The organism is Streptomyces sp. NPDC054866 (genome assembly GCF_053610745.1).
The window spans coordinates 1,599,958-1,707,675 of the sequence record NZ_JBSGZA010000001.1; the positions used below are offsets into that span (position 1 = coordinate 1,599,958).

115 protein-coding genes, 1 pseudogene and 1 riboswitch (2 of these 117 cut by a window edge) are annotated in these 107,718 nt (G+C 70.5%); of the genes and pseudogenes, 58 read left to right on the plus strand and 58 right to left on the minus strand.

The window, feature by feature from the left end; genetic code table 11:
- Window positions 1–396, minus strand: the 5' portion of a protein-coding gene (locus ACWGI2_RS06810; RefSeq protein ID WP_453694380.1) for an ABC transporter substrate-binding protein. Its footprint begins 1,098 nt before the window's first position; 396 of the gene's 1,494 nt are visible here — the first part of the coding sequence; it begins with the start codon at window positions 394–396; its stop codon lies beyond the left edge, outside the window.
- A gap of 123 nt (window positions 397–519) precedes the next feature.
- Window positions 520–1,059 carry a GNAT family N-acetyltransferase gene (locus tag ACWGI2_RS06815; RefSeq protein WP_453694381.1) on the minus strand — a complete coding sequence of 180 codons (540 nt, stop codon included), beginning with the start codon at window positions 1,057–1,059 and terminating at the stop codon, window positions 520–522.
- A gap of 77 nt (window positions 1,060–1,136) precedes the next feature.
- On the opposite strand from ACWGI2_RS06815, the gene argG reads away from it, so the two are divergent.
- Window positions 1,137–2,585 carry an argininosuccinate synthase gene (argG, locus tag ACWGI2_RS06820; RefSeq protein ID WP_453396032.1) on the plus strand — a complete coding sequence of 483 codons (1,449 nt, stop codon included), beginning with the start codon at window positions 1,137–1,139 and terminating at the stop codon, window positions 2,583–2,585.
- A 264-nt stretch (window positions 2,586–2,849) separates the two neighbouring features.
- On the opposite strand, the gene ACWGI2_RS06825 is transcribed toward argG, so the two are convergent.
- Window positions 2,850–3,854 carry a winged helix-turn-helix transcriptional regulator gene (locus tag ACWGI2_RS06825; RefSeq protein WP_453694382.1) on the minus strand — a complete coding sequence of 335 codons (1,005 nt, stop codon included), beginning with the start codon at window positions 3,852–3,854 and terminating at the stop codon, window positions 2,850–2,852.
- A 151-nt stretch (window positions 3,855–4,005) separates the two neighbouring features.
- Here ACWGI2_RS06825 and ACWGI2_RS06830 point away from each other — a divergent pair, with 151 nt between their 5' ends.
- Complete coding sequence (locus ACWGI2_RS06830; protein ID WP_453694383.1) at window positions 4,006–5,970, plus strand: protein kinase domain-containing protein; 1,965 nt, start codon at window positions 4,006–4,008, stop codon at window positions 5,968–5,970.
- A 168-nt stretch (window positions 5,971–6,138) separates the two neighbouring features.
- Window positions 6,139–7,179: an NAD(P)-dependent alcohol dehydrogenase gene (locus tag ACWGI2_RS06835; RefSeq protein WP_453694681.1), complete on the plus strand. Its 1,041-nt coding sequence runs from the start codon at window positions 6,139–6,141 to the stop codon at window positions 7,177–7,179.
- A gap of 68 nt (window positions 7,180–7,247) precedes the next feature.
- On the opposite strand, the gene ACWGI2_RS06840 is transcribed toward ACWGI2_RS06835, so the two are convergent.
- Together ACWGI2_RS06840 and ACWGI2_RS06845 are read right to left on the minus strand one after the other, a co-directional pair.
- Entirely contained in the window at window positions 7,248–7,646 is a 399-nt protein-coding gene (locus tag ACWGI2_RS06840) for a hypothetical protein (protein WP_453694384.1), read from the minus strand.
- A complete protein-coding gene (locus ACWGI2_RS06845; protein ID WP_453694385.1) occupies window positions 7,643–8,266 on the minus strand; it encodes a hypothetical protein in 624 nt (207 codons plus the stop codon). The genes ACWGI2_RS06840 and ACWGI2_RS06845 overlap by 4 nt, the downstream gene beginning before the upstream one ends.
- Window positions 8,267–8,580: 314 nt before the next feature.
- Here ACWGI2_RS06845 and ACWGI2_RS06850 point away from each other — a divergent pair, with 314 nt between their 5' ends.
- Window positions 8,581–8,949 (plus strand): hypothetical protein, encoded by a 369-nt coding sequence (locus tag ACWGI2_RS06850; protein WP_453396037.1) that lies wholly within the window; start codon window positions 8,581–8,583, stop codon window positions 8,947–8,949.
- Between the two features lie 19 nt (window positions 8,950–8,968).
- On the opposite strand, the gene ACWGI2_RS06855 is transcribed toward ACWGI2_RS06850, so the two are convergent.
- The 4 genes from ACWGI2_RS06855 to ACWGI2_RS06870 all read right to left on the minus strand — a co-directional run bounded on the left by ACWGI2_RS06855 (window position 8,969) and on the right by ACWGI2_RS06870 (window position 11,361).
- Window positions 8,969–9,229, minus strand: coding sequence for a hypothetical protein (locus ACWGI2_RS06855; protein WP_160509152.1), 261 nt, complete (start codon window positions 9,227–9,229; stop codon window positions 8,969–8,971).
- A gap of 69 nt (window positions 9,230–9,298) precedes the next feature.
- Window positions 9,299–9,601, minus strand: a complete 303-nt coding sequence (locus tag ACWGI2_RS06860; protein WP_453694386.1) for a carboxypeptidase-like regulatory domain-containing protein — start codon at window positions 9,599–9,601, stop codon at window positions 9,299–9,301.
- 10 nt (window positions 9,602–9,611) lie between these two features.
- Window positions 9,612–10,544, minus strand: coding sequence for a trypsin-like serine peptidase (locus ACWGI2_RS06865; RefSeq protein WP_453396039.1), 933 nt, complete (start codon window positions 10,542–10,544; stop codon window positions 9,612–9,614).
- 391 nt (window positions 10,545–10,935) lie between these two features.
- On the minus strand, window positions 10,936–11,361 hold the full coding sequence (locus ACWGI2_RS06870; protein WP_453694387.1) for a VOC family protein: 426 nt from the start codon (window positions 11,359–11,361) through the stop codon (window positions 10,936–10,938).
- 228 nt (window positions 11,362–11,589) lie between these two features.
- Here ACWGI2_RS06870 and ACWGI2_RS06875 point away from each other — a divergent pair, with 228 nt between their 5' ends.
- From ACWGI2_RS06875 to ACWGI2_RS06895, 5 genes are all read left to right on the plus strand, one after another.
- The gene (locus ACWGI2_RS06875; protein ID WP_453694388.1) at window positions 11,590–11,979 is read left to right on the plus strand and encodes a BlaI/MecI/CopY family transcriptional regulator; all 390 of its coding nucleotides are present in this window, start codon (window positions 11,590–11,592) and stop codon (window positions 11,977–11,979) included.
- A gap of 6 nt (window positions 11,980–11,985) precedes the next feature.
- The gene (locus tag ACWGI2_RS06880) at window positions 11,986–12,918 is read left to right on the plus strand and encodes a M56 family metallopeptidase (RefSeq protein ID WP_453396042.1); all 933 of its coding nucleotides are present in this window, start codon (window positions 11,986–11,988) and stop codon (window positions 12,916–12,918) included.
- Between the two features lie 208 nt (window positions 12,919–13,126).
- Window positions 13,127–14,464 carry a hemolysin family protein gene (locus ACWGI2_RS06885; RefSeq protein ID WP_453694389.1) on the plus strand — a complete coding sequence of 446 codons (1,338 nt, stop codon included), beginning with the start codon at window positions 13,127–13,129 and terminating at the stop codon, window positions 14,462–14,464.
- Complete coding sequence (locus ACWGI2_RS06890) at window positions 14,461–15,486, plus strand: hemolysin family protein (protein ID WP_453694390.1); 1,026 nt, start codon at window positions 14,461–14,463, stop codon at window positions 15,484–15,486. The genes ACWGI2_RS06885 and ACWGI2_RS06890 overlap by 4 nt, the downstream gene beginning before the upstream one ends.
- 151 nt (window positions 15,487–15,637) lie before the next feature.
- Window positions 15,638–16,789, plus strand: a complete 1,152-nt coding sequence (locus tag ACWGI2_RS06895) for an acyltransferase family protein (protein WP_453694682.1) — start codon at window positions 15,638–15,640, stop codon at window positions 16,787–16,789.
- A gap of 9 nt (window positions 16,790–16,798) precedes the next feature.
- Here ACWGI2_RS06895 and ACWGI2_RS06900 read toward each other — a convergent pair whose 3' ends face one another.
- Together ACWGI2_RS06900 and ACWGI2_RS06905 are read right to left on the minus strand one after the other, a co-directional pair.
- Window positions 16,799–19,015, minus strand: coding sequence for a VPS10 domain-containing protein (locus ACWGI2_RS06900; RefSeq protein ID WP_453694391.1), 2,217 nt, complete (start codon window positions 19,013–19,015; stop codon window positions 16,799–16,801).
- A 135-nt stretch (window positions 19,016–19,150) separates the two neighbouring features.
- The gene (locus ACWGI2_RS06905) at window positions 19,151–20,143 is read right to left on the minus strand and encodes a GlxA family transcriptional regulator (RefSeq protein WP_453694392.1); all 993 of its coding nucleotides are present in this window, start codon (window positions 20,141–20,143) and stop codon (window positions 19,151–19,153) included.
- Window positions 20,144–20,195: 52 nt separating this feature from the next.
- On the opposite strand from ACWGI2_RS06905, the gene ACWGI2_RS06910 reads away from it, so the two are divergent.
- Window positions 20,196–20,591 (plus strand): cupin domain-containing protein, encoded by a 396-nt coding sequence (locus ACWGI2_RS06910; RefSeq protein WP_453694393.1) that lies wholly within the window; start codon window positions 20,196–20,198, stop codon window positions 20,589–20,591.
- A gap of 86 nt (window positions 20,592–20,677) precedes the next feature.
- Window positions 20,678–20,926: a holin gene (locus tag ACWGI2_RS06915; RefSeq protein WP_453396048.1), complete on the plus strand. Its 249-nt coding sequence runs from the start codon at window positions 20,678–20,680 to the stop codon at window positions 20,924–20,926.
- Between the two features lie 19 nt (window positions 20,927–20,945).
- On the opposite strand, the gene ACWGI2_RS06920 is transcribed toward ACWGI2_RS06915, so the two are convergent.
- The 4 genes from ACWGI2_RS06920 to ACWGI2_RS06935 form a co-directional block, all read right to left on the minus strand.
- Window positions 20,946–22,577, minus strand: coding sequence for an ABC-F family ATP-binding cassette domain-containing protein (locus tag ACWGI2_RS06920; protein WP_453694394.1), 1,632 nt, complete (start codon window positions 22,575–22,577; stop codon window positions 20,946–20,948).
- Window positions 22,578–22,587: 10 nt separating this feature from the next.
- On the minus strand, window positions 22,588–23,601 hold the full coding sequence (locus ACWGI2_RS06925; RefSeq protein WP_453396050.1) for a hemolysin family protein: 1,014 nt from the start codon (window positions 23,599–23,601) through the stop codon (window positions 22,588–22,590).
- Complete coding sequence (locus tag ACWGI2_RS06930) at window positions 23,598–24,929, minus strand: hemolysin family protein (RefSeq protein ID WP_453694395.1); 1,332 nt, start codon at window positions 24,927–24,929, stop codon at window positions 23,598–23,600. Before ACWGI2_RS06930 ends, ACWGI2_RS06925 begins: the two co-directional genes overlap by 4 nt.
- Before the next feature lie 121 nt (window positions 24,930–25,050).
- Window positions 25,051–25,473 carry a GNAT family N-acetyltransferase gene (locus ACWGI2_RS06935; protein ID WP_453694396.1) on the minus strand — a complete coding sequence of 141 codons (423 nt, stop codon included), beginning with the start codon at window positions 25,471–25,473 and terminating at the stop codon, window positions 25,051–25,053.
- A 148-nt stretch (window positions 25,474–25,621) separates the two neighbouring features.
- Here ACWGI2_RS06935 and ACWGI2_RS06940 point away from each other — a divergent pair, with 148 nt between their 5' ends.
- On the plus strand, window positions 25,622–27,187 hold the full coding sequence (locus ACWGI2_RS06940; RefSeq protein ID WP_453694397.1) for an outer membrane protein assembly factor BamB family protein: 1,566 nt from the start codon (window positions 25,622–25,624) through the stop codon (window positions 27,185–27,187).
- 87 nt (window positions 27,188–27,274) lie between these two features.
- Window positions 27,275–28,891, plus strand: coding sequence for an outer membrane protein assembly factor BamB family protein (locus ACWGI2_RS06945; RefSeq protein ID WP_453694398.1), 1,617 nt, complete (start codon window positions 27,275–27,277; stop codon window positions 28,889–28,891).
- A 55-nt stretch (window positions 28,892–28,946) separates the two neighbouring features.
- Here the strand turns inward: ACWGI2_RS06945 and ACWGI2_RS06950 are convergent, their stop codons facing one another.
- The 3 genes from ACWGI2_RS06950 to ACWGI2_RS06960 are packed head-to-tail and all read right to left on the minus strand — an operon-like array spanning window position 28,947 to window position 33,355.
- Window positions 28,947–29,867, minus strand: coding sequence for a TIGR03621 family F420-dependent LLM class oxidoreductase (locus ACWGI2_RS06950; RefSeq protein WP_453396055.1), 921 nt, complete (start codon window positions 29,865–29,867; stop codon window positions 28,947–28,949).
- Window positions 29,868–29,924: 57 nt separating this feature from the next.
- On the minus strand, window positions 29,925–32,489 hold the full coding sequence (locus ACWGI2_RS06955) for an ABC transporter permease (protein WP_453694399.1): 2,565 nt from the start codon (window positions 32,487–32,489) through the stop codon (window positions 29,925–29,927).
- 14 nt (window positions 32,490–32,503) lie between these two features.
- Window positions 32,504–33,355 (minus strand): ABC transporter ATP-binding protein, encoded by an 852-nt coding sequence (locus ACWGI2_RS06960; protein WP_453396057.1) that lies wholly within the window; start codon window positions 33,353–33,355, stop codon window positions 32,504–32,506.
- Window positions 33,356–33,562: 207 nt separating this feature from the next.
- Between ACWGI2_RS06960 and ACWGI2_RS06965 the strand changes: the two genes are divergently transcribed.
- Together ACWGI2_RS06965 and ACWGI2_RS06970 are read left to right on the plus strand one after the other, a co-directional pair.
- Window positions 33,563–33,790 carry an antitoxin gene (locus ACWGI2_RS06965; protein ID WP_160509171.1) on the plus strand — a complete coding sequence of 76 codons (228 nt, stop codon included), beginning with the start codon at window positions 33,563–33,565 and terminating at the stop codon, window positions 33,788–33,790.
- Between the two features lie 4 nt (window positions 33,791–33,794).
- Complete coding sequence (locus ACWGI2_RS06970; protein WP_453396058.1) at window positions 33,795–34,166, plus strand: fic family toxin-antitoxin system, toxin component; 372 nt, start codon at window positions 33,795–33,797, stop codon at window positions 34,164–34,166.
- A gap of 40 nt (window positions 34,167–34,206) precedes the next feature.
- Here the strand turns inward: ACWGI2_RS06970 and ACWGI2_RS06975 are convergent, their stop codons facing one another.
- A complete protein-coding gene (locus tag ACWGI2_RS06975; protein WP_453396059.1) occupies window positions 34,207–34,557 on the minus strand; it encodes a VOC family protein in 351 nt (116 codons plus the stop codon).
- A gap of 49 nt (window positions 34,558–34,606) precedes the next feature.
- Between ACWGI2_RS06975 and ACWGI2_RS06980 the strand changes: the two genes are divergently transcribed.
- Entirely contained in the window at window positions 34,607–34,969 is a 363-nt protein-coding gene (locus ACWGI2_RS06980) for a VOC family protein (RefSeq protein WP_237330345.1), read from the plus strand.
- Window positions 34,970–35,011: 42 nt separating this feature from the next.
- Here the strand turns inward: ACWGI2_RS06980 and ACWGI2_RS06985 are convergent, their stop codons facing one another.
- The 4 genes from ACWGI2_RS06985 to bioB form a co-directional block, all read right to left on the minus strand.
- Window positions 35,012–35,686 carry a class I SAM-dependent methyltransferase gene (locus tag ACWGI2_RS06985; protein ID WP_453694400.1) on the minus strand — a complete coding sequence of 225 codons (675 nt, stop codon included), beginning with the start codon at window positions 35,684–35,686 and terminating at the stop codon, window positions 35,012–35,014.
- Between the two features lie 118 nt (window positions 35,687–35,804).
- Window positions 35,805–36,551, minus strand: a complete 747-nt coding sequence (bioD, locus tag ACWGI2_RS06990) for a dethiobiotin synthase (RefSeq protein WP_453694401.1) — start codon at window positions 36,549–36,551, stop codon at window positions 35,805–35,807.
- Between the two features lies 1 nt (window position 36,552).
- A complete protein-coding gene (locus ACWGI2_RS06995) occupies window positions 36,553–37,851 on the minus strand; it encodes an adenosylmethionine--8-amino-7-oxononanoate transaminase (protein WP_453396062.1) in 1,299 nt (432 codons plus the stop codon).
- Entirely contained in the window at window positions 37,844–39,028 is a 1,185-nt protein-coding gene (gene bioB, locus ACWGI2_RS07000) for a biotin synthase BioB (RefSeq protein ID WP_453694402.1), read from the minus strand. Before bioB ends, ACWGI2_RS06995 begins: the two co-directional genes overlap by 8 nt.
- Window positions 39,029–39,191: 163 nt before the next feature.
- Between bioB and ACWGI2_RS07005 the strand changes: the two genes are divergently transcribed.
- Complete coding sequence (locus ACWGI2_RS07005) at window positions 39,192–40,334, plus strand: 8-amino-7-oxononanoate synthase (RefSeq protein WP_453694403.1); 1,143 nt, start codon at window positions 39,192–39,194, stop codon at window positions 40,332–40,334.
- Here the strand turns inward: ACWGI2_RS07005 and ACWGI2_RS07010 are convergent, their stop codons facing one another.
- Complete coding sequence (locus tag ACWGI2_RS07010; RefSeq protein WP_453396065.1) at window positions 40,335–40,559, minus strand: DUF397 domain-containing protein; 225 nt, start codon at window positions 40,557–40,559, stop codon at window positions 40,335–40,337.
- A gap of 9 nt (window positions 40,560–40,568) precedes the next feature.
- Entirely contained in the window at window positions 40,569–41,429 is an 861-nt protein-coding gene (locus ACWGI2_RS07015; RefSeq protein ID WP_453694404.1) for a helix-turn-helix domain-containing protein, read from the minus strand.
- Between the two features lie 272 nt (window positions 41,430–41,701).
- Between ACWGI2_RS07015 and ACWGI2_RS07020 the strand changes: the two genes are divergently transcribed.
- A complete protein-coding gene (locus ACWGI2_RS07020; RefSeq protein WP_453396067.1) occupies window positions 41,702–42,169 on the plus strand; it encodes an ATP-binding protein in 468 nt (155 codons plus the stop codon).
- On the opposite strand, the gene ACWGI2_RS07025 is transcribed toward ACWGI2_RS07020, so the two are convergent.
- Complete coding sequence (locus ACWGI2_RS07025) at window positions 42,158–43,069, minus strand: LysR family transcriptional regulator (RefSeq protein ID WP_453694405.1); 912 nt, start codon at window positions 43,067–43,069, stop codon at window positions 42,158–42,160. The genes ACWGI2_RS07020 and ACWGI2_RS07025 overlap by 12 nt on opposite strands.
- 129 nt (window positions 43,070–43,198) lie before the next feature.
- On the opposite strand from ACWGI2_RS07025, the gene ACWGI2_RS07030 reads away from it, so the two are divergent.
- Window positions 43,199–43,828 carry a LysE family translocator gene (locus tag ACWGI2_RS07030; RefSeq protein WP_453694406.1) on the plus strand — a complete coding sequence of 210 codons (630 nt, stop codon included), beginning with the start codon at window positions 43,199–43,201 and terminating at the stop codon, window positions 43,826–43,828.
- Here the strand turns inward: ACWGI2_RS07030 and ACWGI2_RS07035 are convergent.
- From ACWGI2_RS07035 to ACWGI2_RS07050, 4 genes are all read right to left on the minus strand, one after another.
- Complete coding sequence (locus ACWGI2_RS07035; RefSeq protein ID WP_453694407.1) at window positions 43,806–44,372, minus strand: DUF6328 family protein; 567 nt, start codon at window positions 44,370–44,372, stop codon at window positions 43,806–43,808. The genes ACWGI2_RS07030 and ACWGI2_RS07035 overlap by 23 nt on opposite strands.
- A 161-nt stretch (window positions 44,373–44,533) precedes the next feature.
- Window positions 44,534–45,007, minus strand: coding sequence for a C40 family peptidase (locus ACWGI2_RS07040; protein WP_160509183.1), 474 nt, complete (start codon window positions 45,005–45,007; stop codon window positions 44,534–44,536).
- Window positions 45,008–45,010: 3 nt separating this feature from the next.
- Window positions 45,011–45,171, minus strand: a riboswitch (cyclic di-AMP (ydaO/yuaA leader).
- A gap of 367 nt (window positions 45,172–45,538) precedes the next feature.
- Window positions 45,539–45,847 carry a hypothetical protein gene (locus ACWGI2_RS07045; RefSeq protein WP_453694408.1) on the minus strand — a complete coding sequence of 103 codons (309 nt, stop codon included), beginning with the start codon at window positions 45,845–45,847 and terminating at the stop codon, window positions 45,539–45,541.
- A 7-nt stretch (window positions 45,848–45,854) separates the two neighbouring features.
- Window positions 45,855–46,490, minus strand: coding sequence for an ATP-dependent Clp protease proteolytic subunit (locus tag ACWGI2_RS07050; RefSeq protein WP_453694409.1), 636 nt, complete (start codon window positions 46,488–46,490; stop codon window positions 45,855–45,857).
- 159 nt (window positions 46,491–46,649) lie between these two features.
- On the opposite strand from ACWGI2_RS07050, the gene ACWGI2_RS07055 reads away from it, so the two are divergent.
- From ACWGI2_RS07055 to ACWGI2_RS07110, 12 genes are all read left to right on the plus strand, one after another.
- A complete protein-coding gene (locus ACWGI2_RS07055; protein WP_453694410.1) occupies window positions 46,650–48,146 on the plus strand; it encodes an amidase in 1,497 nt (498 codons plus the stop codon).
- Entirely contained in the window at window positions 48,106–48,594 is a 489-nt protein-coding gene (locus tag ACWGI2_RS07060; RefSeq protein ID WP_453694411.1) for a phage holin family protein, read from the plus strand. The genes ACWGI2_RS07055 and ACWGI2_RS07060 overlap by 41 nt, the downstream gene beginning before the upstream one ends.
- Window positions 48,595–48,654: 60 nt before the next feature.
- The gene (locus ACWGI2_RS07065; protein ID WP_453694412.1) at window positions 48,655–49,029 is read left to right on the plus strand and encodes a gas vesicle protein GvpO; all 375 of its coding nucleotides are present in this window, start codon (window positions 48,655–48,657) and stop codon (window positions 49,027–49,029) included.
- A 65-nt stretch (window positions 49,030–49,094) separates the two neighbouring features.
- On the plus strand, window positions 49,095–49,520 hold the full coding sequence (locus ACWGI2_RS07070; RefSeq protein WP_453396076.1) for a gas vesicle structural protein GvpA: 426 nt from the start codon (window positions 49,095–49,097) through the stop codon (window positions 49,518–49,520).
- Window positions 49,517–50,296: a GvpL/GvpF family gas vesicle protein gene (locus tag ACWGI2_RS07075; RefSeq protein ID WP_453396077.1), complete on the plus strand. Its 780-nt coding sequence runs from the start codon at window positions 49,517–49,519 to the stop codon at window positions 50,294–50,296. The genes ACWGI2_RS07070 and ACWGI2_RS07075 overlap by 4 nt, the downstream gene beginning before the upstream one ends.
- A 3-nt stretch (window positions 50,297–50,299) precedes the next feature.
- Entirely contained in the window at window positions 50,300–50,563 is a 264-nt protein-coding gene (locus ACWGI2_RS07080; protein ID WP_363310941.1) for a gas vesicle protein GvpG, read from the plus strand.
- Complete coding sequence (locus ACWGI2_RS07085; RefSeq protein ID WP_453694413.1) at window positions 50,560–51,246, plus strand: DNA primase; 687 nt, start codon at window positions 50,560–50,562, stop codon at window positions 51,244–51,246. The genes ACWGI2_RS07080 and ACWGI2_RS07085 overlap by 4 nt, the downstream gene beginning before the upstream one ends.
- A complete protein-coding gene (locus tag ACWGI2_RS07090; protein ID WP_453694414.1) occupies window positions 51,239–52,351 on the plus strand; it encodes an SRPBCC family protein in 1,113 nt (370 codons plus the stop codon). Before ACWGI2_RS07085 ends, ACWGI2_RS07090 begins: the two co-directional genes overlap by 8 nt.
- A complete protein-coding gene (locus ACWGI2_RS07095) occupies window positions 52,348–52,770 on the plus strand; it encodes a gas vesicle protein (RefSeq protein ID WP_453396080.1) in 423 nt (140 codons plus the stop codon). Before ACWGI2_RS07090 ends, ACWGI2_RS07095 begins: the two co-directional genes overlap by 4 nt.
- Entirely contained in the window at window positions 52,767–53,555 is a 789-nt protein-coding gene (locus ACWGI2_RS07100; RefSeq protein ID WP_453396081.1) for a GvpL/GvpF family gas vesicle protein, read from the plus strand. The genes ACWGI2_RS07095 and ACWGI2_RS07100 overlap by 4 nt, the downstream gene beginning before the upstream one ends.
- Window positions 53,552–53,740, plus strand: a complete 189-nt coding sequence (locus tag ACWGI2_RS07105) for a gas vesicle protein (protein ID WP_160509195.1) — start codon at window positions 53,552–53,554, stop codon at window positions 53,738–53,740. The genes ACWGI2_RS07100 and ACWGI2_RS07105 overlap by 4 nt, the downstream gene beginning before the upstream one ends.
- The gene (locus ACWGI2_RS07110; protein ID WP_453396082.1) at window positions 53,737–54,048 is read left to right on the plus strand and encodes a gas vesicle protein K; all 312 of its coding nucleotides are present in this window, start codon (window positions 53,737–53,739) and stop codon (window positions 54,046–54,048) included. Before ACWGI2_RS07105 ends, ACWGI2_RS07110 begins: the two co-directional genes overlap by 4 nt.
- Before the next feature lie 24 nt (window positions 54,049–54,072).
- Here the strand turns inward: ACWGI2_RS07110 and ACWGI2_RS07115 are convergent, their stop codons facing one another.
- On the minus strand, window positions 54,073–54,618 hold the full coding sequence (locus ACWGI2_RS07115; protein ID WP_453694415.1) for a type 1 glutamine amidotransferase domain-containing protein: 546 nt from the start codon (window positions 54,616–54,618) through the stop codon (window positions 54,073–54,075).
- A 31-nt stretch (window positions 54,619–54,649) separates the two neighbouring features.
- Window positions 54,650–56,122 carry an aminotransferase class I/II-fold pyridoxal phosphate-dependent enzyme gene (locus ACWGI2_RS07120; RefSeq protein WP_453396084.1) on the minus strand — a complete coding sequence of 491 codons (1,473 nt, stop codon included), beginning with the start codon at window positions 56,120–56,122 and terminating at the stop codon, window positions 54,650–54,652.
- 75 nt (window positions 56,123–56,197) lie between these two features.
- Between ACWGI2_RS07120 and ACWGI2_RS07125 the strand changes: the two genes are divergently transcribed.
- Window positions 56,198–57,205, plus strand: coding sequence for a Ppx/GppA phosphatase family protein (locus ACWGI2_RS07125; protein ID WP_453694416.1), 1,008 nt, complete (start codon window positions 56,198–56,200; stop codon window positions 57,203–57,205).
- A 56-nt stretch (window positions 57,206–57,261) separates the two neighbouring features.
- Here ACWGI2_RS07125 and ACWGI2_RS07130 read toward each other — a convergent pair whose 3' ends face one another.
- Entirely contained in the window at window positions 57,262–57,762 is a 501-nt protein-coding gene (locus ACWGI2_RS07130) for an ANTAR domain-containing protein (protein WP_453694417.1), read from the minus strand.
- Between the two features lie 133 nt (window positions 57,763–57,895).
- Here ACWGI2_RS07130 and ACWGI2_RS07135 point away from each other — a divergent pair, with 133 nt between their 5' ends.
- Both ACWGI2_RS07135 and ACWGI2_RS07140 read left to right on the plus strand, forming a co-directional pair.
- Window positions 57,896–58,267 (plus strand): helix-turn-helix transcriptional regulator, encoded by a 372-nt coding sequence (locus tag ACWGI2_RS07135; protein WP_453396087.1) that lies wholly within the window; start codon window positions 57,896–57,898, stop codon window positions 58,265–58,267.
- 119 nt (window positions 58,268–58,386) lie between these two features.
- A complete protein-coding gene (locus ACWGI2_RS07140) occupies window positions 58,387–58,674 on the plus strand; it encodes a type II toxin-antitoxin system Phd/YefM family antitoxin (protein WP_453694418.1) in 288 nt (95 codons plus the stop codon).
- A gap of 87 nt (window positions 58,675–58,761) precedes the next feature.
- Here the strand turns inward: ACWGI2_RS07140 and ACWGI2_RS07145 are convergent, their stop codons facing one another.
- A complete protein-coding gene (locus ACWGI2_RS07145) occupies window positions 58,762–59,772 on the minus strand; it encodes an ABC transporter permease (RefSeq protein ID WP_453694419.1) in 1,011 nt (336 codons plus the stop codon).
- Between the two features lie 190 nt (window positions 59,773–59,962).
- Here ACWGI2_RS07145 and ACWGI2_RS07150 point away from each other — a divergent pair, with 190 nt between their 5' ends.
- The 10 genes and pseudogenes from ACWGI2_RS07150 to ACWGI2_RS07195 all read left to right on the plus strand — a co-directional run bounded on the left by ACWGI2_RS07150 (window position 59,963) and on the right by ACWGI2_RS07195 (window position 70,281).
- Window positions 59,963–60,583 carry a TetR/AcrR family transcriptional regulator gene (locus ACWGI2_RS07150; RefSeq protein ID WP_453396090.1) on the plus strand — a complete coding sequence of 207 codons (621 nt, stop codon included), beginning with the start codon at window positions 59,963–59,965 and terminating at the stop codon, window positions 60,581–60,583.
- Between the two features lie 199 nt (window positions 60,584–60,782).
- Window positions 60,783–61,085: an urease subunit gamma gene (locus ACWGI2_RS07155; protein WP_453396091.1), complete on the plus strand. Its 303-nt coding sequence runs from the start codon at window positions 60,783–60,785 to the stop codon at window positions 61,083–61,085.
- Between the two features lie 14 nt (window positions 61,086–61,099).
- Entirely contained in the window at window positions 61,100–61,441 is a 342-nt protein-coding gene (locus ACWGI2_RS07160; protein WP_453396092.1) for an urease subunit beta, read from the plus strand.
- Window positions 61,434–63,155: an urease subunit alpha gene (locus ACWGI2_RS07165; protein ID WP_453396093.1), complete on the plus strand. Its 1,722-nt coding sequence runs from the start codon at window positions 61,434–61,436 to the stop codon at window positions 63,153–63,155. Before ACWGI2_RS07160 ends, ACWGI2_RS07165 begins: the two co-directional genes overlap by 8 nt.
- 30 nt (window positions 63,156–63,185) lie before the next feature.
- Window positions 63,186–63,860 (plus strand): urease accessory protein UreF, encoded by a 675-nt coding sequence (locus ACWGI2_RS07170; RefSeq protein WP_453694420.1) that lies wholly within the window; start codon window positions 63,186–63,188, stop codon window positions 63,858–63,860.
- 147 nt (window positions 63,861–64,007) lie between these two features.
- On the plus strand, window positions 64,008–64,691 hold the full coding sequence (ureG, locus tag ACWGI2_RS07175) for an urease accessory protein UreG (RefSeq protein WP_453694421.1): 684 nt from the start codon (window positions 64,008–64,010) through the stop codon (window positions 64,689–64,691).
- Window positions 64,688–65,461: an urease accessory protein UreD gene (locus ACWGI2_RS07180; RefSeq protein WP_453694422.1), complete on the plus strand. Its 774-nt coding sequence runs from the start codon at window positions 64,688–64,690 to the stop codon at window positions 65,459–65,461. The genes ureG and ACWGI2_RS07180 overlap by 4 nt, the downstream gene beginning before the upstream one ends.
- Before the next feature lie 1,622 nt (window positions 65,462–67,083).
- Window positions 67,084–67,965: a nuclease-related domain-containing protein gene (locus ACWGI2_RS07185; RefSeq protein ID WP_453694423.1), complete on the plus strand. Its 882-nt coding sequence runs from the start codon at window positions 67,084–67,086 to the stop codon at window positions 67,963–67,965.
- Between the two features lie 95 nt (window positions 67,966–68,060).
- Window positions 68,061–68,462: pseudogene (locus ACWGI2_RS07190) on the plus strand (site-specific integrase); the annotation flags it as partial.
- Window positions 68,463–68,676: 214 nt separating this feature from the next.
- The gene (locus ACWGI2_RS07195) at window positions 68,677–70,281 is read left to right on the plus strand and encodes an alpha/beta hydrolase (protein WP_453396097.1); all 1,605 of its coding nucleotides are present in this window, start codon (window positions 68,677–68,679) and stop codon (window positions 70,279–70,281) included.
- Window positions 70,282–70,354: 73 nt separating this feature from the next.
- On the opposite strand, the gene ACWGI2_RS07200 is transcribed toward ACWGI2_RS07195, so the two are convergent.
- Window positions 70,355–70,852, minus strand: coding sequence for a YbaK/EbsC family protein (locus ACWGI2_RS07200; RefSeq protein ID WP_453694424.1), 498 nt, complete (start codon window positions 70,850–70,852; stop codon window positions 70,355–70,357).
- 23 nt (window positions 70,853–70,875) lie between these two features.
- Window positions 70,876–71,604 carry a lysophospholipid acyltransferase family protein gene (locus tag ACWGI2_RS07205; protein ID WP_453396099.1) on the minus strand — a complete coding sequence of 243 codons (729 nt, stop codon included), beginning with the start codon at window positions 71,602–71,604 and terminating at the stop codon, window positions 70,876–70,878.
- A gap of 290 nt (window positions 71,605–71,894) precedes the next feature.
- On the opposite strand from ACWGI2_RS07205, the gene ACWGI2_RS07210 reads away from it, so the two are divergent.
- Window positions 71,895–72,311 carry an SSI family serine proteinase inhibitor gene (locus tag ACWGI2_RS07210; RefSeq protein ID WP_453396100.1) on the plus strand — a complete coding sequence of 139 codons (417 nt, stop codon included), beginning with the start codon at window positions 71,895–71,897 and terminating at the stop codon, window positions 72,309–72,311.
- 67 nt (window positions 72,312–72,378) lie between these two features.
- Here ACWGI2_RS07210 and ACWGI2_RS07215 read toward each other — a convergent pair whose 3' ends face one another.
- From ACWGI2_RS07215 to ACWGI2_RS07235, 5 genes are all read right to left on the minus strand, one after another.
- A complete protein-coding gene (locus ACWGI2_RS07215; RefSeq protein ID WP_453396101.1) occupies window positions 72,379–72,540 on the minus strand; it encodes a hypothetical protein in 162 nt (53 codons plus the stop codon).
- A gap of 85 nt (window positions 72,541–72,625) precedes the next feature.
- Window positions 72,626–73,576 carry a cytochrome c oxidase assembly protein gene (locus ACWGI2_RS07220; protein WP_160509218.1) on the minus strand — a complete coding sequence of 317 codons (951 nt, stop codon included), beginning with the start codon at window positions 73,574–73,576 and terminating at the stop codon, window positions 72,626–72,628.
- A gap of 116 nt (window positions 73,577–73,692) precedes the next feature.
- Window positions 73,693–74,718, minus strand: a complete 1,026-nt coding sequence (locus ACWGI2_RS07225) for a 6-phosphofructokinase (protein WP_160509219.1) — start codon at window positions 74,716–74,718, stop codon at window positions 73,693–73,695.
- Window positions 74,719–74,880: 162 nt separating this feature from the next.
- The gene (locus tag ACWGI2_RS07230) at window positions 74,881–75,609 is read right to left on the minus strand and encodes a type 1 glutamine amidotransferase (RefSeq protein WP_160509220.1); all 729 of its coding nucleotides are present in this window, start codon (window positions 75,607–75,609) and stop codon (window positions 74,881–74,883) included.
- Window positions 75,610–75,649: 40 nt separating this feature from the next.
- The gene (locus ACWGI2_RS07235) at window positions 75,650–76,888 is read right to left on the minus strand and encodes a MurT ligase domain-containing protein (RefSeq protein WP_344519320.1); all 1,239 of its coding nucleotides are present in this window, start codon (window positions 76,886–76,888) and stop codon (window positions 75,650–75,652) included.
- A 142-nt stretch (window positions 76,889–77,030) separates the two neighbouring features.
- On the opposite strand from ACWGI2_RS07235, the gene def reads away from it, so the two are divergent.
- The gene (gene def, locus ACWGI2_RS07240; RefSeq protein ID WP_453396102.1) at window positions 77,031–77,570 is read left to right on the plus strand and encodes a peptide deformylase; all 540 of its coding nucleotides are present in this window, start codon (window positions 77,031–77,033) and stop codon (window positions 77,568–77,570) included.
- 21 nt (window positions 77,571–77,591) lie between these two features.
- Here the strand turns inward: def and ACWGI2_RS07245 are convergent, their stop codons facing one another.
- Entirely contained in the window at window positions 77,592–78,239 is a 648-nt protein-coding gene (locus ACWGI2_RS07245) for a TetR family transcriptional regulator (protein ID WP_453396103.1), read from the minus strand.
- A gap of 167 nt (window positions 78,240–78,406) precedes the next feature.
- Here ACWGI2_RS07245 and ACWGI2_RS07250 point away from each other — a divergent pair, with 167 nt between their 5' ends.
- From ACWGI2_RS07250 to ACWGI2_RS07260, 3 genes are all read left to right on the plus strand, one after another.
- Window positions 78,407–79,633, plus strand: coding sequence for an acyl-CoA dehydrogenase family protein (locus ACWGI2_RS07250; RefSeq protein ID WP_249585947.1), 1,227 nt, complete (start codon window positions 78,407–78,409; stop codon window positions 79,631–79,633).
- 96 nt (window positions 79,634–79,729) lie between these two features.
- Entirely contained in the window at window positions 79,730–80,173 is a 444-nt protein-coding gene (locus ACWGI2_RS07255; RefSeq protein WP_453694425.1) for a MarR family winged helix-turn-helix transcriptional regulator, read from the plus strand.
- An 89-nt stretch (window positions 80,174–80,262) separates the two neighbouring features.
- Complete coding sequence (locus tag ACWGI2_RS07260) at window positions 80,263–80,811, plus strand: isochorismatase family protein (RefSeq protein ID WP_453694426.1); 549 nt, start codon at window positions 80,263–80,265, stop codon at window positions 80,809–80,811.
- A 7-nt stretch (window positions 80,812–80,818) separates the two neighbouring features.
- Here ACWGI2_RS07260 and ACWGI2_RS07265 read toward each other — a convergent pair whose 3' ends face one another.
- The 4 genes from ACWGI2_RS07265 to ACWGI2_RS07280 all read right to left on the minus strand — a co-directional run bounded on the left by ACWGI2_RS07265 (window position 80,819) and on the right by ACWGI2_RS07280 (window position 84,973).
- On the minus strand, window positions 80,819–81,607 hold the full coding sequence (locus ACWGI2_RS07265) for a GNAT family N-acetyltransferase (protein WP_453694427.1): 789 nt from the start codon (window positions 81,605–81,607) through the stop codon (window positions 80,819–80,821).
- Window positions 81,608–81,660: 53 nt separating this feature from the next.
- Window positions 81,661–82,701 carry a type III polyketide synthase gene (locus ACWGI2_RS07270; RefSeq protein WP_453396108.1) on the minus strand — a complete coding sequence of 347 codons (1,041 nt, stop codon included), beginning with the start codon at window positions 82,699–82,701 and terminating at the stop codon, window positions 81,661–81,663.
- Between the two features lie 105 nt (window positions 82,702–82,806).
- Window positions 82,807–83,628, minus strand: coding sequence for an MmyB family transcriptional regulator (locus tag ACWGI2_RS07275; RefSeq protein ID WP_453396109.1), 822 nt, complete (start codon window positions 83,626–83,628; stop codon window positions 82,807–82,809).
- 457 nt (window positions 83,629–84,085) lie between these two features.
- On the minus strand, window positions 84,086–84,973 hold the full coding sequence (locus tag ACWGI2_RS07280) for a Gfo/Idh/MocA family protein (RefSeq protein ID WP_453694428.1): 888 nt from the start codon (window positions 84,971–84,973) through the stop codon (window positions 84,086–84,088).
- 269 nt (window positions 84,974–85,242) lie between these two features.
- Here ACWGI2_RS07280 and ACWGI2_RS07285 point away from each other — a divergent pair, with 269 nt between their 5' ends.
- Window positions 85,243–85,848 (plus strand): TetR/AcrR family transcriptional regulator, encoded by a 606-nt coding sequence (locus ACWGI2_RS07285; protein WP_453396111.1) that lies wholly within the window; start codon window positions 85,243–85,245, stop codon window positions 85,846–85,848.
- 53 nt (window positions 85,849–85,901) lie between these two features.
- Window positions 85,902–86,348 (plus strand): cupin domain-containing protein, encoded by a 447-nt coding sequence (locus ACWGI2_RS07290; protein WP_453396112.1) that lies wholly within the window; start codon window positions 85,902–85,904, stop codon window positions 86,346–86,348.
- Here ACWGI2_RS07290 and ACWGI2_RS07295 read toward each other — a convergent pair.
- Window positions 86,321–87,265 (minus strand): DMT family transporter, encoded by a 945-nt coding sequence (locus ACWGI2_RS07295; protein WP_453694429.1) that lies wholly within the window; start codon window positions 87,263–87,265, stop codon window positions 86,321–86,323. The genes ACWGI2_RS07290 and ACWGI2_RS07295 overlap by 28 nt on opposite strands.
- Window positions 87,266–87,433: 168 nt before the next feature.
- Here ACWGI2_RS07295 and ACWGI2_RS07300 point away from each other — a divergent pair, with 168 nt between their 5' ends.
- The gene (locus tag ACWGI2_RS07300) at window positions 87,434–88,009 is read left to right on the plus strand and encodes a TetR/AcrR family transcriptional regulator (protein ID WP_453694683.1); all 576 of its coding nucleotides are present in this window, start codon (window positions 87,434–87,436) and stop codon (window positions 88,007–88,009) included.
- 192 nt (window positions 88,010–88,201) lie between these two features.
- On the plus strand, window positions 88,202–90,043 hold the full coding sequence (gene asnB / locus ACWGI2_RS07305) for an asparagine synthase (glutamine-hydrolyzing) (protein ID WP_453694430.1): 1,842 nt from the start codon (window positions 88,202–88,204) through the stop codon (window positions 90,041–90,043).
- A 27-nt stretch (window positions 90,044–90,070) separates the two neighbouring features.
- On the opposite strand, the gene ACWGI2_RS07310 is transcribed toward asnB, so the two are convergent.
- The 4 genes from ACWGI2_RS07310 to ACWGI2_RS07325 all read right to left on the minus strand — a co-directional run bounded on the left by ACWGI2_RS07310 (window position 90,071) and on the right by ACWGI2_RS07325 (window position 92,969).
- Window positions 90,071–90,406: a hypothetical protein gene (locus tag ACWGI2_RS07310; protein WP_453694431.1), complete on the minus strand. Its 336-nt coding sequence runs from the start codon at window positions 90,404–90,406 to the stop codon at window positions 90,071–90,073.
- Between the two features lie 231 nt (window positions 90,407–90,637).
- A complete protein-coding gene (locus tag ACWGI2_RS07315; RefSeq protein ID WP_453694432.1) occupies window positions 90,638–91,306 on the minus strand; it encodes a formylglycine-generating enzyme family protein in 669 nt (222 codons plus the stop codon).
- A gap of 14 nt (window positions 91,307–91,320) precedes the next feature.
- The gene (locus ACWGI2_RS07320) at window positions 91,321–92,559 is read right to left on the minus strand and encodes an RNA polymerase sigma factor (protein WP_453694433.1); all 1,239 of its coding nucleotides are present in this window, start codon (window positions 92,557–92,559) and stop codon (window positions 91,321–91,323) included.
- Complete coding sequence (locus ACWGI2_RS07325) at window positions 92,553–92,969, minus strand: YciI family protein (protein WP_453396118.1); 417 nt, start codon at window positions 92,967–92,969, stop codon at window positions 92,553–92,555. Before ACWGI2_RS07325 ends, ACWGI2_RS07320 begins: the two co-directional genes overlap by 7 nt.
- 201 nt (window positions 92,970–93,170) lie before the next feature.
- On the opposite strand from ACWGI2_RS07325, the gene ACWGI2_RS07330 reads away from it, so the two are divergent.
- Complete coding sequence (locus ACWGI2_RS07330; RefSeq protein ID WP_453694434.1) at window positions 93,171–93,977, plus strand: isocitrate lyase/PEP mutase family protein; 807 nt, start codon at window positions 93,171–93,173, stop codon at window positions 93,975–93,977.
- Here ACWGI2_RS07330 and ACWGI2_RS07335 read toward each other — a convergent pair.
- Both ACWGI2_RS07335 and lpdA read right to left on the minus strand, forming a co-directional pair.
- Window positions 93,959–96,103 carry an MMPL family transporter gene (locus tag ACWGI2_RS07335; RefSeq protein ID WP_453694435.1) on the minus strand — a complete coding sequence of 715 codons (2,145 nt, stop codon included), beginning with the start codon at window positions 96,101–96,103 and terminating at the stop codon, window positions 93,959–93,961. The genes ACWGI2_RS07330 and ACWGI2_RS07335 overlap by 19 nt on opposite strands.
- Window positions 96,104–96,244: 141 nt before the next feature.
- Window positions 96,245–97,648, minus strand: coding sequence for a dihydrolipoyl dehydrogenase (gene lpdA / locus ACWGI2_RS07340; RefSeq protein WP_453396121.1), 1,404 nt, complete (start codon window positions 97,646–97,648; stop codon window positions 96,245–96,247).
- A 252-nt stretch (window positions 97,649–97,900) separates the two neighbouring features.
- On the opposite strand from lpdA, the gene ACWGI2_RS07345 reads away from it, so the two are divergent.
- The 3 genes from ACWGI2_RS07345 to ACWGI2_RS07355 all read left to right on the plus strand — a co-directional run bounded on the left by ACWGI2_RS07345 (window position 97,901) and on the right by ACWGI2_RS07355 (window position 101,137).
- Window positions 97,901–98,749 carry an SAM-dependent methyltransferase gene (locus ACWGI2_RS07345; protein ID WP_453396122.1) on the plus strand — a complete coding sequence of 283 codons (849 nt, stop codon included), beginning with the start codon at window positions 97,901–97,903 and terminating at the stop codon, window positions 98,747–98,749.
- A 249-nt stretch (window positions 98,750–98,998) separates the two neighbouring features.
- Entirely contained in the window at window positions 98,999–99,874 is an 876-nt protein-coding gene (locus tag ACWGI2_RS07350; RefSeq protein ID WP_453396507.1) for a TauD/TfdA dioxygenase family protein, read from the plus strand.
- Window positions 99,875–99,904: 30 nt separating this feature from the next.
- A complete protein-coding gene (locus tag ACWGI2_RS07355) occupies window positions 99,905–101,137 on the plus strand; it encodes an epoxide hydrolase family protein (RefSeq protein ID WP_453396123.1) in 1,233 nt (410 codons plus the stop codon).
- 34 nt (window positions 101,138–101,171) lie between these two features.
- On the opposite strand, the gene ACWGI2_RS07360 is transcribed toward ACWGI2_RS07355, so the two are convergent.
- From ACWGI2_RS07360 to ACWGI2_RS07370, 3 genes are all read right to left on the minus strand, one after another.
- Entirely contained in the window at window positions 101,172–101,714 is a 543-nt protein-coding gene (locus ACWGI2_RS07360; protein WP_453396124.1) for a GNAT family N-acetyltransferase, read from the minus strand.
- A gap of 226 nt (window positions 101,715–101,940) precedes the next feature.
- Window positions 101,941–102,384: a subtilase-type protease inhibitor gene (locus tag ACWGI2_RS07365; protein ID WP_453396125.1), complete on the minus strand. Its 444-nt coding sequence runs from the start codon at window positions 102,382–102,384 to the stop codon at window positions 101,941–101,943.
- A 361-nt stretch (window positions 102,385–102,745) separates the two neighbouring features.
- On the minus strand, window positions 102,746–105,184 hold the full coding sequence (locus ACWGI2_RS07370) for a polysaccharide lyase 8 family protein (RefSeq protein ID WP_453396126.1): 2,439 nt from the start codon (window positions 105,182–105,184) through the stop codon (window positions 102,746–102,748).
- A gap of 141 nt (window positions 105,185–105,325) precedes the next feature.
- On the opposite strand from ACWGI2_RS07370, the gene ACWGI2_RS07375 reads away from it, so the two are divergent.
- The gene (locus tag ACWGI2_RS07375; RefSeq protein WP_453396127.1) at window positions 105,326–106,006 is read left to right on the plus strand and encodes an alpha/beta fold hydrolase; all 681 of its coding nucleotides are present in this window, start codon (window positions 105,326–105,328) and stop codon (window positions 106,004–106,006) included.
- A gap of 99 nt (window positions 106,007–106,105) precedes the next feature.
- On the opposite strand, the gene ACWGI2_RS07380 is transcribed toward ACWGI2_RS07375, so the two are convergent.
- Both ACWGI2_RS07380 and ACWGI2_RS07385 read right to left on the minus strand, forming a co-directional pair.
- Window positions 106,106–106,933, minus strand: coding sequence for a hypothetical protein (locus ACWGI2_RS07380; protein WP_453396128.1), 828 nt, complete (start codon window positions 106,931–106,933; stop codon window positions 106,106–106,108).
- A 227-nt stretch (window positions 106,934–107,160) separates the two neighbouring features.
- Window positions 107,161–107,718, minus strand: the 3' portion of a protein-coding gene (locus ACWGI2_RS07385; RefSeq protein ID WP_453396129.1) for a slipin family protein. Its footprint extends 273 nt past the window's final position; only the last 558 of its 831 coding nucleotides appear in the window; its start codon lies beyond the right edge, outside the window — the gene reads right to left on this strand; it ends in the stop codon at window positions 107,161–107,163.

The following is a 107,718-nucleotide window of genomic DNA, read 5'->3' on the forward strand; positions in this document are numbered from 1 at the left end:
CAGGGCGGCGGTGACGGGCTTGGCCTTGCCCGCGTGGGTGAGGGCCGACGCGACGGCGGCCGGTGTGACGCGGGCGCCGTCCTGGAACTCCGCCTGGCGCAGGGTGAACAGCCAGCTGCGCTCGCTCTCCTGCTTCCAGGACGCGGCGAGCGCGGGAGCGGCGGCGCCGTTCGCGTCCAGCTCGGTCAGGCCCTCGGTGACGCCGAGACGGCTGAGGAGCGTGGCGTCAGCGCCGTACGGCGAGAAGTTCTCGGAGGGAGGGAAGGCCAGCGCGACCTTCAGGCGGGCGCCTTCCGCGGTGTCGCCTGACGCGTCGTTCTTGGCGGCGAAACAGCCGGTGAGCAGGGGAGCGACGAGCAGTCCTGCTATGAGGGGACGGTGGCGGACGGAGCGCATGGTCCTCGTTCTCGGGGTGGAGTGGGTCCGGAGGTGCAGCAGCGCCATAGGTTACATGACAACCATTTCCATTAATGGAGCGGGGGGTGTGGCTGCCGACAAGGGGGCGACAGAGGGCCGGAGCTATGGCCGCATGGGTACTTCGAAATGCATGACGCGTGATGCGCCGGAATCCTCGCGCTCGTCGTGCACCACCTTCCCCAGGGAGCGCCAGAAGCCCTCGGCGCCGGTCACCGCCGGGTCGGTGTGCAGATATACGGATCGGTATCCGCCGTCCGTCGCGGCGAACTCCAGCAGCTCACCGACCAGTTGCCGGGCCAGGCCGCGGCGCCGGTGCTCGGCCCGTACGTAGACGCGCCGCAGCTGCGCCGTCTCGCCCGAGGGGAAGCGTTCGGCGATCCAGCGCGGGTTCGGCGGGTGTGCGGGCCCGCGGGAGTCGAGGGCCGCGGTGGCGGCGACCGCCCCGTCCCGCTCGTCCACCGCGACGAGGAGGGTGTGCCGGGCGGGTCTCAGGTACGCGCCGTCGAGGTCGATGATGTCGCCGTGCCAGCGCGGCACGTATCCCGTGCCGAAGTCGTGGTAGACGGTGTCGAGCATGACGGCTCGTGCGGCACCGAGGTCATCGGCGGTGGCCGTCTTGATGCGGTATTCAAGCACTTGCACATCCTAAGCAATAAGCGGATCCGGCCAGCCGAGGCGCCGACGTTGCATGGTCATGCGAAGTCATGCATACTCTTCCTATGTCCAAGGTCCTCACCTCCCTCCCCACCGGCGAGCGCGTCGGCATTGCCTTCTCCGGCGGTCTCGACACCTCGGTCGCCGTCGCCTGGATGCGTGACAAGGGCGCCGTCCCCTGCACGTACACCGCCGACATCGGTCAGTACGACGAGCCCGACATCGCCTCCGTGCCCGGCCGTGCCTCCGCGTACGGCGCCGAGATCACCCGGCTCGTCGACTGCCGTGAGGCGCTGGTCGAGGAAGGTCTCGCGGCGCTCGCGTGCGGTGCCTTCCACATCAGGTCGGGCGGGCGTCCGTACTTCAACACCACGCCGCTCGGCCGTGCTGTGACCGGCACGCTCCTGGTGCGGGCCATGCTCGAGGACGGGGTGCAGATCTGGGGTGACGGCTCCACCTTCAAGGGCAACGACATCGAGCGCTTCTACCGGTACGGGCTGCTCGCCAACCCGCACCTGCGGATCTACAAGCCCTGGCTGGACGCGGACTTCGTCACGGAGCTCGGCGGCCGCAAGGAGATGTCGGAGTGGCTGCTCGCGCACGGGCTGCCCTACCGGGACTCGACGGAGAAGGCGTACTCCACGGACGCCAACATCTGGGGCGCCACGCACGAGGCGAAGACCCTTGAGCACCTCGACACCGGTCTTGAGACGGTCGACCCGATCATGGGCGTGAAGTTCTGGGACCCGTCGGTGGAGATCGACACGGAGGACGTGACGATCGGCTTCGACCAGGGCCGCCCGGTCACGGTCAACGGCAAGGAATTCTCCTCACCGGTCGACCTCGTCATGGAGGCCAACGCGATCGGCGGCCGGCACGGCCTCGGCATGTCCGACCAGATCGAGAACCGGATCATCGAGGCCAAGAGCCGCGGCATCTACGAGGCGCCCGGCATGGCGCTCCTGCACATCGCCTACGAGCGCCTGGTCAACGCGATCCACAACGAGGACACCCTGGCCGCCTACCACAACGAGGGCCGGCGCCTCGGCCGACTGATGTACGAGGGCCGCTGGCTCGACCCGCAGGCGCTGATGATCCGCGAGTCGCTGCAGCGCTGGGTCGGCGCGGCGGTCACCGGAGAGGTGACGCTGCGGCTGCGGCGCGGCGAGGACTACTCGATCCTCGACACCACGGGCCCGGCGTTCAGCTACCACCCGGACAAGCTCTCCATGGAGCGGACCGAGGACTCGGCGTTCGGCCCGGTGGACCGGATCGGTCAGCTCACCATGCGGAACCTCGACATCGCGGACTCCCGCGCGCGGCTTGAGCAGTACGCGGGCCTCGGCCTCGTCGGCTCCGGCCACCCGACGCCGATCGGCGCCGCGCAGGCGGCATCGACCGGTCTGATCGGCGCCATGGACGGCGGCGGCGCCGAGGCGATCGCCTCGCGCGGCGAGACCACGGACGAGGAGTCGATGCTGGACCGCGCCGCGATGGAGTCCGGCACGGACTGACCACGGGCCGACACGGCTCACCAGTCGTACGTACCCGGACAGCGGGCCCCGGCGGATTCGATCCGCCGGGGCCCGCTGTCGTCGCATGCGGCCCCTGTCGAGCCGCCCGACCCGGCAGTCAGCGAGGGGACCCCGAGATCCTTTCGGCCCCGCCACTCCACTGCCGTGCCACTTCGTGAGAGAGACGTTAGCCCCAAGGGATTCGTATGTCTATCTCCGCCATGACAGATTTTCTGTGCGGGGGAGGCGAGTAGTCGCGCACGTTCAGGATGGGCAAGCCGGGCGGTCGGCCGAGCGGTCGGCGCGGACCACGCCGAAGGCCTCCGCCATCCGCAGCGCCGCGTCCAGATCGCCGCCGACTTCGATGACCTGGGCGCTGAGCGCGTCTTCAAGTGGCAGGGAGCCCGCACCCAGCTGGAGCAGGGTGCCCAGATCGGTGACGAGTGTCGCGGCCGCGTCCGGGGCGGGGCCGAGGCCTGTCTCGACCGTCCCGTCGTCGACGCGGGCGTGGAAGACGAGATCGCCGATCACCCACTCATAGGTCTCGCGTACGCCGAGAGCGCGCTCGGGACGGAACGAGGCGCCGACGGCTCCGACGATGCCGTGGCGCCCGCCGGTGGCCTCGGGATGCGCGCCGAGGATCGTGATCACCCGTGCGGCGGCGGCAAGTTCACCCTCCAGCTGGGCGAGGCCGCGCGCGACGGCGTCCTCGATGTCGACGAGACGGGCGCCGACCGCCAGGAACGTCCCCAGGTCGGTCGTGATGGCGCAGACGGCGTCCGTGGCGCTGCCGTGCCGGATGTCGAGCACGCCGTCGTCGACACGGAGGTGGAACGTGTCGCCGTCCACCCGGAACTCGTACGTCTCCCGCACGCCCCCGGCCTGTTCGGGCCGGAAGCTGGCGCGCAGACAGCCGAGCACCCAGCTGAGCCGGAAGGTGTCGCCCGGCCGGGGCGAGGTCGGCAGGTGCATGCCCCAGCGGGTGAGCTCGTCGAGTACCGGGCGCATGGCGGCGCCGAGTTCGGTCAGTTCGTAGACCGCTGATGGCGCCGGGGGCGGCAGCTTGGCCTGGCTGAGGATGCCCGCGTCGCGCAGCGCGCGCAGCCGCTCGGCCAGGACGTTCGGGCCGATGCCGGGCAGCCCCGCGACGAGGTCGGTGTAGCGCCGGGGGCCGAGCAGCAGCTCGCGCACGATCAGCAGGGACCACCGGCCGCCGACGACGTCCAGGGCCCGCGCCGCCGGACAGGACTGGTCGTAGCTGCGTGTCATGCGGGCCGGGCCGCCTTCTCCATTGATAGCAGGCACTTAGGTTTTCTATAGTACCGATCAACTCGGGGGTTCCGGTGGCCTGTTGAGTCGCGCCGGGGTGTGACCGCCCCACGCAGAGCATTCGACGGTAGTGGCGGGGGAACAGAGCGGCATGAGCGGCGACCACGGCGACGAGCGGGACAGCGGCGATGGCAGAGACAGCGGCGATGGCAGAGACAGCGGCGATGGCAGAGACAGCGGCGATGGCAGAGACAGCGGCGATGGCAAGGACAGCGGCAGCGGCGGCATAGAACCCCTGACGCCGAGTGACCCGCGTCGGATAGGCCCCTACCCGCTCCTCGGCCGCCTCGGCTCCGGCGGCATGGGCCGGGTCTACCTGGCCCGCTCCGACGGCGGGCGCACGGTGGCCGTGAAGGTGGTGCACGAAGAGCACACCTCCAGCGGTGAGTTCAGGGCCCGGTTCCGCCGGGAGATCGAGGCGGCGCGGCGCGTCGGCGGGCACTTCACGGCGCCGGTGCTCGACGCGGACCCGGACGCCGCACGGCCCTGGGTGGCCACCGGGTATGTGCCGGGCCCCTCCTTGGAACAGGCGCTCCTGACGTACGGTCCGCTGCCCGCCTCCTCGGTGTACGCGCTGGCCGACGGGCTGCTGCGGGCGCTGAAGGGCATCCACGGCGCCGGAATCGTGCACCGCGACCTGAAGCCGTCCAACGTGCTGCTCACCGTCACGGGCCCGAAGGTCATCGACTTCGGCATAGCGCGCGCGTTGCAGGTCTCCGCGGAGTCGATGCTCACCAGCACGGGCATGGTCATCGGCTCGCCCGGCTTCATGGCGCCCGAACAGATCCTGGGCGAGGAGACGGGCGCACCGGCCGACGTCTTCGCGCTCGGCTGCGTCCTCATGTACGCGGCGACGGGGCAACTGCCCTTCGGGCACGGCGCGAGCAACCAGCACGCGGTGATGTACCGCATCGTCGAGGCCGCGCCCGACCTGACCGGCGTCGAGGACGAGCCGCTGCGCACGTTCATCGCCCGCTGCCTGACCAAGTCGCCCGGTGAACGGCCGGGCGTGGACGAGCTGTTGGCGGACCCTGACCGACCGCGCCCCTCCGAAGCGGAGAGCGGGGCATGGCTGCCGCCTGTTCTGGTCGCCCGCCTCGCACAGGAGGCGGCGAGGCTGCTGGACGCGGAGGCGCCGGAGGTCTCCAAGGCACCGGAGATCGCGAAGCCACCGGAGCCTTCGAAGGCACCGGAGCCCGATGTCGCGACCTTTGGGCTGCGGGCGGCGCCCAAGCCGGAAGCCGAAGCGCAGGGTGCCGGCCGGCGCGCCCGCAGGAACTGGGCCGTAGCAGTAGCCGTCATCGCCGTCCTGGCGTCCGGCGGAACCGTGGCCCTGCTCGACGGCGATGACGGCGCCCAAGGGGCTCCCGGCGCCGACAACTCCCCGACGGCCCCAGCGCCTTCAGGGTCCAAGGATTCCGGCGACCAGGGCAAGGACGGCAAGGACGGAGAGGACGGCAAGGAGAAGGGCAAGGGCAAGGACGACGACTCCCCGCCGGGCACGGACGGCGACGGCTCCTCCGGTGATGCCGCGGGCAATGACAAGGCCTCCGACGACGACCCCTCATCCGCAGGGAAGGACGGGGGTGCGGACCCCAAGGACCCCTCGGGCGGCGGCAGTTCGGACTCCAGCGGCTCGGGATCCGGCACCGGTTCCGGTTCTGGCTCCGATTCCGGCTCCGGATCGGACTCAGACTCCGGCACCTCCGACAACCGAGTCCCGCAGGGTTTCACCGGAACCTGGGCCCTCACGTCCCCGTACGTCCAGCAGCCGCAGAAGGTGATCATCTACCGGGTCGCGCCGGGCGGGTACGCCGTCAAGCTCATCACCGATTCGGGCAACGGCGGGCACTGCGAGAACCAGGCCAAGCTGGTGTCCGTGGCGGACGGCGGGAAGCGCATCAACATCGGCACCGCCTACGTGGACGAGGGACGCTCCAGCCAGATCATGTGCGGCGACATGGATCCCTCCTACTTCACCCTCGACGCCCCGAGCGGCATCCGCCACAACGTCGGCCCGGCCCACGGCGACGGCTACCACTACGACCGAGGCTGAGCGGCTGTCACCTGATCGACGGCGGCTGACCACCACGTCAGCACGGGAATGCATGCACACAGGGGGGCACCAGGCGCTCAGTACGCGGAACGAGAAGAGGCATCTCAGATGTCAGCGCAAGAAAGTCCCGACATGCCGACCGACAGACCGACCGACATGCCGGCCGAGATGAAGGCCGTCCAGTACCGCAGCGTCGGCGCCGCCCCCGAGGTGGTCACCGTGCCGCGCCCGGAACCGGGCCCCGGCCAGGTACTCCTGAAGGTCACCGCCGCGGGCGTCTGCCACTCCGACATCGCGGTGATGAGCTGGCCCGCTCAGGCGCTGCCCTTCCCGCTGCCGCTCACCCTCGGCCACGAGGGCGCAGGGACCGTCGCCGCCCTTGGCGAGGGCGTCACCGGCTTCGAGGTCGGCGACTCCGTGGCCGTCTACGCACCGTGGGGCTGCGGAGCCTGCCCGATGTGCGCGCAGGGCAAGGAGAACTACTGCACGCGCGCCGCCGAGCTCGGCATCCTGCCGCCCGGACTCGGGGCGCCCGGAGCCATCGCCGAGTACATGATCGTGGACGACGCGCGGCATCTGGTCCCGCTGGGCGACCTCGACCCCGTGACCGCCGTGCCGCTCACCGACGCGGGCCTGACCCCGTACCACGCCATCAAGACCTCCCTGCCCAAGCTGACCCCCGGCAGCACCGCCGTGGTCATCGGCACCGGCGGCCTCGGACACGTCGCCATCCAGCTGCTGCGCGCGCTGAGCCCGGCACGGGTGATCGCCCTCGACGTCACCGACGGGAAGCTGCGGCTGGCCCACCAGGTCGGCGCTCACGAGGCGGTCCTCTCGGACGAGCGCGCGGCGAACAAGGTCCGTGACCTGACCGGCGGCCTCGGCGCGCAGGCGGTGTTCGACTTCGTCGGCGCGCCGCCCACCGTCGCCACGGCGACCGCCTGCGCCGCGGTGGAGGCGGACGTCACCATCGTCGGCATCGGCGGCGGGGCCGCGTCGGTCGGCTTCGGGACGACCCCCTACGACGCGGCGGTCCGCGTCCCGTACTGGGGCAGCAGGGCCGAGCTGATGGAGGTCCTCGACCTGGCCAGGTCCGGCGCGATCGACGTCCATGTGGAGACGTACGCACTGGCCGACGCCCCCAAGGCGTACGAGCACCTGCACGACGGGCGGATCAGCGGACGGGCGGTCATCCTGCCCAACGGCTGAGTTCCGCCCGGTACGACCTGGACCCCGAGGCGAAAGCCTCGGGGTCCAGATGCGTGGCGCGTCGGTGCCTAGATCCGCAGCAGCCTCTCCGTGGCTTCGCGGTACTGCCGCAGCGCGAGGCGCAATTCTTCCGTATGCGCCTCGGTGTCGTGGCCCTGCCAGCTCGCGCGCAGGGTGCGCCGTCGTTCCGTGAGGGTCTCTGTCAGGTGCCTGACGGCCTCGTCGAAGAGGCCGTCAGCCTCCTCCACTGCCTGGCGCGGGCTCTCGACGAAGGTGCTGAGAGCCTGTTGGAGCCGCAGGCCGAGCTTGTCCCGTTCGTCCTGAGGGAGCAGTACGGGGCCGGATGCGGAGCCGGTGGCGGGGGAGCGGGTGGCGGGGGAGCCGGTCGCGGCGGGAGCGGGAGCGGGAGCGGGGGCGCCGCTGCCGATGGGCTGCTCGCGCGGTGTGAGGTTCTTGGCGTCCGTCATGACGTGCCACTTCCCTTCGCGTGGCGCCGGGGCAGTGCCCACGGTGCGTGGCCGCGGTCGGCGGTGGACTGCCGGCCGTGCCGGGTGGAGTCGACCGTGTGCTCGGCGACCAGGGCCTCGAAGAGGCGCCGGGCCTCGACCATGGCCTCGCGCATTTCCTCGGTGCCGGCCTGCCCGCGGGTGGCCGTGTGGACCTTGCGGTACCCGTGGACGGAGTGCGCGTGGTGGACGGAGAGCGCGGCCACCTGCTCGTCGAAGCGCTCACCGCCGGGGAAGCCCCGGTCCCTGGCCAGGCGGGCAAGGAGCGCGTCGGCCTCGACCACGGCCTGCTGCGGTGATTCGACGAACTGCTCCTGGACGCCGGCCCACTGGGCCACGTAGCGCTCGCGCGCCCCGGGCGGCAGGGGCTCGGCCTTGACGGAGCCGTGGAGTCGTACGCGCTCGCGGAGCTCCTGTTCGGCTGCCCGTACGTCCCCGTCGTGACGGGCGACGGTGTGGTCGTACTCGGGCCCGAAGCGGTGCTTCAGGCCTCGTCCGCCGCCCCGGGCTCGCCGCAGTCCGACGAAGAGGACGGCGGCTGCCGCGATGACGACCACGGCGATGATGACGGCGGTGATCATGGCTGCCTCCCTTGATCTCGTGGTCCGTTCAGCTGATTCCGTGGTCGTTCGGCGCTGAGGCCGGCCGATGGGCACCCACGCGACGCGGGCACCGATCGGGGCGTCTGCGATCAGCGGTCGAACGACTGCTTCCGTGTTCGCACGGCGGCCGAGTACCCGGCTTGGGAGCATCGACACGCCCGCGCTCCGGAGGTCGCCGGATCCGCCGCGTCGGATGACATGCTGAAACGATCGGTGAAGAACGATCGGTGAAGTCGGGAGCGCAGTACGGCGAGTGCCGGTGAAACCTGGACCACGCGAAGGACAAGTGCGAAGTGCTGACCGTGCTGGTGCTGGCCGCCGATCACCGGGCCCGCGACCTGATCCCGCAGATCGAGGCCGTCCCCGGTGTGTACGTCATCTCCCAGACGGACGACAGTTTCCTCGCCATGGCGCGGGCCCGCGCCCTGCTGCCCGACGTCCTGGTCATCGACCTCAGCGCCCGCTTCGCCGGCGACGCCGCGACGGTCATCGACCAGGCCCGCCAACTCGAGCCGCCCAGCCACATCCTGGTCCACTCGGGCGACGCGATGGTGGGGGCCGTTTCCCCCGCGGGCGCGGTCGGACCCGCTTCCGGCGGCTCACCGCCGGGGCTCGCGCACGCGCTGGCGCGTCTCGCCGGGGACGTGGCCCCGCCGCTGTGACCGGACCGCCCCGGACCTTCTACGCGTCCGCGACCCGCACCGAGAGTCCGTAGTCAAGCTCGGACCCGTCGACCAGGAGCGCCTCGACGGTGCGGGTCGCGGGATCGATGTCGGCCTCCATGCCGTCACCCGCGTACCGGGGAAACCCGGACGACCCGGTCTCGCCCGTGGCCACCACTACGGCCGAACGCAGGGCGTCGCGGGCATCGGTCGTACTCACGCCGTCCCCCGTGAACCCGGGAACCAGCAGGATCTCGAAACGCTGCGGGACAGTGTTCATGCACGTGACGGTAGACAGAACTCGCCCACGACGCACGTCCACCGCTGGCGGCCGGCGCCCCACACCGTGCTAGCCGAGCGTCAGCTCGACCCGCAGCCGCCCCTGAGAGAGGGCCGGCGCCGACGGTTCGACGCGGACGGTGGCCTCGGCGGTGCCGGACGGGCCCATGAGGGGGTCCGCCCGGCAGATGAGCGTGTACTCGCCCGTGGTGGGGGCGACGAGGGAGAAACGTCCCTCGGTGTCCGTCACGGCAGCGATGTCCGGCAGGGGCTGCGGCCCCTCGGTGAACAGGACGTGGGCGCCCGCCACCGGGGCGCCCGAGGTGTCGCGGACGACGCCGGTGATCTCCACTGCGGAGCTGCTGCCGTTCATCGGGGTTCGCTCACGCCTTCCAGGCCACGTAGTTGTTGAACACGGGGGTGGTGAACCGGGTTCCCGAGTTCACCCGGGCACCGCCGTAGGCGTGTATGCCGAAGCCGTAGCGGCCGGTGCTGTCGATGCGGTAGACGGAGCTGCCGCTCTGTCCGCCCGCGGTGTCGATGTCGTAGTACACCTTGCGAGGGGCGACCGAGTCGATCCCGCGCGCCGCGTACCACTGCGTCCCGGGCGGCTTGTCGCCCGGATAGCCGGAGATGTTGCCGGTGGTCTTGAGCAGGTCCGAGTCCGACCAGACGCCGAAGCCGAACCAGCCGGTGGTGGAGCCGATGTTGGAGGGCGTGATGATGGCGCCGTAGTCGAAGTTCTCGTCGCCGTTGGTCGTCCAGCCGGTCACGGAGCGGAAGCTCGTGCAGGTGATGCTGCCGTAGGGCAGCGAGGCGCCGTTGCGTCCCGGCATGACCTGGATGCTCTTCACCCAGCCGTCCCGGCCCGCCACGCCGCTGCCCTTGATGTAGACGCAGTGGCCCGCGGTGGCGAGGGTGTGGGGTCCGAGGAGCCATCCGGTGCCCTGATAGAGGGCGTTGTCGCGTGCGGTGATCAGCAGGTAGCAGTGCACGCGCCACGGATACACGCTGGTGTTGGTGATCTGGATGCGGTCGTCGGGGCCGTGCACGGTCTCCGGGGCCAGGGGCGGCGGTCCGTACGACGCCTCCCCGATGTCGGGAAGCGAGGCGGTCGGGGCCGTCCAGGCCTCGGGTGCGAAGTGCTCCGGGCGCCGGTAGCCCTCGACGTGTTCCAGGCCTTCACCCGTCGAGTGCTGGGCCTGGCCCTCCGTCCCCTCGGAAGGCGGCTGCAGCACCGCCTCCTGCTCGGTGGCGAGGGTTATCGCTCCGTCGTCCGGCTCGTTCGTGACTGCGGTGTGTGGATCTTGCGCCATTCTGGATCACCCGGCTTCTCTCAGAGCTGCGATGTGATGCCTTGCAGGACGCCGCGGCCGCAACGTTTTTGGGTCAATGCCCCTTCTACTGCCGCCGGACAAGTGCCGCAATGAGCCTTTTGCGCCGACCGGCGCGCGTGTGCGTGTACGTGCTTTCGGGACTCCGAGTGCGTCAACCGACCGGCTCCCAGGGCCCATACGGCGCTCGGGACGTCAGCTCGCCCCGCCGCCTCTCGGCGAACGGCCCGGGGCGGCCCGGGGTCAGGTCTCAGCAGTCCCCGCCGGGCACCCGCGCCCCGCTCGCTGCCGGAGCGGGCGGGGCGCGGGGGCTCAATCACGTCTCGAACAGACAAGCAGCCCCAGGGAGCGGCCCGTTCCCCTTCCGTGAGGGCTAGGGGCGGGCGTAGGGACGGGTCATGATCTCCATGTTGTGGCCGTCCGGATCGTCGAAGTACGCGCCACGACCGCCGAACAGCCGGTTGATGTGGCCGGGTTCGGTGTGGCCGGGGTCGGCGTAGTAGGTGACCCCGACCGTCTCCAGGCGGGTGATCATGGCGTCGAACTGTTCGTCGGGCACGAGGAACGCGTAGTGCTGCGACTGGACCGGCTCGTCACTCAGCTCGTAGTAGTCGAGCGTCACGCCGTTGCCGAGGTCGACGGGCAGGAACGGCCCGAACGGCGCGCCGACCTTCAGGCCCAGGATCGCGGCGAGGAACTCCGCCGACAGCTGGCGGTCCTTGGCGTAGACGGCGGTGTGGTTCAACTGGACGGTCGTGACAGGTGAATCGGGGTCGGGCGAGTGCTGGCCGTGCGGCATGTGTGAGGTCTCTTCCGGGTCTTGGATTCCACTGGCGGTGCGCCGCGTGGGGCGCGGGAGGGAAGACGGAAGAGAGGTCGGCGGGGCTCTGGCCCGCCTCGCGCTCACGCCGAGGCCGGATGCCTCACTCGTACGTGGCCCATGGCCGACCCGGCAGTCACCCGAGTGACCCTAGCGGGCAGGCGTTAGCCTCGTCCAGGACGACGAGGCAGTGGAAGGGAGACGGGCGTGGCGGAGCAGCGGCGGCGTTCCCGGCGACGGGGGCAGGGTGAGCTGGAGGCGCAGGTCCTGTCGGCCCTGCGAGAGGCGGAGGGTCCCGCGACCGCGGGCTGGGTGCAGGAGCGGCTCGGCGCGGACCTCGCGTACACGACCGTCGTGACGATCCTGAGCCGGCTCCTGGACAAGGGCGCGGTGACCCGCGAGCGCGCGGGCCGCTCCTTCGCGTGGACGCCGTCGGCCGACGAGGCGGGCCTCGCGGCACGCAAGATGCGCAAGGTGCTCGACGGCGAGAGCGACCGGGAGGCGGTCCTCGCCAGTTTCCTCACCGCGCTGCCGCCCGGCGACGAGCGGCTGCTGCGCGAGCTCCTGCGGCAGGACGAGGCGGAGAGGGACGTCTGAACCGCCATGGGGATGTTCGTCCTGCTGCCCCTGGTCCTCCCGCTGACGGCCTGGCCGGTCGCCCGGCTCGCCGAGCAGCGGCTGCACCCGAGGACCGCCACCCGGCTGCTCACGACGGTCGCCGCGGTCATGGCGCTGTGCAGCACGCTGTGCCTGGGCCTGCTTATGGTCGTCGGCACGGCGCAGCTGCCCGGGAACCCGCTGCCGGACGGCTGGTCCGACCCTGAGGTGCGTGCCGCCGTCCCGTACGACGAGGTCGCCGGGCGCCTCGCCATTCCGGGGCTGCTCGCCGTGGCCGTGGCGTGTGGCAGGACCCTGTGGCGCCACCGCCAGGTACGCCGCCGCGCCCACCGCGCGCTCGCCGGTCTACCCGGCACCGCCGTCGCCGTCCTGCCCGACGAGGTGCCCTACGCGTACGCGCTGCCCGGCGGCGGCCGCGACCGGGTCGTGGTCACCACCGCCCTGCTCGACTGCCTCGAACCCGCCGAGCGCCGCGCCCTGTTCGCCCATGAGCGCGCCCACCTCGCGACCCGGCACCACCGCTACCTCCTCGCCGTGCAGCTGGCCGCGCGCGCCAATCCTTTCCTGCGCCCGCTGCGTACCGCCGTGTCCTACACGACCGAGCGCTGGGCCGACGAGGACGCCGCCCACACCGTCGGCGACCGCAGGACCGTCGCCCGCGCGATCGGCAAGGCGGCTCTGCACTCCCGGGGCGCCCCTGCCCCGACCCTGGCCGGGCTCGCCGCGCCGGGGCCCGTGCCGCGCCGGGTCGCGGCCCTCCTCGGCCCGGCTCCCGCGGCGCGCAGCTGGCCGTCCCTGTTCACCGCGGTGGGGCTCGCGGCGTGGGCGGCCGCCGCCGGGGCCGCGGTCTCGGCCATGTCGTCGGCGAACTCCGCCGTGACGATGGTCCTGATCCTGCACGCGGCCACCCCGCTCTAGCCCTGCTCTCCACCCCAGGACCCGACCGACTCGCTTTGCCGTTCCTTTACAGTGGTGTAGAAGCACTACCGCTTCCACGCCACCGCCCTCGTACGACACCTCGTACGAGTACGAGAAGGAGCCACGGACCCGCAATGGGTGAGCCTCCCAGTACGAACCGTGCCATGTCCCGGCCGCTGTCCGAGCGTGAGGGAACGGGGGTGGCACGGTGACCGAGATCCTGCTTCTGCTGCTCGCCCTGCTCCTCACGCTCGCCTGCGCGGTGTTCGTGGCCGCCGAGTTCTCCCTGACCACCGTCGAGCGCGGTGACCTGGAGCGCGCCGCCGACGCGGGGGAGCGGGGTGCCGAAGGCGCCCTGAAGGCCGTCCGGCGGCTGACCCTCCAGCTGTCCGGCGCCCAGCTCGGCATCACCGTCACGTCACTGGTGATCGGCATGCTCGCCGAACCGTCCCTCGCGGCGCTCCTGCGCGGCCCGCTGGAGGCGGCGGGCCTGGGCGGCGCCGCCCCGACCACGGCCACGCTGCTCGGTGTGGCACTCTCCACCGTGATCCTGATGGTCGTCGGCGAGCTGGTGCCGAAGAACTGGGCGATCTCCAGGCCGCTGGCCGTCGCCAAGGTGGTGGCAGCCCCGCAGCGCGGTTTCACCGCCGCCTTCGGACCGTTCATCCGGCATCTGAACAACACGGCGAACCACGTCGTACGCCGCTTCGGCCTGGAGCCCGCCGAGGAGCTGGCCTCCGCGCGCACCCCCGAGGAACTGGTCGCCCTCGCCCGGCGCTCGGCCGCGGAGGGCGCCCTGGAGGCGGACTCGGCCGAACTGTTCGTCCGCACCCTGCACTTGAGCGAGCTGACCGCCGAGAACGTGATGACCCCGCGGGTGGACGTCCGCGCCCTTGAGGCGCACGCCACGGCCGCCGACGCCGCGAACCTGACGCACGCCACGGGCCTGTCCCGCTTCCCCGTCTTCCGCGAAAGCCTGGACGAGGTCATCGGCACCGTGCACATCCGCGACGTGCTCGCCCTGCCCCCGGAGAAGCGGCGGCTCACCCCCGTCACCGACCTCGCAGCCGAGCCCCTGCTCGTACCCGACAGCCTGCCCGCCGACCGGCTTCTGGAGCGGATGCGGGAGTCCCGCACGATGGCCGTGGTCATCGACGAGTACGGCGGCACGGCCGGTGTCGCGACGGTGGAGGACATCGTCGAGGAGGTCGTCGGCGAGGTCCGCGACGAGCACGACCCCGTCGAGGTCCCCGACCTGCTGCCCGCGCAGCGGGCCCAGGACGGCCGCACCGTGTGGGAGGCCGACGGCGGCGTCCGCATCGACCAGCTCGCCACGATAGGACTCACCGCGCCCGAAGGCCCGTACGAGACCGTGGCCGGACTGATGGCCACCCGGCTCTCCCGCATCCCCGCCGAAGGCGACGCCCTCGACCTCGACGGCTGGCACCTGTCCGTCCTGACGGTCGAGCACCACCGCGCCGACCGGATCCGCATCACCGAACCGGCGCTCCAGGTGCCCCGCCAGGCCGTGGAGGAGGCCCGATGACCACGCTCCAGCTCACCATCGGCGCCCTGACCCTGCTCACCAACGCGTTCTTCGTCGGCGCCGAGTTCGCCCTGATCTCCGTACGCCGCAGCCAGATCGAACCCCGCGCCCAGGCAGGCGACAAGCGCGCCCGCATCACCCTGTGGGGCCTCCAGCACATCTCCGCGGTGATGGCCACCGCCCAACTGGGCATCACCGTCTCCTCGTTGGTGCTCGGCGCGGTCGCGGAACCCGCCATCGCGCACCTCCTGGAGCCGGGCTTCGAGGCGGTCCACATCCCGCACGCCCTCGTGCACCCGATCGCCTTCGTCATCGCTTTGGCGGTGGCGACGTATCTGCACATGCTCATCGGCGAGATGGTCCCCAAGAACATCGCGCTCGCCGCGCCCGCCAGGACCGCCCTGCTGCTCGGCCCGCCGCTGGTGGCCCTCACCCGCGCGCTCAAGCCGGTCGTCTTCGGCATCAACGCCTTCGCCAACACCCTGCTCAAGCTGCTCAGGGTCGACCCGAAGGACGAGGTCGAGTCCGTCTACACGGACGACCAGCTCGCCCGCATGGTCGTCGACTCCAGCGCGGCCGGGCTCCTCTCGGCGGCCGACGGCGAGCGGCTGCGCGACGCCCTTGAGCTCGGCACCCGGCCGGTCGGCGAGATCCTCGTACCGACCGCCAGGATGCGCACCGTCGAGCACACCGTCACCCCGGCGCGCCTGGAGCGGGTGGCCGCGGACGCGGGCTTCTCGCGCTTCCCGGTGACAGGACCCGACGGCACCCTGCTCGGCTACCACCACATCAAGGACACCCTGGGCATCGCCGACCGGGACCGGCCCTTCCCGCGCGGCGCGTTGCACGTGGTCACGCGGGTGCACATCGACACACCGCTCGACGACACCCTCACCGCGCTGCGTGGCGCGGGCAGTCACCTGGCCGCGGTCACCGGCGAGAGCGGAACGGTGCTCGGGTTCGTCACCATGGAGGACGTCCTCTCCGAGCTGGTGGGCCCCTCTCCGGCGGCGCTCAGCTGATTCACAGGTGGCGAAACTGTACGCGCGGGGGCTCCGGTGGCTAGGGTGCCCGTGATGTTCTACACAGGTGTAGCACCCGCAATTGACGTGAGACGCGAGACCGCGGGCCCGGGTTCCCCCGGGAGGTCCCGTGAGTGAGCCTGTCCGCTCGATGGAACGGTCCGGGCCGGGGTCCGGGTCGGGGGCGATGCGGGCGCCGCTGCCCGCCGCGCGCAGTGCGCCTCCGAAGGCTCCGGCGGCCCCCACCGTGGCGCCGGAGCCTCCGGTCAAGCGCCGGGACTCGTTCTTCGACAACGCCAAGTACCTGGCGATCGTGCTGGTGGCGATGGGCCACGCGTGGGAGCCGCTGCGGGGCGACAGCCGGGCGGCGGCCGCGCTCTACATCACCGTCTACACCTTCCACATGCCGGCGTTCATCGTCATCTCCGGCTATTTCTCGCGGAGTTTCGACGCGAGCCCCGGCCGCCTCAAGCGCCTGGTGACGGGCATCGCGGTGCCGTACGTCATCTTCGAGGTCGCCTACACCTTCTTCAAGCGCTGGGCGGGCGACGACCCGGCGTACCCGATCAGTCTGCTCGACCCCTGGTACCTCACGTGGTTCCTGGTCGCGCTCTTCGTCTGGCGGCTCACCACCCCGCTGTGGAAGGTGGTCCGCTGGCCCCTGCCCATAGCGCTCGCCATCGCGGCGCTCGCCTCGGTCTCGCCGGACATCGGTGACGACCTCGACCTCCAACGGGTGCTCCAGTTCCTGCCGTTCTTCGTCCTCGGCCTGTGCCTGAAGCCCGAGCACTTCCAGATCGTGCGCCGCCGCGAGGCCCGCATCCTGGCGCTGCCCGTCTTCGCGGGCGCCCTGCTGTTCGCGTACTGGGCGGCGCCACGCATGAACGCCGCGTGGTTCTACCGCCGGGACAGCGCACAGGAGTTGGCCGCGCCCGGCTGGTCCGGGGGCGTGATGACGCTCGCGATGTTCGGCTGCTCGGCGATCCTCGTCGCGTGCTTCTTCGCCTGGGTCCCCGGCCGCAGACTCTGGTTCACCGCCCTTGGCGCGGGCACCCTCTACGGCTATCTCCTGCACGGGTTCCTCGCCAAGGGCTCCCGCTTCTGGGACTGGTACGACCTCGACTGGCTGCACACACCGCTCGGCGAGATCACCGTCACCCTCGGCGCCGCGGCCCTCATCACCGTGCTCTGCACCCCACCGGTGCAGCGCCTCTTCCGGTTCGCGATGGAACCCGACATGGAGTGGGCGTTCAAGAGGGACGCCAAGGTGCGCGCCCGTGGCCGGGGCGCGCACCGGCGCTGATGGAGTGGATCAGGCAGTGTTCAGCTCGTAGAACCCCCTGCCGAACGTCGCGGCCACCAGACGGTGGTTCCCCGCGTCGTACTCGATGTCGTCCACCGGCACCGCGGGCATCCCGCGGCCCAGGCGCGACCAGTGGCCTCCCTTGGTGCCGGAGGTGAACACCCCCTGGTCGGTGCCGATGTGGAGCTTGCCGCCCCGTGCGATGACGAGGTCATTGACGGGCGCGTCCGGCAGATTGCCGGACAGGTTCCTCCAGTGCGTGCCGCCGTCCGTACTGCCGTAGACGTGCGGAGTGCCGGAGCCGGAACGGTAGGCGGAGTGGGTCGTGTAGACGCGGTCGGCGTCGCGCGGGTCGACGACGACGCGGGTCACCCAGGGGAGCCCTTCGGCGAGCTTCGTCCAGTGCGCGCCGCTGTCCTTCGTGACCCAGACGCGGCCGTCGTCGGTGCCGGCGTAGATGGTGCGGCCGTCCGCGGCCGGGGCGATCGAGGTGATGGTGCCGTAGTTGGTGTAGATCGGGTCGGGGCCCGGGCCGCCCGACAGATCCGGGCTGATGGCTTGCCAGGTCGCGCCGCCGTCCGTGGAGCGGTTGAGCACCTCGGAGCCGTAGTAGAGGATCTTGGGGTCACGGGGGTCGAAGACGACCGGCGTGAACCAATTGCGCCGCTTGAATGTCGTCTTGTCCGCGAAGTACGTGAGCGTGTCGCCGCCGTCGGTGGAGCTGAAGCAGTTTCCGTACTGGTAGCAGGCGTAGACGTTGTTCACGTCGGTCGGGCTGATCAGGTTCTCCTCGCCGTCACCGCCGAGGTACTCGTTGAAGCGGTCGCCGCCCCAGGAACGCAGCGAGCCGTTGTCCTGTGAACCCCCGGAGATCCGCGAGGTGTCCTGCGGCGAAATCGCGGCGCTGTAGAGCTGGGTGTACGGCTCGTGGCGTGCCTTGACCCAGCCGCCGTCGCCGTTCGCGTCGGAGCGGTAGACACCGCCGTCGTTGCCCAGGTAGACGCGGCCGGGACGGCGCGGGTCCCAGACCATCGCGTGCTGGTCGACGTGGATGCTGGTGTCGTCGGCCGTCCAGGTGGCGGCGCCGTCCTTCGACGTCATCAGCGGGACTCCGGCGACCTGCACGTGCTCGGCGTCGCGGGGGTCGGTCCAGATCTTCCCGAACCACCAGCCGAACGTGGACTGCGAGTCGGTGAGCCTCTTGTCGGCCGGGGTCCGCTGCCAGGTGTCGCCCGCGTCCGTGGAGGCGTAGAAGCCCTCGAAGGGACCGTCCGTCTTGTTGACGATGGCGTAGGCGCGCTCACCCGCGACGGCGAGACCGATCCGTCCCACGCCCGGGCCCTGCGCGGGCAGGCCGCCGCCGAGCCGCTTCCAGGTCCTGCCGTCGTCACCGGAGCGGAAGACACCGGAGCCCTCGCCGCCGTACGTGCGGCGCTCCGGCGTGCGGCGGTGGTCCCACAGCACGGCGTACAGCTTCTTGCCCTGGACGACGATCTCGGTGGCGCCGGTGAACTCATTGGCGCCGGTGAGGATGCGCTGCCACGTCCTGCCGCCGTTCTCCGAGCGGTAGACGCCGCGGTCGCCGCCGCCGTTGTAGAGCGATCCCGCCGCGGCCACGTAGATGCGGCGCGGGTTGTCGGGGTCCACCGTGATGGCGCTGATCGCGCCCGAGTCACGGAGCCCGGACTGCTTCCAGTGCTTGCCGCCGTCGGTGCTGCGGTAGAGACCCGTCCCTTCGTACGTGATGCTGCCGCCGCCGGGGTTGGCCTCGCCCGTCCCCGCGTACAAGGTGCCGTCGGGGCCCGTGGCGACCGCGCCCATGGCCTGCGTCCAGCTGTCCGGCCACGCGGACTTGAAGGTCTGTCCCGCGTCCGTGCTGCGCCAGATGCCGCCGCTGGCCGCGGCGGCGTAGAGGGTGTCCGCGCGCTTCGGGTCGAGCGCCAGCGAGACGATGCGCCCGCCGATGTTGGTGGGCCCCACGGACTTCCACCGGCCGCCGGTGGTGGGCAGTTGCCGTGCCTGCGCGGCGGCGTCCTCGTGGGCGTGGCGTGGAATCGACTCTCCGGGGACGGTCTTTTGAAGGTAGCGGTACTCGGCGGGCGCGGCAGGGCCGCGTACGGGGCGGTACACGTCCCCCGGTGGCGTGGGCGCCGCGGAAGCCGGTGCCGTGACCATCAGGGCCCCCGCGAGCGGGGCGAGGACCAGGTGAAGCAGACGTCTGCGCATGGGCTCCCTCTTCTTCGTCATGGCCATATCAAGCGGTGACCTTAGGAGACGGGGTGAGGGAGCAGTAGGCCGCAAGTCGGCCGTTGTGGCGGAGGGGGTGCGGGAGAACAGCGGCCCGGCCCCTGGCGGCCCGGCTCAGTCCGGCGCGGGCCCGAAGCGGCGGCGGTACGCCGAGGGGGTCAGGCCTGTCTCGCGGCGCATCAGGGCGCGCAGATTGGCGGTGGTGCCGAGCCCGCTGCGCCGGGCGACCGTCTCGAAGGGGGCGACGCCCCGTTCGATCAACCGGCAGGCCAGCGCGAGGCGTTCACCCGTGAGCCAGGCCAGCGGCGTGGTGCCGAGCTGGGCCTGGAAGCGGCGGTGCAGGGTCGCGGGGCTGAGCGCGGCGTGCGCCGCGAGACCCGGTACGGAGAGGGGCGAGTCGAGCCGCTCCTGGGCCCAGGCGAGGACCGGGGCCAGGGACTCGTCCGGCACTTCGGGCACCGGCCGCTCCACGAACTGCCGCTGACCGCCGTCCCGGTGGGCGGCGAAGACGAGGCGTCGGCTCACTGCGTTGGCGACCTCGGCGCCGTGGTCGCGGCGGACCAGGTGCAGCCCGAGGTCGAGGGCGGCGGCGCTGCCCGCGGCGGTGAGGATGTCGCCGTCGTCGACGAAGAGCACGTCCGGTTCGAGCTCTACGCGGGGGAAACGGACCCGGAAGTCGTCCGCCCACTGCCAGTGCGCGGTGGCCCGGCGCCCGTCGAGCACCCCGGCCTCGGCGAGGGTGAAGGCGCCGCTGCAGAACCCGACGAGCCGGGCCCCTCGGGCATGCGCCCGGCGCACGGCGTCGAGGACGGCCGGGCGTCGGGGGACCTCGATGTCGGGCCGGTTGGGCACGATCAGGGTGTCCGCCGATTCGGCCGCCTCCAGTCCGGCGACGCCTGTGAGCGTGAAGAACCCGTCCCGCATCAGGGTGCGCGGCTCGGGCGAGCAGAGAGCGAACTCATAGAGCTCTCGCCCCAGTTCGGGGCGGCGCAGGCCGAACACCTCGGTGGCGCAGCCGAGCTCGAAGGGGTTGGAGTTCGCGTCGACGATGACGACGACGCGATGCAGTTCCCCGTTCCCGGCGCCCTGAGAGGATTCTTGCGACATACGCTATTTCTACCACTCACGACGGTGGCCGTGACCGTCGGACGCTGGACCCATGAGCAACGAACCCATCGCCCTCAGCAAGGCCCTGGCCTCTTTCGACGCCCTTTGGAGCCCCCGCATCGTCACCCGCGTCAACGACTACGACGTACGCGTGGCCAAGGTCGAGGGTGACCACCTCTGGCACGTCCATGACGACACCGACGAGTTCTTCCTGGTCCTCGAAGGCGAACTGCGCATCTCCCTGCGCGAGCCGACCGGCGAACGCACGGTCACCCTCCCCAAGGACGCCGTCTTCACGGTCCCGCGCGGCACGGAACACAAGCCGTCGGCCCCCTCCGGCGCCAGGATCCTCGTCTTCGAGCCCACCGGCACCCCGACGGTCGGCGACCGCCACGACGCGATCCCGTCCCACGTGGACGCGACGACGGGCCACAGCCTCGATCTCTGAGAGCGGCACGTCGGCCTTCTGGGCAGCGGCAGTCAACAGCGGTATGCCAAGTGTTGACCCGTCAACCACGAGAGGGTGGGCCAGACATGTGGACCGCTGGATTCTGGAAGGCCACCGCGGAGCGCGCGCTCCGTACCTTCGCGCAGTCGCTCGCCGCCGTCCTGGTCGCCGGGGCGACCACCCTCCTGGACGTCGACTGGAAGGCGGCGCTCGCCACCGCGGGGATGGCGACGCTGCTCGCCGTCCTCACGGCGGTCGGCGCCGCGAACGCCGGGGCGGGCGGACCCGGCATCACGGAGACGCCGACCGCCCGCGGGGGGCACGCCACGCCTTAGGAGCGGGCCACCCGTCGCCCTATGAGCGGGCCACCCGCCCGGACCCCACCGAGAGCCGCTCGCCCCGGAACCGCTCCCGCAGCCTCCGGTCGTGCGACACCACGACCAGCGTGCCCCGGTATCCCGCCAGCGCCTCGTCGAGCTCCTCGACGAGCGCGGGGGAGAGGTGGTTCGTCGGCTCGTCGAGCAGGAGGAGGTCGGCCGGGCGGGTCACCAGGCGTGCCAGTGCCAAGCGGCGGCGCTGCCCCACGGAGAGGCCCTTCACCGGCACCACCAGGTCCCCCTCGCGGAAGAGGCCGAGGGACAGGAGTGTCTGCGCGTGGTCCTCGGGGAGCCCCGCGAGCCCCGCCGCGAAGGCGTCGAGCAGCGGCCTCGCCGTGTCCTCGTACGTGATGTACTCGATCTCCTGCGGCAAGTAGCCGACGCGGGCCGGGAGTTGGACCTCCCCGCGATCCGGGGTGAGTACTCCGGCCAGGACGCCCAGCAGCGTCGACTTGCCCGCGCCGTTCACCCCGGTCACCAGCGTGCGCGAGCCCGGATCGAGGAGCAGCCGGTCCACGGCGAGGCGTTCGCCCACCGTGACGTCCGTCAGCGCGACCGGGCGTACGAAGGGGTGGTCGCCGCCCTCGATGCCCTCGCCCGGCGTGAAGTACAGCGGGTCGGGCGGGCGCGGCACCGGGTCCGCGCGCAGCCTGCGCAGCCGCTCGCGCGCGTTGCGCACGATCCCGGAGAGCTGGCCCTCCACCGACCGCTGATGGCCCGCGAAACGAGGGCTTTCGCTCATCCGCCAGCCCACCGAGAGCCGGTCGGAGCCGCCCTCGGCGAGCCGCTCCTGGCGCGCGACCTCGTCACTCCACTCGCGGTAGCGCTCCTCCCAGCGGCGCCGGGCGGTGGCGCGCTGCTCCAGATAGCCGTGCCAGCCGCCGCCGAAGCGGGCAACCGACCTGCGGTCGCCGTCGACCTCGACGATCACCTCGGCGACCCGGTCGAGGAAGACGCGGTCGTGGGTGACGGCGACGACCGTGCCCCGGTGGGCGCGCAGCCGCTCCTCCAGCCAGCCGAGCGCCTGGTCGTCCAGATGGTTCGTCGGCTCGTCCATGAGGAGCAGCTCGGGCTGCGGGGCCAGGACGCAGGCGAGCGCGAGGCGCGCGGCCTCGCCGCCGGACAGCGATCCCAGGGTGCGCGAACGCTCCAGATGCGGTACGCCAAGACCGTGCAGCGCCGCGTCGAGGCGCGCGTCGGCGCGGTAGCCGTCACGCGCCTCGAAAGCGGCGATGAGGTCCCCGTAGGCGGCGAGTTCGGCCGGACCCGCCGAGCCGAGCGCCTCCTCCGCCTCGCGGATCCGCCGCTCCAGGTCCCGCAGTTCGGCGAGCGCGTCGTCCACCGCGTCCTGCACGGTGGCGTGCGGCGGGAGGCGCAGGGTCTGCGCGAGGTAGCCGGTGCCGCCGTCAGAGACGACGGCCACCTCGCCGTCGGCGGGCGCGAACTCGCCCGCCATCAGGCGCAGGAGCGTCGACTTGCCCGAGCCGTTCTCACCGATGACACAGGCCTTCTCGCCGGGCCGCACCGACAGGGAGACCCGTTCGAGCACGGGCCGCTCCGGATAGCCGTACGACACGTCGCGCAGGACGAGTTGACTCACGGTGCGCATCCCCCTCGGTTCACACGGGCTGGCCGAACAGCTCCCTCAGTACATCCTCCATCGTGACCATGCCGGCCAGCCTGCCGTCCGAGCCGAGCACCGCCGCCACATGCGTGCGGCTGCCGCGCATCGCGGTCAGCACGTCGTCCAGCGGCGTGGTCTCCCGGACCTGGGCGATCTTCCGCATGTCCGGCACCCGGAACGGCAGATCGCGCGGCATCCGGTCGAGCGCGTCCTTGACGTGGAGATAGCCGACGATGCGGCGGCCGTCGTCCACCACGGGGAAGCGCGAGAAACCGGACTCCGAGGAGAGCCGCTCCAGCTCCTCCGGCGTCACGCCCACGCGGGCGTAGACCACGCTCTCCAGCGGCAGCACCACGTCCCTGACGGGACGGCGGCCCAGCTCCAGGGCGTCGTGCAGCCGCTCCTGGGCGCGGTCGTCGATCAGGCCCGCGTCGCTGGAGTCCTTGACCATCCGGGCGAGTTCGTCGTCCGAGAAGGACGCGCTCACCTCGTCCTTGGCCTCGACCCTGAGCAGCTTCAGCAGGCCGTTGGCGAACGCGTTGATCGCGAAGATGACCGGGCGCAGCGCCCGTGCGATCGCCACCAGCGGCGGGCCGAGCAGCAGGGCCGTGCGCACCGGCTCGGCCAGCGAGATGTTCTTGGGGATCATCTCGCCGAGCAGCATGTGCAGATACGTCGCGAGCGCCAGGGCGATGACGAACGAGATCGGGTGGACCAGACCGTGCGGCACCCCGACCCCGTCGAACAGCGGCTCCAGGATGTGCGCTATCGCGGGCTCGGCGACGATGCCGAGCACCAGCGTGCACAGCGTGATGCCGAGCTGCGCGGCGGCGAGCAGCGCGGAGACGTGCCGCAGGCCCCACAGCACGCTCTCGGCACGCCGGTCGCCGTCCTCGGCGTACGGCTCGATCTGGCTCCTGCGTACGGAGATGAGGGCGAACTCGGCGCCCACGAAGAAGGCGTTGACGACGAGGGTCGCCAGGCCGATCAGCAACTGGATGGCGGTCATCGCTCCTCCTCCTGGTGGTCGTCGTGCAGGGGCGCGTGCAGCAGGACGCGGGCCGCGCGGCGGCCGCGGGCGTCCACGACGTCGAGCCGCCAGCCGCCCACGTCCACGCTGTCGCCCTCCGCGGGGATACGGCCCAGCTCGGTCGCGACGAGACCGGCGAGCGTCTCGTACGGGCCGTCCGGCGCGCGCAGGCCGACGCGGGCGAGCTGGTCGGTACGGGCCGAGCCGTCGGCGGAGTACCGCGTCCGGCCGTCGTCGTCCGTGCCGTCGGCGGCGATGTCGGGCGTCTCGTGCGGGTCGTGCTCGTCCCGCACCTCGCCGACGACCTCCTCGACGATGTCCTCCAGGGTCGCGACGCCTGCCGTGCCGCCGTACTCGTCGATGACCACGGCCATCGTGCGCTTCCCGGAGAGCCGGTCGAGCAGGCGGTCGACGGTCAGTGACTCCGGTACGAGGAGGGGCTCGCGCATCAGCTCGGCGACGGGGAAGCGGGCGCGGCGCTCGGCCGGTACGGCCAGGACGTCCTTGATGTGCGCGACGCCGACGACCGAGTCGAGGTTGCCGCGGTAGACGGGGAAACGGGACAGACCGGTCGCCCGGGTGGCGTTCGCGACGTCCTCGCAGGTGGCAAGGACGTCCAGTGCCATGACCTGGACGCGCGGCGTCATCACGTTCTCCGCGGAGAGGTCGGCGAGGTTCAGGGTCCGGACGAACAGCTCGGCGGTGTCCGCCTCCAGGGAGCCCTCCTTGGCGGAGTGCCGGGCGAGCGCCACCAGCTCCTTGGGGCTGCGCGCGGAGGCCAGCTCCTCGGTGGGCTGGATGCCGAAGCGGCGTACGGAGCGGTTCGCGGTGTTGTTCAGGTGCGCGATGAAGGGGCGGAACAGGGCGCTGAACAGGCGCTGCGGGGTCGCCACCCGTTTGGCGACGGCCAGCGGCGACGAGATCGCCCAGTTCTTGGGGACCAGCTCACCGACGACCATCAGGAAGACCGTCGACAGGGCCGTGCCGATGACCAGGGCGATCGACGAGGCCGCCGATGTGGGGATGCCCATGGCGCGCAGCGGGCCCGAGATCAGCTTGGCGATGGAGGCCTCGGAGAGCATGCCGACGACCAGATTGGTGACGGTGATGCCCAGCTGGGCCCCGGAGAGCTGGAAGGTGAGGTTCTTGACGGCCTTGAGGGCGCCGGCGGCACCGCGCTCGCCGCGTTCGACGGCTCGCTCCAGTTCGCTGCGCTCGACCGTCGTGAGGGAGAACTCGGCAGCGACGAAGACGCCACAGGCCACCGAGAGCAGCACCGCCACGAGGAGCAGGAGCACTTCGGTCATCGGGTCACCTCCGTCCCATGATCGGGCAGGGACCGGGGGAATGCGCGATGTCGGGTACTAGGAGGCTCGCCCATGGGCGGACGCTCACACCTTTCGTTGGCGTTCGAGTGGTCCGTCCATGTTAAAGGAGGTGCTTCACCCAGCGGCTCCACTGCGGCTGGGGCGCGTAGCCCGCGGCGTGCCAGGTGTGATGGGCCTGTTCGTTGCGGTCTAGGACCATGGCGTCGCCCCGCCGCCCGCCGAGGCCCACGAAACGCTCCTCGGCCGCGGCGAGCAGCGCGGAACCGATGCCCCGGCGGCGGTGGTCCGGGTGCACGGCGAGGCGGTAGAGGTGGCAGCGCCAGCCGTCGAAGCCGGCAATCGCGGTGCCGACGATGAGACCGTCGCGCTCCGCGAGCAGCAGGGCTTCGGGGTCTCGGGCGACGAGACGCGCCACTCCGTCGTGGTCGTCGCTGATACTCGTCCCCTCGGCGGCCTCGCTCCAGAAGCGCAGCACGGTGTCGATGTCCGAGGGGGTCGCGCAGCGGATGTGAAGATCGCTCATGGGGAGATGTAAGCAGTGCGGCCGCCCCTCTGGCGAGCGGTTTCGGCGACACTGCCGAGGTCACCGGCTCGGAACCGGAAACCTGCGATGAAAACTTTTTCTAGAAAAAAGCTCTAGAAACAGTCATGATTGGTCCAGAATCTCGGTCATGGTCAATCGCGATTCCGAGCCGGTGCATCAGCCCGTGCCCGGCAACCCCTACGTCCAGCAGGCGCCCCCTGCCCGCGCCCCGCGAAGGCTCCGCTTCGCCCTCGGTGCCGGAGCCGTCGCCCTGGTCCTGATCGGTGTGGGCTTCTACGCCGTCACGCAAGCAGACGGAGACGGCGACGGGAACGGTTCCCGTGAACCCGTCGCCGCGCAGACGCGGCAGACGCCGGACGGCGAGCAGGAGTCGGCCGAGCCGGACGGGGACGCCGGCGCCGGCGCGAAGGACGACGGGTCGGCCGCCGTGATCGACGTCAACGCGGGGCGCAAGCCCGGCGAGGCCAAGGCCTGGCTCGCGATGAACGACCTCAAGCTGCCGGGCAAGGGCGCGCAGCTGCTGGACCTCTGGCACGTGCCCGGAATCGTGGCCCAGGCCGAGTACAACGAGGTCACCGGCTACCGGACCGCCGACGGCTCGAAGGCATGGACGGTGCCGCTGCCGGGCACCGTGTGCGACACCCCGGTGAACCCCACACCGGACGGCAAGGTGGTCGTCGCGTACACGAAGCGGAAGTCCGAGGGGAATTCGCAGTGCGACCAGCTGCGGATGATCGACCTGAAGACCGGTGAGAAGGGCTGGCACAAGGAGCTCGTCGACCGCGGCTTCTGGGACGACACCAGCATGACCCACGTCGCCATCACGGGCAGCACCGTCCTGGTCGACCAGAGCGCCACCATGCGCGGCTACCGGATCAGCGACGGCAAGCGGCTGTTCACGACCGAGCGGGAACGGAAGGGCGGCTGCTCCCTCGACGGCGTCGCGGGCGGCTCGCGGCTGCTCCAGGTGGAGTCCTGTCAGCCGGGCAGTCCCAGCACGCACGGCCGGCTCAAGCGGCTCGACCCCCGCACCGGCGACGTCAAGTGGACCTACCGGACGAAGAAGGGCTGGAGCGTCCAGAAGGTCTACTCGGTCGACCCCGCAGTGGCCGTCGTCCAGAACCGCGAAGAGATGGACAAGTGGGCCGTCGTCGCCGTCGACGACAAGGGAAAGCAGCGCTCCTGGATCAGTGTCGGCAAGGGGCCGGACAAGTTCGGGATGTGTGCCGGAGCGGGCGACTCCGGCGAGGGCGTGCAGAACTGTCCGGGAGCCGCCGTCGACGCGGACACGCTCTATCTGGCGAGCGAGCCCAAGGGCGGCATCCTCGGCCCGAACAAGATCGTCGCCTTCGACCTCCGCACGGGGAAGTCCAAGTGGACCGGCTCGGTCGAGGGCGGGCGCCAGCTCACGCCGGTCCCGGTGGTCGGACCCGGCCGGCCCGGGGTGATCGCCTACGCGCAAGCGCAGGACGGCAAGAACGGGCAGACCGTGCGCTTCGGCCCCGGTGGCGGCAAGCCGGACGTACTGCTGCGGCACACCTCTTCGGCCCAGAGCATGGAGGCCGGTATGTACGCCGGCCACACCCTGTACGCCGACAAGCGGTTCTTCGTGACCCCCACGCGCCTGGAGGGCAAGAGCTACGGCGGCAAGGGCGAGGAGGGCAAGGCCCGCATGCTCGCCTTCGCCCGGTGACGCCCCGGCATCGCAGGGCCTTGGCCCGGTGACGCCCCCGGCATCACAGCAGCAGACAGCCACACCCTCACCAGCAGTGGAGCCACGATGACGCAGCCGCCGCCCCCCGAGCAGTCCCCGCAGCACCCCCAGGGCCCCGGAGCCTTCGGCCCGCCTCCGCAGGGAGCCTTCGGCCCGCCCCCGCAGGGGCAGACCCCGGGCTTCGGCCCACCCGTCGCCCCGCCGCCCAGTGGCTTCGGCCCCCATCAGGTCTACCAGCCGATACCGGCGCCCGCCCCGCCACGCGGAGGCAGTGGTGGAGGAAGACGGCCCGGTCGCCGCACCGCGATCGTCGTCTCCGTCGTCGCCGCGATCGCCCTGATCGTCGGAGGCGGCGTCTGGTACGCCACCTCGGTCGACGGCGGCTCGAAGGACAAGACCGCGGCCAAGCCGGGCGGCGACGGCGCGGCGCCCACGTACGAGAAGCCCAAGGAGAAGCCGCCGAAGGTCCCCAAGGCGTTCTTCTCGACCAAGGCCTTGCAGCCCAAGTTGCCGAAGGGGGAGACCACTTGGAAGGCGCAGGGGTCCTGGCTCACCGACAAGGTGTACGCGAAGGCCTCGGTCGAAGCGATCGTCGGCGTCGACGCCTCGTCGGGGAAGGGGCTCTACCGCCTGCCGAAGCCGGGCGAGTCGTGCGCGGGCTCCCCGGACCTCGGCAAGGGCAACATCGCCGTGGTCGTCACGGGGGCGAAAGTGCACGACGACAGGGGCTTCAAGGACGCGTGCACCGAGGTCACCGCCTTCGACGTGGACACCGGCAAGAAGCTCTGGACCAAGTCGATCACCGTCGGCTACCAGAAGGAGAAGACGGTGTTCAACCAGGTCACCATCAGCGGTGACACGGTCGCCGTCGGGGGCCTCTACGGTGGCGCGGCCTTCGACCTGCGCGGTGGCGACGTCCTGTGGGAGCCGAAGCAGGGGGACAAGTGCCGCGACGTCGGCTACGGAGGCGGCGAGCGGCTGGTGGCGGTCCGCTCCTGCGGTGACTACGGATCGGAGCGATTCGAGGTCCAGCTCCTCGACCCGGCCACGGGAAAGTCGAAGTGGACCCACAAGCTGCCCGCGGGCGTCCGAAGCCCCAGCGTGGTCTCCACCGAGCCGGTGGTCGTCGCCCTCGACTCCGGTGAGATCACGTCGTCCGGCGCCACGGACGTCTTCTCCCTCGACGAGAAGGGCGACCGGCGTACGCGGATCGCGCTGCCGGACGGCAAGTACCTGCACGAGTGCGGCACCGTATCCGTCGTCCAGGACTGCCGCGGCATCGCGGCGGGCAACGGCAAGCTCTACGTCCCCACCAAACCGCGCGACGGGGCGAAGAAGTTCTCGTCGACGAACGACATCGTGGTCTTCTCCCTGGCCACGGGCAAGACCACGGGGGAGAAGGTGGAGGCGGGCGACAGCTCCCCCATCTTTCCGATCCGCATGGACGGCGGGAACGTACTCGTCTACAAGAGCGGCCCGTACGCACAGGTCGTCTCCCTCGACGGCAGGGATCTGAAGAAGGAGACGCTGCTACTCGACGCAGGCACCCGGCCGACCGCGCTGCCGCCCATGATCTCCGAACTGCGTTTCCACAACAACAAGTTGTTCCTCAGCTCCGACCTGCTCGCCCAGTACTCCGGGGGCAAGGAGACGATCATGATGTTCGGCTTCGCGGCCAAGTAGGCCGACAGGCCTTGGGCGGCCAGTTCTCAGGCGGCCAATTCCTGTGCGGCAGTTCTTATGCGGCCAGTTCTTCGATGACGGGGCCGAACGCCTCCATGCTCGGCTCCAGGACGGTGATGTACGAGAAGCCGTACCGCTCCCGCTGGGCGCGCAGTTGGTCGGCCATCTGCCGGACCGTGCCGAGGAGGAGGATCGGCAGGTCGAGGGCCTGGTCCTCGGTGAGGTTCGGGATGAGCGGGAGGGAAGGGCGGATGGCGGCACGCCGGTCCTTGGTCACCTCGACCATCTGGATCAGGACATTCAGTTCGGCGGGCTCGGCAGGTCCGGGGGGCTCGGCGGGAGCTGATTCGGTCGCCTTGGCGTGGGCCGAGGCGAAGCGCCCGTACGCCGCGACGCGTTCGTCCAGTTCCTCCGCCGTGATGACGGACGGCTTGCCGTCCGCGCCCGCCCGTGCGCCGGAGAACGCGGCGATGTCGGCGTGCTCGGCGGCCAGCTTCAGCATGTGGTCGCCGTTGCCGCCGATGAGCAGTGGCGGCCGGGGCCGCTGTGCGGGACGCGGCTGGAACTCCTCGGAGGCGAAGAGCCGGTCCAACTCCTCGACCGTGTACCGGAGATGGGCCACGCGCTCCCCCGGCGTCCCCCAGGGAAGGCCCGCCATGTCGTGCTCCGCCTTTACGTAGCCGGTGCCGAGGCCGAGTTCGAGGCGCCCGCCCGTGAGCGCGTCCGTGGTGGCCACCTCACGGGCGAGCAGGGTGGGGTTCCAGAACGCGGCGTTCAGGACGAACGTGCCGACGCGGGGCCGCTCGGTGGCCTCGGCCGCGGCGACGATCGCGGGGAACGGGGCGGGCATGCCGATGTGGTCCGCCACCAGGATGACGTCGTAACCGAGTTCCTCGGCGCGGCGGCACTTCCGGCGCCATTCGTCCCCGGCGGCCGGGGTCATCATGTTGACGCCGAAGCGGAACGGGCGAGCCATGAAATCCCCTCACTCTCCTTACTCGTATGGCCAGTTGGGTGCGGCGGCCCCCGGCCCTCACTCGTGCGCGATGGCCGCCAGCACATTCATGCGGGACGCGCGCAGGGCGGGCAGCAGAGCCGCCGCGAGGCCGACGACCACGGAGCCGATCAGTACGGCGATCACCGTCGTCCAGGGGATCGCGAACGCCGTCATGCCTTGCAGCGCGAGCACCTGCTGCGCCGCGATGCCCCACACCAGGCCGAGCGCGAGCCCGAGCAGCGCGCCGAACACCGCGATCACCACCGACTCCAGGCGGATCATGCGGCGCAACTGCCGCCGGGCGAGCCCGATGGCGCGCAGCAGACCGATCTCGCGGGTGCGCTCGACGACCGACAGGGCAAGGGTGTTGACCACGCCGAGGACCGCGATGATGATCGCGAGGCCGAGCAGCGCGTAGACGAGATAGAGCATCACGGCGATCTGCTCGCGGATCAGTTCCTTGTAGTCGGCCTGGTCACGGACCTGCACTTGCGGATACGGGTCGAGTGTCTTCTCAAGACGGTCGCGCAGCGTGTCGGCCTCCGTGCCCGAGGCCGCGTTCACGTACAGCGCGGAGTCCTGACCGCCCGGCACGAACTCCTCGACCGTCTCCATGCCGAAGAAGATCCCGCCCTCGATGCCGAACCCTTCGGATCCCGGCTGGTCGGTGAGCGCGCCCACCGTCAGTTCCGTCTTGCGCCCGCCGGGGAACTCCACGGGCAGCTTGGAGCCCATCCGGGCCTTGTGGTCCCGCGCGAAGTCCCGCTGCATGGCGATGCTTCCGGGCGCGAGCGCGCGAGCGGTGCCGCCGTCGACGTACGTGACGCGGGCGACGTCGTCGAGGCGCGGGTCGTAGCCCGCGGCGGTCGTCTCCACGCTCTTGCCGTCCGGCATGGACACCTTTACGGGCGCGAACCGCTGGCGCACGACGAGCCCGGCGCCCTCGGTGTCCTTCACCTTCTCGGTGATCTCCTGAGAGAAGGGCATGAAGTTGCTGTTCTGTACGACGAAGTCGGCGCCCAGCGTCTTGTCGATCTGTTCGTCGAACGACTTGGTCATCGACGCGCTCGCCACGGACATGCCGCTCACCAGGGCGAGCCCCACCATCAGCGCGGCGGCCGTGGCGCCCGTGCGGCGCGGGTTGCGCAGCGCGTTGCGCTGGCTCATCCGGCCGACCGAGCCGAACAGGGCGGGGAACGCGCCGCCGAGCACCCGGATCACCGGGCGGACGAGGAGCGGTCCCGCGATGACGGTGGCGATCAGGGTGAGGACGAGGCCGAGACCGAGCAGGGACGCCGCCGACGAGGTCTTCTCGGCGGTGGCGCAGCCCACCAGGGCGGCGGTGCCCGTCGCCGCGACGACCGCGCCGATGGCCGCGCGGATCTTCAACGGCCGCCCCACGCCCGCGATTTCGGCGTCGGCGAGCGCCGCCATCGGCGATACGTGCGCCGCGCGCCGGGCAGGGAGATACGCCGCGACGAACGTGACGCCGACCCCGACGACGTACGAGGCGACGGGAGTTCCCCAGCCGATGACCATCTCGGTGGACTTGAGGTTCATCCCGAAGGCGCCCATCAGCTCGATGAGCCCGGCCGCGAGGCCGATCCCCGCCGCGAGGCCGACCGTGGAGCCGACCACGCCGAGCAGGACCGCCTCGGTGAGCACGGAGCGGCGGACCTGCCTGCGGTCGGCGCCGAGCGCGCGCAGCAGGCCCAGTTCGCGGGTGCGCTGCGCGATCAGCATCGAGAAGGTGTTGACGATCAGGAAGATGCCGACCAGGACGGCGATCCCGGCGAAGCCGAGCATCACGTACTTGATGACGTCCAGGAAACCGCCGAGTTCGGACGCCGCGGATTCGGCCTGTTCGCCCGCGGTCTTCAGGTCGTAGCCCGAGCCGAGTTCGGCGGCGAGACGGCGCTTGAGCTCGGTGTCGCTCAGGCCGGCGGCGGCGTCCACGGAGATGCCCGTGGCCGCGTCCTTGTCGCCGAGGAGTTCACGCTGAGCGGTCGGGGTGTCCAGGAAGACCAGGGCGGCGCCGGGGTTGGTGGTGGTGAAGGTGACGATGCCGACGACCTCGACCTTGAACGAGCCCGGCGCGGCGAGCACCGTGAGGGTGTCGCCGATCTCCACGTCCTTCTTGTCGGCCGTGTCCGCGTCGAGCAGCGCCTGGTCCTTGCCGCGCGGTGCGTGCCCCGAGGTCAGCTCGACGGGGCTGCGGTCGGTGACGTACCAGTTCGTCGCGATGGTGGGGGCGCCGGTGGTGGGGCCCACCGGGTCGTTCTCGCTGTCGACGACCGTGATGTTCTCGACGGCCGCGTCGACACGGGTCCGGGCGACCCCGTCGACCTCCGCGAGGCGGTCGGCGAGTTTCGCGGGGACCGTCGGCGTCTGCCCCGATGGCACCGCCTCGTCGAGGTTCTCCTTCGCCTCGACGGTCACATCGGCGGACGTCGAGGCGAAGAGCCGGTCGAAGGTGCGGGCCACCGTGTCCGAGAAGATGAGGCTGCCCGCGACGAACGCCACCGAGAGGATCACGGCGAGCGCGGAGAGCAGCAGCCGGCCCTTGTGCGCGAGGAAGCTCCTGAGTGTTGCCTTCAGCATGGCCGCGGACCGCCTCAGTCCCGGTCCGGGGCCGGCGCGCTGTCGGCGCCCTGACCGCCGTCGGCTTCGGTATGGCTCTCTTGTGGCATCGCGTGGATCACGTCGAACCGTTTGAGGCGTTCGAGGACCGACTCCGCCGTCGGGCGCGGCATCTCGTCGACGATGCGGCCGTCCGCGAGGAAGAGCACCAGGTCGGCGTGGGCGGCGGCGCCGGGATCGTGCGTCACCATCACGACGGTCTGCTCCAGCTTGTCGACGGCCTCGCGCAGGAAGCCGAGCACTTCGAGGCCCGCGCGCGAGTCGAGGTTGCCGGTCGGTTCGTCCGCGAAGATCAGCTCGGGGCGCGAGGCGAGCGCCCGCGCGCACGCCACGCGCTGCTGCTGGCCGCCGGAGAGCTGGGCGGGCCGGTGCTTGAGCCGGTCGCGCAGGCCGAGCGTCTCGATGACGTGGTCCAGCCACTCGCGGTCGGGGCGCTGGCCCGCGATGTCCATGGGCAGCGTGATGTTCTCGGCGGCGTTCAGGGTGGGGATGAGGTTGAAGGACTGGAACATGAATCCGATGCGGTCGCGCCGCAGCTGCGTCAGCTCCCGTTCCTTGAGGCCCGTGATCTCGGTGTCGCCGAGCCACACCTGACCCGCGGAGACCGTGTCGAGCCCGGCGAGCAGGTGCATGAGCGTGGACTTCCCCGAGCCGGACGGGCCCATGACCGCGGTGAAACGGCCGCGCGCGATGTCCACGTCGACCGAGTCGAGGGCGAGCACGGTGGTCTCGCCGGAGCCGTACGCCTTGGTCAGGCCGCGTGCCCGTGCGGCGACCTTGGTGGGCTCCGCAAGGCCTGTGGCCGAAGCCGAAGCAGGTGTGGACAAGGCCGCCTCCTGGGTCGTGGCCGCTCCAACTCCCGTAATCCTGCCGAGGGTAGAGGGTCGGGCCGGGAGCCGGTATCCCTCCAAGGTCGTGAACCGGAGACGTATGTAAGGGGCACCGGCCCGGTGCTCGCCCGGCCCGTCCGCGCGCCCCTGCGCGCTCCCGCTGCCCTCTTGCCGGTGCTAGCGCCCCGGCGCTAGCTTGAAGGCATGGCGAAGACCCAGCTGAACGTGCGGGTGGACGAAGGCACCGCCCGGGCCGCGCGCGAGCGAGCGCTCGCCCGTGGGATGAGCGTGAACCGCTACATCGAGGAACTGGTCAAACAGGACGCGGGCGAGATCGGCCACACCTTCGTCGAGGCCGCCGCCGACTTCATGAAGCAGTACGAATCCGTCTTCGCCGAAGAGTTCGGTGCTGAGCGCGAGGGTCGTCGTTAAGCCCTTGAACCTCAGAATCGATCTTGCCTGGCTGTTGATGATCGCCGAACACAAGACGCCCGGAGACCCGCAGGTCACCGACTGGGGTGCCCTGGTGGCCGCCGTCAGCCGGCACGAGGCGGAGATCTTCGGCGTGCCCGTCTACGAAAGCCCGCACGACCGCGCCGCCGCGCTGCTCCAGGTGCTTCTGCACATCCCGGCCCTGGAACGCTCCAACGCCCTCTTCGCCTCGTCCGCCGCCTACGCCTATCTGGTCGCCAGCGGCGTCAAGGTCGTCACCTCGCCCGAGCAGGTGCGCGAACTGGCCCGCCTGGTGAAGGAGGACGGGGCGAGCGTGCGCGCCATCGCGGAGGAGCTGCGGAAGTGGAGCCTCTAGCCGCCGGGAGCCTTGTGGGGAGCCGCCGCCCGGCGGGACCTCAGAGGTCGGTGGCCCGCGGGTGCCGCGGCTCGTACAGGCCGACCTCGCCGCCGCCCGGCAGCTTGAAGCGGGTGAGCAGGCCCCAGCCCGCGTCGGTGACCGGCTGGGTGAACTTCACGCCCCCGGCGGTCAGTTCACGTACCGTCGCCTCCACGTCGTCGCACATCAGATACAGCTCGTGCGACTCCGGACCCGGCGTGGGATGCACTGCGGCCTCCGCGGGCGGCAGCTTGAAGATGAGCCAGCCGCCGCCCGCGTCGACGTGGGGGTACTCCAGTACGTCACGGAAGAAGGCACGGTCGGCTTCGGCGTCGTTGCTGTAGATGATGAGGTGGGCGCCATTGATCATGCGGCGAGGATAGGTTCGGCGGGAGAGAGCCGCACTCCAGGAGGACGCCATGCCTGCCGCCATCCAGCCGATGATCATCACCCCGGATCTCGACCGCCTGCTGCGCTTCTACCAGGAACTGCTCGGGGCCGAGGAGGTGTCGAGGACGCCGGAGGAGGGGCCCGCGTTCTTCGTGGACCTGCGCATCGGCGACTCGGAGCTCGGCGTGGTCTCGGACACGAGCGTGCCGCTCGACACCCCGCAGCGCATTCTGCTGAGCGTGGCGGTGCAGGCCGTCGACGACCTCCTCGAGCGGGTGGACTCCCTCGGCGGTGAGACGCTCGGGCCGGCCAACGACATGCCGTGGGGGCAGCGGGTCGCGCACATCAAGGACCCGGACGGCAACGCGGTCAACCTCACGCAGCTGATCTGAGGCGCCGCCACGGGGCAGTGGTCGCGGGCCAGTCGCCACGGGTCAGTCGTCGGTCTCCGGCCGCCGGGCGGTGCCGAGCACGCAGTAGGAGGGAGGCAGCCGCGGACCCTTCGGGGGCACGAGCAGCCGCCTGTACGGGCCGATCTCGAACCCCGCGGCGCGCAGGGCGCCCAGGGGGTCCCGCGCGACGTGACAGCCGCCGAAGAGCAGGGGCCAGACCGTGCGGTCCAGGATGCGCTGCGTGGCCGCCATCGCCGCGCCCGGAGCCACGCCGTGCTCGAAGAACCGCAGCTCGCCGCCCGGCCGCAGGACGCGCCGCAGCTCGCCGAGCGCACGGGGCACGTCGCGCACGCTGCACAGCACCAGCGAGGCCACGGCGCCGTCGAAGGCCTCGCTCTTGACGGGCAGCGCCTCGGCGGCGCCGGGCACGACGTCGACCGGTACGTCGGCCCGCACCGCCGCGGACGCGGCCAACTGGCGCAGGATGCGCTCCGGTTCGATGGCCACGACTTCGGAGACCGCCGTCGGATAGTGCGCGAAGTTCAGGCCGTTCCCCGCGCCGACCTCGATCACACGACCGGAGAGACCGGCGAGCAGCTCTTTGCGGTACGTGGCGATGACGCGCTCGGCGGCCACGCTCTGACGGGCGTAGAACCGGGCGAAAACGGGATGGTGCACCGCGTCCCGTGACGCGGCTTTGGCGAAGCGAGGTGACATGGGCCCTCCTCGACGGCACGAGCGGATACCGCAATGGTGCCCCGGCACGGCCGGTTTCCCTCTACACCGACGCGGACGACCCACGCGCGCCGGGGCTGCCGTCCGGATCTCCCGGATCTCAGTGGGCCGCCCCGAGCGCCGGCCCTTCCGGTGTCTCGCGTGCGGTGAACGCCGCTTCGTCCCACCTGCCGCCCAGCTGCGGCGCCAGCCAATCGTGCGCACCGGCCCGGAAGTCGGCGCGCCCGAGGGAGCCCGCGCCCTGCGGTACCGCGCCGAGCAGCGGCGCGTCCGCCGCCTTGGGCAGGTCCGCCAGGTTGCAGCGTGACGCCAGGTCCGGGGCGGCGGGCCAGCTGCCGATCGTGACGCCCAGGGGGGCGAGACCGCGGGCTCGCAGTGCCTCCGCCGTGAGTGCCGTCGTGTTCAGCGTGCCGAGGCCCGCCGGCGCGACCACCAGGACCGGGGCCGTGAGGAGACGCGCCGCGTCGGCGAGGGTGGCGCCCTCGTCGTCGTAGTGGACGAGCAGACCGCCCGCGCCCTCGACCAGGACCAGATCGTGCTCCGTCGACAATTTCTGTGCCGCCTCGGCCACTTCGTACGGCCGCACCGGCTCCATGCCCGCCCGCCGCGCCGCGGTGTTCGGCGCCAACGGCTCGGGGAAGCGGGCGAGTTCGAGGGTCGTGATCGCCTCGCCCGCCAGCCGCTTCACCTCTTCCGCGTCGCCCGGCTCGCCGGGTGCCACCCCCGTCTGCGCGGGCTTGAGCATCGCGACGCTGCGCCCCGAGGCGAGCGCGAGGGCGGCCACCGCCGCCGTCGTCACCGTCTTGCCGATCTCGGTGCCCGTCCCGGACACCACGATGACCGTCACGTCAGCCCTCCTTCGCCGCCGCGCACACCGCGCGCCCGATCCGTGCCACGTCGTCGTCGCTCGTGATGAACGGCGGCATCGTGTAGATGAGGTCGCGGAACGGCCGCAGCCACACCCCCTCCCGCGTCGCGGCGCGGGTCGCCGCGGCCATGTCCACGTCGTGGTCCAGCTGCACGACACCGATCGCGCCGAGCACGCGTACGTCACGGACGCCCGGCAGCTCAGCGGCCTCGGCCAGCGTGCCGCGCAGGCCCGTCTCGATGCGCTTGACCTCGGTCTGCCAGTCCTGCCCGAGCAGCAGCTCGATCGAGGCACCGGCCACCGCGGTGGCCAGCGGATTGCCCATGAACGTCGGGCCGTGGGCCAGGACCGGCACCTCGCCCCGAGAGATGCCGTCCGCGACCCGCGAGGTGCACAGCGTCGCCGCCAGCGTCAGATAGCCGCCGGTCAGCGCCTTGCCCAGGCACATCACATCGGGCGTGACACCCGCGTGGTCCGCGGCGAACAGCGCGCCCGTACGGCCGAACCCCGTGGCGATCTCGTCGAACACGAGCAGCACGTCGTGCTCGTCGCAGGCCTCCCGCAGCACCCGCAGATAGGCGGGGGAGTGGAACCGCATACCGCCGGCCCCCTGCACCACCGGCTCCACGATCACGGCGGCGAGCTCGTCGGCGTGGCGCCCGATCATCTCCCGCAGGTGATCGGCGTAGGCATCGTCGTACGCCTCGAAGCCCGCGGGCGGCGCGTCCGCGAACACCTGCTGGGGCAGCGCCCCCTGCCACAGCTCGTGCATGCCGCCCTGGGGGTCGCACACGGACATGGGCTGCCAGGTGTCCCCGTGGTAGCCGCCGCGCCAGGTCAGCATCCGCCGCTTGGCCGGGCGGCCGAGCGAGCGCCAGTGCTGCAGGCACATCTTGACCGCGACCTCGACCGACACCGAACCGGAGTCGGCGAGGAAGACATGTTCAAGACCGTCCGGCGATATGTCGACAAGGCGCTTCGCGAGGTGGACGGCGGGCTCATGGGTGAGCCCGCCGAACATGACATGGCTCATCCGGTCCAGCTGGCCGCGCACCGCGTCGTTGAGCACGGGGTGGTTGTAGCCGTGGATCGCCGACCACCAGGACGACATGCCGTCGACCAACTCGCCCCCGTCGCCCGCGAGTCGCAGCCGCACACCACTAGCCGCCTCCACGACCAGGGGCTCCTGGCGGCCGGGCATCGGGCCGTACGGGTGCCACACATGACGGCGGTCCAGATCGAGCAGTTCGGGTACGGAGAGGCCGGAGAGGTCAGGCATTGGGCGCCAGATCCGTTCCCGCGCCCCGGCGGCGTACCGCCACCAGGTCCGTGCGCGCCTCGGACGTCTCACCCTCCGTGGCCTCGACCGGCTCAGGCTCGGACGAACCGCACGGCCCGCAGCCGCCCCCGGCATCGCGGTGCGACCCGCAGCCCGCGGCCGCCAGCGCGTCCGCGCGGTGCTCGGGCAGCGTCACCGTGTCCGTGCCCTCGACCTCGAAACCGGCGTCCGCGATCATCTCCAGGTCGGTCTTGCCTGCCTGGCCCTCACTGGTCAGGTAGTCGCCCAGGAAGATCGAGTTGGCGAGGTGCAGCGCCAGGGGCTGCATCGTGCGCAGGTGCACCTCGCGGCCGCCCGCGATGCGGACCTCCACGTCGGGGCAGACGAAGCGGACCATCGCGAGGATGCGCAGACAGCGCTGCGGGGTGAGGTTCCACTCCTTGGCGAGCGGGGTGCCCTCGAAGGGGATCAGGAAGTTGACCGGCACGGAGTCGGGGTCGAGGTCGCGCAGCGCGTAGACCACGTCCACCAGGTCCTCGTCCGTCTCGCCCATGCCCGCGATCAGACCCGAACAGGCGGAGAGGCCCGCGGCCTGCGCCTGCTGCACGGTGTCCACGCGGTCGGCGTAGGTGTGGGTCGTGGTGATCTCGCCGTACGTCCCCTCGGACGTATTGAGATTGTGGTTGTACGCGTCCGCGCCCGCCGTGCGCAGTTTGTCCGCCTGGCCCGCGGAGAGAAGGCCGAGGCAGGCGCACACCTCGACGCCTTCGTTCTGCTCCTTGATCGCCTCGATGGTCTGCGAGATCCGGTCGACGTCACGGTCGGTCGGACCGCGGCCACTGGCGACCAGACAGACCCGCTTGGCGCCGCCCGCCACACCGGCCGCCGCGGCCTGCGAGGCCTCGTCGGGCTTGAGCCAGGTGTACTTGAGGATGCCGGCCGTCGAGCCGAGGCGCTGCGAACAGTACGAGCAGTCCTCCGGGCAGAGTCCCGACTTGAGATTGACCAGATAGTTGAGTTTCACCCGGCGCCCGAACCACTGCCGCCGTACCTTCCCGGCGGCGGAAACCACGTCGAGAAGCTCGTCGTCGGAGGTGGCCAGCACGGCCAGCGCCTCTTCACGGGTCGGCAGCTCGCGCCGAAGCCCCTTGTCCACCAGCGTGTTCAGCAGATCCATGGCGCTGATCCTTACGTACGAGAGCATCGCTTTCCAAGGAGACTTCGCACAACAGAAACGCTGAGAGGTGTGGGTATTGCCACATCCTGGCCCGGTGGCCGGACGGCTAGGGTCTGTGCACTGTCTACAAACCGGCCAGTGCTGACCACCCGGAGGGGACCCCATGGCGAGCTCGCCGTTCGACTGGATCGACGAGCAGGCGAGCCTGCGCGCACGGGCCGGACTCGTCCGCACCCTGCGCCCCCGCCCCGCCGACGCGGGCGGCCTCCTCGACCTGGCCAGCAACGACTACCTGGGCCTGGCAAGGCACCCCGAGATCACCGAGGGCGCCGCGGCCGCGGCCCGGCGCTGGGGAGGCGGAGCGACCGGCTCCCGTCTGGTGACCGGCTCCACCGAACTGCACGCGGAACTGGAGCGCGGGCTCGCCGAGTTCTGCGGCTTCGAGGCCGCCCTGGTCCTTTCCTCCGGGTATGCCGCGAACCTCGCCGCCGTCACCGCCCTCGCCCCGCACGGTTCGCTGATCGTCTCGGACGCGGGCAACCACGCATCGCTGATCGACGGCTGCCGCCTGGCGCGCGGTACGACGCAGGTGGTGCCGCACGCCGACCCCGAGGCGGTGCGCAAGACGCTGGACGCGCACGCGGGGCCCGCGGTCGTCGTGTCGGACACGGTCTTCTCGGTCGACGGCGACGCGGCTCCACTGACCGAACTCAGTTCGGTCTGCGGGGAGTTCGGCGCCGGTCTCGTCGTCGACGACGCCCACGGGCTCGGTGTGCTCGGCGACGGCGGCCGTGGCGCCCCGCAGGCGGCCGGACTCGCGGGCACCGCCCACACCGTGGCCACGGTCACCCTGTCGAAGTCCTTCGGCAGTCAGGGCGGTGCGGTCCTGGGGCCCGCCAAGGTCATCGACCATCTGGTCAACGCGGCCCGGACCTTCATCTTCGACACGGGGCTCGCTCCCGCCGCCGCGGGTGCGGCCCTTGCGGCCCTGCGGCTGCTTCGCAGGGAGCCGGAGCGCGCCGCGCGGGCTCGCTCGGTCGCGGCCGAGCTGCACGAACGCCTCACGGCGGAAGGTCTCTGTGCGGTACGCCCCGACGCCGCCGTCGTCTCCGTGCGCGCGCCCTCACCGGAAGCGGCCGTGCGGTGGGCCGCCGACTGCCGGGGCGCGGGCCTCGCCGTCGGCTGCTTCCGTCCGCCGTCGGTGCCCGACGGCATCTCACGGCTGCGGCTGACCGCCCGGGCGGATCTCACCGACGCACAGATCGCCGATGCCGTACGAGTGATCAGCCGCGCCGCACCCCGGTAGTCACCGGAGGCCGTGGACGAAGGCCTCCCATGTCGCGGGCGAGAAGAGCAGGGCGGGCCCTGCCGTGTTCTTCGAGTCGCGCACGGCGAGCAGCCCCCGCTTCGGCCCTGAAGCGAGAGGGGCTGTCTCCACGCAGTTGTTCATGCCGTTGCTGCGGCTGCTGCGGTACCACCGTGCGCCGTGCAGAGATGTGCTGGAAGGTACGTGCCGAGGCAGTGCAGTCATGGTGCCCCCTTACGCGCCGTCACGTATCCCGGCGATGTGATCCGTTGATTCCTCGGGTGAAAGTGCCTTTCTCTGAAGGGAGTTGAAGGCCTCCGTGTATGCCTGGAGGTCTTCTTTCCGTTCGAGGTAGAGGCTACTCGTCAAGTGGTCGAGAACAACCACATCCAGATCAGCAATGTTCGGAAATGAGAAGATAACGAAAGAGCCGATGAGACCCACGTGCTCTCCGGCGGCGAACGGCAACACCTGAAGTCGTACATGGGGCAACTGTCCGGCTTCCAGTAACCGTTTCAACTGACCCGCGAGCACCTGACTGCCGCCCACCGGCCGGTGCAGCACCGCCTCGTCCAGGATCACGCTCAGCCGGAGCGGCGGAGCCGTGCGCAGTACGTCCTGACGTGCCAGACGCACCTCCACCAGCGTGTCCACCTGCTCGTCCGGCAGCCCGTCGAGCGCGGCCCGCGTCACCGCACGCGCGTAGTCCGGCGTCTGGAGCAGGCCCGGCACGACGGTGGTCTCCAGGGTGCGCATCCGACAGGCCTGTGACTCCAGGCTGATGAAGTCGCGGTAGGCGGGCGGCAGCAGCTCGCGATAGGCGTGCCACCAGTGGCGGCGTCCACCGTCGTCGTCCGAGCCCGCCAATGCCACCAGCAACTGGCGGAGTTGGGGGTCCCCCACCTCGTACGCGTCGAGCAGCAGTCCTACGTCGGCCGCCTTGACGCTGCTACGCCCGGTCTCGATCCGGCTGACCTTCGACTGATGCCAGCCGACCCGGCCCGCCGCCTGGCCGCTGGTGAGCCCGGCGCGCGTGCGCAGCGCACGCAGTTCGGCGCCGAGTTTCCGGCGGCGCACCGCGGGACCGTACCGCATGTCCGTCTCCTTCCCGACGGAGTGTTCCCTTTTCCGGCCTCCCCTGGCCTCTTCAGGGGCGACAGTAGAGGAAGCGCCGACCTCGCGCCCAAATACGGTCTCTCGTAGCAGAGTTCACCGCTTTGAGCGACAGATATATGCACATCTTGGTGGATGGCCACCTGTGAGGGGTCCAAGAGTGGCAGGCTGGCGCGAAGCACCATTCCGGGACTGTCCTCGTGCCTTCGTTACGAGTCGGAGCCGAGCCCCGGTGGGAAAGGGACAACGTCGCCATGGCAGACCTTCAGGAAGCATCCGTCACCCTGCCGAGCGATCCTGCCTCGGTCTCCGCGGCCCGGAAATACGTCTCGAGCATCCTTGCCGAGTGGGGCCTGCCGGGCGAGACCGAAGCGGCCGACACGGTCCGGCTCATCGTCTCCGAACTCGCCACGAACGCCGTCCAGCACACCCGGGGCGAGTCGCCCACGTTCAGGGTGGACATCGAGCTGGACCGGGACGAGCAGCTGCGCATCGGCGTGACCGACAGCCATCCCCGCTACCCCAAGCGGCTGCCCGCCGCCGTCCAGCAGGACAACGGCCGCGGCCTGGTGATCATCCGCTGGCTGACCATGGAGTGCGGCGGCAGGCTGTCGGTCACGCCCACCCCCGAGGGCGGCAAGACCGTCTGGATCGCGCTGCCGTGGACCGCGCCGGTCCGCGACGGGGCCACGGCCCCCTCGGTCTCGCCCTCACCCCGCTGAGCGTCCGAAGGCACCCCGGAGCAGGGCCCGGAAGGTGTCCGCCGCCGGATGCGACTCGTCGGCGCGGTGGACGACCGAGATCGTGCGGCGCAGAATGCCGGGCTCAAGCGGCCTCATCCCCACCGGTGTCGCCGCCGTCCGCGCCACCATCTCCGGTACGACGGCGACGCCGAGCCCGGCGCTGACGAGCGCGCACACCAGCGCGTAGCCCGGAGTCTCGACCAGGACCGAGGGCGTCGCGCCGGCCCGCACGAGCGCGGACTCCACGCCCTGACGTGGCGGATGCGTCGGCGCCATGCTGATGAGCGGCTGCCCGGCGAGCTCGCTCAGGGGCAGCCGTGAGGGGGAGTTCGCGAGCGCGTGTCCGGGCGAGGTCACCAGGACGAGCTCCTCGACCAGGATCGGCTCCGCCGTCACGGACGCGGGCAGCGGCACCGGATCCGCGGGCTCGTACGTGTGCGTGAGGGCCAGGTCGACCTCGCCCGCCGCCACGGCCGCGATGCCGAGCGGCGGTTCATAGCCCCGTACCGTCAGATCGATGTCCGGATGGGCGCGGCGGAACGCGGTCAGCGCGGGCGGCACCAGATGGATCCCGGCCGTGGTGAAGGTCCCCACGCGCAGCCTGCCGCCGGAAAGGCCCGCAAGCTGGGCCAGTTCGTGCCGCGCCTGCTCCATCTCGTCAAGGACCCGGCGCGCCCGCGCGAGCAGCAGCTCACCGGCGCCGGTCAGCCGTGCCCCGCGGTGGTGCCGGACCAGGAGCGCGGTGCCCGCCTCCCGTTCGAGCTTGGCCAGCTGCTGGGAGAGGGCGGGCACGGTGTAGCCGAGGCGCTCGGCGGCGCGGGTGATCGACCCGGCCTCGGAGACCGCCACCAGTGCGGCGAGCCGCGTCGGGTCGTACATGGTCTCTCCCGGTGCAGGAGCCGGCGGGCGGTGCGGCGGCCCGTCGGCGTGGGGCTAAAGGCCTGCTTAAGGCAGACCCAGGATATTCCACATACCTGCTGAAGGCAGAAGAACGGCAGCCTTGAGGCCATGGACGCACAACTGGTCGCCTTCACCGGAGTCGCCGCGGGCATGGTCGCCATGCCGGGCGCCGACTTCGCCGTCGTGGTGCGCAACGCCCTCGCCTCCCGCCGCGCCGGGGTCACCTGCGCGATCGGTGTGGCGGGCGGGCTCCTGGTGCACACGGCGCTCGCGGTGGCCGGGGTCGCGGCGGTCCTCGCGGCGGTTCCCACGCTCTTCCGGGCGTTGCAGGCCGCGGGCGGGGCCTACGTCCTCTACCTCGGGTACCGCGCGCTGCGGTCGGCGGCGCGGCCGCTGGAGAGCTTCGGCACTCAGGAGGGTGCGGAGCAGGTGGCGGTCGGGGGGAGCCTGCGGCAGGGGTTCTTCACCAACGCCCTCAACCCCAAGGCGCCCATCACCTTCCTCAGCGTGCTGCCCCAGTTCGTCCCCGCGGGCAGCCCCGCGATGCCGAGGACACTGCTGCTCGCGTCCATCATCGTGGCCCTCGCCCTGGTGTGGTTCCCGGTCGTCGCGCTCCTGGTCGACCGGCTCGGGCGGTGGCTGCGCAGGCCGCGTACGGCCCGCGCCATCGAGGGCGGCACGGGCGTCGCGCTCAGCGTGCTCGGCCTGGTGCTCCTCACCGAGGCCCTGGTGGCCTGATGTCGTGCGACGTGCCCGATGCCTTGCCGTCGTCGCCCCGGCCCTCGTTCTTGTCCGCCGCGCCACGCACCAGGAGGGGGAGCAGGCCCCACAGGCCCGCGCACACCACCAGCGTGCCCGCGCTCGCGATGATCCCGCCGGTCCTGCCCACCGCCACGTCGACGACCAGGAGTACGGCGCCGGAGACCGCGAACACCAGGACCCCCAGACCGATACCGGCGAGGCGGGACGACACCCGCACGATCAGCGGCTTGGCGTGCTGCCCGAACAGCGACCTGTGCACGGCGGCCGGAGCGGTGAACAACGCCGCGGAGAGGACGGCGAGCAGCAGCGTGGTCACGTAGGTGGCGCGCTGCATCGTGTCGAGCGAGGGGAAGCGCTCGGTGAAGGCGAGCGTCAGCAGGAACGCGAAGAGGATCTGCACCCCGGCCTGCGTGACCCGCAGTTCCTGGAGGATCTCCGAGAAGTTGCGATCGGCACGTTCGAAGCGCGTTTCGTTGCGCGGCGGTTCACCCGCAGTGGAAGAACTGTTGTTTTCGGCCATGGCGCACGAGTATCCGCGTCGACGCGCTCCACGCCTGGCGGGCGCGCCGATCAGAGCGCAGACCGAGCGGTGGCTGAGCGGTGGCCGAGCGGCGGCAGCGGCCGTGAGGCCACCGCCACCGCCCTCCGACAGGTCAGCGACCGGCGATCAGTGACGGGCCATCAGCGCACCCGGCCGTACGAGACGCTCTTCGTCCAGATCTTCTCGAGTCGCACCACGGTGTTCGACTTGGGGGCGTGCCAGATCCGGCCCTTCCCCGCGTAGATGCCTACGTGGTAGACGTTCCGGCCCGAGTGGAAGAAGACCAGGTCGCCCCGTGCGCGGTTGGACGCGGAGACGTGGCGGGTCTTGTTGTACTGCTGTCCGGCGGTGCGTGGCAGTTTCTTGCCCGCGCGCTTGAACGAGTACTGGGTGAGGCCCGAGCAGTCGAACCGGTTGGGCCCCGTCGCTCCGTAGCGGTACGGCGAACCCTTCTTGGAGGCGGCGATCTTGAGCGCCTTCGTCCCGTGAGTCGCGGCCTCTGCCTCCGACGTGAGCCCCGGGGCCACGAGGGTGCCGCCTACGACGGCGAGCGTGAGGGCCGATACGGAACCGGCCCTGGTGAGCAGCGACGGAACATGATTCAGCGCGGTCATGCGCAACCCTTCGTCAACCGCCTGTGAAGGATGACCTGTCGGATTCGGGCTGACAAAGTTGCCCGGCCGCGGTGTGCGGCTTCACCCCAAGGGCCGTCGTCCGGACTTTCCGGACCGACCCGTCATGCCTGGGTCCTCCACTCCTGCCAAAGCACCAATGTCGACCGGTCATCCGGGTGGCGGCAGGACTCGGCGTCCGCCCGGACCGCCCCGCCGCTGTGGCGGGGGCTTGTCGTCGGAAGGGATCTTGACCCGTCAAGGGCAAGAATTCCGAGCCGAAACGGCGTTTTGTGAGGCTCCTCACGGCTGAACCGTTCGGGTGGACAAGGTCGGATTCGGGATCCGGACATGGCACCAGACGATCGTTCGACCAGCACCGGAACGAGGAATTCCGGCCCCCGCGTACACATCTGACGCAACTGAAGACGGCCCGAATAACGACGAATGTCTACGCCGAACGAGGTAGCCCGTTTGGTTCGTTTGAGATCGGCCCCGGACACCCCGGACTTCGGGCGAGGAGGTGACGGGCGCTCAGGACGGCGCCGGAGGCGGCACGGTGACCCGCCCCGACCGCCGTTCTCCGTCGAGGGCCCGCAGCGCCCTGGCCAGTGTCGGCGCGTGCACGGCGCTCTCGCCCCGTTGATGCATGAGCGTCAGGGCGTCCCGCAGGGCGGTCGCCCTGCCGACGAGGGCCTGGGCGGCGCGCAGTCCGCCGTAGGTGTCCGAGGCGCGGGCGGGGTTGATCCGGCCCACCAGGTCGACCACTTCGAGGTAGCGGTCGATCAACTCGCCCTCGGCGCGGGTGAGTGCGGGCAGCGGAGGGAGCTCGGGTGGCAGCATCGGCGGTTCACCCCGCGTCCGGTGTGCGGAGGGACGACTTGCGGCTCGCGATGATCCGGTCCACCAGGCCGTAGTCAACCGCCTCGGATGCGGTGAGGATCTTGTCCCGCTCGATGTCGGCCGCGACGCGTTCCGCGCTCCGGCCCGTGTGTTGGACGAGCAGCTTCTCCAGCTGAGCGCGGGTGCGCAGGAGTTCGTCGGCCTGGATCGCCAGGTCGGAGGTCTGGCCGTGGACCGGCTCGGCGAGCGAGGGCTGGTGGATCAGCACCCGGGCGCCGGGCAGCGCGAACCGCTTGCCGGGGGTGCCCGCGGCCAGCAGGACGGCGGCCGACGACGCGGCCTGCCCGAGGCACGTCGTCTCCACGTCGCAGGTGACGAACTGGATGGTGTCGTAGATCGCGGTCATCGCGCTGAACGAGCCGCCGGGGGAGTTGATGTAGAGCGCGATGTCGCGGTCGGGCGCCAGATGTTCGAGGTGCATGAACTGCGCCATCACGTCGTTGGCCGATGTGTCGTCGATCGGCGTCCCCAGGAAGACGATGCGTTCCTCAAGGAGCTTCGAGTACGGATCGAGGGTCCGCTGCCCCGTGCTGGTGCGTTCGGTGAACTCGGGCAGGACATGGCGGGCGAACGGTTGGTTCATGGCACGTCTCTCCTCTGCCGGGGTCGGCTGCTCCCCAAGGCTTCCGTAAAAAATGTACAGGATGTACGTAACCTTGGTGAGGGGTTCGAGGGATCCGGCGGCGTGGGCATACTCCGCCTCGTCGCGATCTCCGCCGCCCCGAGCCGAAAGCGTCGTCGTATGAGCCCTGAAGCCTCCGAGCTCGTCCACCTCACCGCCCGCGAACTCGCCGCCAGAATTCGCGCCCGCGAGCTGTCGGCGCGCGAGGTCGTCCTGGCGCACCTGGACCGGATCGAGCAGGTCGACGGCGCCGTGAACGCGGTGGTGACCCTCGTGGCGGAGCGCGCGCTCGCCGAGGCGCACACCGCCGACGAGGCCACCGTGCGCGGTGAGCCGCTCGGCCCGCTGCACGGGCTGCCCGTCGCCCACAAGGACACCCACGACACCCGTGGCATCCGGACCACCTACGGGACGCCGCTCCTCGCCGACAACGTCCCGGTCAGGGACGAGCTGATCGTCGAACGCATCCGGGCCGCCGGGGCGATCACCATCGGCAAGACCAACGTCCCCGAGTTCGCGGCCGGTTCGCACACCGTCAACCCGGTCTTCGGTGCCACCCGCAACCCGTACGACCTTCGGCGATCGGCGGGCGGCAGCAGCGGGGGAGCGGCCGCGGCGCTCGCGTGCGGCATGCATCCCCTGGCCGACGGCAGCGACATGGGCGGTTCGCTGCGCAACCCCGCGTCGTTCTGCAACGTGGTGGGCCTGCGCCCCTCGCCGGGCCGGGTGCCCAGCTGGCCGGAGACCGCCCCCTGGTCGACCATGGCCGTGCAGGGGCCGATGGCGCGCACGGTCGCCGACGCGGCCCTGCTCCTGTCCGTCGTCGCGGGGCCCGACCCGCGCTCGCCGATCGCCCTGGAGACGCCGGGGAGCGCGTTCGGCGGGCCGCTGGAGCGGGACTTGAGCGGGCTGCGCATCGCCTGGTCGCCCGACCTGGGAGGAGCGGTGCCCGTCGACCGCGAGGTCAGGGACGTGCTCGCACCCGCTGTCACGGCCTTCGCCGACCTGGGGTGCGCGGTCGAGGAGGCCTGCCCCGATCTGTCCGGCGCCGACGAGGTGTTCCGGACCTTCCGCGCCTGGCAGTTCCACCTGGCACTCGGCAGGCTCATGGACACCGCGGCCGACCGGATCAAACCCAGCCTGGTCCGGAACGTACGGCAAGGGCGCACGCTCACCGGCCTCGACCTGGAGCGGGCCACCGTGCTGCACAGCGAACTGTTCCACCGGGTGCGGGAGTTCTTCGAGCGCTACGACGCGCTGGTTCTGCCGACGAGCCAAGTCCTGCCGCTCCCCATCGATTTGGAGTATCCGGACAAGGTCGACGGGGTGCCGATGGAGGACTACCTGGACTGGATGCGCTCGGCGTACCTGGTGTCCGCGACCGGCAGCCCGGCCCTGTCAGTACCCGCCGGATTCAGCCCGGGCGGACTGCCGGTAGGGCTGCAGATCGTCGGCCCGCACCGGGGCGACCTACGGGTTCTGCAGATCGGTCACGCCTTCGAACAAGCCACCCGGCACGGCGAGCGCAGGCCGGAGCCGAGCGTTACGCGGCCGGCCGGCCGGGTACTCGGGCGCCATGAATCGTTTGGAGCATCTGGACAAGAGCCTCATCGATGAACTGACGCACGCGGCCCGCGAGGCCGTACGGGACGAACTGAGGGAGCAGACGCGCAAGCAGCGCCGCAAGGCCGCGCTGTACGCCGGTGCGGGGGCCGTCGGCCTCTACGCGGGCGCCGCGCTGGCTCTGGCCATCGGCCTCGCGCTCGCTCTGGGGCTGCCCGACTGGGCGGCAGCGCTGATCACCGCGGTGGTGCTCGGTCTCGTGGCCCATCTGCTGCGGAGCGCGGCCCGCCCTTCCGCTGACGGTCCTTCCATGGGCCGTCCTTCCACAGAACGACCCGCCGCGGACCTGCCGTCCGTGGACGGGCCGGCCATGAGCCCCCCGCCCGTGAGCCCCCCGCCCGTGACGCCGCCGACGCCGGAACGGCCGGTGGCGCCGCCGACCGTCGACGCGATGCGCCCGGGCGGCGTGGATCCCGAGGCGCCGCACCGTCGTGAGCCGTGAGCCGGGACACCTGACCGGAGATGTTTGGCCAACGGCTAACGGGCCACCCGGTGGATCGAGGTGGCCGTATTGAACACATCGTCTGATCCAGAGAAGAAGAAGGCGAGTTCACAGAACTCGCGGAATTCAACCGAACACGCGGATCGCGGCGGGGCGAAGCGCCGCCCGGGCCCCATGGAGGTGCTGCGCACAGCACGCACCCAGCTCGCCGAGCTGACCGGGATGGCCGCCGAGTCCGTGTCGTCCTTCGAGCAGACCGAGGACGGCTGGACGCTGGAGATCGAGGTCCTGGAACTCACCCGGGTGCCGGACACGATGAGCCTCCTCGCGAGCTATCAGGTGGAGTGCGACCCGCAGGGCGAGCTCCTCGGCTACCGGCGCATCCGCCGTTACGAACGCGGTCGCGCCGACGGTCACAAGGCCGGCGGCCGCTAGAGCACCGTTCGCACGGTTTCCGCGGATATTCCACAGACTTCCCAGACTAAGGAGGGCCGATCGGCATGACCGTTGTCCCTGCACAGCAAGCCGGCGGATCGGGCGGCACCAGTGGCCTGTACGACGTCCTGGAGCTAGTCCTCGACCGCGGTCTCGTCATCGACGCCTTCGTGCGTGTCTCGCTCGTCGGCATCGAGATCCTGAAGATCGATGTGCGTGTCGTCGTCGCCAGTGTCGACACCTATCTGCGCTTCGCCGAGGCGTGCAACCGCCTCGACCTGGAAGCGGGTCCGCACAAGAACCCCGGACTCCCCGACCTCATGGGCGAGATCACCGAATCCGGTGCGCGCGGCAAGTCGAAGGGCGCCCTTTCCGGTGCTGCCGAGACCATTTCCGACGCGTTCAAGCAGTCCCGTGAGGAGAGCCAGTCGGAGTCCCGTCCGCGCGCCCGTAAGAGCACGTCGGCGCGCAGGAAGGAGGAGCAGGAATGAGCACGTACGTCTACGGCATCACCGCGAGTTCACACCCTTCGCTCCCCGAAGGCATGGACGGCGTGGGCAAGCCCTCACGCCCCGTGCGCATCCTCAAGGAAGGCGACCTGGCGGCGATCGTCAGTGAAGCCCCCGAAGGGCTGCGCGCCAAGCGCAACGACCTGCTGGCCCACCAGAACGTGCTGAACGAGGCGGGCGCGGCGGGACCGGTCCTTCCCATGCGGTTCGGCAACGTCGCCCCTGACGACGCGGCCGTCACGAGTGTTCTCGCGGAGCGCGCCGAGCACTACCGCGAGCGGCTCTCGACGCTGGCGGGCAAGGTCGAGTACAACGTCAAGGCAAGCCACGACGAACAGGCCGCACTGCACCGCGTGATGGCGGACAACCCCGAGGTGCAGGCGCTCGCCGAGGCCAACCGCCAAGCGGGCGGCGGCAGTTACGAACAGAAGCTGCAGCTCGGCGAGATGGTGGTGGCCGCACTCCAGAGCCGCGAGGCGGAGGACGCGGTGGAACTGCACCACGCCCTGGAGCCGTCCGCGCACTCCGTCAGCGTGGGCCCCGAGTCCACGGGCTGGCTGGCCAACCTCTCGTTCCTGGTGGAGCGCAAGACGGCCGAGGTGTTCCTCGCCGCCGTCGAGGAGGTCCGCAAGACCCACCCGCACATCGAACTGCGCGTCAACGGCCCGCTGCCGCCCTACAGCTTCGTCGAGCCCGGGCCCTCCGAGCCGACAGGAGCCACGCCGGAGTCCGCCGGTTCACAGGCCGGCCGGGAGTAGCGCATGGGACTGATCGGCGAAGTACTGATGCTGCCGCTCGCCCCGGTGCGCGGCGGCCTCTGGGCGGTGAGCCAGGTACTCGCCGAGGCCGAGCGCCTGTACTACGACCCGGCCACCGTCCGGTCCGAACTCGCCCTTCTCGAGCAGCAGCTCGAGTCGGGGGAGATCGGCGAGGAGGAATTCGACCGCCGGGAGGACGAGTTGCTCGACCGCCTGGAAATCGGCCTGCGCACGGGCGCGGGAACTGACAACGGGACCACACAATGAATCGACTGGGACTTGGCCTCGCGGTAGGGGCCGGATACGTCCTCGGACGTACGAAGAAGATGAAGCTGGCGTTCGCTGTCGGCACCATGGTGGCCGGCAAGCGGATGAACCTGAGCCCGCGGGCCCTGGGCGACCTGTTGTCTCAACAGCTGCAGAACAACCCGCAGTTCAAGGAGATCGGCGACCAGCTGCGCGAGGACATGCGCGGGGTCGGTAAGGCCGCGACCGGAGCGCTGGTCGAGCGGCAGATCTCGGGCCTCGCCGACCGGCTGCACGGCCGGACGGCGGATGTGAGGGACCAACTCGCGGGCGTGACACCGGACATACCGGGTCGCGGCGGCGAGGAAGAGGCAGAAGAGCCGGACGACGCGTACGAGGAGTACGACGACGAGGGCGACCGGGACGACCGGGATGAGCGGGACGACCGGGATCACGAGGAGTCCGCCGAGGCGGAGTCCGACGAGGAGTCGGACGAGAAGCCCCGGGCGAGGAAGAAGGCTCCCGCGAAGAAGGCCGCCCCCAAGAAGGCGGCGGCCAAGAAGAGCACCGCCAGGAAGACGGCGGCGCAGAAGAGCCCGGTGAAGAAGACGGCGAAGAAGGCCCCCGCCAGGGCCGCGGCGAAGACCTCCGCGCGCCGTGCCACCGGGGCCCGGCTGCCGAAGGAGGGGGGCCGCGATGAGTGACACCCTGAAGTCCGCGACGGGCAAGGCGAAGGACAATCCGCTCGCCGGCATCGCGCAGAGCGAAGCCGCCGACCGGCTCAAGACAGAGGTCCAGGAGTATCTCGGCGCCCAGGCGCAGCGGCTGCTTGTCGGCGTGGGCCACAAGCTCGGCGAGACGACGGGCAAGCTCAACGACATCGCCGAGGGCAACAGCCCGGGGTTCGCCAAGCTCGCCCTCGACGGCGGCCGCAAGATGGCCGAGGGCAAGGGGCCGCTGCGGTCCGCCGTGGAGATCGGCGCGGGCCGGGCCAAGGACAGTGTGGTCGGAGCCTTCAAGAACCTGACCGGAGGCAAGGGCCGCCGCAAGGGCGGGGCCGGCAAGAAACCCACGGTCATCATGGAGTTCGTGGACGTCGGCGTGCCGCTGCGCACGGCGTACGACCAGTGGACCCAGTACCAGGAGTTCAGCACCTTCGCCAAGGGCGTCAAGAGTGCGAACCGTGCCGACGACACCACCTCCGACTGGCAGGCCAAGGTCTTCTGGTCCAACCGGAGTTGGAAGGCCCACACCACCGAGCAGGTCGCGGACGACCGGATCGCGTGGACCTCGGAGGGCGCGAAGGGCACGACGAAGGGTGTCGTCTCCTTCCACTCGCTGGCCGAGAACCTCACGCGCGTCCTGCTGGTCCTGGAGTACTACCCGAAGGGCCTCTTCGAGAAGACCGGCAACATCTGGCGCGCGCAGGGCCGCCGGGCCCGGCTCGACCTGAAGAACTTCGCGCGGTTCATCACCATCAAGGGTGAGGCGGAGGACGGTTGGCGCGGTGAGATCCGCGACGGCGAGGTCGTCCACAGCCACGAGGACGCACTCGCGGAGGAGCAGGGCGAGGACGCCGAGGATGAACGGGAGGACGTCGCCGAGGAGGAGTACGAGCGCGACGAGGAACACCCGGAGGAGTCCTACGAGGACGAGGACGAGGAAGAGGGCGAGCGGGACGCGTACAACGAGGAAGAAGAGGACGAGGAGGACGAGGGCGAGGACGACGAGGCGAGGTACGAGGAGGACGAGGGAGAAGAAGAGGCGAAGTACGACGAAGACGTCGCGGCGAGCGGGAGTCGCAGATGACGATGGCGGGACGGATGCCGGAGCCGTACGGGCAGGGCGGCGGCGCGAACCTCGCCGACATCCTGGAGCGGGTGCTCGACAAGGGGATCGTGATAGCCGGAGACATCCGTATCAACCTGCTCGACATCGAGCTGCTGACCATCAAGCTGCGGCTCATCGTCGCCTCCGTCGACAAGGCGAAGGAGATGGGGATCGACTGGTGGGAGGACGACCCCGCGCTGTCCACCCGTGCGCGTCGCGATGAACTCACCCGCGAGAACGCCGAGTTGCGAGCCCATGTCGCCGAACTGGAGCAGCTGGAGCGAGGCAGGACGGAAGAAGGCAGGACGGAGCGCGGCAAGGTGGAGCAAGGCAAGGCCGAGCAGAGCAAGCCTGAGCAAGGCAGGACGAAGCGCGGCAAGGCGGAGGAAAGCACATGAGTGGACTGCGGTACGTCTACGCGATCTGCCGGCCTTTCGACGCCGCGCTCCAGGCGCAGGTGACCGGAGTGGACGGCGCGCCCCCCGGCCAGCTGGCGCACCACGGCCTGATCGCGGTGGTCGGCACCGTGCCGGAGCGGGACTTCGCCGAGGAGCCGCTCCGGCGCCATCTGGAGGATCTGGACTGGCTGAGCGCGACCGCTCGCGCTCACCAGTCCGTCATCGACGCGCTCACCGCGGTCACCACCCCGCTGCCGCTGCGGCTCGCCACCGTCTTCCGGGACGACGCGGGGGTGCGCGCGATGATGGAGGCGCGGGAGGCCTCCCTCAGGCGGACGCTCGACCGGCTCGACGGCCGCGTGGAGTGGGGCGTCAAGATCTACTCCGACGCGGAGGCCGCCCGCCCGGCGCCGGAGCCGGAGAAGGCGGCGACGGGCCGGGACTATTTGCGCCAGCGCCGACAGCGCAACAGGGCCCACGAAGAGATGTGGGAGAGCGCCGAGAAGTTCGCGCGCCGGCTGCACGACACGCTCTGCGCGCGGGCGGAGGACGCCCGGGTGCACGCGCCCCAGAACTCCGCGCTCTCCAAGGAATCGGGCCGCAACGTACTCAACGCGGCCTATCTGGTGCCGCGTTCGGAATCGGAGGCCTTCGTCGAACTCGTGGAACGCGTGAAGGGCGAGGAGTCAGGTCTGCGCGTGGAGCTCACCGGGCCGTGGGCCGCGTACTCCTTCGCGGGCCTGGAGGCCGAAGGGGACGACACCGCGGGGGAGGTGGGACCGTGACCGTCGTCGAACGCCGGGAGGTCGCCCTGGTCGACCTGCTCGACCGGCTGCTCGCGGGCGGGGTCGTCATCACCGGGGATCTCACCCTGCGCATCGCGGACGTCGATCTCGTCCGCATTGACCTGAACGCGCTCATCAGCTCGGTGAACGAGCAAGTCCCCTCACCCTTCGAGGAGTTGCTGTGAGCGAGCGGGAGCAGGGGCGGGAGCGGGCAACGAGGAAGAACCGGATCGAACTCGAACCGGACACGGTGGAACGCGACCTGATCAAACTCGTCCTGACCGTCGTGGAACTGCTGCGTCAGCTCATGGAGCGGCAGGCCGTGCGCCGGTTCGACACCGGGGAGCTCGACGAGGACCAGGAGGAGCGCATCGGGCTCACACTGATGCTCCTGGACGACCGCATGGCCGAACTGCGCGAGCGTTACGGCCTGAAGCCCGAGGACCTGAATCTGGACCTCGGGCCGCTGGGACCGCTGCTGCCGAGGGAGTAACCCCCGGCAGCCCTCCTCAAGAAGTCAGGAGCCGGCCGACTTCTCGAACTCCTTCATGAACGCCCCGCAGAACGCCTTCAGGTCGTCCGGCTTGCGGCTGGTGATCAGCGTGTTGGGCCCGTCGTGGCAGATCTTCACCTGCTCGTCGACCCAGGTGCCGCCCGCGTTGCGGATGTCCGTACGAACGCTGGGGAACGAGGTGAGTCCCCGGCCCGATACGACGTCTGCCTCGACGAGGATCCACGGGGCGTGGCAGATGGCGGCCACCGGACGGCCGGTGTCGAAGAAGCCGCGTACGAAGGACACGGCCCCCTCGTCGAGGCGCAGCGCGTCCGGGTTGGCCACGCCGCCCGGCAGGACGAGACCGTCGAAGGAGTCGGCGGACACCTCGCCGACGACCTCGTCCACGGGGAACGTGTCGGCCTTGTCGAGATGGTCGAAGGCCTGGATGCGGCCCGGCTCCGTCGACACGAGGACGGGCTCACCGCCCGCGTCGGTCACCGCCTTCCAGGGGTCGGTGAGTTCGATCTGCTCGACGCCTTCGGGAGCCATCAGGAATGCGATACGCATGGTTGCTCACTCTCTCCTTGTTCAGCGGGGTTCAGCGGGCCGTGTCCCGCACGACCCGCACGGTTTCGAGGCCGGGATCCGCGGCATCCGGAAGGTTCATCCCGGCCGCCTTCCCGGTGCGCAGATAGCGCAGCACCGGCTCGGTCAGACGTTCGCCGGGCAGAGCCGCGGGAATGCCCGGCGGATACGGCGTCAGCATCTCGGCCGCCACCCGTCCCGCCGCCTCGTCCACCGGAACGTCGTCGGTGGGCCCGAAGTAGGCGTCGCGGGGCAGATCGACCTGGGAAAGACGCAGCGCGGTGGGCGATGGCACGTCCACGTCCGGCGCCGGACGCAGTCCGGGAGCGGCGCGGGCCAGGGACCGCAGCGCGGCCAGGAGTTCATCCGTGGTCTCCCGGTCGTCGGCGTGGGTGAGCTGGGTGCTGATGCGGCGGTGATCGGCCAGGTGCGCCTCGACCGAGCGGTGCTCGCGCAGCCAGTCCGCCGCGCGGTAGCCCGAGGTGCCGAGATCGCTCACATCGATGACGACCGGCAGCGGATCGAAGTCGGCGGCCGGGCCGCAGAAGTCCTCGCGGTCGTTCACGTGCAGCCCGTCGATCTCCTCGATCGCCGCCCGGACGTCGGCCGCCAGGTCCAGGGCGGCCCCCATCAGGTCCTTGCCGTGCAGGGCCATCTGGCGGCGCCAGCCGTCGAGACCGGCGTAGATGAGCACGGACGGGCTTGTCGTGCCGAACAGGTCCGCACGGGACTTCAGCACCGTCGGGTCGATCAGATCGCCCTGGAGATGGAAGACGGAACCCTGCTCCAGGCCGCTGCCCATCTTGTGGATGCTCGTCACGCAGATGTCGGCGCCCGCGTCCATCGCCCAGGACGGCAGGTCGGGGTGGAACGGCAGGTGTGCGCCCCAGGCCTCGTCCACGATCAGCGGGAGGGAGTGCCGGTGGCAGACGTCCGCGATGCCCCGCAGGTCGGCGCAGCTTCCGTACGGAGTGGGGCTGGTGACCAGGGCGCCCTTCGCGTCGGGATGCGCGGCGAACGCCTCGGCGTAGGCCGCGGCCGATGGAGGGTGTGCCAGATGCCGGTCGGGGTCCCAGGAGGGGTCGACCCAGACGGGGCGGATCCCGGAGAGGATCAGGGCGGATACGACGGACTTGTGCGCGTCACGCCCGATGAGCAGCTTCTCGTGCGGGCCCGCGGCCGAGAGCATCGCCGCCTTGACCGACAGGGAGCTGCCGCACGTCGAGAAGAAGGTGTGCGACGCGTGCACGGCGTCGGCCATCAGCCGCTCGGCCCGTTCGAGGACCCGGCCGCGGCCGAGACGGTCGTCGAGACTCCCGGAGGCGAGGAGATCACCGTGGAAGACGGCGTCGCCCAGCACCTCCCGAACCAGCGGATCGGCACCCCGGGCCTGTTTGTGGCCCGGTGGGGTGAAGGCGACGCGGCCCTGCCTGCGGTGGTCGGCCAGGGCTTCGAGTACGGGGGCTCGGGCGTGATCGACGGTCATGGATCACGGGTTCCCTGGCCGCGCGAAGGTCAATCAGAGTGACTGACCTCAGGCCTGATGGGTACTCAGAGTCACATGCGGATGAGTGTGATGGATGTGGGTTCGAACGCGGTGCGGCTGGTCGTTGTGGACGCTGAGGACGGTGTGCCCTTGCCGGTCCACACCGCCAAGTGGAAGGTGAGACTCTCCGAGGAGGTCGAGCCGAGCGGGGTGATCCCCGAAGAGTCGGTGGGGCAGCTCGTCACGGCGGTCGCCGAGGCGGCCTGGACCGCCCGGAGATGGGGCGCGGCGGAGCCGCTGGCCTTCGCCACGACGGTCGTCCGCGGCGCGCCCAACCGGCTGGACGTGCTGGAGACGATAGGCGAGGAGACCGGCGTACGGCTGTGCACGCTGCCCGGAGAGGTGGAGGCCGAACTCACCTTCCTGGGCGCCCGCCGGTGGATGGGCTGGCGGGCAGGGCCTCTCGCCATGTTCGACATCGGCGGCGGCTCGCTGGAGGTGGCCTTCGGACGCGGACGGCTGCCGGACTACGTGGCCTCGCTGCCCCTCGGCGCGCGCCGGCTTACCCGGGAGTTCTTCGACGGCGAGGATCCGCCCACCGAGCAGAGCGTGAAGGCGTTGCGGCGCAAGGTGCGTCACCAACTTCGGGACGTCGCCGCGCGCATCCGCTGGGAGGGGCCGCGCACCGCCGTGGCGACGTCCCGGACGTTCCAGCAGCTGGCCAGGCTCGGGGGCGCCGCCCCCGGCCGCCACGGACCGTTCATGGCGCGGCAGTTGAGCCGGGCGGACCTGCGCCTGTGCCGCGACCGGCTCGCCGCGCTGCCGGCGGCCGAGCGCGCCAAGCTGCCGGGAGTGTCGGCGCCGCGGGCCGCGCAGAGCCTGGCCGGGGCGATCGTGGGGCACACGGCGATGAAGCTGACGGGCGTCAAGGCGGTCACCCTCTGCCCCTGGGCCATCCGTGAGGGCGTGCTTCTGCGCCATATGGAGGACGGCGGGGCGTGGTGGGCGGAGGTCAGTCAGGGCGAGGCGACAGCGCCCGCAGCCCACCCGGTGCCACTGCGGATCGCGGCTCTGCGGCACTGAATCGGGGCTCCTGGCCGGGAGGAGGGGTGGGCCTCGGGCCGCGTGTTCCGTCGGGCTCATTCCTCGCCGGCGTTGGCTGCTGTCGGCTCCGTCGGGGCTGTCGGGGCCGCGCGGAGCTGGGCGATGGTCGCGGCCAGTTGGCGTCGGAACGGCTTCGGGATCTCTCCTCCGGTGGCGGCACTGACCAGTTCGTCGGCCACGAGATGCAGCTTGGTGTTCGTGTGCTGGGAAACCGAGACCAGCACGCTCCACGCGTCCTCGGCGCTCAGGCCGAAGGAGGCCATCAGGACTCCGCGCGCCATGTCGATGACGGGTCGCGTTCGCATGGCCCGCCGTAGCTGATCGAGTTCGACGTGCGGGTCCTGCTCGACTCCGGCGTCCGACACGGCCACCAGGTCACCGTCGATGGCCGGTCCGATCGGCGGCAGCGGTCCGTCGTCCTCGCCCGGCGGGCAGGAGCACACGGTGGGGGAGGGGCACATGGTTGGGCGGGAGCACACGCTGGGGGTGCCTTCGCTGCCCTCCACGAGCTGCGCAGGAAGTACACGTTCTGTCATGGCGGCCACTCCGTAGGCGTCCTGGCGTCATCACCTCACCCAGCGTCGGGCCGACGTGCCACACACGTCAAGTGATACATGAAATGCAGTTCGTCTTTTTGAATGCGTGAATCAAACGCCCTATCTTGGAGTGATGGGTGCAGTACCTGAATCACACAGCGGTTGGACCTTCCTCACCAACCACGCCCGCGTGCTGGCCGCGATCGCCGACGACCCCGCCACGCGCATCCGGGACATCGCCGCTCGCTGCCGGCTCACCGAGCGTGCCGTGCAGAAGATCGTCTCCGATCTGGAGGAGGGCGGATACCTCTCCCATACGCGCCAGGGCCGCTCGAACACGTACCGCATCGAGGCGGGGACCATCCTGCGGCACCCCGCCGAATCGGGCCTCGCCGTGGCGGAACTGCTCTCGCTCCTCGCCCAGCACGACGCCGACCAGGGCGACGGGACCCGGCAGTTGGAGTCGGCGCCACCGCACGCGCGCGGCTCGGAAAGCGGCCGGTGACATGCGGGGAAGCGGCGCATGCCCCGCGCGCCGGACCAGAGCGTCCGCAGCCCCTCTGACCTGCGTATCCGTTCCGCGCGGACAGGGTGGCCGTACAGGCGCCGGTTAAGCTGGGGAGCATGGCCTACGAGATTCCGGTGACGCAAGCCCGAGCAGAACTCGCCGACCTGATCAACCGCGTCGTGTACGGCGGTGAGCGGGTGGTCGTCACGCGTCATGGCAAGCCGCTCGTGGCCCTTGTGTCCGCCGCCGACCTGGAACGGCTCGAGGCGCTGCCGGAGACGGACGAGGAGCAGGTGGTCAGCTCCGTCTCGTCGCTGCGCTCCACGTCGTCCCCGTCGACCGGCGCGGGCGAACGGCAGCGGTTCGGCATCGCCGCCGAGCACCAGGGCCCCAACGCCACGTAGCCGTACGGCAATTGAGCCGAGGGATGGGGGCCGTACGCCCCCGTCCGCTACAGCGGGGGCGTACGGCTGTCTCCGTGTGCTGCCGGGTCAGGCGACCGGCTCCGCTTCCCTCGCCGCCTGTGCCTCGTCGCGTGACGCGGCAGCGGGGCGGCGGAGTGCGCCGAGCAGTACGGCCGTCAGACCGAGCAGGGCCCAGAGGGCGAGGGTGACGAGCGGGCCCGTGACGCGCGCGCCGTCGAAGAAGGACACCGAGCGCAGCAGGGTGCCCCCGGCGCCGGGCGGCAGCAACTGGCCGATGAATCCGACCGGTTCGGGCAGCAGCCGAGGCGCGGACGTCACGCCGGAGAACGGGTTGCCGAGCAGCACCATCGTCAGCGCGCCGGCCCCGATGCCCGCCGGGCCGAAGAGCGCGGCGCACCCGGCGACGGCGCCGCCCATCGCGAGCGTCGAGAGCCCCAACACCCCCGCTTCCGCCCACCAGTTGCCCGTCAGGATGCCCAGCCAGCTGTGCGTCACGGCGGCGGCGACCACGCCGACCACCGCGGCGGCCGACACGAGGCAGGCCACCGCGCGGATGCCGCGCAGGCCGAGCATCGTCACGATCGCGCCGGCCGCGACCCCTGCGATCGCCAGCGGCAGGATGCTCGCGCCGAGTGCGGAGCCCCGCGGGTCGGCCGGGGGCGCGGCCACCACATCGGTGGTCGGTACCTCGGTCCCCTCCGGGGCCTGAGCGGACACCGCCTGCTCCAGGAGCTGGGCGACCACCGGGCTCGCCGCGGTCGCGGTCAGCAGCTTCATTCCTTGCGGCGTGACGACGACCGCGCCGTACACGGCCCGGTCCTCGATGGCATCGCGGGCCGCGGCTTCATCGGCGTACCGATGGATCTCGAACGCGCCCTCGCGGTGCTTGAGTTGGGCCGTCAGGGGCGCCGTCGCCGCGGCGGGGCCCGCGATGCCGAGGGGCAGGTCGCGTGGGGCGGTCCTGGCCGCGGGCCAGGCGAAGGCCCACAGGGCGAGGGCCACGAGGGCGGAGACCAGGACGGCCGCCGCCACCATGCGGCGGCCCTGCGGGGGCGGGGTGGCGAGGGGCGTGGACATGAGCCGAGCTCCTTCTGGGATCGCGTGCTGTGCGGCGGGCTCTTCGTGTGCCGTGCCGCGGGCTCTTCCGGAATCAACGATGAATCAACGATGAGATAAAAGAGAAGGATCGTTCGTTTTACGTGATGGCCTCACTGTGCTGCCGGGCGTGGCGCTTGTCAAGAATGAATGTTCGTTTTAGTTTGGCGACATGGCTCGCGTATCCCAGGAACACCTCGACGCACGCCGCCGCCAGATCCTTGACGGCGCCGCCCTCTGCTTCGCCCGCAATGGCTTCCACGCCACCTCGATGCAGGACGTGCTCAAGGAGGTCGGCCTCTCGGCCGGAGCGGTCTACCGCTACTTCCGGGGCAAGGAAGAGCTGATCGGGGCGATCGTCGGCGAGGTCCTCGAGTGGATCCAGGCGACCTTCGAGGAGGCGGCCAAGGAGACCCCGCCGCCACCGCCGGACGTGCTGGTCGGCCAGGCCCTCGCCCAGGTGCTCCGCCGCAAGCCCGGCGTCCAGGAGGGGGAGGTCTCGTACTTCCCGCGGCTGCTCGTGCAGGTGTGGGCGGAGACCCTGCGCAACAAAGAGCTCGCCGCCGTCCTGAACCAGGGTTACGCCAAGGTGCGGGTGGCCTGGGTGAAGATCGTCGAGGGGTATCAGGCGGCGGGCATGATGCGCGACGACATCCCGGCCGACCATGTCGCGCGGGTGATGGTCGCCGCGGCTCAGGGGTTCGCCGCCCAGCTGGCGCTGTTCGACGAGGTCCCGGTCGAGGCGCTGCAGGACGGTCTGCGCGGTCTGATGAGTATGGGTCAGCCCAGCTGATGGTCATGGAGCGGTCAAGTGCTGGTTAACCTCGTTGAAACTCCCCCCAACTAGCCTGCCATGCCACGCCACCAGGGGATTTCGTAACCGGGGTGCGCAAGATCGAGCGCACTGTCTGTGTGTTACATCTATATCCGTCGCGGTGGCCGCGGCAGCCGGACCCCGCACGGTCCGGAGCGAGGACTGTGAGGTGGGACGCGTGCAACTGACCCCGCACGAGCAGGAGAGACTGCTCATCCATGTGGCCGCGGACGTGGCCGAGAAGCGAAGGGCGCGGGGGCTGCTGCTCAATCACCCCGAGGCGATCGCGCTCATCACGTCCCACATCCTCGAAGGTGCCCGTGACGGCCGCACCGTATCCGAACTCATGTCGTCGGGGCGCAAGGTGCTCACCCGTGACGACGTGATGGGCGGCATCCCCGAGATGATCCACGACGTCCAGGTCGAGGCCACCTTCCCGGACGGCACCAAGCTCGTCACCGTCCACGACCCGATCGTCTGACGGGGGCCGGCCACATGAGTTCCGCGCAGAGTCCCACGCACCCCGTCATCCCCGGCGAGATCCTCTTCGCCGACGAGCCCGTCGCCTACAACGTGGGCCGCGAGGTCACCGCCCTCACCGTCCTCAACGCCGCCGACCGCCCCGTCCAGGTCGGCTCCCACTACCACTTCGCCGAGGCCAACCCCGGTCTCGACTTCGACCGCGCCGCCGCGCACGGCAAGCGGCTCAACATCGCCGCGGGCACCGCCGTGCGCTTCGAGCCCGGAATCCCCGTCGACGTCGAACTCGTCCCCCTGGCCGGTCTGCGCATCGTGCCAGGACTGCGCGGCGAGACCGGAGGCCCCCTCGATGCCTGAGCTGTCCCGCGCCGCGTACGCCGATCTGTTCGGCCCCACCACGGGCGATCGCATCCGGCTCGCCGACACCGACCTCCTCGTCGAGATCGAGGAGGACCGCTCCGGCGGCCCCGGACGCTCCGGCGACGAAGCCGTGTTCGGCGGCGGCAAGGTCATCCGCGAGTCGATGGGGCAGTCGCGCACGACCCGCGCCGAAGGAGCCCCCGACACCGTCGTCACCGGCGCCGTGATCATCGACCACTGGGGCATCGTCAAGGCCGACATCGGCATACGGGACGGCCGCGTCACCGGCATCGGAAAGTCCGGCAACCCGGACACGATGGACGGCGTGCACCCCGATCTCGTGATCGGCCCGGAGACCGAAGTCATCGCGGGCAACGGCAAGATCCTCACCGCGGGCGGCATCGACACCCACATCCACTTCATCTCGCCGACCATCGTCGACGAGGCGCTCGCCTCCGGGGTCACCACCCTCATCGGGGGCGGTACGGGACCGGCCGAGGGCAGCAAGGCGACCACGATCACGCCCGGCTCCTGGCACCTGGCCCGGATGTTCGCCGCGATGGACTCCAGCCCCGTCAACATCGGCTTCCTCGGCAAGGGCAACACGGTCTCCAGCGAGTCCATGCACGCCCAACTGCGCGCCGGAGCCGTCAGCTTCAAGATCCACGAGGACTGGGGCGCGACGCCCGCCACCATCGACGCGTGCCTGAACGTCTGTGAGGACACCGGCGCCCAGCTCGCCGTCCACACCGACACCCTCAACGAGGCGGGCTTCATCGACGCCACCTTCGCCGCCGTCGCGGGCCGCACCCTGCACGCCTTCCATGTGGAGGGCGCGGGCGGCGGGCACGCCCCGGACATGATCACGGCGGTGTCGCTGCCGAACATGCTGCCAAGCTCCACCAACCCGACCCGGCCGCACACCGTCAACACCGTCGAGGAACACCTCGACATGCTGATGGTCTGCCACCACCTCAACCCGGCGGTCCCCGAGGACCTCGCCTTCGCCGAGTCGCGCATCCGGCCCACCACCATCGGGGCCGAGGACATCCTGCACGACCTCGGCGCCATCTCGATCATGTCGTCGGACTCGCAGGCCATGGGACGCATCGGCGAGGTCATCATGCGTACCTGGCAGACCGCCCATGTGATGAAGCGGCGGCGCGGCTTCCTGCCGGGGGACACCCGCGCGGACAACCGGCGCGCGCGTCGCTATGTCGCCAAGTACACGATCAACGCGGCGGTCGCGCAGGGCGTCGACCACGAGATCGGCTCGGTCGAGAGCGGCAAGCTCGCCGACCTGGTGCTGTGGGACCCGAAGTTCTTCGGCGTCAAGCCCCAACTGGTCATCAAGGGCGGGCAGATCGCGTACGCGCAGATGGGCGACGCCAACGCCTCCATCCCCACTCCGCAGCCGGTCCTTCCGCGGCCCATGTTCGGTGCGCGAGGCGCGGCGCCGGGGCTCAACTCCCTTAACTTCGTGACGCAGTCGGCGCTGGACGACGGGCTGCCGGAACGGCTCGGCCTGGCCAAGGAGTTCACCGCGATCCGCTCCACGCGCGGGCGCACGAAGGCGGACATGCGCGAGAACGACGCCCTGCCGAGGGTGGAGGTCGCTCCCGACAGCTTCGCCGTCACCATCGACGGCGAGCTCGTCGAGCCGTCGCCCGCCGCCGAACTGCCGCTCGCGCAGCGGTACTTCCTTTTCTGATGGCGGTTGCTGTGACGACGGTCGACCGCGATGTCTAGAGCCGCACTTCTCGTCCTGGCCGACGGCCGGTTCCCCGCGGGAGGGCACGCGCACTCCGGAGGGGCCGAGGAGGCCGTCAAAGCGGGCCGGATCACCGGCGCCGCCGACCTGGAGGAATTCTGCCGGGGGCGGCTGCACACGACGGGGCTGGTGTCGGCCGCGTTGGCGGCGGCCGCCGCGCTCGGGCTCGATCCGCTGGATCTTGACGAGGCCGCCGACGCGCGGACACCGTCGGCCGCGCTCCGGGGCGCGGGACGGCGGCTCGGGCGGCAGATGATGCGGGCCGCGCGAGCCGCGTGGCCCGACCCCGCGCTGGACCAGCTGGCCGCGGCCCGGCCCAAGGGGGCGCATCAGCCAGTGGTGTTGGGACTCGCGGCTCGGGTCGCGGGGCTCGGGCCGGAAGACGCCGCGTACTGCTCCGCGTACGAGTGTGTCAGCGGGCCGGCGACGGCGACGGTGCGGTTGCTGAGCCTGGACCCGTTCGACGCGACGGGGGTGTTGGCTCGGCTTGCCCCCGAGCTCGATCTCGTCGCCGGGGCGGCGGCAGATGCGGCGCGGTGCGCCCTTGTCGACGGGGTGGATGCGTTGCCCGCGGCTTCCGCGCCGCTGTTGGAGGTGGGGGCGGAGGCGCATGCGGGGTGGGCGGCGCGGTTGTTCGCGTCGTAGGTCTCCGTATCCGTGCCCGCCCCTTCCCGAAGCTGGGACCCCGGCTCTCCGTCCCAAGCCCCGGCCCTCAAACACCGGACCGGCTGACGGGCCGGACTGTGCCCGCCGCACAGCCTGAAAGAACTGCTGAACCCTAAGGAGTCGCACATGCACCTCAATCACTCCCACGACGAAGCCACCGCCGTCAGCGCCGACGCCCACCGCTCCGACGGGCGCCGCCGCGCCCTGCGGATCGGGCTCGGCGGGCCCGTCGGGTCCGGCAAGACCGCCACCGTCGCCGCGCTCTGCAAGGAGCTGCGGACCGAGCTGTCCCTCGCCGTCGTCACGAACGACATCTACACGCGCGAGGACGCCGAGTTCCTGCTGCGCGAGGCCGTGCTCCCGCCCGAGAGGATCACCGCCGTGGAGACCGGCGCGTGCCCACACACCGCGATCCGTGACGACATCTCCGCCAACCTGGAGGCCGTGGAGGACCTGGAGGACGAAGTCGGGCCGCTCGACCTGATCCTCGTCGAGTCCGGCGGTGACAACCTCACCGCCACCTTCTCCAAGGGCCTCGTCGACGCGCAGATCTTCGTCATCGACGTCGCGGGCGGCGACGACATCCCGCGCAAGGGCGGCCCCGGCGTCAGCACCGCCGACCTCCTGGTGGTCAACAAGACCGATCTCGCCCCGCACGTCGGCTCCGACCTCGCCCGCATGGCCGCGGACGCCAAGGCTCAGCGTGCCGAACTGCCCGTCGTCTTCCAGTCGTTGAGGTCGGAGGAGGGTGTCGGCCCCGTCGCGGCCTGGGTGCGCGCCCAGTACACCGCCTGGACCGCGTCCGCATGAGCACGGAGACCGTCTCCGCGTCGGGTGTGCGCGGCACCGCCCGCATCACCGCGCGGGGGGACGGGCGGGGCGGCACCGTCCTGCCCGTGCTCGACGGGGAGGGACAGCTCGCCCCGCGCCGCACCCGGTCGGCAGGAAGGGGCGCCCACGTCACGCTGGTCGGAGCGATGAGCGGCCCCCTCGGCGGCGACCACCTCACGGTCGAGGCCGCCGCACACGACGGGGCCCGGCTGCACATCGGCTCGGCCGCCGCCACGCTGGCCCTGCCGGGGCAGTCGAAGGAGGCGGCGCGCTACGACGTGCGGCTCACGGTCGGCGACGACGCCGAACTGTACTGGCTGCCGGAGCAGTTGATCTCCGTACGCGACAGCGATCTGCGGGTCACCACGCGGGCGGAGCTCACCGCGAGCGCGCGCCTGGTGCTGCGGGAGGAGCAGGTGCTCGGGCGGACCGGCGAAGACGCGGGCCGCCTCAGCAGCCGCCTCACCGTGCGCCGGGCAGGGCGGCTCCTCCTCGACCAGGAACTCTCCTGCGGCCCCGGAGCCCCCGGCGGATGGGACGGCCCGGCGGTCCTCGCAGGGCATCGCGCAATCGGGCAACTCATCATCGTAAGCCCGGAGTTCGAACAAAACCTGCCCGAGCCCACGCTCCTCGCCGACGGGTCCGCACTCACCCCACTCGCCGGCCCCGCAGTGCTCGTCACAGCAGTCGCCCCCGACGCACTGCGGGTCCGCCGAGTCCTCGACGGAGCCTTGCGCACACTCACGTGAACAGGGTCATAACCGCTCAGCGGAGTTCCCTGCACCGTCTATCGGATTAGCGACTGGGGATGGGAGTCACCCTCGGGTTGGAGTGCTTCTCATCTGTGCTGATGGTCCGCTGACGTCCATGGTTGGTTGCGGCTGCGCGGTGGCATTGTCACGCAGTTGGAAACTCATCGGACTGCCCTTCCACGGCCCGAGGACGGCCCTGGGGAGGTGCTCATGCGGTGGGCGACACCTGCCTTGTAAGTTCTGTCAGGAGTGGGCTGGCTCTGCTCCCGCCCGCGACCCCAGGTCCGTCGCTGGCCACTCGACGTCGCCGACATCCGCCACCGTTGATGTCAGGCCCTTCTGATCCGTAGCTCTAGCCGAATCGGTCAGCGACGGCCTCCACCAGCGCATCTGTTGGTCGTGAATCGCCAGAATGATGAACGCGCACGCTGGTTCAGCAGGCCCAAACAGGCTACGTCAGCGACCTAACGGCCAGTGTCGATCGATTCCAGTCCCGTCGGCGCACGTCTTGGAGCTAACGAGTAAGAAGTGCTCAACATTCTTACTAAAGGGAGAGCGACATGAGCACGCCGGAAACGCAGATCAACGAGCTGCGCCTGCATAGGCTCAAGTTCCTTGAGGAGCACTACAAAGAGATCGGCAGGCTCCGGGATGGCCTGCACTCAAACCTGCGAGAGATTGACCTCAAGATCGCCAGGGTCGGTAATCGAGATGCCAGGCTGCCGTGCCTCGTTCGGCGCACCCCTGGGCCGCAGCTCACGATCTACCATGCAGCGGATGCCCCATGCGGGCGTGTGCATGAACGGCGAAACTTCCGAAGGCTCCCCGAGGTAGAGGCGCGAGACGCGTCCCCGTATATGTGGCTGGAGCGTTGTAGCGCCTGCAATTGGGCTCGCGCTGCGAGGATGCACGGCAAGCGCCTGTTGGACGACTAAACACCACCCGCAGCCTGTAGGCAGTCGGTGGAGCGGCTTTGGGCGGGAGCTGCCATGGGCGAGTAATCATGGCCCCCTAAGCTTCCGGCGTGTCGGACAGTCTGTGGGCCTGCCCGGTAAGGCACGACGTTGGGGTCATGATCTGCGAGGCTCGCCCCATGGTGGCTGCCTAAAGCCGTGGAGCCGACCGCCCTGACCTTGGGCGGGTTTCCCTGTTCACCCGGCCGCAGTCCGCGTCCGGGCTGGCCCATGTGATCAGCAGGGCGGAGGGCGGCGGCGGATCAGGCGCGTTGGTCCGCCGGTCCCCGTGGCCCCATGATCCGGCCTGTTCGGTGCCCCAAAGCGTCGTTGACCTGTGGTGTGGCAATCGCCAGTATCCCTATGGCCCGGTGCTGGGTCTCTTGGCCCTTTGGGCGCGACGGGCGGACGGCGGCACGCGGCCGGTGACGGAGGCATAGAGGCAGCGGGGCCTTCGGATCTTTGCTTCCTTTGGCGCTCGGGTCTGGTGGTGGTCTTGATGGGGTGTGCTTGTGCGTGCGCCTTGATTAAGTAGGGAAAGTTCTATCCAGTCCCGCGCGCGGGCATGACGGGGGAGTTCGGGCCGCGACCGAATGGCGTCCTTGTGGTGGTGCCCGTCGGCTGCTCCCATGTTTCTGGGGTCTGTACTTGCATGGGGGGGCAAACATGAGTGATCTCAACGTCGTTCGGTGGAAGCGGCATGGGCAAGATCGGCTCTATGTGAATCTCCCTGACGGCTCCGCTGCTGCATGGGCCGACTGCCGGACCGGCAAGGTCACGATCCTGGTCGAGCCGTATCGGCATGAGGCACTCAGGTTGTTGCGTCCGCTCCTCACGCGACCTTCGCCCGTATCGAGATCGAGCGCCGCTGCGAAGCCCAAACCGCGTACTACGGCTGGGCGGGAAGTCGTTCCGGAGTTGCCCCCACTGACGCCGCCGGACGATCTCGCCTTGAACCGGCCGGGGGAGGGCCTTAGGCGCCTGCTTGCTGAGAAGGGACCCGGCGCTGCGCAGAGGGTGGTCTCATGGTTGTTGCGGCGTGAGTCTGAGTGGGATTCATGGCGCATGGGGCTCGCCGGTGAACGTCGGGTGGGAGGCGAGTTACAGCGGCTCTCGCGGTCTGGCTGGCGTGTGCTGCATTCCGTTCCGCTGCCTCGGGACGTGGACATTGACCATCTTCTGATCGGTCCCGGTGGGGTGTTCAGCATCAACACCAAGCGCCACTTCGGAAAGTCCGTATGGGTCGGCGATGAGATGGCGAAGGTCAGTCACGGTCCGCCGCAGCCATACGCACGCAAGAGCAAGGCGGAGGCTGGACGAGTCCAGGCGGTGTTGGAGCGGTACGCCCACATCCCGGTTCAAGTGCAGCCGGTCATCGTGTTCGTTGGTGTGACAGAACTGACCAAGGCGGCCACGCAGTTCACCGTCCGTGTGTATCGCGAGCGGGAAGTTTCTGCGCTTGGCCCGCTCAGTGGGGTGCTTGATGCCAGGCAGATCGATGCGTTGTACGCGGTTGCACGGCATCGGCGCGCTTGGCTGTCCGCCTGAGGTGAGCGCGATTTGGGCCCCGTTCGGTTGGTTCCCTCCGCAGGCTTGAGCCACTCGGCGGCGCCTCACTCATGCAACGGATCACCGAGTTAGCGCCGGACGCGGTGCCTGCGATCCCTCCACACATCGCGGTGTGGCGCTCGGTCCGAAGCACGGGGGATCCCAGGACCCGGAAGTCTCCTCGCACGCTGGTTCAGCGGGAGCGTCAAGACTTGCAACGTCGGGCTGTCGGTGCCAAGTGGCAGGAGAACGGGCTCGTGTTCGCCTCGGCTGTCGGTACGCAGTTGGATGCGACGAGCGTGCGACACGAGTTCCGCCGAGTCCTCGGGCGGGGCAAGGCCCGAGGGGTTGAAGGAGATTCCGCGGCTGGTGGGTCACTCCCGCCAGGTCACGACCGAGACCGTGTATCGGAAGCAGCTCCGCCCGGTGATCCAGACGGGGCAAAGACCGGGGCAACCGTCATGGACGACATCTTCGGGCTCCCTCTGGAGCCGTAGTCAGTCACTCAGTTAGTCCCGCATGCAGCGGTCGAAGCCCGATTCCCCGGGGGATCAGGCCTCTTACCTGGACGAACCGCTCACCGGTTCCAGCGACCCGGTTATCGGATTGGTAAAGAAACACCCGCCCCGTCTGTCGCACTGAACCCGATGACCGACAGGATCCTCCTACTGTTCGAAAATCGACAGGTAAAGCGACAGGGGGAGGAACCAGTTGAGACGCACCACAGCATTCGGCGCCGCCGGCACGCTGATCACGGGCTCGCTCATAGCGGGCGCGATCATGGCGCCCGTCGCCAATGCGGACGCCCGCCGGAGTGGCGGCAGCGCTGACGCCCGCCAGCGGACCAGCTCCGAGGCGCGCGGTGTCGCGCTCGCCGCGCAGCGTGCCGCCAAGGCCGGCATCGACTGGCAGGCGTGCCCCGCCGACTGGGGTCTGGACAAGGCGATCAAGTGCGGCTGGGTCACCGTCCCGCTCGACTACGCCAAGCCCAACGGCAAGAAGATCAAGCTCGCCGTCGACCGCATCGGCAGCACGGGGACGAAGGAGGAGCGCCAGGGCGCGCTGCTCTACAACCCCGGCGGCCCGGGCGCCTCCGGGCTGCGCTTCCCCAACCGCGTGGTCACCAAGGCCAAGCTCTGGGAGAAGACGGCGAAGGCGTACGACTTCGTGGGCTTCGAGCCGCGCGGTGTCGGCCACTCGGCGCCCATCTCCTGTGTGGACCCGCAGGAGTTCGTCAAGGCCCCCAAGCTCGACCCGGTGCCGGACTCCGAGGCGGACAAGCGTGCCCAGCGCAAGCTCGCCGCCGAGTACGCGGACGGCTGCGCCGAGCGCAGCGGCGAGATGCTGCCGCACATGACGACGCCGAACACCGCGCGCGACCTGGACGTCATCAGGGCCGCGCTCGGCGAGAAGAAGCTGAACTTCATCGGCGTCTCCTACGGCACCTACCTCGGCGCGGTCTACGGAACGCTCTTCCCGACGCACGTGCGCCGCATGGTCGTCGACTCCGTGGTCAACCCGTCGAAGAAGAAGATCTGGTACGAGGCCAACCTCGACCAGGACGTCGCCTTCGAGATCCGCCTCAAGGACTGGATGAAGTGGGTCGCCAAGTACGACGCCACCTTCCACCTCGGGGACACCGCGGACAAGGTCGCCAAGAACTGGGACAAGCTGCGCGCCGCCGCGAAGAAGGAGCCGCTGGGCGGAGTCGTCGGCCCCGCCGAGCTCATCGCCTACTTCCAGAGCGCTCCGTACTACGACTCCGCCTGGGTGGGGATCGCGACGAACTTCAGCAAGTACGTCGCCGGTGACGCCAAGCCGCTGATCGAGGCAGCCAGCCCCGACCTGTCGGACACCGCGGGCAACATCGCCTCGGAGAACGGCAACGCCGTCTACACGGCCGTCGAGTGCGCGGACGCCAAGTGGCCCACCAGCTGGAAGAAGTGGGACCGCGACAACACCCGCATCCACCGTGACAACCCGTTCATGACGTGGTCCAACGCCTGGATGAACCTGCCCTGCGCGACCTGGAAGAGCAAGCAGCACGAGCCGGTCGAGGTCAAGACCGGCAAGGGCCTGCCGCCCGTCCTGATCGCCCAGGCCACCCGCGACGCGGCCACGCCGTACGAGGGTGCCGTCGAGCTGCACAAGCGGTTCAAGGGCTCGCGTCTGATCACGGAGAAGGACGCCGGCTCGCACGGCATCACGAACCTGGTCAACCCGTGCCTCAACGACCGTGTCGACACCTACCTGCTGACCGGCAAGGTCGACAGCAAGGACGTGACGTGCGCACCGCACGCCACGCCCAAGCCGTGACCGTCCGCCGTTAGGCAGCCGCCGGGCATGTGAGCAAGGGGGCGACCGGATCACTCCGGTCGCCCCCTTCCTCTTATGCTGTCGCTTCCTGCGCGATCGCGGCCCTACGCGGCTCAGCGATCGCCTCGTAGTCCGCAGTGCTCAGCGCCAGCGAACGGTCCAGGCGCGCCGCGTTGAAGAACAGCTCGTCATGGGCCAACAGCGCCGGATCCACGACCAGTTCGAGCTCGGGGTCGAAGGAGAACGGCAGGATCGTGCCGCTCACGCTGCCCGCGAGCCGCTCGGCCGCCTCCTGCGTCGCGAAGCCCGCGTACGTCCCGCCCAGGAGCTGCTTGACGGCGTTCAGATCGACGCGCCGGTCACCGGGCACCACCGCGAGCACGTACCGCTTCGTCTTCTTGCCGATCTTCACCATCACCACGATGCATTTGGCCGCCTGCTGGAGGGTGTTGCCCCGCAGCGCGCTCACCGCCTCCGTGCCGCCCTCCTCCTCGTGCTCGATGACGCGGTACGCCGCGCCCCGCTCGTCGAGAAGCCCGATCAGCTTGGTGTAGAGGCTGTGTTCGCTCATGGGCACGACCGTACGTCACCTCATCAACTCAGCGGCATCCGGGGGAACTTCCGCCTGCTCGCCGCGGCGGCACGCTCGGCCTCCTCCGCCTTCACGACCGCGGCGTACTTGTCGACGTACTCCTGCCCGGAGAGCCCGAGGATGGCGTACATGATCTCGTCCGTGACCGCGCGCAGGACCGCCTTCTCGTTCTCCATGCCCGCGTAGCGCGAGAAGTCCAGCGGTGCGCCGAAGCGGATCGACACACTCTGGAAGTTCGGCATCTTCTGACCCGGCGGCTGCGCCTCGAACGTGCCGATCATCGCGCACGGGATCACCGGCACCTGCGCCTTCAGCGCCATCGCGGCGACGCCGACCTTCCCCTTGTAGAGGCGCCCGTCGTGCGAGCGTGTGCCCTCCGGATAGATGCCGAGCAGCTCACCCTTGCCCAGCACCCCGAGGCCCTCGCGGATCGCCGCCTGGCCCGCCTCCTTGCCGGAGCGGTCCACCGGGATCTGCCCGGCGCTGCGGAAGAACGCGGCGGTCAGGCGGCCCCTGATGCCGGGGCCCGTGAAGTACTCGGCCTTGGCGAGGAAGGTGATCCGCCGCTTGATGATGGCGGGCATCAGAAAGTGGTCCGAGAACGAGAGGTGATTGCCCGCCACGATCGCCGCACCCGACTCCGGTACATGCTCGAGCCCCTCGATGCGAGGCCGGAACATGAGCCGCAGCAGCGGCCCCAGGACGACGTACTTGAGCAGGTAGTAGAACACCCATTGCTCCTTGACGTAGGTGGACCGGCCTGGGTGCTGCGTCGTCGCAGGTCACGGGTCCTCGCGCAGCGGTCAGTTTAGGTGCGCGGCCCCGACGGGAGAAGGGACCGAAGCCGGGTGGCCCCGGTCCCTTCGCGCAACTGTGCGCCCGGCGGCCGACGGGACACCCGTCCGGGCGCCGCACCGGACCCGTCCGGGTGACCGCCCGGCGTGTCGCCCGCGCGAGCGGCGGGCGCGGGGGTGGCCTGGCCTCTCTCCGACGCAGTACGTCACCGCCCCAGGAGGCCCACATGAGCTCTCGTCCCACGTCCCGCCTGCGCCCGGCAGCGGCTGCCGCCGCAGCGCTGATCTCCCTCGCCGTGGCCGCGCCCGCCCACGCGGCCGGCGAAACGGCCCCCGAGCGGTCGAGCGGCGTCTTCCTCACCGTCACGGGGCAGGACAACGCCTGGGTGCGCGGGGTCCTGCTGGACTGCGTGACCCAGCGGCCCGCTCACCATCCGCACGCGGCCGAGGCCTGCGCGGCGATCGACAAGGCGCACGGTGACTTCGACGCGCTGCCCGCGAAGCCGGGGATCTGCACCAAGCAGTACGCCCCGGTCACCGTGAGCGCGACGGGGGTCCACCGCGGCAAGCCGGTCAGCTGGCACAAGCGGTACGGCAACGCCTGCGAGATGGAGTACTCGACGGGCGCCGTCTTCCGCTTCTGACCGTCCCGGCGCCGCTCCGAGCCTCTCCTCCGCTGCCGCGCCTCTCCTCGCTGCCGCGCGGCGCCCCTCAGGGGGTGCTGCGCGAGAGCACCATCGCCAGCGTGAGCATCCCGATGACGACCCAGCCGAACCACAGCCAGCCGTTGCTCCCCAGCGCGACCGAGTACGCGGTCACCGCGACCAAGCCTCCGATGGTGAATACACCCATCGTCTTCGTAGAATCAGGCATCGCCCTGCCTCCTCCCGGCAGCCCCGACGCCTCGACGCCAAGACCGCGGCCTGAGACCATCCTCGCCCGTGAAGACCCTTTGCCGCTAGCGCCCGCGCGCGGCCAGTGAGGCCAGATAGGCGTTGTACGCCTCGAGCTCCTTGTCACCGTCACGGTCGGCGGCCCGGTCCGTACGCCGTGCCTGGCGCTGTTCGGAGCGGTACCACTGGAAGAGCAGCGCGAGCAGCACGAGCACCGATGGCACCTCACTGAACGCCCAGGCGATGCCGCCCGCGGCGGTCTGATCAGCGAGTGCGTCGATGCCCAGGGAGGAGGGCGGGTTCTTGTACGTACCGACCATCGGCTCGGACGCCATCATCAGCGCGATACCGAAGAACGCGTGGAACGGCATGCCCGCGAACAGCTCCAGCATCCGCATGATGTATCCCGGCCGGTGCGGACCCGGGTCGACGCCCATGATCGGCCAGAAAAAGACCAGGCCGACGGCGAGGAAGTGCACCATCATCCCGATGTGGCCCGCCTTGGACCCCATCAGGGTGTCGAAGAGCGGGGTGAAGTACAGCGCGTACAGGCTCGCGATGAACAGCGGGATCGTGAACGCGGGGTGCGTGATGATCCGCATGTAGCGGCTCTGCAGGATCCACAGCAGCCACTCGCGCGGGCCCTTGCGGCCGCGGGCCGCGACCGGCAGCGCGCGCAGGGCGAGGGTGATCGGGGCGCCCATCAGGATCAGGATCGGCGAGAGCATGCTGATGACCATGTGCTGGACCATGTGCACGCTGAACATGACCATGCCGTAGTCGTTCAGCTTGGTGCACATCACGAGCAGGATGGTCAGCACGCCCGCCACGAAGGAGATCGTGCGGCCGACCTGCCACTTGTCACCGCGGCGTACGAGCCGGACCACGCCCCAGCCGTAGAGCGCGAGGGCCACCAGGCAGCTGATGAGGAAGAAGGGGTCGGCCGAGAGTTCGAGCCCGCGCCCCAGCGTGAACGGCGGCAGATCCATGTTCATGCCGTGCCCGCTGTGATCCATCCACTGGCTCCTGATTCGTGCGGTTGTGCGCTGTGTGTCCGCACCAGACTAGAACGGCCCCCGGACGCCGACGCGTCCGGGGGCCGTTCCAAAAGAGCCTTCGCGAAGAGCCTGGCCTAGAGCACGCACTCCGCCTCGGCGTACCGCTCGTCCGGCACCGTCTTCAGCGTCTCGACCGCCTCGGCGAGCGGGACCATCGTGATGTCCGTGCCGCGCAGCGCGGTCATCTTGCCGAACTCGCCGCGGTGCACGGCCTCCACGGCGTGCCAGCCGAAGCGGGTTGCGAGCACGCGGTCGTACGCGGTCGGGGTGCCGCCGCGCTGGACGTGCCCGAGGATCACCGGGCGCGCCTCCTTGCCCAGGCGCTGCTCCAGCTCGCCGGAGAGCCGCGTGGCGATGCCCGCGAAGCGCTCGTGGCCGTACATGTCCTTGACGCCCTCGTCGAACTCCATCGTGCCCTCGCGGGGCTTGGCGCCCTCGGCGGCCACGACGATCGCGAACTTCTTGCCCGCGGAGAAGCGTTCGCCGACCTTCCGCGCCAGTTCCTCGATGTCGAAGGGACGCTCGGGCACGACGATCGCGTGCGCGCCCGCGGCCATGCCCGAGTGCAGCGCGATCCAGCCGGTGTGCCGGCCCATGACCTCGACGATCAGGACCCGCTGGTGCGACTCGGCGGTCGTCTTGAGGCGGTCGAGGGCTTCGGTCGCCACGCCGACCGCGGTGTCGAAGCCGAACGTCACGTCGGTCACCGCGATGTCGTTGTCGATCGTCTTGGGCACCCCGACGATCGGCAGACCGGCGTCGGACAGGAGCCGGGCCGCCTTCAGCGTGCCTTCGCCGCCGATCGGGATGACCGCGTCGAGGCCCAGGTCGGCGAGGTGGCCCTTGGCCCGCTCCACGCCGTCGCGCAGGTGCGCGGGCTGGACACGCGAGGAGCCGAGAATCGTTCCGCCTCGCGCCAGGATGCCGCCCACCGCGTCCAGGTCGAGCTTGCGGTAGTCGCATTCGAGCAGGCCGCGCCAGCCGTCGTGGAAGCCGATGACCTCGTCACCGTGGTCGACGACGGCACGGTGCACGACCGAGCGGATGACGGCGTTGAGACCGGGGCAGTCGCCGCCGGACGTGAGGACACCAATGCGCATAGCCCGTCAACGTCTTTCATAAAGAGGGGCCCTTTGCTACGTGGGCCGAAATCCGGACCACGTCGTCCGGCGGGAACCCCGCCACCCTATAGGCGACAGGGGGCGGGGCCGCACCGGGCGTCCGACTGCTGGACGCCGCCGCTCACCTGTGCGGCGGGGGCTTCAGGCGGGCTGCTGCGCCGCGTTCATGCGCTCGGCGCGCAGCGCCTCGTACCAGCGGTCGTCCGTCGGCGGCAGCGCGTTCACGTCGAGGGCCAGCTTCAGGAGCAGGTCCGCGATCAGCGGGTTGCGGGCGAGGACGGGGCCGTGCATGTACGTGCCGAAGACGGTGCCGTTGTACGCGCCCTCGGTGCCGTCGCCCGTGCCGTTGCCCCGGCCGAGCGTGACGCGGGCGAGCGGCCGTGCGGACGGGCCGATGTGCGTGATGCCCTGGTGGTTCTCGAAGCCGGTCAGCGGGGGCAGGCCCAGCTGCGGGTCGATGTCGCCGAGGACGTCGCCGACGCAGCGGTCGCCCTCGCCGCGGGTGGAGATCACGTCGAGCAGGCCGAGGCCGGGCTCGCGCTGGCCGAGGTCGTTGATGAACTCCTGGCCCAGGATCTGGTAGCCCGCGCAGACCGAGAAGACGATCGCGCCGTTGCCCACGGCACGCTGCAGGCCACCGTCGCGGCGCAGGCGCTCGGCGGCCAGGCGCTGCGGGCGGTCCTCGCCGCCGCCGATCAGGTAGATGTCGCCGGAGGTGGGCACCGGCTGGTCGCTGCGCACGTCGTAACGCTCGACCTGGAGGCCGCGCTGGTGGGCGCGGCGCTCCACGACCAGGGCGTTGCCCTGGTCTCCGTACGTGCTGAGCAGGTCGGGGTAGACCCACACCAGCCGCAGGCTGTTGTCGCTCATGCTCATTCGTCCCTACGAGGGTCTAGAGGGTCCGGTGGGGTCAGTTGCCGACGCGGCGGCGCAGGTCCTGGAACGCGGTGTAGTTCGCGATCGTCTCGATCCGTCCGGGCGGCGCGAGCTGCACGGCCTCGTCGAGGGACTCGCAGACCCGGAAGTCCAGGCCCGCGACCTCAAGACGCACGGCGAGGTCCAGCTTGCGGTCGCCGAGCACGAAGATCGGATGTCCGGCGAGGCGGGTGTAGTCGACGTCCCACAGCCAGGAGGTGTCGGTGCCGTCGGCGCCACGGGCGTTCACGGAGAGCACCACCGGGGTGGGCGGCGGGTCGATCAGCGAAAACGTTTCGAGCCAGCCCGCGGGGTTCTTCGCGAGGAGCAGGCGCAGATCGCGGCCCTGGAACTGCACGACGTCATAGCGTCCGGCGACGGCCTGCACCTGGTACATCCGCTCCAGGGCGACCTGCGGCGGTACGCCGAAGACGGCGGCGACGGCGGCCGAGGTGGTCGCGTTCGCCTTGTTCGCCCGGCCCGGCAGCTGGAGGTGGATCGGCCAGGCCGAGCCGTGCGGGTCCAGGACGTGGTCGCCGGAGAGCACCCAGCTGGGCGCGGGGCGGCGGAAGCCGCACTCGCCGCAGAACCAGTCGTCACCGGGGCGCTGCATCACACCGCCGCAGGAGGGGCACGACCAGGCGTCGTCCTTCCACTCCTGGCCCGCGGCCACCCACACGACGTTCGGCGACGAGGACGCGGCCCAGACGACCAGCGGGTCGTCCGCGTTCGCGATCACGACCGCCTTGGATCCCGCCAGGCCCTCGCGCCAGTTCTCCGCCATCATGCGGGTCTCGGCGGCGCGGTCCAGCTGGTCGCGCGAGAGGTTCAGGAGCGCGATCGCCTTCGGCTCCACGTCACGGGCGACTCCGGCGAGGTACTTCTCGTCGACCTCGATCACGCCGAACCTGGCGTCCGAACCGCCCGCGAGGGCCGAAGTGATGCCCGCCGGCATGTTCGCGCCAAGCGCGTTCGACACCACGGGCCCGCTGGCGCGCAGCGCCTCCGCGAGCAGCCGGGTCGTGGTCGTCTTGCCGTTCGTGGCAGAGACGAGCACCACGTCCAGGTGCGTGGCCAGTCTCCCGAGCAGGTCGGGGTCGAGCTTGAGCGATACGCGGCCGCCGATCACCGATCCGCTGCCGCGGCCCGCCGCGCGCGACACCGCCGCGGCCGCCTTGCCCGCCGTCACGGCCAGCTTGGCCCGCGGCGACAGCGGGTCCGTGTTGCCTGCCATCAGTTCTGGATCCTCCTTGCGTACGGCGCCGCGCCTGCCCCCGGCAACGCGATGAACCTCAGCCTATCGAGATCCATTGTCAAGGCCGAACCGCGGCACCACCCCGACCCCGGGGCTCTCCAAGGACCGTACCCTTGCGGCCATGCGAAGCGGCTCGATCCCGGGCGCCTCAGGGCGCGTACGACCCCTGACACTGCTCGGTGACCCCGTGCTGCACAAGGCCTGCGAGGAGGTCACCGACTTCGGGCCCGAACTGGCCCTGCTCATCGAGGACATGTACGCCACGATGTACGCCGCCCAGGGCGTGGGTCTGGCCGCCAACCAGATCGGCGTGAGCCGACGGGTCTTCGTGTACGACTGCCCGGACGACGACGATGTGCGTCATCTCGGGTACGTGGTGAACCCGCGCCTCGTCGAGATGGACGGGGTCAGCGTGCGCGGGCCCGAGGGCTGTCTCTCGCTGCCGGGCCTCGAAGCGAGCACCCCGCGCTTCGACCACGCGGTGGTGGAGGGCTTCGACAAGCTCGGGGCGCCGGTGCGGGTGCACGGAACCGGCTGGTTCGCGCGCTGCCTGCAGCACGAGTGCGACCACTTGGAGGGCGGCGTCTACACCGATCACGTCACGGGCTGGCGGCGGCGCAGGGTTCTGCGGGCCGCCGCCAAGGCGTCCTGGAGCGGCTGACCTGCGACGGCCTGCCGGCTGTCAGAAGCCGGGGCCGCCGACGCGGTCGCCCGCCGCGGCGAGGCGTCCCCACAGCAGGTCGGCCAGGCTGCTCACCAACTCCGCGCGCGGGCACGGCCGTTCACCGAGCCACCAGTCGCCCGCCGCGTGCATCATGCCGACGATGCCGTGCCCCCACACACGCGCGAGCTGCGCGCTGCCCGGTCCGAGGTCGACCCGCTCCTCGATGACCTGCGCGAGCTCCTCGCCCATGCGGCGAAGGACGGGCGCGGAGTGCAGGCCCACGTCGAAGCCTTGATCGCCGGGTGCGGCGGCGTCCGAGGGGTGCATGAGGAAGCGGTAGACCTGCGGGCGGGCCTCGATCGCCGCGAGGTAGGTGTCGAGCGTCCGTTCGACCCGCTCCCGTCGGTCGGCCGGGGCGTCCAGGGCGGCGCGCAGCGCTTCGAGGAGCGCGTCGGTGTGCCGCTTGGCGAGCGCCGCGTACAGCCCGCCCTTGTCTCCGAAGTGGCGGTAGAGGATCGGCTTGGTGATGCCGGCCTCCGCCGCGATGGCGTTCATCGACGCTCCGGGGCCGTCGCGCAGCACCACCCGGTCGGCGGCCTCCAGCAACTCGCGCCGCCGGCGCTCGGCAGACCGTTGCTGATCGGTCTGCTGTGTGGTGGTCTCCATAGCGTTTCTCTCCCCGCCCGTGCGATTGCGTGACGCACGCGCAACGTAACACCCCGCGCGGGGTGCCGATCGAACGGGCGGCCGGGAGTTGACATCGGCTACCGGCCGGTAACAGACTCCAGTTACCGCAAGTAACGCACGTCTTCACCGCAGGTCCTGGAGGGGTCATGGCCGAGTTCACCATGGAGCTCAACGACGAACAGAAGGAGGTCCGGGACTGGCTCCACGGGTTCGCCGCTGACGTGATCCGTCCCGCGGCCGCCGAGTGGGACGAGCGCGAAGAGACCCCGTGGCCGATCATCCAGGAGGCCTCGAAGCTGGGGATCTACTCCCTGGACTTCTACGCCCAGCAGTTCTTCGACCCCACGGGCCTTGGTATCCCGATGGCGACCGAGGAGATCTTCTGGGGTGACGCGGGCATCGGCCTGTCCATCATGGGCACGGGCCTGGCCGCCGTCGGCGTCCTCGCCAACGGCACCGAGGAGCAGATCGGCACCTGGATCCCGCAGATGTACGGCGACGTGAACGACGTGAAGGTCGCCGCCTTCTGCTCCTCCGAGCCCGACGCGGGCTCCGACGTGGCGGCGATGCGCACCCGCGCCGTCTACGACGCGGCCAAGGACGAGTGGGTCCTCAACGGCACCAAGACCTGGGCGACCAACGGCGGCATAGCCAACGTCCACGTCGTCGTCGCGGTCGTCGACGCCGAGCTCGGCTCCAAGGGCCACGCCTCCTTCATCGTCCCGCCGAACACCCCCGGCCTCTCCCAGGGCCAGAAGTTCAAGAAGCACGGCATCCGCGCCTCGCACACCGCCGAGGTCGTCCTGGAGGACGTCCGCGTCCCCGGCCACTGCCTGCTCGGCGGCAAGGAGAAGCTCGACGAGCGCCTCGCCCGTGCCCGGGAGCGCGCCAAGACCGGCGGCGAGCGCGTGAAGAACGCCGCGATGGCCACCTTCGAGGCGTCACGCCCTGCTGTCGGCGCCATGGCCGTGGGCACGGCGCGTGCCGCGTACGAGGAGGCCCTGGAGTACGCCAAGACGCGTACGCAGTTCGGTCGCCCGATCATCGACAACCAGGGCATCGCCTTCCAGCTGGCCGACATGCGTACGCAGATCGACGCAGCGCGTCTGCTCGTCTGGCGTGCCTCGTGGATGGCGAGCACGGGCAAGAAGTTCGAGTCGGCCGAGGGCTCCATGTCGAAGCTGTACGCGAGCGAGGTCGCCAAGAAGGTCACCGCGCAGGCGGTGCAGATCCTCGGTGGCAACGGCTTCACGCGTGAGTACCCGGTGGAGCGCATGCACCGTGACGCGGCGATCTACACGATCTTCGAGGGCACGAGCGAGATCCAGCGCCTGGTGATCGCGCGCACGCTGTCGGGGATGCCGATCCGCTAGGCACCGACCGCGGCCCGCGGGGGCTGAGGAACGAACGCCGTAGGAGATAGGCAGGCAAGTTTGCAAGTTTGCCTGCCTATCTCCTACGGTCGTGTCATGACCGACAAGCCTGGGGACCCGACCCCCGAGCAGGTCGCCGCAGACCTCACGGCCGTCATCGGACGCGTCGTGCGACGGCTGCGGACGGCGTCACCCGGGGTCGGGCTCAGCGCGTCGCAGCGCACCGTCCTTGCCCTCCTGGACCGGGAGGGGCCCGCCACCACGGCCGCTCTGGCCCGCGCGGAGCTCGTACGGCCGCAGTCGATGCGGATGACGGTGGGCGCCCTGGAGAGCATGGAGCTGATAGAGCGCGCCCCCGACCCGAACGACGGGCGCCAGTCCGTCGTCTCCGTGACGGCCAAGGGGCGCCGCACCCTCGCGGACGCGCGCGCCGCCAAGCACGGATGGCTGTCGGGCGCCATCGCCGACGGCCTCGATGCCGACGAGCGGCGCCAACTGGCCGACGCGGCCGTGCTGTTGGAGCGGCTGGTGCAGCAGTGAGAGCGCCGGTATCGGTGCGTCCGAGACCGAAGCGCGACGCCGCCGACGGCCAACTCCCCGGCCACACCCCCGTAAGAGAGATCTGAGCCATGACTGCCACCACCCTCGACCCCACCACGGCCCTCGTCCTCGTCGACCTCCAGCAGGGCATCACCGCCCTGCCCACGGCCCACCCGTCCGCGGAGATCGTCGAACGGTCCGCCCGCCTCGCCGACGCCTTCCGCGAGCGCGGCCTGCCCGTGGTCCTGGTCCGGGTCACGAGCGGCGCCCCCGGGCGCACCGAAGGCCCGGTCCGGGGCGGCGACGTGCCCGCGGACTGGGCGGACCTGGTTCCCGAACTCGGGCGCCAGGACAGCGACATCGTCGTCACGAAGCAGCAGTGGGGCGCCTTCTACGGCACCGACCTCGACCTCCAGCTGCGCCGCCGCGGCGTCACGCAGGTCGTGGTCGCCGGCATCGCGACGAGCATCGGCGTCGAGTCGACGGCCCGCGCGGCACACGAGCACGGCTACCACGTCACGGTCGCCGTCGACGCCGTGACCGACATGGACGCCGACGCGCACCGCAACAGCATCGAGAAGATCTTCCCGAAGCTCGGCGAGACGGACACGGCGGAGGCGATCGCGAAGCTGCTGTGAGCGGGCCCTACGGCTGGTACACGTACGGCGTCGTCACGCTCAGCGGCACGAAGCCAAGGCGTTGCAGGATCGGGCGGCTGTCGTCGGTGGCGTCCACCTGGAGATAGCGGTAGCCGCGGTCGGCGGCGATGCGGGTGCGGTGGGCGACCAGGGCGCGGTAGATGCCCTTGCCCCGCCACTCGGGAGCGGTGCCGCCGCCCCAGAGGCCGGCGAAGTCCGTGCCGGGGCAGAACTCCATCCGGGCCGAGCTCACCGGCACGTCGCCCGCCATCGCGACCACCGCGACGACGGCGTCCGGGGTCTGCGTCAGCTGGGTGAGGACCCGCTTGGCGAGGCGTTCACCGAGCTCCGAACTGCCCTCGCCGAACGCGGCGTTGTGGGCGTCCGCCATGAGCCGTACGCCGGCCGCGTCCGTCACCGGGAGCAGGTGTACGCCCTCGGGCAGTGCGGGCTCCGTGGGCAGATCGGCGACCTCGGCCACCATCACGGTCTCCGGCGGCTCGGGGACGAAGCCGGCCGCGTGCAGCCGGTCGGCGAGGTCGGCGGGGCGGTCGTGGGAATGCAGCTTCCACTCGAACTCGCGCCTGAGGGACGTGAAGTACCGCACCTGCTCGGCGATGACGGCGTCCGCCGTGGCCGCGTCGACGTCCGCCCAGTGGACGCCGTTCCAGTCGTGCGCGGCGCCGGTCTGCCGGACGACGCCCCCGTCACGCTCGACGCGCGCGCCGGGGCTGTCCGTCCGCGCGCCGCGCCGAATCTGCCCGTCGTACGCCGCCAGTACCGCTTGATGATCCATGCGGGCACTACAGCAGGGGCGGTGGGGCGCGGCAAATGAATTTGGGGGGCGGGTCAGGCCTGCCAGCGACAGCGCAGGGCCGCGGTGGCGAAGCCGGGGCCGAAGGCGATGGCGACGCCGTGCGCGCCGTCCGCGGGCGGGGCCGTGTGGGTGCGCTCCAGCACCCGCAAGACGCTGGCGGCACCCATGTTGCCCTCTTCGGTGAGGGTCTCCACGGAGTGGCGCACGTCGTGAGCGTCGAGGTCGAGCGCCTTTGCGGTGTCCGAGATGATGCGATGGCCGCCCGGGTGGATCACCGCGAAGTCGACGTTCCGCGGGCCGAGCCAGTCCTTGAGGGCCGGAAAGGTTTCGGCAGCGGCCGACGGAGCCTGCTTGGTGGAGTCGAAGTGCATTCCTTGCGCGTCGAGTCGCCCCCTGTACCGGTCGAGGCTGTCGGGGAGCGTGTATTCGAAGGTGTCCTCGATGGCCAGACCCGAGGTCAGCGGAGACCCCGTGACGACGACGGCGCCCGCGGCGTCCGCGAACAACGCCTTGTAGATCATCGATTCCATGCTGGTGACCGAGTGGTTGTAGGAGGTGGAGAGGACTTCCGCCGCCACGACCAGGACCTTGCTGCCCGGACGAGCGGCGATGAGGTCCCACGCCCGGATGAGGCTCTGGACGCCTCCGGCACAGGCAACGGTCGTCAGCGCGACACGGTGCACCGTTGGACGCAGGCCGAGCCGGGCGATCAGGTGGATGTCGAGGTTGGGGACGGCCCAGCCGGTGGAGTGCGTGGTGACGATCGCGTCGATGTCTTGCGCCGTAAGCCCGACCGCGTCGAGGGCTGCTGTGGCAGCTTGCTCGGACATCGCGACGGCATCGTCGAAAGCGGCCTGGGTGCGCTCGTGGACGTCGGCCGTGCCGGAGACGGTGGGGGAGCTGAGGGGGCGGGTGAAATGCCGGGTGCGTACACCGCAGTTGCCCACGACACGCAGGATCGCGGCGAGCCGCGGGTGATCGTGGTGGTGGGAGCGTATGTCGTCGGCTATCTCATCGGTGGTGACTTTGTGGGGGCCGAACACGGTTCTGGGGCTGGAGACGAAGGCAGGCACGGTAGCTCCCACGGGTCAGGGCGGGCGGGGTGCCGTTCAACGTACTTGAGGGGGCTGAATTCGTACCCCCTTGCCGCCCCCAGGAATCTGCTCGCCGACGTGCCGTCAGTCGGCTCGAAGCATCGGCGCACGCGTGTGGCTGCGCTGGGAGCCTGCTTTGAATATCAGGATGAACAGCCTTGAACCGGGCGCCGCCATGGGTTGTGCCGCGCAGATCGACACCCAGCCCGGCCCATGTTCCGCGTGCCGCAGGGGGCGTTCGTGCCCGTCAGGGTGGATCAGGGCACCGTCAGCCTCGTAGAGGGAGGACATCTCGGGGTCGGCGAGAACCTCCTTCTCGATCTGGCGGAGGATCTCGTCGTCGGGCCTGGCGGTGAGCGCGGCGCGCAGCTGTGGCAGAACCATGGGCACCCACGAGTTGCGCCAGTCCGTCAGGGCTTCGCGGCCGTTGTGTTCGAGGAGCATCCATCGCATCGTGTTGCTCGGCACCTTGCCCTCGGGGAACAAGGCGGCGAAGGCGGCGTTGTACGCGAGCAACTCCCAGGAAGCGTCGGTGACGTACGCCATGTGTCCGATGCCGTCTACGGCCTCCCGCCAGACGCCGGCGATCTCTTTGCCGGACGACGAGTACAGCGGCCCGGGTGGCTCCTGCCGCAGCGCGTACCGACACAACGACACCCACTCCTGCTCATTGAGCCCGAACAGCCGGGCCACGTCCCGCAAAAGCGAAGCAGGCGGATTGGGGTAACTGCCCGACTCCAGGCGGTGGTACGTCCCGATGGCCCGGTGCAGCAGCTGGTCCACCTGGTGCTGGGAGAGGCCGCGGGCGCGGCGTCCCTGGCCCGTGGGGCGGCGGAAGCCGTGCGATTCGGGGGCGATGAGGGCGCGTCGTTCGCGGAGCAGAGCGCGGAGCGCCGTCTTGTTCATGGTGGGTAATCCCTCTTGGTGCACGCCGAGTTGAGCATCAGCAGTCTAAATATTCTCACCAGCTTTGGTAGTAAAGATTGCCCGAAGAAAAACGATCAGTCGATGCTGCATCATGGACGGAGCGGGACCACCGACCTGCGAGTTCCATCGTCGGTGGGCACGCGGACACAACTGTGGGGCATCTTGACCGAGGAGCTTGAAATTGGCTGAAATTCCTCGGCGTTGGGTACCCCCTAGGCCCATTGGGCCGCTGCGGGAAGAGTATGGATCGGTTGTTCGTATTCCGATGTGTGTGGTCGGAATCGTCGCACTCGGGACGTACGACGCATGACTTCCCGAATCGGTTCCTGGGTCCACTGGCTGCGGCCGGTGCCGTCACTCGCCATTACGTAGCGGCCACGGTACCGGCCGCCCGCGGTTGTCCCCGGGCGGTTCATCGGGTGGTTCGCCGGGTGGTTCACCGGGTGGGAAGTTGCTCCTCAGCCTGGGCCAGGATCTCCGTCACGCGCAGGCCGAACCGCACGTCGCAGGCGTGGGGTTGACCGGATCGCGCCGACTCGACGAGCGCGTCGACCGCCGAGCGGAACGCGTCGAGCGAACCGCCCTGCGACGGCATCCGTGCGATCCCCGCCTCGCCGCGCAGCTCCACCGTCGACCCCGATGCCTTCGCGGGCGTGCTCAGGCTCAGCGTCGCCGTGCTCGACGCGCCGCCGCCGTGCCGCAGGATCAGATGGACCAGGTCCGCCTGCCCTGCCGCCGCCTTCACGTCGGTCACATCGCCGAGCACCGGCATCAGGACGGAGAGGGCGTGCGGGCCGACGTCCCACAGGCCGCCCCGCCGCGCCCGCCACGGCGAGGAGAACGGGCTGGTGCCGTCCGCCGAGTAGAACGAGCTGTACCAGTCGGCGCGGCCTGCGAACCAGCCCTCCGTAGCCGCCTGCTCGCTCACCCACGCTGACGTCGGGCCGGCGAAGCGCAGCGTGAAGAAGACGACGGACGCCACCCGGGCCGTCTCGGCCGCCGCCGCGACGTCGCGCGCCGTGGCCACCGTCGTCGCCACCGGCTTGTCCAGGAGCAGATGGCAGCCCGCCGCCGCGGCCCGCGCGGCCAGCGGTGCCTGCACGTCCGGGGGTACCGCGAACGCCACCGCGTCGCTCGCGGCGAACAGTTCGTCCACGTCCGCGTACGCCGTGGTCGCGTGCGCCGACGCCAGCGCGGCCGCAGCGTCGGGCCGCCGTCCCCACACGCCGCAGAGCTCCACGTCCGGGTGCGCGGCTAGCGCGGGAGCGTGCGTGGACGAGGCCCAGGGACCCGTGCCGACCAGTCCAATTCGCAGTCTCTTCATGGTCGGCATTATGGCTGACTCCATACCGTCGGCGGTGGCGAAGCCCAGTGACCGCAAGGCAGTTGGCCGCTCTTCGCTCTTGTTTCCAAGCCGCGAGTGGCTGGATCTCGTATCCGAAACCTGCCGTGGTGAAAGCGCATTCACCCGCTATGGTGAATTCCCATTCACTTCGCTCCGCCGCCGTTCACTTCTGCGGACATTTGTGCCCGCGCTGGAGTGATCATGAAGTTCGCCCCGATATCTTCCGCAGATAGCGCAGGCATATGCAGATGACCACATCCGCCTCCGGGGCGGCGACGGAACCCGAGGTCTCCGTCGCCGGACCCGCACGCCGCGACGCCGAAGCGACGAAGGCCGCCATCATCCGCGCCGCCCGCTACCTCCTGGCACGGCACGCCCACGCCGACATCACGCTCAAGGCGGTGGCCGAACGGGCCGGTGTGAGCGCGCCGCTGGTCCTGAAGTACTTCGGCAACAAGGACGCGCTCTTCGCCCGCATCATGTCCTTCGAGGCCGACGTCGAGGGCCTGCTCGACGCGCCCCTCGCCGCACTGGGCCACCACATGGTCCACCACCTGCTGACCGGCCAGGCCGAGCACGGCGCCGACCCCATCCTGCGGATCGTCTTCGCCCCGCTCCACCGCGAGCAGGGCGACACCCTGCGCACCAACTTCCGTACGCAGGTGGTGCACCGCCTCAGCGAACGCCTCGAAGGACCGGACGCCGGCGTGCGCGCCGAGCTCGCGGTGGGCACACTGCTCGGGCTCGGCGTGATGTACGGAATAGCCCGCGGGCCACACTTGCGCGGCACACCCGTCGCCGAGATCACCGAGCGGTACGCGCCCACGGTGCAGGCCTTCCTCACGCCTCCGTGAGGGCGACGCCCGGCCATCGGATCCCCCTTCGACCTCCGGAACGGAGAGCACGTATGAACGACGCGAGCGAACGCCCTGCCCTGGCACGCGAGTTGGGCATGGAGCCGCACCCGGAAGGCGGCTGGTTCGTCGAGACCTGGGCCTCGGACCACTCCTTCACGCCCACCGGCTACCCCGGCGCGCGGACGGCGGCCACCGCCATCTACTTCCTGCTCTGCCCGGGGGAGGAGTCCCGCTGGCACGTGGTGCGCTCCGACGAGATCTGGCTGTGGCACCGCGGCGGCCCCCTGGACCTGCGCCTGGGAGGTGACGGCGCGCTCCCGAAGGAGGGCGCGGCGCCCATGCGCCTCGGCCCGGGCGTCGAGCACGGCGAGCGCCCGCAGATCCTGGTGCCCGGCGGCGTATGGCAGGCGGCGCGCCCCACCGGCGACGAGCCGGTCCTGGTGAGCTGCGTCGTCGCGCCCGGCTTCGACTACGCGGACTTCCGGCTGGCGGACTGACGCGGTGCGCTCGCCGGTGTCTCCCGCCGGGAGCGCACCACCGTCGCCGCCGAGTCCTTCCCCCGGTGCACGACGGCGACCGCCGCGAGCCCGACCGCGAGGCCCAACGCCGTCTGTACGCCGAAGGGTTCGCCGAACGTCAGGGCACCCCACAGGGCCGTCACCGGTGCCATCAGGAACATCAGCGTGTTGACCTGCGTGACCCCGGAGCGCCGCAGGATCAGCCAGTAGAGCCCGTACCCGCCGAAGGTGGAGAGCGTCACCAGCCAGCTGATCGCCACCCAGAAGGACGTCTCCGCCGGCGGTGTCGCGGCTCCCGCGCCCACCGCGAGCGCCGTGAAGATGACGGCGCTGGTCACGCAGTGGACCGTCATCGAGACCGCCGGGGCGACCGGGCGTGGGGAGCGGCGGTCCAGGAAGGTCGCCGCGACCAGCGAGAACATTCCGAGGAACGGCACCAGGTAGGCCCACCAGGGAGCGTCGGTGCCGCCCGTGGCGTCCGCCGCCGTCACGATGACGACCCCGGTCACGCCGAGCCCGAGGCCCACCCACTGCGTGCGTGAGACGTACTGGCCGAGCAGTGGTCCGGCGAGCGCGCCCGCCACCAGTGGCTGGGTGCCGTCGATCAGGGCGGTGGTGCCGCTGGAGACGCCGAGCTGGATCGCGTAGTACACGGTGAGCAGATAGCCGCTCTGCGACAGCGCCCCGACGGCCGCCTGCCGTATCGCGTCACGTGCCGTGAAGCCGCGCCAGGACGCCCGCGCCACGGTGAGGGCGACGACCGCGAGCACGAGGGCCAGCGGCAGGAACCGCCACATGAGGACGGTCACCGCGGACGCGCTCCCGGCGCCGAGCTTGGCCCCGATGAAACCCGAGCTCCAGGTCAGTACGAACGCGATCGAGAGCAGGACGTTCATGGCGTTCCTTCCGATGGCGGCTGCGGTCAGGAGCGGACAGCGAAGTAAACCGATCTGTCTACTCGCCATCGAGTATACAGATCGGTTTACTATGGAGGCATGGGTGACAGGGTGAGTGAGATCGCGAAGTCCGCCGCAGGTTCCGGGAGCGCGCCGCGCAGGATCGTCATGACGCCGGGCGCGCGGCGCGCGCTCGATGCCGCGAGCGCGCTGTTCTACGACCGAGGCATCCACGCCGTCGGGGTGGACCTCATCGCCGCCGAGGCCGGGGTCACCAAGAAGACGCTCTACGACCGCTTCGGCTCCAAGGAGCAGATCGTCGTCGAGTATCTGGCGGCCCGCGACGAGCGCTGGCAGGCCTTCCTCGCTCCGTACGTCGAGGCCGCGAACACCCCGCGGGCCAGGATCCTGGCCGTTTTCGACGCCTCGCGCGACTGGGCCGACACGAACAGCGTCAAGGGGTGCAGCATGGTCAACGCGCATGCCGAGATCAGCGACCCCGCGCACCCCGCGTATCAGGTCATCACCGGCCAGAAGGCCTGGATGCTGGCCCTGTTCACCGGCCTCGCCCGCGACATCGCGCCCCGGCGGGCGGCGAAACTCGGCCGGACGCTCATGCTGCTGCACGAGGGCGCCCTGGTCGCGCACGGCCTGCGCATCTTTCCGGACGCGATCGACCACGCACGTGACGAGGCAGCGGCGCTGCTCCGTGACGCTCTCCGCGTCGCACCCGACGCCGAGTAAAAGCGCAGGTGAGAGCCCCTTTGGGGAAGTCTTTGCCGTTGGCCGGAATGTGTCGTTCCGTGTTACCGGCTCATTGACCGTACGCAATCGCGGGGCACACCCTGGCCATATAGATGCTGCCTACATCTAGTGTCGCCTGCACCTGGTTCCTCGGGTGGTGGCGCACGGGCAGCGTGAAGCAGGAGGTAGCGCATGTGTGGCATTACTGGCTGGGTCTCCTTCGACCGTGATCTGCGGTCCGCGTCCGGCACGTTGGACGCGATGACCGAGACGATGTCCTGCCGCGGCCCCGACGACCGCGGAACCTGGACCGAAGGCCCCGCCGGACTCGGGCACCGCAGGCTCGCCATCATCGACCTGCCCGGCGGGCGCCAGCCCATGACCGTGCGGACACCGCGCGGCACCGTCGCCCTCGTCTACTCGGGGGAGACCTACAACTTCACCGAGCTGCGCCGCGAACTGACCGGGCGCGGCCACGAGTTCACCACCGACTCCGACACCGAGGTCGTCCTGCGCGGCTATCTGGAGTGGGGCGAGGCGGTCGCCGAGCGGCTCAACGGCATGTACGCGTTCGCGGTGTGGGACGGCAGGCACGACAAGCTCGTCATGATCCGCGACCGGATGGGCATCAAGCCCTTCTACTACTACGAGACCCCGGACGGCGTCCTCTTCGGCTCCGAACCCAAGGCGATCCTCGCCAACCCGCTGGCCCGCGCCCGGGTGACCGCCGACGGACTGCGGGAGATCTTCACCGTCGTCAAGACCCCCGGTCACGCCGTGTGGGACGGCATGAACGAGGTCGAGCCCGGCACCGTCGTGACCGTCGACCGCTCCGGTCTGCGCCGCCACGTCTACTGGCGGCTGGAGACCCGGCCGCACGCCGACGGCCGCGACGAGTCCGTCGCCAAGGTGCGTGAACTCCTCGACGACATCGTGCGCCGCCAGCTCGTCTCGGACGTGCCGCGCTGCACCCTGCTCTCCGGCGGCCTCGACTCCTCGGCGATGACCGCGCTCGCCGCACGTCAACTCGGCGAAGCGGGCGAGACCGTACGCAGCTTCGCCGTGGACTTCGTCGGCCAGAGCGAGAACTTCGTCGCCGACGAGCTGCGCTCCACCCCGGACACCCCCTACGTGCACGACGTGGCCAAGGCCGCCGGCACCGATCACCGCGACATCGTCCTGGACTCGCACGCCCTCGCCGATCCCGAGGTACGGGCCAAGATGATCAGCGCCCGCGACCTGCCCATGGGCTTCGGCGACATGGACGCCTCCCTCTACCTCCTCTTCCGGGCCATCCGCGAACACTCGACGGTCGCGCTCTCGGGGGAGTCCGCGGACGAGGTCTTCGGCGGCTACCTCCAGTTCTTCGACGAGGAGGCGCGCAACGCCGACACCTTCCCCTGGCTGGTGAAGTTCGCCGAGCAGTTCGGCGACGACGCCGGCGTCCTGCGCCCGGACCTGACGGCCGCCCTCGACCTGCCCTCGTACATCCGGGGCAGTTACGACACGGCCGTCGCCGGAATCGAACGGCTTGACGGCGAGAGCGACTTCGAGTTCCGGATGCGCAAGATCTGTCACCTGCACCTGACGCGGTTCGTGCGCGTCCTGCTCGACCGCAAGGACCGCGCGAGCATGGCCGTCGGCCTTGAGGTGCGGGTGCCGTTCTGCGACCACCGCCTGGTCGAGTACGTCTACAACGCCCCCTGGTCCCTGAAGTCCTTCGACGGCAGGGAGAAGAGCCTGCTGCGGGAGGCGACGGCGGACGTCCTGCCGCGTTCCGTGTACGACCGCGTGAAGAGCCCCTACCCCTCCACGCAGGACCCCAAGTACGCCGTCGCCCTCCAGGGCCACGTCAAGGACCTGCTCGCCGAGCCCGCCCACCCGGTCTTCGATCTCGTCGACCGGGACCGGGTGGCGCGGGCGGCGGGACGCGACGTACCGCAGATCACCCAGGCGTCCCGGCATGGTCTCGAACGCACGCTGGATCTGGCGCTCTGGCTCGAGCTGTACAAGCCGGAGATCTCCGTGGCCTGAGCCCGCCCGCCCCGGAACTCCCGGAACTCACTGCCCCGAGCAGCTGCGGACCGCCGGCTGCGGTGGCACCCGTCCCTCGGGGGCGGGCTCCACCGCGACCGCTGTGGCCGCGAGGGTGTCGAGGAAGCGCTGGAGCGCGGGTGCGCCACCGGGACCCAGGCTCCGGCGGATCGGCGGCACGGCCGCCGGAGCGCCGGAGCCGCGCCGGGCCCCGGCGGTGGGAAAGGGGAGCTCCGTGGCGTCGACGGTCACGGCCCGGCGTATGAACTCATCGACCGGGAGGCCGACTTGGTCCGCGTTCCGCAGGACCGCTTCGTACTCGTCGGGCGTGAACAAGACCTGCACAGGCTTGGCACCGTCCATGAACGCATGATGCCGGTCCGAGGGTGCGTCGCGCGGTGCGGTTGGCATATTCGCGCTCGAAGGCGTGAAGCGGACCGGAGTGGACATGAACGGTCGGAAATAGAGGTAGGCCCCGACCGGACGGGGGAATCGCGATCGGGACCTACGTACTGTTCAACGGTGAACCAATCGCCGGTGTTCCCAGGTGAGGCGCCTGTTGTTGTGAGCTGCGTTACGTCTGCACGGGTGTCGTCACGTGCGCGCGGGCGCCGGGGAACGCGCGACGCGGAACCCCACGTCGTCGATCCGGAACGTCGGGTGGCTGCGGCGCCGCACCGAGGCACGGCAGCTCCAGTGCTCGTCGAACCACCCACCGCCACGGAGCACCCGATAGGTGCCGTAGACCTCGGGGTCGTACAGGTCCCAGCACCACTCCCACACGTTGCCGATCATGTCGTGCAGGCCCCACGCGTTGGGCCGCTTGCCGCCCACGTCGTGGATCCGTCCGTCGCCGTTGCCGCCGTGCCAGGCGATCTCGTCGAGCGGCCCGTACCGCGCGCCGGCCGTGCCGGCCCGGCACGCGTGCTCCCACTCGGCCTCGGTCGGCAGCCGGTATCCGTCCGCGGAGGCGTCCCACTCGGCGCCCTCGTCGGCGCCCTCCTCGGTGCTGAGGAGGTAGGCGGGAGTCAGTCCCTCGCGCAGGGAGAGGGCGTTGCAGAACTGGACCGCGTCCAGCCAGGAGACGCCCTCGACGGGCAGCCGGTCGCCGTGCGCGCTGCTCGGGCGCCCGCCGGTGACCTGCGCGTACTGCTCCTGGGTGACGGGGAAGGCGGCCAGCTCGTGGGCCGCGACCTCGACCGGCCAGCTGCGTCGCGTCCGCCGGTCCGACAGTGTCACCTGCCCCGCCGGGACGCTGATCATCTCGTTCTCCGTACTCAGGTCGACGACAGGCGGGCCGCACGCATCTGGAGGTAGCGCGTCTCGGGGACGCTCAGCGTACGCTTGGCCGCCAACTGGTAGGCGGCGCGGGCCGCGTCCGTCTCGCCCGCCCGTTCCAGGAGGTGGGCGCGTACGGCGTCGAGCCGGTGATGTCCCGCCAACCGGTCCTCAAGGGCAGCGACTTCGGCAAGACCGGCGCGCGGCCCGTGCACCATCGCGAAGGCCACGGCCCGGCTGAGTTCGGCCATGGGTTCGGGAGCACGGCGTACGAGGATGTCGTAGAGGGCGAGGATCTGCGGCCAGTCGGTGTCGTCGGCGCGCGCGGCCTCGTCGTGCAGCGCGGCGATCGCCGCCTGCAACTGGTAGGCGCCCGCGGGTCCTTGGGACAGGGCCTTCTCGACCAGCGCGGAGCCTTCCTCGATCGCGCGCCGGTCCCAGCGTGAGCGGTCCTGTTCGTCGAGCGGGATCAGCTCACCGTGCGGGCCGGTGCGGGCGGCGCTGCGGGCCTCGGTGAGCAGCATGAGCGCCAGCAGCCCGGTCACCGCGCCGTCCTCGGGCAGCAGCGTGCGCACGGAACGGGTCAGCCGGATCGCCTCCCGCGCGAGATCCGAGCGGTGCAGGGCGCTGCCGGACGTCGCCGTGTACCCCTCGTTGAAGATGAGGTAGAGCACCTGGAGCACCACCGCGAGCCGCTGATCACGGTCCTTCGCGCACGGCTGCCGGAACGGCACTCCCTTGACCTTCGCCTTCGCCCTGCTGATGCGCTGCGCCATCGTCGACTCGGGCACGAGATGGGCGCGGGCGATCTCCGCCGTGGTCAGACCGCCGACCGCGCGCAGCGTGAGGGCGACCTGCGCGGCCGGGCTCAGCCCCGGATGGCAGCACAGGAAGAGCAGGGTCAGGGTGTCGTCGTCGGACGGCGCGCGGCTCTCGCCCGGCGCGGGCGCCGTGAAGGCGTCCCGCGGCGACAGCTGGGCGGCCTCCTCCTCGCGTCTGCGCCGCGCCTCGTCACTGCGCAGCTGATCCACGAGACGCCGCGACGCGACCCTGATCAGCCAGCCGCGCGGGTTCTCGGGAACGCCCTGCTCGGGCCATTGCCGGGCCGCGGCGAGCAGAGCCTCCTGCGCGGCGTCCTCGGCCTCGCCGAAGTGCCCGTACCGGCGCACGAGCGCGCCGAGGACCTGCGGCGCGTGCAGGCGCAGCAGGTCCTCGACCGTGGCCGTGCCGTTCAGCACGCTTCGTCGGGGCCGCCCATGATCTGGCGGATCACCACGGGGTAGTTCGGTGCGCCCTCGGGGATCGGGCACTGCTGGATGCGGTTGGCGATCTCCGTGACGCGGTCCAGGCTCTCGCACTCGAGGACCCAGTACCCGGCGAGGACCTCCTTCGTCTCGCCGTAGGGACCGTCCGTGATGACCGGCCGGCCGTCCTTGTCCACGTCGACCAGACGGGTCTGCGCGGGCTCGGCAAGGCCCTGCCCGTCGACGATCTCGCCGGACTCCGCCAGATCGTCGTTGAGCGCGCCCATGAAGGCGAACATCGCCTGAAGGTCCTTCTCGCTCCACGCCGGGCTCGTCGCGTTGCCCTTGCCGCTCTGCGCCTCGTAGTCCGCCTGCGTGCCCTGAACCATCACCAGGTACTTCATGATGTCGCTCCTCGGCTGTGCGGTGGTCACCCCTTGTGGGCAACTCTCACAGGGGACGTCGGAGCGGACGACCCGTTCTCGACATTACGCCGGAACAATTTCGACGCCCTGCCGAAGGGGCGTGTCCGCCCGCTGCCCGGAGCCCCCGCCCACCGGGACATTTCGGTAGTCGCCGAACCGACGCGCGGCTACGGTCCGACCATGACGTACGCACAGCGAGCCGACCAGTTCCGCGCCCTGCACCGCACCGGCGAACCCCTGCTGCTTCCCAACGCCTGGGACCACGCCTCAGCGGCCGCGCTCGCCCACGGCGGCTTCCCGGCGATCGGCACCACAAGCCTCGGGGTGGCGGCCGCCGCCGGCAAGGCGGACGCCACGGGCGGCACACGGGAGGAGACCCTGCGCCTCGCCCATGGCCTGGCCCGGCTGCCCGCGCTGATCACCGTGGACATCGAGGGCGGCTTCAGCGACCGGCCCGGGGAGGTGGCGGCGCTCGCGGCGGAACTCGTCGGGGCGGGGGTCGTGGGCGTGAACATCGAGGACGGCCGCCCGGACGGCACGCTGGCCGACACGGCTCTGCAGTGCGAGCTGATCCGCGCCGTCAAGGAGGCGGCCCCCGACCTGTTCGTCAACGCGCGCACCGACACGTACTGGCTGCGCGCCGGGGGAGCGGGCGAGACCGAGCGCCGGGCCGCGGACTATCAACTGGCGGGCGCCGACGGCGTGTTCGTGCCCGGGCTCCAGGACGAGAAGGCCATCGCGGGACTGGTCGATGGGCTGGCCGGCGTCCCGCTGAACATCCTCTTCGCACCGGGCGCCCTGACGTACGGGCGCCTCGCGGAGCTCGGTGTGCGGCGGGTGAGCAGCGGTTCGCTGCTCTTCCGCGCCGCGCTGCACGGAGCCGTCGAGGCGGCGCGCTCGATCGCCCGGGGCGGCGCGGTGCCGGATGACCTGCTCTCGTACGCGGATGCCCAGGCGCTCTCGGCGGCCTACGGCGAGGGTGTGTAGGGCGGCGTCGAGGGTGCGTCGTCCGCGTCGCGCTTCTCGTCCCCGTGGCCCGGCCACCACGCCGCGTGCCCGATCAAAGCGGTCAGCGCGGGCGTGAAGATCATCGCCATGACGAAGGCGGCGATGAGGATGCCGAAGGACAGGGAGAAGCCCATCTGGGAGAGCGTCGAGTTGCCCGCGAGCATCAGCGTCGCGAACGTGCCCGCGAGGATCACGCCCGCCGAGCCGATCGTCGGGCCCGAGTGGCGCACTGCCGTGCCCGCCGCGTCGTGCGGGGTGCGCCCCTCGCGGGCCTCCTCGCGCAGCCGCGACACCATCAGGATGTTGTAGTCCGTGCCGAGGGCGACCACGAACAAGTACATGATCACGGGCAGCATGAACATCAACCCCGGCTGGCTGCCGACCTGTTGGAACAGCAGCGAGGTAGCGCCCAGGGTCGCGCCGAAGCCGAGCGCGACCGACAGCATCAGGTACCAGGGAGCCACCAGGCTCCGCAGGAGCAGGCCGAGGATGACCATGATGGCGAGCGCGGCCACCGGGAAGACCACCGAATAGTCCCGGTCCACGGCCTTGTTGATGTCGACGTACACCGCCGTCGTCCCGCCGACGAGCGCTTCGGTTCCGGTGGGCGCGTCCTCGTGCGCGATCGGGCGCAGGCGGTCCTTGACGGTCTCCAGGGCCTTGTCGGACGCGGGCGGATCCGCGAGCACCACGGAGTACGACGCCGTCGTGCCGTCCGTGCTCAGCCGGGGCGCGGAGACCTCGCCCACGCCGCGGACCTCGTCCAGCTGCTCCCGGAAGGTGGCCGTCCGGGCTTCGGGGAGCGGGCCGTCGTCCGTCGATGTGAGGTAGACGAAGGTCGGGTCGGTGGTGCCCGCGGGGAAGCCCTTCTGGAGGTTCTTCAGGGCGACCATCGACTCCTTGTCCTTGGGAAGTGAGGAGCCCGCGAGGTCGAAGTTGGCCTTGTAGCCGAGGGCTCCGAGGGTGAGCGCGCCCATGAACAGCGCCGACACCAGGGCCCAGACCGCGGGCTTGCGGGCGATGGACGCGCCGAGCCGCGCGAACCCGGTGCCGTGCGGCTCCCGCTGCCACGACTTCGATGGCCAGAACACCTTCGTGCCGAGCAACGAGACGACGGCGGGGACCAGCGTGAGCCCGGCGAGCAGCGTCACGAAGACCGCGATGGCCAGGGCGGGGCCCATGGAGCGCAGCATGCCGAGCGAGGAGAGCGTCAGGGCGGCGAACGCGACGATGACGGCGCCGGCCGCCGAGGTGATCGCCTCGCCGACCCGCTCGACGGCGTGCACCATGCCGCCCTTGGGGTCCTCGCCCGCCCGCAGGGCCTCTCGGTAGCGGAAGAGCAGGAACAGGATGTAGTCCGTGCCGACGCCGAACAGGACGACGGTGAGGAGTTCCTGGATGGACGAGTCGGCCTTCATGTCGAAGGCCTTGTTCGCGGAGGCGATCAGGCCGGTCGCCATCGGTGAGATGAGGCCGATCAGGACCACGGGAAGCAGCGCGATGATCGGGCTGCGGAAGATCACCAGGAGCAGCACGATGATGATCACGATCGTGCCGACCCCGACGAGGATCCCGGCCCGCTCCGAGGCATCGCTCTCGTCGAGCGCCTGGGCGGCGGAGCCCGTGATCCCGGCCGAGAGGTCCGTGCCCTTCAGCTCGGGCTTGAGATCGGAGCGCAGCTCCTCGACCGCGTCCTGCTGTGCGGTGTCCTCGGGGTTGGTGAGCTTGGGCATCGCGACGACCGACGTCTGCACGAGCTTGTTGGGCGAGACCGCGCCGGGCACGACCGCCTGCACCTCGGGGATCTTCCTGGCCTGCAGATCCTTGGAGACGCGGGTGACGTCCGCGGAGTCGGCCGCCGTCAGCTTTCCGCCGTCGGAGCGCTGGAAGACGATGATCGCGCCGACGTTCTGCTGTTTGGGGAACTCCGCTTCCTGTACGTCCGCCGCGCGGATGGACTCGTAATGATCCGGAAGGAAGCTCGCCTCGTCGCTGCTCGAGGTGAGTTTCGGCGCCAGGGAGATCACGGCACCGGCCACCACGACCCACGCCAGAATGATCCACCACGGGCGACGGACCACGAATCGGCCCAGGCCAGAGAACATCGGCTGCTGCCTCTCCCTCGCCCCCGAGGCGTAACGGCGCGTTCTGACCAAGGATCTTCCGGACCGGGCGGCCCCGCCACCTGAGCCGTTCGGCTGGGCGGCGGGGCGCGCCCGGGGGCGTCCGAGGAGGTCCGTCCGTCGTCAGAAGTTGATCATGTGCCCGGCCAGGCCGTGTACCGCTTCCTTGACCGCCTCGCCGAGCGTCGGGTGCGCGTGCACGTTGCGGGAGACCTCGTGCACGGTCAGGTCCCACTGCTGGGCCAGGGTCAGCTCGGGAAGGAGCTCGGTGACGTCCGGGCCGATCAGGTGGGCGCCGATGATCTCGCCGTACCGCGCGTCGCTGATGATCTTCACGAAGCCGACGGTGTCGCCGAGGCCGTGCGCCTTGCCGTTCGCCATGAACGGGAACTTGGCGACCTTGACGTCGAAGCCCTTCTCCTTGGCCTGCGCCTCCGTCCAGCCGAAGCTGGCGATCTGCGGCTGGGAGTAGGTGGCGCGCGGGATCATCGGGTAGTCGAGTTCCATCGTCTCGGCGCCGGCGAGGGTCTCGGCGGCCACGACGCCCATGGACTCGGCGGTGTGCGCGAGCATTAGCTTCGCGGTGACGTCACCGATGGCGTAGATGTGCGGCACGTTCGTCCGCCCGCGCCCGTCGATGTCGATGGCGCCGCGCTCGGTCAGCGCCACGCCCGTCGCCTCCAGGCCGAAGCCCGTGACGTTCGGCGCGAAGCCGATGGCCTGGAGGACCTTGTCCGCCTCCAGGATCTCCTGCTTGCCGTCCTTGCCCGTCACCGTGACCTTGACCTTGGCCCCGGACTCGTCGATCGACTCGACGCGGGTCGAGGTCTTCACGTCGATGCCGAGCTTGCGGTACTGCTTGGCGAGCTCCGTCGAGACGTCCGCGTCCTCCAGCGGCGCGATGCGGTCGAGGAACTCGACGATCGTCACCTTCACGCCGTAGTTGTGCAGGACGTAGGCGAACTCGATGCCGATGGCGCCCGCGCCCGCGATCACGATCGACTCCGGCACGGAGTCGGCGAGGATCTGCTCCTCGTACGTCACCACACGCTCGGAACGCCGGGTGCCGGGCAGCAGCTTCGGTGTCGCGCCCGTGGCGATGATGCAGTTCTCGAACGTGATCGTGTCCGTGGAGCCGTCCGACTTGGCGACCTGGAGCGTGTTCGCGTCGAGGAACGTGCCCCGGCCGTCGAACTCGGTGATCTTGTTCTTCTTCATCAGGAAGTGGACGCCCTTGACGCGGCCGTCCGCGACCGTGCGGCTGCGGTTGAACGCCTCGCCGTAGTCGAAGGACACGTTCCCTTCGACCTTGATGCCGTACGTCTTCTGCTCGTGCGTGAACAGATGGGCCAGCTCGGCGTTGCGCAGCAGCGCCTTGGTCGGGATGCAGCCGACGTTGAGGCAGACACCTCCCCAGTACTTCTCCTCGACGACCGCTACCCGCTTGCCCAGCTGGGCGGCGCGGATGGCGGCCACATAGCCGCCGGGTCCTGCTCCGAGCACGACGACGTCGAAGCGGTCTTCCATGGGGAGGTCCTCTCTGGTGGTACGTATCCGGTGGTACGTGACTCGCGCACGTCCGATCATGCGCCATCCGGACGCCTCGCGGGCGGCCGGGTGTCCGATGTCATGCCACCCCTACTGCCCCTTTCCTCAACCGCCGCTGGGGGCACGGCTGTTGGCGATCCGGCCCGGGTTCACCCGGTCGTGAGTCACGGGATAGTGTCGCCGCGACGGAGCAGAAACCCATGTCCCTCTGGGAGAGGTGGAGAACGCGCTGTGGCGGCAGACGACCAGGCCGAGATGATGTCCATTCCCTTCGACGTGCCGACATCGGCACGCGCCTACGGCTGGATGCTCGGCGGCAAGGACAACTACGCGGTCGACCGCGACTTCCTGCTGCGGACGCTGCCCGACTTCCCCGAGTGCGTCGACATCGCCCGGCAGAACCGCGAGTTCCTGTTCCGCGTCGTGCGCCACCTGACGAAGGCGGGGATCCGCCAGTTCATCGACATGGGCTGCGGCCTGCCGACCGACGAGAACGTCCACCAGGTCGCCCGGCGCTTCGCACCGGACACCCGCGTCGTCTACGTGGACCTCGATCCGATCGTCCTCGCGCACGGCAGAGCGCTGCTCGCCGACGACTCCACCACCACCGTCATCAACGGCGACATGCGCGACCAGGACGCGATCCTCGGCCACCCCGACGTCATCCGCCTCATCGACTTCGACGAGCCGGTCGCGGTGCTCTTCCTTTCGGTGGTGCACCACCTCACCGACGCCGACGGCCCCCGCCGCGTACTGCGCACGATCATCGACCGGGCGGCGCCCGGCAGCTACCTCGGCGTCTCCCAGGTCGTCGCCGACGACCCCGCCCGCGGCGCCGCGATGAGCGCGCACATCTCCGGCGGCGGCGTCCCCTGGCAGACCCGCACCCCGGCCGAGGTCGACGCCCTCCTGGACGGTCTCGATCCGGTCGAGCCCGGCCTGGTGAACCTGGTCGACTGGCGCCCCGACGCGGACCAGCCCCCGCTCGCCCCGGTCCACGAGGACCTGGCCCCCTACCTGGGCGCCACCGAGCAGAGCAAGGGGATCTACGAGTACGGGGGTTTGCTCCGCAAGGCATAGCCATACACAATGGCGTACATGATCCAGCACCTGACCACCGCCGTGAGGACCTTCGGGGTCCCGTGGCGGCGCGGGTGCGAGCGATCGGGTCGATAGCTGCCGCGAGGCACACGTCTCCAGCGGTCCGGAGTTCCCTCTCCGCACCGCCACCCGCTCACTCACCACTGAAGGATCACCATGGCTGTGGTTTCCCCTGCCGTCTCTCCCGCCTCTCCCACGCTCCGTGACGCCCGCGTCCCCGCCGACGGCATGTACGAAGGCCGCCGCACCCTGCGCCGCGTCCCCGAGGGCTGGGAAGAGCGCCCGTACGAACTGATCGACGTCGTCCCCCAGGGGCGGCTCATCGGCGCCGAGATCCGTGGCGTCGACCTCGCCGAGCCGCTCACGCCCGCGCTGCGTGAGGAGCTGGGCCGCGCCCTCCTGGAGTGGAAGGTGCTCTTCTTCCGGGGCGCCGGGATCACCTCCGAGCAGCAGCGCGCCTTCGCCCTCAACTGGGGCGAGTTGGAGACCAATCCGCTGCTCGCGCGCGGCTCGGCCGACGACGTCGTCCGGTTCGACAAGGGCGGCAGCGCGACCCCCACGTACGAGAACGTCTGGCACGCCGACGTCACCTTCCGCGAGCGCCCCGCGCTCGGCGCCGTCCTGCAACTGCGCGAGGTGCCCCCGGTGGGCGGCGACACGATGTGGGCGGACATGGCGGCCGCGTACGACAACCTCCCCGACGAGGTGAAGGAACGTATCGAGGGAGCCCGCGCGGTGCATGACTTCATCCCCGGCTTCGTCCGCTTCTACGGCCCCGAGAAGCTGATCCCGCTCCAGGAGCAGTTCCCGCCGGTCACGCACCCCGTGGTGCGCAGGCACCCGGAGACCGGGCGGCGGATGCTCTTCGTGAACACGTCCTTCACCACGCACATCGTGGGCATGGAGCGGGCCGAGAGCGACCGACTCCTGAGCTATCTGGTGCGGCAGGCGCAGGTTCCGGAGTACCAGGTGCGGTTCCACTGGCAGGCGGGTGACGTCGCCTTCTGGGACAACCGCTCCACCCAGCACTACGCGGTCGACGACTACGCCCCGCACCGCCGCGTGGCCGAACGCGTCGCGATAGCGGGCGACCGCCCGTACTGACCCACTTCCTCGGAAGGAATTCGATTCCTGATGGCAGCCGCAGCGCGCTTCCCGTTGACGCCCGAGCCCCTCCACGTCCCCGACGCGGTGCTCGACGACCTCAAGGCGCGACTGCGGCTGACCAGGTGGCCCGACGACATCGGCAACGACGACGGGTACTACGGCGTCCGTCGCGGCTACCTCCAGGAGCTGGCCGACCACTGGCTGCATCACTACGACTGGCGCAAGGCCGAAGCGGCGATCAACTCCTACGAGCACTACCGGGTGAGCGTCGACGGCGTGCCCGTGCACTTCATGCGCAGGCCCGGCGTCGGCCCGGCCCCCACCCCGCTCATCCTCACGCACGGCTGGCCCTGGACGTTCTGGCACTGGTCCAAGGTGGTGGATCCGCTGGCCGACCCCGCCGCGTACGGCGGCGACCCGGCCGACGCGTTCGACGTCATCGTGCCCTCCCTGCCCGGCTTCGGCTTCTCCACGCCGCTGCCGGACCACCCCGACATGAACTTCTGGAAGGTCGCCGACCTCTGGCACACCTTGATGACCGAGACGCTCGGCCACGAGAAGTACGCCGCGGGCGGGTGTGACATCGGCGCCCTCGTCACCGGTCAGCTCGGCCACAAGTACGCCGGTGAACTCCACGGCATCCACATCGGATCCGGCCTGAAGCTCACCTTCTTCAATGGCGACCGGGGCTGGGACCTCAGCGGCGGCCGGCCGATCCCTGAGGGCCTCTCCGAGGCCGACCACCGTCAACTGCTCTCCCTGGAACGGCGCTTCGCCGCCCACCTGGCCGTGCACGTCCTCGGTCCCAGCACGCTCTCCTACGGGCTCAGCGACTCACCGGTCGGGCTGCTCGCCTGGATCCTGGAGCGCTGGGACAAGTGGAGCGACAACCGCGGCGACGTGGAGAGCGTCTTCTCCAAGGACGATCTGCTCACCCACGCCATGATCTTCTGGGTGAACAACGCCATCGGGACGTCGATGCGCTACTACGCCAACGCCAACCGCTACCCCTGGACGCCCTCGCACGACCGTCAGCCGGTCATCGAAGCCCCCACCGGCATCACGTTCGTCGGCCACGAGAACCCGCCCGGGGTCACGACCACCGAGCAGCGCGTCCAGAACTGGCTCGGGGGCGACCGGGCCGACTGGTACCGGCACGTGAACCTCACCGCGCACGAGAGCGGCGGTCACTTCATCCCGTGGGAGATTCCCGAAGGCTGGGTGGACGACCTGCGCCGCACGTTCCGCGGCCGACGCTGAGGCGCTGCCGCGCGGTTCTCCGGTGCTGTTCGGCTCAACGCTCCAGCGTCCGGCGCCACTTGACCTCGCCGTCCTGCCACTCGTCCGTGGGGGTCAGTCCCGCCGCGGTGGCGACCGCTGCTGATGCCCGGTGGTCCGGGTGGACGTGGGCGATGACGCCGCGCACGGCAGGCTGCCCCGCCAGCCAGCCGACGAGGCCACGGGCCGCCTCCGCCGCGATGCCCCGCCCCTGCCAGGGAGTTCCCACCACCCAGGCGATCTCGGCGACCAGCGCGCCGCTGCCGTCGGCGGGGCCCGGGGAAGCGGGGCCGAGCGTCGCCTGCACCGTCCCGACGAGGCGCTCCTCGTCACGCGACCGCAGCACCCAGTTGCACCAGGAGACCGCGGGGTCGGGGGACCCGGCGGTCATCCGCCGGTAGCGGGCTCGCAGGGCCCGCGGGTCGTCGGGAGAGCCGCCGATGAAGGTGTGCAGGGCGGGATCGGACAGCACCCGGGCCATCTCGTCGGCGTGCTGGACCCGCAGCGGTTCGAGGATCAGCCGGGCGGTGCTGACTTCCTCGGCGTGGACCCTGGTCACGGACGCCACCTCCCCAAGTTGAGACCCCATGTGCGCTGGGCAGCGTAGCCGAGGGGCTGACGGACCGTGCGCAGCTCACCGTTGCGCAGGGTTCCACCTGCGAGGTCCGGACATGGGCCACGCCTTGAACGTCGCTCGGGGCGTCGTTCAAGGCGTGGCGTGGAGGGCGCCTCATCTCCCCGTCAGGGACGAGGCCGCTCACCTCCGGATGTGCGGCAGGTGGGGCTCAGAACGAGAGGGCGGAGCTATCCGAGAGCTTCGCTCGCATCTCGCAGCTGTTGCCGAAGGTCTTGGACCACGTGACGCGGCGGCCCTCCCACACTCCGTCGACGCTGACCACGACGGGCTTCCACTCCTTCGTACAGATCATGCCGGGTGACTCGCCGATCAGCCGGTCGAACTCGCCCGTGGTCGCGCGTAGTTCGGCGCAGGCGTTGGACGGCGAGGGGTGGGTACCCGATGCCTTCGGCGCGCAGGTCAGGGTCACGGCGCGCTGCATGGTGGCGGTGTCTGCCTCTTCGCCCTGGCCGACGGCGAGGACCAGCGACGAGGGCGCGTAGAGACCGGCGGGGGCGGCCTTGGTGTCGGCCTGTGCCGTGCCAGAGGTTCCGGACATCACGCAGGCGGCCACGACAGCGGTGGCGCCCACCGTCTTGAGGAAGAAACGCACGTCAACTCTCCTTTGATGCGGGTGTTTTCCTGGTTGCAGAAGGGAGTCTTGTCGGTGCGGAGAGTGAGCACCAAATGCATGGTCGATTTCCGGATGCTTGTGTCCGCTCAGCGGTCGCCGGACAGCTGTTCGGGCAGCTCAGGACGGGCGCGGGAGGCCCGCTGGGGCGCGCGCAGGGTGTCCAACATGTGGACCGGAGTCGATGGTGCAAGCCGAAACAACCGTCTGACCTGCGAAGACAGTTGATTTGGTTTTCTACCGGAATTCAGGGTCGACCGGAAAGCATCGGTGATATAGGCGCAGGGGCAAGGGATTGGGGTGGTACGCCCCCGCCCCCGCCTCCCGCCACCGCCCCTGCGCCTCAGCCCAGCCTGACCGTGATCCGCTGTGTGGCGCCCTTCGTGCCGCTGAGATCCCCGAAGGTCAGCTTCAGGGACGCACCCGTGACCGCCGACGTGACCGAGGCGGGCTTGTCCGTCACCGCGGACACGGCACGGTTCCAGGTGAGGGTCAGGGAGGTCTGCGCGCGCATCGGGTCACTGACGCAGATGACCGCCGTGCCGTCGCTCTTCTCGCTGATCTGCACGGAACAGGGCGCGCTCGCGGTGAGCTTGCCCACCGTGCCGCCGAACCAGAAGTTGACCCCGGTGAAGCCGAGCGAGGGGACCGAAACGCCTTGCTGGTTGTCGGAGTTGGCCAGGACCTGGAGCCATCCGGTGTCCGCCGACCGGGCCGCCGTCTGCGCCGCGCTCGCGCCAGGCATCAGGGCGTAGGCGTACGTCCCGTTCGTCGGGGCGGTGCCGTGGTCGACGTACATCGTGAGGTACTTGCGGGTGATCGCGGTCGTGGCGCCGCCCTTGTTGATGTCGCTCCACTTGCCGGTGCGCTCCTCGCGCAGCGCCTTCACCGTCGCGCCGCCGGGGAAGACATAGCCGCCGTGGCCGCCGATGTGTGCCCATTTGGCGCCGGTGAGCGTCGCCGACCAAGGGGTGCCGGTCGGCTTGGCCGCGCCGTCCACCTGGAAGGAAGTGGTGCCCGTCGGGCCGAGGTTGCGGTTCTCGACGGTCGTCTCGACCGCCGCGCCGTCCGTGCAGACGATGCCCGCGCCCAGGCAGACGATCGAGTCGTCCAGGCAGAACCACGACTTCTTGGCGCGCAGGGTGCTCTGAAGTCCCTTCAAGTACTGCCCGATGGAAGCGCGTTGGCCGTCACTCGCCCCGCCCACCCACTTCACGTCCGGCCGAGACGCGCCCCAGTCGCCGCCCGCCGCGTCGGCGAGCGCTTTGCGTGAAGCGGTGATGCCGGGCAGCCGGTACGGGTCGACAGTGGGCCAGAAGGCGTCGCTGTACTGCCCGTTGGCGTAGCTGTCGCCCCACCAGTAGAGCATTCCGGAGCCGGTGTGCCAGCCCCGCAGGTTCTCGCCGTTGCCCGTCTCGTAGTACGTGATACGGGGATCGGCCATGCTGATCGACGCCGCCCAGCCGGGGCGCCGGTGCGTGGCGCGGGCCATGTTCGGAAAGAGGCGGTGGCCGGTGGGCTCGGCGATCGCGGACACCGAAGCGTCGTCCTCAACACCCTTCAGGCGGGCCAGACTTGTCAGGCCGAGCGCGGAGTCACTCAGCGGCGGGCTGTAGTAGTCGCGCCGCATCCAGCCCTTGACCAGGCCGCGCCAGCGCGCGTTCTCGGCCGCGCTCGCGCCCTGCCCCAGGAGCACCACGGCCGCCATGATGGGGTGGCCGCGCCGGTGGTCGTCCGCCTGGATCTTCTTGGCGTCGGAAGCGGCGAGGCCACGGCTGATGGCGCGCCCCGCGACACCGTCCATGACGAGGCCGTTGTAGATGAACGGGGCCCACGCCTTCTCCACGGCGTCGAAGATGATCTGCTTCTTGGCGTCCGTGACCTCCCAACTGGAGCCGCGCAGCAGGGAGAAGAGCATGCCGAGCCCGCCCAGCATCACCGATCCGTACGACCCCGTGTAGGGCACGGTGGTGTGCTGGATGAACGACCCGTCGGTGTAGAGGCCGTCGCCGGTCGTCACATACGGGAAGACGGGGGAGAGCGCGTCCCTGGCCAGCGCGATCTTCGCGGCGTTGGCACCGACGACCCCGCGCAGCGCGAGCACGCGGCACAGGTCGACGCGGTTCGCTCCGGTGCTCGTCCCGGTGTAGCTGCCCACCGCCGAGTCGGGCACGAAGTGGTCCACGGCCTTGCAGTAGTTGGCCACTTGGGTCGCGGACAGGTGGTCGTACATCAGCACGCAGATGTCGAGGAGGTTCTGCGGGGCGCCTATCTGCCAGCTGTACCAGTTGCCGAACCGTGCCTGGTTCTCGTTGTAGATCTGCGTGTAGAGATGATCGAGGCCGGTGAGGATGTCGGCCTTGAGGCCCGCGTCGCCGGTCAGGCCCGTGCCCTCCTGCCGGTAGGCCTGGGCCATGGTGTTCAGCCTGCTGTAGCCGGTCACCATGTTCGCGGAGTAGCCGTACGACTCCTGGTCGGTGTCGGGCTCGGGGTCCGCGTGCGAGGCGTCCGGCCACAGGGAACCCGTGGCCGGGGTCATGGTGTCGCGCAACTCCCGTGCCGTGGTACCGAGTTCGGCGAGGCGGCTCTTGAAGGGTTCGGCCGTGGGGGAGAAGCCCTCGCCGAGTATCAGGGTGCGCCACTTGGCGCGCAGCGTTTCGTACGCGTCCGCCTCCACCGCCGCTGCCGCCTTGTCGGAGGCCAGCAGCCCCGAGGCCGTCAGGGCGAGCGCGGAGCCGCCGGTGCTGAAGAGGAAGGCGCGGCGGGACCAAGGAGAGTGCATGGGTTCTCCGATGGTGGCGGGGGAGGGGGAGGGGAGAGGCGCTGGATGGGGCATGAGGGGTGCCGGGAAGAGCAAGCGCTTTCTAGCATGGGTCTAGGCCACTGCTCAATGGGTTGCGCAAGGCGCTGTAGCGTCAGGGGCATGAGCGATCACGCAGTGGTGGATGTGGGCGACGTACGCCTGGCCTATCGGACCTGGGGCGACTCGTACGGAGCGCCCGTCGTGCTGCTGCACGGGCTCGGCGATTCCTCGGCGACCTGGGAGCAGGTCGGGCAGGTCCTTGGCCAGGAATGGCGGGTGTACGCGCTGGATCTGCGCGGGCACGGCGAGAGCGACTGGCCGGACGAGTACTCGGTCGAGCTGATGCGGGACGACGTGCTCGGCTTCCTCGACGAGCTCGACCTCGACCGCGTGGGCGTCGTGGGCCACTCCATGGGCGGGGTCGTGGCGTACCTCCTCGCCGAGGAGCACCCCGACCGCGTCGAGCGCCTCGTCCTGGAGGAGACGCCGCCGCCCTATCCGCGTGACTGGGTCGAAGCCACGCGCCCCGACGTCCTCGACTTCGACTGGCCCGTGTCCCCCGCGGTCCGCGCCCAGATCTTCGATCCCGATCCCGAGTGGGCCGAGCGGCTCGGCGAGATCGTCGCACCGACCCTGATCGTGGCGGGCGGCCCGGACAGCAGCATGCCGCAGGGGCGCATCCCCGACATGGCCACGGAGATCCCCGACTCCCGGCTGATCACGATCCCGGTCGGCCACTCGGTGCACGAGGCGAGCCCGCAGCAGTTCGCGGAGCAGGTCAGCGAGTTCTTCACCAGCTGAGCGCGCGGGGTAGCTGATGGCCGCCGCGGTGCGGGGCGTGGTGCGACCACGCCCCGCACTGCTGTCCGTCGAGGGGTCCGTCGAGGGGTCCGTCGAGGGTTACGCCGGCCGGGGCCGTGACTGGTAGAGCCGGGTGTAGTAGCGGCCCTCCGCCTCCAGACCCGTGGGATCGTCACCGGCCTTGAGCACGTGGTCCACCGCGCTGCTCTGCTCGGTGAGATCGGTGAAAAGCCGCTGCGGATAGGTCCGTTCGGGATCGGTCTCGGTGGCGAGACCGTGGGCGTCCAGGGTCGCCAGGATCTGCTGGAAAGGCACCGTGCGCAGCACGAACGCGCTCACCCACACCGGGACGCGTGTCGCGTCGAGGAGTGCGTCGAAGGTGCGGTGGGTGATGTAGCCGATGCCTCCGGTGACCGTGATCAGGCCGACGCGCTCCACGGCGCGGCGCAGCCCGTCGCTGGGCGGGTGACGCTCGAGGTTCTCGGCATAGGCCTCGTCGAGCAACCCCACCTCCAGGGCGTAGCGCGTCGCGTTGTCGGCGGTGTCGAGGCCGATGGCAGGGACCGCGTCCGCCCGTCGCCGCGAGGCGTAGAACTCCTTGTCGGCCTCGATGAGCTCGCCCCGGGTCAGGTCGCCGACCTCGGCGCTGGTGTAGTGCGCGTACAGGTCCGCGAGTGTGAGGTCGTGGTTGAGCAGCGCCGCGTTGATCCCGTACGAGCAGCAGAGGTCGAGGACCGTGACGGGGAGATGGGTGCCGCGCACCGCCGACCGCTGGGCGAGCGTGCGCCGGAAGACGTCCTGAGCCTGTTGCGGTATCTCGTACTGCAAGGGGGCCAGCGTGCGGAAGTACGCGCGGGGGTCAGGCTGGTTGTAGATGTCGTCGAACCGGGTCTTGCCTGCCGCGGTCGTCGTTCGGGCACCGGTCATGAGGCATGCCTCCTCGTGCTGAGTGGCGGGTCTACGGCCGCGATACGTCTACCTGACCGATGGCTCAACCCGATAGACCTCATGGCGGTAACCGGCCACCACGGCGGTCAGGAGTCCCTGATGTCACCTCGGCCCGTTCGGTTTGCCCGCTGGTCGAAGCCCGGTGATCCGCTGCTGACCAAGAGCGCCTCCGAAGCTGGTTCAGGCCCGAACGGCTGGGATCATGCCTATGCCGCCGTCGGTCGTTTCGGTTTCGGCTCCGCCGCGGTGACCGGTGGTGCGGGCGACGGCGGCTGCGTCTGCTGGGCCTTCTCCAGGAACCGCAGGAGCTCCACGGGGAAGGGCAGTACGAGGGTCGAGTTCTTCTCGGCGGCGACGGCCACCACGGTCTGGAGCAGCCGCAGTTGGAGCGCGGCCGGCTCGTCCGCCATCTGGTGCGCGGCCTCGGCGAGCTTCTTGGAGGCTTGCAGCTCGGCGTCCGCGTTGATCACGCGGGCCCGCCGCTCGCGGTCGGCCTCGGCCTGTCGCGCCATGGACCGTTTCATGGTCTCCGGGAGCGACACGTCCTTGATCTCGACGCGGTCGATCTGCACGCCCCAGCCGAGGGCAGGGGAGTCGATCATCAATTCCAGGCCTTGGTTGAGCTTCTCGCGGTTGGAGAGGAGATCGTCCAGGTCGCTCTTGCCGATGATCGAGCGCAGGGACGTCTGCGCCATCTGCGAGACCGCGAAGCGGTAGTCCTCGACCTTGATCACCGCGTCTGCCGCGTCGATCACCTTGAAGTA

Excerpts from the sequence above, each read along its gene's own strand:
- argG (WP_453396032.1), top strand. The coding sequence starts at position 1,137 with ATGTCCAAGGTCCTCACCTCCCTCCCCACCGGCGAGCGCGTCGGCATT.
- ACWGI2_RS06825 (WP_453694382.1), bottom strand. The coding sequence starts at position 3,854 with ATGACACGCAGCTACGACCAGTCCTGTCCGGCGGCGCGGGCCCTGGAC.
- ACWGI2_RS06830 (WP_453694383.1), top strand. The coding sequence starts at position 4,006 with ATGAGCGGCGACCACGGCGACGAGCGGGACAGCGGCGATGGCAGAGAC.
- ACWGI2_RS06835 (WP_453694681.1), top strand. The coding sequence starts at position 6,139 with ATGAAGGCCGTCCAGTACCGCAGCGTCGGCGCCGCCCCCGAGGTGGTC.
- ACWGI2_RS06840 (WP_453694384.1), bottom strand. The coding sequence starts at position 7,646 with ATGACGGACGCCAAGAACCTCACACCGCGCGAGCAGCCCATCGGCAGC.
- ACWGI2_RS06845 (WP_453694385.1), bottom strand. The coding sequence starts at position 8,266 with ATGATCACCGCCGTCATCATCGCCGTGGTCGTCATCGCGGCAGCCGCC.
- ACWGI2_RS06855 (WP_160509152.1), bottom strand. The coding sequence starts at position 9,229 with ATGAACACTGTCCCGCAGCGTTTCGAGATCCTGCTGGTTCCCGGGTTC.
- ACWGI2_RS06860 (WP_453694386.1), bottom strand. The coding sequence starts at position 9,601 with ATGAACGGCAGCAGCTCCGCAGTGGAGATCACCGGCGTCGTCCGCGAC.
- ACWGI2_RS06865 (WP_453396039.1), bottom strand. The coding sequence starts at position 10,544 with ATGGCGCAAGATCCACACACCGCAGTCACGAACGAGCCGGACGACGGA.
- ACWGI2_RS06870 (WP_453694387.1), bottom strand. The coding sequence starts at position 11,361 with ATGCCGCACGGCCAGCACTCGCCCGACCCCGATTCACCTGTCACGACC.
- ACWGI2_RS06880 (WP_453396042.1), top strand. The coding sequence starts at position 11,986 with ATGGGGATGTTCGTCCTGCTGCCCCTGGTCCTCCCGCTGACGGCCTGG.
- ACWGI2_RS06890 (WP_453694390.1), top strand. The coding sequence starts at position 14,461 with ATGACCACGCTCCAGCTCACCATCGGCGCCCTGACCCTGCTCACCAAC.
- ACWGI2_RS06895 (WP_453694682.1), top strand. The coding sequence starts at position 15,638 with ATGGAACGGTCCGGGCCGGGGTCCGGGTCGGGGGCGATGCGGGCGCCG.
- ACWGI2_RS06900 (WP_453694391.1), bottom strand. The coding sequence starts at position 19,015 with ATGCGCAGACGTCTGCTTCACCTGGTCCTCGCCCCGCTCGCGGGGGCC.
- ACWGI2_RS06905 (WP_453694392.1), bottom strand. The coding sequence starts at position 20,143 with ATGTCGCAAGAATCCTCTCAGGGCGCCGGGAACGGGGAACTGCATCGC.
- ACWGI2_RS06910 (WP_453694393.1), top strand. The coding sequence starts at position 20,196 with ATGAGCAACGAACCCATCGCCCTCAGCAAGGCCCTGGCCTCTTTCGAC.
- ACWGI2_RS06915 (WP_453396048.1), top strand. The coding sequence starts at position 20,678 with ATGTGGACCGCTGGATTCTGGAAGGCCACCGCGGAGCGCGCGCTCCGT.
- ACWGI2_RS06920 (WP_453694394.1), bottom strand. The coding sequence starts at position 22,577 with ATGCGCACCGTGAGTCAACTCGTCCTGCGCGACGTGTCGTACGGCTAT.
- ACWGI2_RS06925 (WP_453396050.1), bottom strand. The coding sequence starts at position 23,601 with ATGACCGCCATCCAGTTGCTGATCGGCCTGGCGACCCTCGTCGTCAAC.
- ACWGI2_RS06930 (WP_453694395.1), bottom strand. The coding sequence starts at position 24,929 with ATGACCGAAGTGCTCCTGCTCCTCGTGGCGGTGCTGCTCTCGGTGGCC.
- ACWGI2_RS06935 (WP_453694396.1), bottom strand. The coding sequence starts at position 25,473 with ATGAGCGATCTTCACATCCGCTGCGCGACCCCCTCGGACATCGACACC.
- ACWGI2_RS06940 (WP_453694397.1), top strand. The coding sequence starts at position 25,622 with ATGGTCAATCGCGATTCCGAGCCGGTGCATCAGCCCGTGCCCGGCAAC.
- ACWGI2_RS06945 (WP_453694398.1), top strand. The coding sequence starts at position 27,275 with ATGACGCAGCCGCCGCCCCCCGAGCAGTCCCCGCAGCACCCCCAGGGC.
- ACWGI2_RS06950 (WP_453396055.1), bottom strand. The coding sequence starts at position 29,867 with ATGGCTCGCCCGTTCCGCTTCGGCGTCAACATGATGACCCCGGCCGCC.
- ACWGI2_RS06955 (WP_453694399.1), bottom strand. The coding sequence starts at position 32,489 with ATGCTGAAGGCAACACTCAGGAGCTTCCTCGCGCACAAGGGCCGGCTG.
- ACWGI2_RS06965 (WP_160509171.1), top strand. The coding sequence starts at position 33,563 with ATGGCGAAGACCCAGCTGAACGTGCGGGTGGACGAAGGCACCGCCCGG.
- ACWGI2_RS06975 (WP_453396059.1), bottom strand. The coding sequence starts at position 34,557 with ATGATCAATGGCGCCCACCTCATCATCTACAGCAACGACGCCGAAGCC.
- ACWGI2_RS06980 (WP_237330345.1), top strand. The coding sequence starts at position 34,607 with ATGCCTGCCGCCATCCAGCCGATGATCATCACCCCGGATCTCGACCGC.
- ACWGI2_RS06985 (WP_453694400.1), bottom strand. The coding sequence starts at position 35,686 with ATGTCACCTCGCTTCGCCAAAGCCGCGTCACGGGACGCGGTGCACCAT.
- ACWGI2_RS06995 (WP_453396062.1), bottom strand. The coding sequence starts at position 37,851 with ATGCCTGACCTCTCCGGCCTCTCCGTACCCGAACTGCTCGATCTGGAC.
- bioB (WP_453694402.1), bottom strand. The coding sequence starts at position 39,028 with ATGGATCTGCTGAACACGCTGGTGGACAAGGGGCTTCGGCGCGAGCTG.
- ACWGI2_RS07005 (WP_453694403.1), top strand. The coding sequence starts at position 39,192 with ATGGCGAGCTCGCCGTTCGACTGGATCGACGAGCAGGCGAGCCTGCGC.
- ACWGI2_RS07010 (WP_453396065.1), bottom strand. The coding sequence starts at position 40,559 with ATGACTGCACTGCCTCGGCACGTACCTTCCAGCACATCTCTGCACGGC.
- ACWGI2_RS07015 (WP_453694404.1), bottom strand. The coding sequence starts at position 41,429 with ATGCGGTACGGTCCCGCGGTGCGCCGCCGGAAACTCGGCGCCGAACTG.
- ACWGI2_RS07020 (WP_453396067.1), top strand. The coding sequence starts at position 41,702 with ATGGCAGACCTTCAGGAAGCATCCGTCACCCTGCCGAGCGATCCTGCC.
- ACWGI2_RS07025 (WP_453694405.1), bottom strand. The coding sequence starts at position 43,069 with ATGTACGACCCGACGCGGCTCGCCGCACTGGTGGCGGTCTCCGAGGCC.
- ACWGI2_RS07030 (WP_453694406.1), top strand. The coding sequence starts at position 43,199 with ATGGACGCACAACTGGTCGCCTTCACCGGAGTCGCCGCGGGCATGGTC.
- ACWGI2_RS07035 (WP_453694407.1), bottom strand. The coding sequence starts at position 44,372 with ATGGCCGAAAACAACAGTTCTTCCACTGCGGGTGAACCGCCGCGCAAC.
- ACWGI2_RS07040 (WP_160509183.1), bottom strand. The coding sequence starts at position 45,007 with ATGACCGCGCTGAATCATGTTCCGTCGCTGCTCACCAGGGCCGGTTCC.
- ACWGI2_RS07045 (WP_453694408.1), bottom strand. The coding sequence starts at position 45,847 with ATGCTGCCACCCGAGCTCCCTCCGCTGCCCGCACTCACCCGCGCCGAG.
- ACWGI2_RS07050 (WP_453694409.1), bottom strand. The coding sequence starts at position 46,490 with ATGAACCAACCGTTCGCCCGCCATGTCCTGCCCGAGTTCACCGAACGC.
- ACWGI2_RS07055 (WP_453694410.1), top strand. The coding sequence starts at position 46,650 with ATGAGCCCTGAAGCCTCCGAGCTCGTCCACCTCACCGCCCGCGAACTC.
- ACWGI2_RS07060 (WP_453694411.1), top strand. The coding sequence starts at position 48,106 with ATGAATCGTTTGGAGCATCTGGACAAGAGCCTCATCGATGAACTGACG.
- ACWGI2_RS07070 (WP_453396076.1), top strand. The coding sequence starts at position 49,095 with ATGACCGTTGTCCCTGCACAGCAAGCCGGCGGATCGGGCGGCACCAGT.
- ACWGI2_RS07075 (WP_453396077.1), top strand. The coding sequence starts at position 49,517 with ATGAGCACGTACGTCTACGGCATCACCGCGAGTTCACACCCTTCGCTC.
- ACWGI2_RS07080 (WP_363310941.1), top strand. The coding sequence starts at position 50,300 with ATGGGACTGATCGGCGAAGTACTGATGCTGCCGCTCGCCCCGGTGCGC.
- ACWGI2_RS07085 (WP_453694413.1), top strand. The coding sequence starts at position 50,560 with ATGAATCGACTGGGACTTGGCCTCGCGGTAGGGGCCGGATACGTCCTC.
- ACWGI2_RS07090 (WP_453694414.1), top strand. The coding sequence starts at position 51,239 with ATGAGTGACACCCTGAAGTCCGCGACGGGCAAGGCGAAGGACAATCCG.
- ACWGI2_RS07095 (WP_453396080.1), top strand. The coding sequence starts at position 52,348 with ATGACGATGGCGGGACGGATGCCGGAGCCGTACGGGCAGGGCGGCGGC.
- ACWGI2_RS07100 (WP_453396081.1), top strand. The coding sequence starts at position 52,767 with ATGAGTGGACTGCGGTACGTCTACGCGATCTGCCGGCCTTTCGACGCC.
- ACWGI2_RS07115 (WP_453694415.1), bottom strand. The coding sequence starts at position 54,618 with ATGCGTATCGCATTCCTGATGGCTCCCGAAGGCGTCGAGCAGATCGAA.
- ACWGI2_RS07120 (WP_453396084.1), bottom strand. The coding sequence starts at position 56,122 with ATGACCGTCGATCACGCCCGAGCCCCCGTACTCGAAGCCCTGGCCGAC.
- ACWGI2_RS07125 (WP_453694416.1), top strand. The coding sequence starts at position 56,198 with ATGCGGATGAGTGTGATGGATGTGGGTTCGAACGCGGTGCGGCTGGTC.
- ACWGI2_RS07130 (WP_453694417.1), bottom strand. The coding sequence starts at position 57,762 with ATGACAGAACGTGTACTTCCTGCGCAGCTCGTGGAGGGCAGCGAAGGC.
- ACWGI2_RS07135 (WP_453396087.1), top strand. The coding sequence starts at position 57,896 with ATGGGTGCAGTACCTGAATCACACAGCGGTTGGACCTTCCTCACCAAC.
- ACWGI2_RS07140 (WP_453694418.1), top strand. The coding sequence starts at position 58,387 with ATGGCCTACGAGATTCCGGTGACGCAAGCCCGAGCAGAACTCGCCGAC.
- ACWGI2_RS07145 (WP_453694419.1), bottom strand. The coding sequence starts at position 59,772 with ATGTCCACGCCCCTCGCCACCCCGCCCCCGCAGGGCCGCCGCATGGTG.
- ACWGI2_RS07150 (WP_453396090.1), top strand. The coding sequence starts at position 59,963 with ATGGCTCGCGTATCCCAGGAACACCTCGACGCACGCCGCCGCCAGATC.
- ACWGI2_RS07160 (WP_453396092.1), top strand. The coding sequence starts at position 61,100 with ATGAGTTCCGCGCAGAGTCCCACGCACCCCGTCATCCCCGGCGAGATC.
- ACWGI2_RS07165 (WP_453396093.1), top strand. The coding sequence starts at position 61,434 with ATGCCTGAGCTGTCCCGCGCCGCGTACGCCGATCTGTTCGGCCCCACC.
- ACWGI2_RS07170 (WP_453694420.1), top strand. The coding sequence starts at position 63,186 with ATGTCTAGAGCCGCACTTCTCGTCCTGGCCGACGGCCGGTTCCCCGCG.
- ureG (WP_453694421.1), top strand. The coding sequence starts at position 64,008 with ATGCACCTCAATCACTCCCACGACGAAGCCACCGCCGTCAGCGCCGAC.
- ACWGI2_RS07180 (WP_453694422.1), top strand. The coding sequence starts at position 64,688 with ATGAGCACGGAGACCGTCTCCGCGTCGGGTGTGCGCGGCACCGCCCGC.
- ACWGI2_RS07185 (WP_453694423.1), top strand. The coding sequence starts at position 67,084 with ATGAGTGATCTCAACGTCGTTCGGTGGAAGCGGCATGGGCAAGATCGG.
- ACWGI2_RS07200 (WP_453694424.1), bottom strand. The coding sequence starts at position 70,852 with ATGAGCGAACACAGCCTCTACACCAAGCTGATCGGGCTTCTCGACGAG.
- ACWGI2_RS07210 (WP_453396100.1), top strand. The coding sequence starts at position 71,895 with ATGAGCTCTCGTCCCACGTCCCGCCTGCGCCCGGCAGCGGCTGCCGCC.
- ACWGI2_RS07215 (WP_453396101.1), bottom strand. The coding sequence starts at position 72,540 with ATGCCTGATTCTACGAAGACGATGGGTGTATTCACCATCGGAGGCTTG.
- ACWGI2_RS07220 (WP_160509218.1), bottom strand. The coding sequence starts at position 73,576 with ATGGATCACAGCGGGCACGGCATGAACATGGATCTGCCGCCGTTCACG.
- ACWGI2_RS07225 (WP_160509219.1), bottom strand. The coding sequence starts at position 74,718 with ATGCGCATTGGTGTCCTCACGTCCGGCGGCGACTGCCCCGGTCTCAAC.
- ACWGI2_RS07230 (WP_160509220.1), bottom strand. The coding sequence starts at position 75,609 with ATGAGCGACAACAGCCTGCGGCTGGTGTGGGTCTACCCCGACCTGCTC.
- ACWGI2_RS07235 (WP_344519320.1), bottom strand. The coding sequence starts at position 76,888 with ATGGCAGGCAACACGGACCCGCTGTCGCCGCGGGCCAAGCTGGCCGTG.
- def (WP_453396102.1), top strand. The coding sequence starts at position 77,031 with ATGCGAAGCGGCTCGATCCCGGGCGCCTCAGGGCGCGTACGACCCCTG.
- ACWGI2_RS07245 (WP_453396103.1), bottom strand. The coding sequence starts at position 78,239 with ATGGAGACCACCACACAGCAGACCGATCAGCAACGGTCTGCCGAGCGC.
- ACWGI2_RS07250 (WP_249585947.1), top strand. The coding sequence starts at position 78,407 with ATGGCCGAGTTCACCATGGAGCTCAACGACGAACAGAAGGAGGTCCGG.
- ACWGI2_RS07255 (WP_453694425.1), top strand. The coding sequence starts at position 79,730 with ATGACCGACAAGCCTGGGGACCCGACCCCCGAGCAGGTCGCCGCAGAC.
- ACWGI2_RS07260 (WP_453694426.1), top strand. The coding sequence starts at position 80,263 with ATGACTGCCACCACCCTCGACCCCACCACGGCCCTCGTCCTCGTCGAC.
- ACWGI2_RS07265 (WP_453694427.1), bottom strand. The coding sequence starts at position 81,607 with ATGGATCATCAAGCGGTACTGGCGGCGTACGACGGGCAGATTCGGCGC.
- ACWGI2_RS07275 (WP_453396109.1), bottom strand. The coding sequence starts at position 83,628 with ATGAACAAGACGGCGCTCCGCGCTCTGCTCCGCGAACGACGCGCCCTC.
- ACWGI2_RS07280 (WP_453694428.1), bottom strand. The coding sequence starts at position 84,973 with ATGAAGAGACTGCGAATTGGACTGGTCGGCACGGGTCCCTGGGCCTCG.
- ACWGI2_RS07285 (WP_453396111.1), top strand. The coding sequence starts at position 85,243 with ATGACCACATCCGCCTCCGGGGCGGCGACGGAACCCGAGGTCTCCGTC.
- ACWGI2_RS07290 (WP_453396112.1), top strand. The coding sequence starts at position 85,902 with ATGAACGACGCGAGCGAACGCCCTGCCCTGGCACGCGAGTTGGGCATG.
- ACWGI2_RS07295 (WP_453694429.1), bottom strand. The coding sequence starts at position 87,265 with ATGAACGTCCTGCTCTCGATCGCGTTCGTACTGACCTGGAGCTCGGGT.
- ACWGI2_RS07300 (WP_453694683.1), top strand. The coding sequence starts at position 87,434 with ATGACGCCGGGCGCGCGGCGCGCGCTCGATGCCGCGAGCGCGCTGTTC.
- asnB (WP_453694430.1), top strand. The coding sequence starts at position 88,202 with ATGTGTGGCATTACTGGCTGGGTCTCCTTCGACCGTGATCTGCGGTCC.
- ACWGI2_RS07310 (WP_453694431.1), bottom strand. The coding sequence starts at position 90,406 with ATGGACGGTGCCAAGCCTGTGCAGGTCTTGTTCACGCCCGACGAGTAC.
- ACWGI2_RS07315 (WP_453694432.1), bottom strand. The coding sequence starts at position 91,306 with ATGATCAGCGTCCCGGCGGGGCAGGTGACACTGTCGGACCGGCGGACG.
- ACWGI2_RS07325 (WP_453396118.1), bottom strand. The coding sequence starts at position 92,969 with ATGAAGTACCTGGTGATGGTTCAGGGCACGCAGGCGGACTACGAGGCG.
- ACWGI2_RS07330 (WP_453694434.1), top strand. The coding sequence starts at position 93,171 with ATGACGTACGCACAGCGAGCCGACCAGTTCCGCGCCCTGCACCGCACC.
- ACWGI2_RS07335 (WP_453694435.1), bottom strand. The coding sequence starts at position 96,103 with ATGTTCTCTGGCCTGGGCCGATTCGTGGTCCGTCGCCCGTGGTGGATC.
- lpdA (WP_453396121.1), bottom strand. The coding sequence starts at position 97,648 with ATGGAAGACCGCTTCGACGTCGTCGTGCTCGGAGCAGGACCCGGCGGC.
- ACWGI2_RS07350 (WP_453396507.1), top strand. The coding sequence starts at position 98,999 with ATGTACGAAGGCCGCCGCACCCTGCGCCGCGTCCCCGAGGGCTGGGAA.
- ACWGI2_RS07355 (WP_453396123.1), top strand. The coding sequence starts at position 99,905 with ATGGCAGCCGCAGCGCGCTTCCCGTTGACGCCCGAGCCCCTCCACGTC.
- ACWGI2_RS07370 (WP_453396126.1), bottom strand. The coding sequence starts at position 105,184 with ATGCACTCTCCTTGGTCCCGCCGCGCCTTCCTCTTCAGCACCGGCGGC.
- ACWGI2_RS07375 (WP_453396127.1), top strand. The coding sequence starts at position 105,326 with ATGAGCGATCACGCAGTGGTGGATGTGGGCGACGTACGCCTGGCCTAT.
- ACWGI2_RS07380 (WP_453396128.1), bottom strand. The coding sequence starts at position 106,933 with ATGACCGGTGCCCGAACGACGACCGCGGCAGGCAAGACCCGGTTCGAC.